Raw genomic sequence first — 97,006 nt, 5'->3', positions numbered from 1 at the left:
CCCCAAACCCCAAACCCCAAAACTAAAAACAAAAAATACTTTAAATCAAAAAAGCAAACGACCCGAAGGCCGTTTGCTTATAATCCCTATACCCTACCCCACTAAAAGGTGGGGCTTTTATCTTAAAATCAGTTCATTGGTGCAGCAACGTAGTGGAGGGGACGAAATCGATTCTGGAGAAGCGGAGCGTTCGCCTTTATCCCCGTGATTTCTCCCTTTAGAAAAGGGAATCGAAGAAATCTGGGGATAACAGCGATCGTAAGAACGATTCGTCACCGTAACGTCTACGATGCACACCCCCAATGCTCTGCTTTTAACTAAAATGCTACAAACTTCTCAAAAATTGAACAATCGTAAGCAACCCTTTGTCGAAGTTCTCCAGGTTGAAGTGTTCATTCGGTGCATGAAGGTTCTCATCAGGCAAGCCGAAGCCCATCATGACAGCCGGAACTTCAAGTACACGTGAGAGTTTTTCAACAATCGGAATGGAACCGCCATCTTTTGTGAAGAGGGCACGAACGCCATATACCTGCTCATAGGCATCTGCTGCTTTTTGCAGAATAGGGTTGGATGGATCTGTATTGAATGCAAAAGCTTTCTCAATCTGTTTCACCTGTAACGTTGCACCAGGTTGAACGTGAGCACGTAGGTGTGCCTCGATACGATCGAGCACCTGTTGCGGATCTTGATCGGCTACAAGACGGCACGTAATTTTGGCATGAGCCTCTTTTGGAATAACCGTTTTGGAACCCTCACCTTGGAATCCACCCCATACCCCATTTAACTCCAGGGTTGGACGTGCTCCAACGCGTTCCACGAATGAGTAACCTTCTTCACCATACAACTGCTCCAGACCAAGATCCTGACGAAGCTGTTCTTCGTTGAAGCCTTGCTTCACGAATTCTTCTCTCATCTCAGGGGACAGGGGCAGAACGCCATCGTAGAACCCATCTACACTAACGCGTCCTTGTTCGTCATGTAATGAAGCGAGCAGGGAAACGAGTGCATGCAGTGCATTTGGAACACCGCCACCAAACGAACCTGAATGCAGATCCGTGTTAGCAGTGAACAGATCCACATGAAGCGAGCAGAGACCACGCAGACCTGTAGAAATCGCGGGTTTACCTTTTTCAAGCAAGGATGTGTCGGAGATGAGTACCATGTCAGCACGCAGCTTGTCCGTATTGTCATTAAGATAGATTGGCAGGTTTGGACTGGAAATCTCTTCTTCACCTTCGATGCAGAACTTCACGTTAACGGGCAGTTCCTTGTTCTCTGCCAGCAAAGCTTCTACCGCTTTGATATGTAAGAAAATTTGTCCTTTATCATCCGTTGCTCCGCGAGCATACAACTTCCCGTCACGTACGGTAGGCTCGAATGGAGGTGTGTCCCACAGGTTAAGTGGATCAACAGGCTGTACATCATAGTGACCATAGATCAATGCGGTTGGTTTGCCAGGTGCATGCAAATGATCCGCATACACAATCGGGTGTCCCGCTGTTTGAATAACCTCAACATTCTCCATGCCTGCACGCGTAAGTGCATCTGCTGCCCACTGTGCTGCGCGATTAATGTCCTCTTTATGTTCCGAAATGGCTGAGATACTTGGAATGGACAACCATTCATTCAGTTCGGCCAAGTGCTTATCTCTGTTTTGTTGAAAATACGTTTGTTCTTTCATTATTAATAAGCCTCCTTCATGTTCTGCTTCATCCTATTGTAATCCATTTTTACGGGTTAATAAAACATTGGTTAAAAAACGTTACACTAAATCTCGTTTCATTCACTGGGAAATATTGAGTATAATATAAAAAAAAGATGTCATTCACAGATCATACAAACCACTCAGTAGGGAGATGGAGCAGTTCCCATGACAGACAGATTACTCACAAGCAGGCAGGTGACCGCTGATGGAGCCAACTAGTCGTGTACGGGACATGGGTCGTTTTTTTCGTTTGCCAGAAAGATGGACGAGGCGACAGAAGGGGCGTTTCTATCGAAACAGCCTGATGCTTATTTTGTTGATTGCGAGCATTCCCGGTCTGATTACAGGAATTGTGATGTATGGGTTGGTCGTGAATCAGATGGAGAAAGAATTCAATCAGATGCACCAGAACCAGATTGAGAACCGGGCGCGGAATGTAGATGATCAGCTCGCTTATTTGGAGATGACCTTATCGCACTGGGCTTTCGAACCCAGATTCGGCAATGCACTCCGGACGCTGGATTTTGTATATTTTTTCAAAGAAACACAAGAGATTGTAACGACATTGTACGTTCTTCAGGGCTCGCATCCGTTAATTCAATCTGCACAGCTATATTTGAGGGAACCGCAGCCGATCTTATTCAATCGGGAGTATAACGAACTGAAGGACGAGGCGCAGATTGAGGCGTATGATCGATACCTAAGTATGGGCAATCATGTGTATTGGACAGATTGGGTATCTGGTCAACAGGAAATTAAGCAATCCCTGAACTCCAATCCCAGCTTGTTACATACAGGTGCAAGCGATGCTCTCGTTCTTGTACATAAAATTCCGGGAGAAAGTGTCAACCCGTTCGGTGCCCTAATCATCACACTGGATAACCAAAAGATCGCAAGCTTATTGAAAACGCTTACTCCGTATGATGAAGGACTAACTTTTCTGATGGATGCCGAAGGCAATACACTGATTACTGGTAATACAGACTTAGGCGCTAAGGATCCAGCCTTTGAACAGCAGCTAAAAGAAGCAGTCGCCCTGCACAAGGATAGTCATTCTTTTCTATTCAAATATGAGGATCAGACCTACTCCGTATCATCCGGCTCGTTGAGCCGAATCGATGCGGATTGGACGTACGTGTCTGCAGCTCCATTGACCTCGGTTACTTCACCCGTCAAGCTGGTATCCAAAATTATTGTGATCGCGAGCATAGGCAGTCTAGTACTGGGGCTACTCCTGTCGTGGTTTGCTTCACGTCGAATCTATTCACCGGTTGCACGGATGGTTCATCTGTTGACGCCTGGAAGAAACGAAGCATCTGCCGGTGTGAAATTAGACGAATTCCAACTGTTAGAGCAGCACTGGAATGAACTGACTTCAGATCGTCTAACAGCTCACCGCCAGCTACAAGAACAACTTCCCCATCTGCGGGACAGCTTTGTATTACAACTGGTACAAGGTCATCTATACGCATACAACGAGCAGGATCTACGCCGACGTATGACAAACCTTGGATTTGAGGTCGAAGGTCAGCAGTTTTTGTTATTGCAGATGTATTTTACAGGACATGTAACATTACGAGAAAGGTTTGGTAGCCGGGATACAGGACTGATTACGTTTGCCGCAGCCAACATTATAGAAGAGGTTGCGAAGGGTCATTTTAGCCAAATAAGTGTGATGAATTTCCACGATCTATCCTCGGCGATGTTAATTATGGCTCCAGAAGAGCATTCCTTGAAGCCACAAGCATTGTTGTGGGGAGAGGAACTGATGGAAGTGATTCACCGAACATTGAAAATGCAGGTGACCGTAGTAGTCAGCCGCCCAGCCGCAACGTTGCAGGAATTACCGAGTTTATTCGTGGAGATGGAGCAAGCGGTCGTTTATCGAAGTGTGGGGGCGGGCAGCCAAATCCTTGATCTAGATGATGAGCAATGCTTCAATCAAACGGAAGGAGCAACTTATCCGCTTGGACTGGAACGCGACTTTATTCAAGCACTGAGATTAGGGAAGCGGGATGAGGCAGAACGGGGGATGGAGCAATTTTTGACCGAGGTGACCCGAACCGATAGCACGGAATTTCAGGTACAGCAGATGATGCTTCAGTTATTGGGCAGTATTCAGCATGTCATGCTGCAAACGGGCGTTATTCCCTACCAGTTGTTCGGCGGTTGTAACATGTATGAACGATTGTCGAGTATTCGTGAACCAGCACAGATGATGCAGTGGATGAAGGAGAAAGTGATTAGACCGTATATGCAAGAGATCGAGCTTAGATCTCAAGAACCGCTTAAGCAGGTGGTGGAGCGTACGATGCAGTACATTGATGACAACTACAGCAACGATATTTCATTGGAAGCATGCGCTGATCTGGAACAGATGACGCCTTATGCTCTCAGCAAGGCATTTAAACAGATTTCAGGAATGAATTTTATTGATTATTTGACCCAGGTACGTATGGAGACCGCGAAAAAGTTATTACGTGAGACATCGATGAAAATTAATGATGTTGCAAGCGCAGTAGGATACCAGCATAGTTATTTTAATCGAATCTTCAAAAAACAAGAGGGTTCCACACCGAGCCAGTATCGGGATCAGTGGTTTACATCTTAATCGATTTTCAGAAGCTTCGTTAGCCGGGATTCCTTAAAGGGATTCCGGTTTTTTCGTGTTTTATAAAGGTGGCTGGGGTGCAAATACAAATAAAGAGAAGATGGCAAAAATGTGCAATCCTCTTCTCCAAAATGTTGCAATTCAAGAGCGCTATTGGCGCTATATCGGGCTTTGTACAGGTATGAGAAGTGCTAAGCAAAAAATGAAGGTTGCCGGAAATGAGGGCGCTGTATAGTCTGAGTATCAGATAATTTGATAACGCTTACATGAATGGAGGGAGAGGACATGAACGGGAAGAATGGAAGTGCCGCTACAACAACGCAGGCGGACATTTCTAGTTACTCCGTAAAGCGGGAGTCCAACTGGAAGCGGCAGATCAAGCGAAATAAATGGTTATACGTACTTGTACTTCCCGGTTTTCTGTACTTTGTGATCTTTAAATACTTGCCCATGTGGGGAATCGTTATTGCTTTTCAGGATTATCAGCCTTTCCTAGGGATTCGCGATAGTGAATGGGTAGGATTTGAGAACTTTACGACCTTTTTCTCGAATCCAGACTTTTTCCGATTGCTACGGAATACGTTGCTGCTCGCCTTATACGATCTCATTTTCTTTTTCCCAGCACCGATCATTATTGCACTCCTATTAAATGAGATTCGAACAGCCTTTTTCAAAAGAACGATTCAGACGCTCGTATATGTACCACATTTTGTATCTATGGTGATTATCGCCAGTATCACTTACGTATTTCTGACACCTCAGGGTGGAGTGCTGTATGAGCTAATTGCGATGATCACAGGTAAACCCATAGATGTCCTATCCAGCCCGGATACGTTCCGACCACTGATCATTATTCAGATGATGTGGAAGGAGATGGGGTGGGGGACAATCATTTTCCTTGCAGCTCTTGCGGGAGTAGATACAGAGCAGTATGAAGCATCCATTGTGGATGGGGCAGGGCGTTTACGCCGAATGTGGCATATTACCCTGCCAGCGATTCGTACCACGATTGTTATATTACTCATTCTAAGACTCGGAAACTTTCTGGACACAGGATTCGAGCAGATTTACCTGATGACGAACTCACTGAACCGGGATGTAGCGGATGTGTTCGATACCTATGTATACACCGTGGGGATTACGCAAGGTGCGTTCAGCTACAGTACGGCCGTTGGACTCTTTAAGTCTGTTGTGGGGATTATATTGGTTCTTGGTAGTAATAAGCTTGCCAAAAAGTTTGGTCATCCCGGTATTTACTAATAGACCTTAGGAGGTAACCGTTCATGAACAGTCGTCTGTACAACAGCCCTGCTGGCAGAGTATTTGATGTGCTCAACTACATCATGCTCGGCGTTCTGGGGTTACTAACCGTTCTTCCTTTCTTGTATATTATAGGGAATTCATTTGCGACCGAAGCTGAAATTACCGAACGCAGTTTTTTCCTTATTCCTAAGGTGTTCTCCCTTAGCGCATATGAGTATATTTTTTCATCCTCCACGATGTTTCGAAGTATTGGTGTATCCATCTTCATTACCGTTGTAGGTACGTTCGTTAACTTATTCTTCACATTGACGATGGCGTACCCGCTGTCTCGCAGCGACTTCTGGGGACGGAACATGCTAATGAATATGGTCATTTTCTCCATGTTGTTTGGGGGAGGCATGATCCCAACGTATCTCGTCATTCGTGGTCTTGGATTGCTTGATTCCTACTGGTCTTTGATGCTTCCTGGCGCGATCAGCGCTTTTAACCTTATTGTTGTCAAAAACTTTTTTCAACAGATGCCGCCTGGGCTAGAGGAAGCGGCTCGCATCGACGGCTGTTCTGATCTTGGGGTGCTGTGGCGTATTGTTTTGCCATTGTCCAAACCGGTCATTGCTACCTTTGCGTTATTCTACGCCGTGGGACATTGGAACAACTTTTTCTCCGCATTGCTCTACATTTCCGACAGTACCAAATGGCCGCTGCAAGTCATGTTACGGCAAATTGTACTGCTGTCGCAGGCCAGTGTTGGAGATATGGCGAACATGGATCCCAACTTTGTTAAACCACCGGAACAGTCTGTGAAAATGGCAGTCATCGTTGTGGGTACGATCCCAATCTTGCTGGTGTACCCGTTCTTGCAAAAGCATTTTGCCAAAGGTGTCATGCTTGGTTCAATTAAAGGCTAAGGGGGAGAATGTATGGGACAACCAAAAACAGGATTGAAGAAAATGGCTCTTGTACTTTGTGCATCTATGTTATTAAGTACGGTGCTCGCTGCATGTAGCGGGGAACAACAATCAAATACGGGAGAAGCGGCGAGTGGTACAGATCAGTTGACGATCATGCTCCCTAATTTTGAAGCAGAGAATCCACCGGAGAATAGTCCGGTTGTACAGAAGCTAGAGGAGATGACCAAGGTAGATGTTAACCTTCAATGGGTGCCCAGCAGTTCGTATGAAGACAAATTCAATATCACCTTAGCTTCAGGCAAGTTGCCGGATATTATGGTGGTACTTGGTAAGTCGCCGAGTTTCATCAACGCAGCTCGAACAGGAGCATTCTGGGAGCTTGGCCCTTACCTGAAGGATTATCCAAACCTTAGCCAAATGAATGAGATCATTACGAACAACGCTTCGATTGATGGCAAAACGTACGGTATATACCGGGCTCGCGCTCTAGGTCGCAACGGGGTAACCATTCGTAAGGACTGGCTGGAGAATCTGGGGCTCCAAGAACCGAAAACAATTGATGAATTCTACAATGTATTGAAAGCGTTCACGAATGATGATCCAGACGGAAATGGCAAACAGGACACCTACGGGCTGGTGGCAAGTAAATTCACAGGTCCATGGGATAACATGCAGGTATGGTTTGGTGCACCGAATAAATGGGGCGAGGATAGCAGTGGGGCTTTAGTTCCAGCACACGATACACCAGAGTATATGGAGGCATTGCAATTCTTCCGTAAAATTTATAGTGAAGGTCTGGTGAACAAGGACTTTGCAGTTATGGATGCAACGAAACTTCCAGATCCATTTGTAAATGGGCAGGCTGGCGTCATGGTGGATGTGGCAGATAATGCACAACGTATGGATCAGAAGATCTTGGAGAAAGATCCAGCAGCTACAGGACGTGTGGATGTATTGCAAGCGATGGAGGGGCCAAAAGGTCTGCGTGATATGCCAACGTCTGGGTACTCTGGGATGATCGTTATTTCCAAGAGCGGTGTGAAAACGGAGGAAGATCTGAAGAAGGTACTGACATTCTTGGATCAATTGAATGAACCAGAGCTTCAAGCATTACTCGGCAACGGATTAGAAGGTCAGCAGTATGAGAAAAAAGGCGATTACATCATACCTACAACAGATAAACTGGCACTGCGGGATGTACAGGGATTGAATCAGATTCTCATGTTTATTCCTGAGGACAAAACGTTACGTATAGAACAAACTCCTGTTCGACAAAAGGTTGCTGAGGTTCAGAAGGCCAATGAAGAGATTGTCATCGCGAACCCAGGTGAACCACTGATCTCGGATGTATACGCGCAGAAGGGGCCACAGCTTGATAACATCATCAATGATGCTCGTATTAAGTTCATTGTAGGACAGATTGATGAGAAAGGCTTCCAAGATGCGGTTGCTTTGTGGAGAAAGAGCGGTGGTGACGAATATGTCAAAGAAGTAAATGAGCTATACGCTGCGCTCAAATAGTCTTTATAGTAAGCCCGGTTGCCGTTAGTGTCGTAGTGCAGGCGGCCGGGTTATTCAATATTCAACCATTTTAACAATTTTTTTGTGAATTATGGCTTCCCAGCATTCGATTTTGTTGTATAATCAAAGCGAAACAAACCCATTTGAACTAAAATGAACGATAATGGAAGATGAACAACCACTCTTATGTATTTGGGAGGAAGGCGACATGTGGAACGGGGATGCTTTTGAAAATCCCGAGGCGCAGTACCGGGTTCATCCCTTTTGGTTTTGGAATGGGGATATGGAAGAAAGCCAGATCAAGCATCAGATCGCAGAAATGCATAAGCAGGGCGTGGGTGGATTCTTTATATGTCCGCGTCAGGGACTGCAGATTCCTTATTTATCTGAAGCGTGGTTCGATAAGGTAAAAGTAGCTACCCAAGCTGCGGATGAACTTGGCATGCAGGTCTGGTTGTATGACGAATATCCATATCCGAGTGGTATGGCTGGGGGCGAGGTAACACTTGAATTCCCGGAAGCGAAGCAACGTCAGCTTATCCATCATCATCTGAATGTACAAGGTGACACATTGCTTGATCATGAGCTACCCTGGGGACGTGTGTTACATGCCATAGCTGTTCCTAAGGATGTACAAGGTAAACGCTCATGGCATGAATCCATTAATCTACGTGGATTCATTGGTAATGTGCAGACAGATCAGGTGTACCAGGAGACGGGTCTGACTTCGTATAACCGCAAGCGATTTTTTACATACCATACAGCTTTTCGCTTGTTGTGGAAGGCTCCGGCTGGAGAATGGGAAGTTATTGTATTTCAAGAAGAAGAGATCGATGATTTTAAATATTACGGGAACTTTGTTGACCCTTGCCATCAGGAAGCAATGAGTCGTTTCATCGAACTCACCCATGATCGCTACAAGTCAGTTTTTGGAAAACAATTTGAAAGCGTAATCAAAGGTGTGTTTTCGGATGAAATTGCACCTCTAGGGAAGATTCCTTGGTCACCACAATTGCCTAGTTACTTCGGTGAACGTTGTGGTTATAGCCTCATTGAGGCTCTACCTGCGCTGTTGTATGGGGATGTTCCGGATTTTGAGCGAATCCGCTATGACTATTATCAATCCCTGCACCTTTTGCTCCGTACTTCTTATCATAAGCAAGTTCACGACTGGTGCGAACAGGCTGGAATTCAATATGCGGCAGAGGTTCCTGGTGTGCGTATGACGACACAGCTATACAGCCACATGCCAGGTGGAGATTCCGCCCATGAGAAGATCGGACGTTCGTTATCCTGGATCCTTGAACGCTACGGAAAAAGAATGCGCGACAATCCCAAAATGGTCAGCTCACTAGCTAGACAACTGGGACGGGAGCGAAATCTGATTGAATGTTTCCACAGTGTAGGCTGGTCAATGACCCTACAGGATGCCAAATGGATGATTGACCGAATGGCGGCCATGGGCACGAATTTTTTCAACTTTCATGCTTTTTTCTACACGATTGGTGGGCTGGCGAAGCATGATGCTCCCCCTTCACAGTTTCTGCAAAACCCGTACTGGGAACACTTTCGGGAACTCGGTGACTACACCGGAAGATTAGGTTACCTGATGAGCACAGGGGCAGCCGATATCCGTATCGCAGTGCTCGATCCAACGACTACACTCTGGAGTTTAATGGGGAATCCGCTCCATGGCTTCGAATATAGCGGAGAAGACGAAGCAGAAAAGGCAAGACTGGAAAGGCTCACCAATGACTGGATGAGGATGACTACGTACTTATTACAGAGCAGACGGGATTATGATCATCTTGATCCTGAACTTCTGGCGGAAGCACGATTGGTGGATGGCAGGATTGAGATAGGCACAGCTCGGTATGAGGTATTGATTCTCCCACCCTTGCTGAATTTGGAAGCAGCGGCGTGGAAACAAGTGAAGCATTGGGTATCACAGGGTGGGATCGTTATTTCTGTTGGGTTGCCTCCGTATATACCCATTCAGCAAGGAAGCCCTACAGGGGATGAAGCAGCGAGATTTTTCGGAGCTGGCGAACATCCAGAGATACAGTATTGGGATAATGGGCAAGAAGAACAGGATGAAGGCAAGTCTCTATGGCGGCGCGGAGAAGGAAAGGCTTATTTTCTCCCTACGGCAGGTAGTGATTCGATAAATCGGACTGTACTTGAGTCGATGTCCTTGCTTCTGGATGAGGTTCTGTCTGAACCCGTACGTTGGGTGATGGAGAAGGAAAGTTCTTCACTGCTTATGCAGACCAGACAACTGTCTAAAGGCGAATATATGGTCTTTTTAACTAATCAGGAAGATCAATGCTTAGAAGGTGAATTGAAGGTCACAGTTGATGCATTATGGGCAGTTGCTGAACGCTCACCTAACAAAGGCTTGCGGGTAGAGCGACTAGATTTGGAGCAAGGTCAACGGTGTCCACTCCCCATTTATCATCGTGCAGACGAAGAGTATATTTCGCTACAAATCGCACCTTATGAGGCACATGCTATAAGACTAACATGGGATGATGAGTACGATTCAGCAGAAGAACAGTTCACAGAAAGTGCAGAGAAGAAGAAATCCGCTCTCAGTGTAAGTACTGTGGTTAGAAGCATTGATGAAGTTCATTCAATAACCATCCCTTCGGAGGGACCTTGGCGACTTGAAACGGTTCAGCCTAACGTGCTGCGTATGGGACATTTCCACCTCACGGCTAAAAATTACAACGGTGTAATTTTCGAGAATAGCCACTCTGAGGTCAAGCCGTTCATTGATCAGGCAGCAGAATGTTCAGTGCATAGCTCGCTTCCGCTCCAGTTTAATCAAGTATTCGGCACACCGAAGAAGCCATCTATTGCTTATCCCTTGGAGTGTCACTACGCAACTTCGTTTGAACTAAGAACAGCTCTAGCGGATTGTCTATTATTCATGGATCGAACGGCAATTTCGGGTGACTGGACGTTGACGATTAATGATCATGCCATCCGTCCTGATGCGTTCAAGTCGGTTCAGATTACGGATTTTGACAATATCGGTTATGACATTACACCATGGTTGCACAGCGGTCTTAACGAACTCAAGGTTACCGTTCAGATTACGAAGGATGAGGACGGAATCGTTGACCCTTTGTACTTACAAGGACGATTTGGAGTGGAGTTTCATCATGAGGGTATGGCTTCCTTAGTTAGGGAACCAGACACGGCCGTGCAGATTCAACCGGAGCCTCAAGCGTTATATCCACATTTTGCTGGAGAGATGATCTACAAGCGAAGTCTTTGGCTGGATCAACCGAGCACGAATATTCCGTTCTTCGAACTAAAATTCAGCGATTGGCGAGTCCAGGATGTTACCGAAGTTCTGGTCAATGGATATAGCCTCGGTGTGCGCTGCTGGTCTCCTTATCGCTGGAGAGGCCAATCTTCATGGCTTCGTGCCGGAGATAATGAGATTGAAGTACGTGTGACCAATACATTAGTAGGTTTGCTTGAAGGCACGTATTTTGATTCCTCCAGTCATCAGCTTCGTGAAGCAGGTTGGAGACAGGCTGATGGATAGATTGTCCGAGCACGCTTTCATGGTAGCGTTTTAAATTTGCGTCATGATGAATTGAATAAATGGAGTAATCACTACTTTGGAGCCAAAAGGAAGGGAGTAATCTAATGGCTACATCTCAATCCAGTCTAGAAAGGTTTGAACCGATCTGGGTCGCAGATCAGGGGGATGGAACCTATCGTAATCCCATTTTGCACGCGGACTATTCGGATCCGGATGTGATTCGTGTAGGCGATGACTTTTACATGACTGCTTCTAGCTTCTCACATACACCAGGATTACCGATTTTGCATTCAAAAGATTTGGTGAATTGGAAACTCGTGAATTATGCCATTGAACGGTTGGATCTTCCGGGGTATGACGTCCCTCTACATGGTAAAGGTGTGTGGGCACCAAGCATTCGCTACCATGACAACAAGTATTGGATCTTTTTCAGTACACCAGACGAAGGCATCTTCATGACAACAGCGACACATCCTGAGGGAACCTGGTCACCTCTTCATATGGTGCATGAGGTTAAGGGGTGGATTGACCCTTGCCCATTATGGGACGATGACGGGCAGGCTTACCTGGTGCATGCATTTGCCAACAGCCGCTGTGGGATCAAAAGCAAAATTCAGGTATGCCGTATGGCACCGGATGGAAGCCAGCTTTTGGATGAAGGAGTGATCGTATTTGACGGTACAGAGCATCATCCAACGTTAGAGGGACCTAAGTTTTATAAGCGAGATGGAGATTATTATATCTTTGCTCCCGCGGGTGGGGTGAAACCGGGATGGCAGACCGTATTACGGTCGAAGCAGGTGTTTGGCCCGTATAAAGATCGAATTGTCATGCACCAGGGTTCTTCCTCCATTAATGGCCCGCATCAAGGTGGATATGTAGAGCTGGATTCAGGGGAGTCTTGGTTTATCCATTTTCAAGATCGTGATGCTTATGGACGGATTGTTCATCTACAGCCCATGCAATGGGATGAACAGGGCTGGCCTATCATTGGCCTGGATCAAGAAGGCCACGGAACTGGTGAACCTGTGATCTTGCATAAGAAGCCTGACGTAGGAAGCACACACCCCGTAGTTGTGCCTGAAGTCTCGGATGATTTTACAGCGGATCGTCTAGGACTTCAGTGGCAATGGCAGGCCAACGCACAGCCTGAATGGGCTGATCTGAGTCCAGAACAAGGACTCATTTTGCACACGCTTCCATATCCTGAGGGTGTCCAATCGCTATTTGGTGTTCCACAAATATTGATGCAAAAGTTACCGGCGTCAGCCTTTGAAGCTACGACTCAATTGACCTTTCACCCGAAGAAGGCTGGCGATCAAGCAGGACTCGTTTTGTTTGGTGATGCTTATGCCTATCTTTGTCTCACACAGACTGAGGAAGGGAACATTCGTTTATCTCTGAATCGTGGAGAGAAGCAAAAGGATAGTGATCTGCATGCAGACGAATGGGAGGAAGAAGGGCTGAACTGGAAGGGAGAAGGCTCACCCGATTCCGGTTGGACTATTCATTTACGGTTTACCCTTATCGAACCTGCCCATGTACAGTTTAGCTGGAGTGAGGATGGCGTGAGTTATACACCGATAGGCACAACATTTGTTGCAACCACTGCACTATGGGTCGGGGCTAAGATGGGACTGTTCGCTATGAATATCAAGTCTGAACCTAGTGAAGGCCAAGGGAATTACCGCTATTTTGCCGTAAAGGAAATTCAGGAATAACCGTTATCGCTGCATTGTTCTGTTGATCAGAATAAGGCGCGAATACGGATTAAATATAGTCGCATTCATACCAATCCAACTTAATGAGGAGAGATACACAATGAGCAAAAAAACATATGTACTCGTAGGAACAGGTGGCAGAGCAGGGTTTTTCTATACCGCATTAGCAAAGGAATATAAAGATCGTTCAGAGCTTCTCGCCTTGTGTGATACGAACCAGACCCGGATGGATTATGCCAACCAAGTTCTGACACAGGATTGCGGATACCATGAGCTGCCTACCTATACGGCAGATCGTTTTGAAGAAATGATCGCAGAACACAAGCCGGACACGGTGATTGTGACCACAGTGGATCGCACACACCATCACTATATTATTAGAGCTATGGAACTTGGCTGTGATGTAATCACGGAGAAGCCGATGACGGTTGATGAGCAGAAATGTCAGGAGATTTTGGACGCGGTACAACGCACAGGACGCGATGTGCGTGTGACATTCAACTATCGTTATGCACCACATCATACCAAAGCGCGCGAGCTGATTATGGACGGAGTCATTGGCGATATCCATTCCGTGCATTTCGAGTGGTTGCTGAATACACGTCATGGTGCAGATTATTTCCGCAGATGGCATCGGGATAAGCGCAACAGTGGTGGCTTGCTTGTCCACAAATCAACACACCATTTCGACTTGGTCAATTTCTGGATCGGCTCACAGCCGGAAAGTGTATTTGCATACGGAGATCTGTTGTTCTACGGCAAAGAGAACGCTGAGCGCCGCGGAGAGCAGCATAGCTATGCGAGAGCGACAGGCAACCCGCAGGCAGAGAACGATCCGTTCGCACTACATTTGGATCAAAGTGAGCAACTGAAGGCGATGTATCTGGATGCAGAGCATGAGGATGGTTATCAGCGCGATCAGAATGTTTTTGGCGATGGAATTAGCATTGAAGATACACTCGGTGTACTCGTTCGCTATAAGAACAAAGCGGTTCTGACATATTCCCTTAATGCTTATATGCCTTGGGAAGGGTATCGCATCGCTTTTAACGGCAGCAAAGGACGTATCGAGATGAATATTGTAGAGCAATCGTATGTCAATGCTGGTGGTGACCGTGCCAATGAAGGAGCGCTCAAAGGTCGCAGTATCACCGTATTCCCAATGTTTGATGCACCTTACGAGGTAGAAGTAGAAGAGGGAGAAGGCGGTCATGGTGGTGGTGATCCGGTGTTGCTGAACGATATCTTTGGTGATCCGGTACCAGACAAATTCAACCGTGCTGCTGACCATGTGGACGGAGCGCGCTCTATTCTTACGGGTATCGCAGCCAACAAGGCAATCCGCACAGGGCAGCCTGTACGTATCGATGATTTGGTGAAATTTTAAGCGGGACAAGTGAAATGTCCTCTATGTAGGTTCAACTGAACTTTTTACACGAGAACGGAGAGGACAGAAATAACGTGAAGAAGCGAAGCGTTCGGCTGAAAGCTTTCTGAAAGAAAGCTGCATTGGAAGCATAAACTATCTCCGGATTTTCCCTTTGAAGAAGGGAATCAAAAAAATCTGGGGATAACAGTGATCGAAAGGTTATTCTGTCATTGAAGTGGCAAGTGTAAACCTTCTTTAGTTGAACCCTATATAGATCTTCTAGATCACAGTTGTAACGTTAATTCGGAGGGAGACAGGAGTAAAAAGATGGGACATCGTATCCAGTTTGACCGGTATCCAGGTGGAGTAATGAAAGCGTTGACGTTTAGTTACGATGATGGTGTAGTGCATGATCGCAGACTGGTGGATATTTTCAATCGTTATGGGTTGCGTGGAACATTTAATCTCAATTCCGGTGTACTTGGTAAAGCGGGAAGAATCGATGAAGGTGAGGTTGCAGAGCTGTATGCGGGTCATGAGGTGGCTGTACATACTGTTACTCACCCCACGTTGCCGTATGTGCCGGATGAACTGCTCACCGAAGAAATTATGGAAGATCGAAAAGCACTGGAGCGGCTTGTTGATTATCCGGTAAGAGGAATGGCCTATCCCAACGGTGGCTATGATCGTTCACTTAGCACCAAATTAGAGTGGCTAGGCCTAGATTATGCACGAACCGTTGAATCCCATGGGCAATTCACATTGCCTGAACGTCCACTTGAATGGCATCCGACATGCCACCATAATCATGATTTGGACTCACTTACTGAACGATTTATTCAGCATACAAAGACAGGTACACCACTACTTTTCTACGTTTGGGGTCACAGCTACGAATTCAATGATAACGATAATTGGGAGATCATTGAACGGTTCGGAGAGCAGATCGGTGGCAAAGACGATATTTGGTATGCGACCAATATAGAGATTATTGCCTACTGGAAAGCAGTGAAGCGACTGGAATGCTCAGCAGATCGTTCGATGATCCATAATCCTTCTTCAATTTCAGTATGGCTAACGGCAGATCAACAAGTGGTGGAAGTGAAAGGCGGAGAGACGTTACGGTTAAAAGAGCGGATCCAACTTGGGGAAAGGAGCTGACAATCATCCGTTATTTTCATGAGAACGAGGCGATTGCAGGCAAGGTTCATGATTCAATACCCGACGTATTGACGACAGTGGCTCAGCGTTATATGGGGGATCATCCTAAGCATTCCTTTTTATTCAGAGCTTACCACCGGGGTGGTTTCCGTAGGCTTGCTGACTACCGTTACGATCTGAACCTGGATCGGAAATGGAGCGATGCATGTGCAGGACAATATGTATATGTGTGGGGCAAGTTATGGAGTCAGCAGGACACCACATTAAATACAGGTCTGAACTGTTATAGTCCAGTAACAGTCTACGTGAATGGAGCAGAGATTTTCAAATCTGAATTGCTCCAAGAGCTGTACCCAGAACGTAAAACTCAGTTTCCGATCCATGTAAAATACGGGTGGAATGATGTGCTGTTGTGTTTTGTAAAAACCGAAGTCGGCTTCGGCGGCACTTATGGAACCGCATCATTCAAAAATTTCCCTCTTCATTTTCTGACACCTGGCATTGACCGTCAGGGTCAGGAAGGATGGCTGTATTCAGAACCTGTGGATGAACCGCTTACATCACTTCCACATGATGGTATGACCGAGGCAGAGACAGGACTGACATGGTTTCCACGAAGGGAATGGACGGAGCAAGAGTTACTTGCTGGAAACTTTGGCCGGATATTTGGTACAACAGAACCAGCAGTTGCATATGCATGGACAAAACTAGATGTTATGGTGCCTGGGACTGCCCCAGTAATCTTACAAGGTAAACACACAGGTGGACTCACCATATTTATTAACGATCAGGAAGTATATTCCGGAATGAAAAGTGGTGAATTCAAGGTTGAACTTCCACGTAAGTATGGGGCTGTTCATTTAGTCGCCAAAGGCGAATGCTTGGTGGGCGAAGACAGCTGGGGATTTGAAATAGGTGGTTCAATCTCTGATACTGCATCCTCTAGGGGGTGGAGGCTAACGTCTCCACATCCTGTTGCAGGATGCGCGGATGTTTGGTTGTATACGGGCAGCTTTATCCCCGAATCTGCCCCCACTGCGGATGAGATCGTTGTAACCGATAAGGTGTTTGATAATGGGGGTACCGGAGTTTACTGGCAAGTAGATCTGCCCGAGACCAGTGTTCGTCCTTATTTGGAGAATACACATTATGGCAAGTGGAATTACCCACTGGGAGTAACCCTGCTTGGCTTGCTTCAGACAGGTCAAGAGCTGAACCGCGACGATTATGTGCAGTATGTGCGGGAGCATATTGAACTGAGCACCTCTTTTGACCGTTATGGATTATGGGATCGAGACAATTATGGTGCAGCCGGTATCAACAATCAGCTGTCTGCCATTGACAGTCTGGATGATTGTGGATCATTCGGTTCTACGTTACTGGCGACCATGGCAAGTGGTGAGATTCGCGGCGGACTCGATACAGCACACCGGATTGCTCGTTATATTACGGATGAACAGGAACGGCTGGAGGATGGTGCATTCTATCGGGCTCGGGGCAGCGGAGAGATGCGTCATGAAACGATGTGGTGTGATGATCTCTATATGAGTACACCGTTTCTGATGCGTTATGGTCAGCTTACGGGAGAAACATCATATTGGGATGATGCCATTAATCAATTCTTGCTGTTTCGCAAATATTTATATATTCCACAGCAACAGATCATGTCTCATGTGTATGATTTTGTGCGTGGACGGGCAACAGGTATTCCGTGGGGGCGAGGCAACGGCTGGGTGCTCTTCTCTCTAACCGAGTTGCTGACGATTCTGCCGAATGATCATGAGAAGAGACTGGAGTTGCTTCAGTTTTATCGTGATTTGTGTCAAGGTTTCCTAACATTGCAAGGGGAGAATGGTCTCTGGCATCAGGTCTTGAATCGGCCAGATTCGTATGAAGAGACATCCTGTACTTCGATGTTCATCTACGCTTACGCTCGTGGTATCCGAGAGGGTTGGCTAGAGGAGTTTGAACCCTATTTGGAGGCTGTTCGTAAAGGCTGGGAAGGGATAACACGTATTTCTATTGATTATCAAGGAAATGTGTATGGCGTATGTCGTGGATCAGGTTACTCCTTCACCGCTCTATATTATCGAGATGATCTGGGTTGGAATCTTAACGATACACATGGTATTGGTATCGTGCTGCTTGCAGGAATTGAGGCTCACAAGATGAACCAGCAACTGAGCCAAGGAGGTTTGCCTACCTCACTTACGGCAGGTCAACGCTAATCGACCGCATGCTCCCTGTGGTATGAAGTAGATACTGTGTGAGCTGGAATAGCATGTACACTATTTATGTTATTAAATGAGTAAAGCGGCTAGCTCAAGGGCTGGCCGCTTTACTTTCATAAAAGACGTCAATGCAAACGATGATAACCATTAGAGCGAAAGCATTGTACTCAAAATAACTCGAGTTGTTCTGGCCCTGGCTCCTCTTCTACAATCGTCTTATCGGGAAATGGCTTTATTGGAATATCCAGTAGATCCATCATCATACGTGCATTTGCTGCGGCGTCTCCACCAGAGTTATTGTTGAAAATAATATATACATCCTTGCTCTGTTCCTGCAATTGCTCCAAATAACCTTTCCATTCCTGTAGCTCTTCCTCATTATAACGATACAGATAACGGGTCTCGCGCCAATTAGGTGCACCATTTTGGTGCCATCCCGATACGTTTCGACCGTGCATACGAACGAGTGTCATCTCTGGATCTGTAGCCTGAGGCACAATAGGGATTGAGCCTTGTCCTGCTTGCGGTTCATCGCATACACTGTGAATCCAGCCCTGCTCTTTCAGGAAGGATAACGTACGTTCACGCATGGCATCTTCATACCAACTGCGGTGACGGAACTCAATGGCACATGGAATGCCTTCCATCCTCAGTCTAACTTCGCGTAGTTCATTTACATTCTCTCGATTGCAGTCAAACCAAGGCGGGAATTGGAACAGTGCTGCCTGCATTTTGCCAGCCTCCATCATCGGCTCCAATGACTCTCGAAAAGCGTTATACATCTCTGATGTACTATTAAAATAGGGCTTGCCCCGCAGGTGCCCTGTCATTCCCTGATAGGCCTTGACTATAAAAGCGAAGGAATCTGGCGTTTCTGCTGCCCAGCGCGCCATCCGATCCCTAGGTTGAACGGCGTAGAAGGTGCTATCCACCTCAACGGTTGTGAAAAATTGCCCATATAAGGCAAGCTTGTCTTTGGCTTTTGTACGATGTGCATAGAGATCTTCCTGATCTCCCCATCCGGTGAGTCCAATTCGAATGATGATGATCACCTCCAGTGTAATGCAGGAATATCTGAATAATTACCCGGTTCGAACCCCTTCGACTATGTTTAACATTATATCGTGAGGTTTCAGACCGTTCAATGTGAATGAGGCATGGAAGCTTTGAGTTTAAACGACAAAGACGATACAATGACTAGAAGCTTATTATGAAAGTGGAAATGTACCAGCATATGACAGATAGAAAGGCTATTTACCATATGGAGGGCGAGAAGCAATGACGGAATGGTATGAGAAGAGTTTTGGCGAGGACTATCTACTGGTGTACAAACATCGCGACGTACAAGGTGCAGTTCATGAAGTACATAAAATGATCAACTGGTTACGGCTTGAGCCTAATTCGAGAGTGCTGGATCTGTGCTGCGGTATGGGGCGGCATTCATTGGCACTTGCTGACGCGGGTTTCCAAGTGACAGGTATTGATCTATCTGATATATTATTGCGCGAAGCGCGAGATATGGATACAGACAATCGTGTAGAGTGGGTTCATGCGGACATGCGAGATCTACCATTAAAAGGTGACTATGATGCTGTAGTTAACCTATTTACATCCTTCGGTTATTTCAAGGAAGATGTAGAGCAGCTCAAGGTACTACAGGTTATTCGCCGAATGCTGAAGCCAGGGGGCAGTTTTATCATTGATTTTATGAATACAGCCTACGTGACTCGTCATCTGGTAGCCCAATCAACCCGTGAAGACGAAGGACAGTACATTGAAGAGTTTCGCAAGATAGAGGATGGATTTGTGCAAAAGGAAATACGTATTACGGACACGACGATACCTGACCAGAAGGCGCGTGTGTATCATGAGCGGGTCAAGTTGTATAGCCGTGAACAATTAAGCCATTTGTTACACGAGGCAGGTCTGATCGTCGATCAGGTTCATGGAGGATATGATGAAGAGAAATATGATGAACAGGAATCGTCACGTATGATCTTTGTCGGTCATCGTCCTGAAGAGTAAGGAATGGAGAGTAAACATTATATGAAGAGATCAGAAGCGATAACCATGCCGGAATACATACAGCGGGTCAAGATAACCATGTCTTTTCCTTTACGTTGGGTGAACAGTTATGTATTACATGAAACGGATGGAACGGTTACGATTGTAGATCCAGGGCCGCGTAGCAGTGAGACCGAACTAGAGTGGCAGGAAGCGCTAGCAAGTTTAGGATTATCTTTTCAATCCATTAGCCAAATTGTCTTAACGCATCACCATCCGGATCATCTTGGTTTGTCGGGCTGGCTGCAGCAAAAGACGGGTGCTCCTGTGCGCATGTCTAGTCGATCCATGAAAGAGGCAGAGTACATGTGGGGGCAGGACGCCACCATTAATGTCATGCTACCTGAATATTATGCACAGCATGGGATGCCTGCAGATAAGGCGAGACAGATTCATGAGCACATGGAGAGCTTTGATTCGCAGATTACGCCTCTTCCCGAGATAAATTCTATAGAAGATGGTGAGTGGTTAGAGATGGGAGGCCAACAGTGGATGGCTGTGGAAACGGGAGGACATGCTCCAGGGCATTTATCCTTTTACGCTCCAGAGTCGAGAGAGATCCTGTGCGGGGATGCTGTTTTGCCACAGATTTCACCTAATGTAAGTCTTCAGCCCGGAAGTGATCAGCAGCCTCTGCTATCCTATATGGAGGGGTTACATCGTCTTGGAGCTCTGGATGTGGAGCGAGCATATCCTGGGCATCGTAATCCGTTTCTTCATTTCAATGAACGAACGGTTCACCTGCTCGCACATCATGAGGAACGCCTTCAGAAGATGGCTGAGCGAGTAGCGGAGGCACTTGTGAGTGCTTATGACCTTTGTTTATTCATGTTTAGCGATCGCTTGAGCACCCATCAGCTACGATTTGCAATGAGTGAAACGTTAGCCCATCTACAAGAGCTGGTTCGGAGAGGGCTCGTTGTTCAGCAAGAACAGAGAGACGGTATGTTTTTGTTTAATATCTAGAAGTAAGTGTGTGATGATGTGTTACACTTCGTTATCGTGCGTTTAACCATAAGGTTCTGAACCAGAGATGCTCTCTGACCAGAGCCTTCTTTGTGTTGAACTTTTTTTGGCGGAACCTGTATTGTAAATTCCTTGATCTAACTGTAAAGCTTTAGCCTTTCTTAACGGTTCATTCATCTACTTTTAAGCCAGCCTGCCTATGATAGGAACATGAACTTCACCACAGAAGGTAGGGAAGATCGATGAAGGCAAAACGTAACCAATGGAGAAAATGGCAAGCCTCGGCCGCAGCAACATTAGCGGTGGCTGCACTCTTTCAATATGTAAGATCTTCGGATGCTTTTGACGTCGCTTATGCATCTGCTAATGGAATAGAACCAAGTAACACCATCAGCAGTGAGGTGGCTACGCGCGATGAAGTAATGGATGAATGGAACAACAGTCGAACGGACAGCTCTGATCCGAGTCTTCAGTACAACCAAGATTACGAAAACAACCAGAGTCGTGGAGGTGGAGATGGATCAAGTGGTTTGGCACCATACTCCAATTACTCCAGAACTGCACCAAGCGGCAATTCAACGGATGAACAAAATCAGCCAAATGATTCTAGAACTTTTAGTGGCAGTTATCAGTCACGCACAGGTGCATCATGAGCCGGGTTGAGCAGCAACAGGTAATCCTTCCGCTGGTTTCTCGCTTCCGCGCGATGAATACGGTGATCGAGTTGCAGTTAGTTACGGGGCAGGAGGAAGCCGAGCATGCTGCAGATCTAGTTCAGAATTGGTTTGAAACACAGGAGAGACGTTTTAGCCGATTTGTACTGGATAGTGAGCTCAATCGGTTGAATCGCTCTACAGGCTGGTTACCTGTATCGGCTGCGATGGATGAAGTGCTGAGCCTTGCCTACGGTTACATTGGTCAGACGGAAGGCATCTTTCAGCCAGGTATTGCCCAGGCACTTTGTCAGCAAGGATACGATGTAAGCTTTGAGCAGTTGCAATCAGACCAGCTCAAAGGGCAGCAGGATTATAGCAATACAGCACAGCCTTTGTCTTCTACCTCATCAGATGAAAGATTTGATTACTGTCGTCCTGGGTGGATGCACAGAGAGGGGAGCCGAATGGTTCACTTAGACCCTGGTACTGAGCTGGATCTTGGCGGTATCGTCAAAGGGTGGGCTGTAGAACGTATAGCAGACTGGTTGCAACGTTCACTCCATATCCCTGCTGGGATGATTAATGCTGGTGGAGATATTCAGGTCTGGGGCACACCTGCTCATTCCAGCTGGACGCTCTATATCACCGACCCGTTATTGGAGAAGCGCAATCTGACAGGCAGCATTCAGTTAGATGGTGGAGCAGTTGTTACGTCGAGTCTAGCGCGGAGACAATGGATGCATCCTAGCGGTAACGGTCAAATGGCTCATCATCTAATCGACCCTCGAACAATGCAGTCCGCGAATACGGATATCATACAGTGTACTGTTCTGGGGCAGCACACCTCCCAATGCGAGATTATAGCGAAGACTGTTTGCATTCTGGGAAGTGAAGAAGCGATTCGTTGGTTGAATCGGCATTATGACCGACATGACGTGTTATGGGTAACGCGGGACGGAAGTATGTGGTTTAGAGGAAATACAGAAAAGTTAGCTGAGCGCTGGCCTGGATTTGATCCCGATCACCGTATTAGCCTAATTTAAGAGGTTGTTCAAAAAGTCACTTAAACTCGCAGTTTAGACGACAATTCTATCAGATGTGGGGGAGCCGCTTATGGCACAATGGATTGTAGATTATCTACCAACCTGGAGTTTAATTCGAATTAGTGGGATAGCCGCCTATCTATTGCTCTTTGCAGGTGTGTTTCTAGGCATTGCTCAAGGCATGCCGGCAGCAAAGGGAAAGCCAAAAGCAGTGATGTATAAATGGCATACGAGAACTACATGGCTCGCATTTGGATTGGGACTTGCTCATGCGCTAATCTTGTATATTGATCATTACAGTCCGTTTAGCTGGAGTGAATTGTTGATTCCATTTACAGCCTCAGTGCACCCGATTGGAAGTGGACTAGGAACGTTGTCCTTCTATGGACTGGTCATTGTTTTACTGTCTAGTGATCTTCGTAACAAGCTTGGCCGCAAATGGTGGTTTATCTTCCATATGTTGTCCTATCCAGTGTTCATCGGCTTACTCATCCATGGATTTGTGACAGGCTCGGATTCCAGTAATGTATGGATGCGATTGATGTACGTATTTACTGGTTTGAGTATTATCGGAATGACCGTGTTGCGTGGTTTGATGCGGGAGCGCAAAGGACCTGAGATTACAATCGGTCGCAAACCTATGCCGACTGAACCCACTATTGAACGGAATTGGAGTGAGGTATATCAATTTGCAAGAGTAGGCGTAGGCAGACAGGAGCATTTAAAATAGTTATGAACTATCTTTTGCACGCACTCTCTTATAAGTCTTTCTTCTTAAAAATAACAAACAAGCTAATCATCCTGTCTCTAGTCAGTCATAGAGTATGGATGGATTAGCTTGAGCGGGAAATATGTGCTTATGACTTAAATGGCATCATCGCTTACGGGCTTCTCACCAAGTGCTTCTTCACGCTCGGATTGTTTGCGATGGGCAATACGGCTACTTGCTGCCGATGCAATTGCACCTACAATGTCATCAAGGAATGTGTGCACAGGGCCGTGGCTCTTATCATTTAGACGTTCTAGCACCCCAGGTTTAAGCTTGTCCACATATCCATAATTGGTGAAACCGATGCTGCCGTATACATTCACGATGGAAAATGCGAGAATCTCATCGACTCCGTAGAGCCCCTCATCATTCTCAATCATCTCTTGCAAAGGCGCAAGGAGTTGACCTTGCTCAGCTAACAAGTCGAGTTGAATACCTGTCAGTACAGCGTTCTGAACTTCACGCTTCTTCAGTACCATCTCCACATTTTCAATACATTCTTCCATAGTAAGGTCTGGATAATACTTCTTCTGAAGAAACATGACGAGTTCCGCGATCTCAAGGATCTTCACGCCCCGTTTATGTAACCATTCCCGGGTTGCCTCCGCGACTTTGCGGCTATTGAGGCTATAGGGGATTTTTTCTTGCTCAGGATGTTCCATGGGCGATTCCTCCTCTGATGTTAGCAATGCCACTATTCTTGTCTCCTAATACGTTATTAACCGTTTCAGGTTTCTTTATTATTTTTATTAAGCAAAAGGAGAATTTTTTTTATTTAAGATCGGTTAGGCTCATGATGCTAAAGACGGTGTTCAGTTGCTGAGACGATGGGGAAAAATAGAAGTGAAGTAGCGGGTTTTTGGAACAACCTCTAAAAAGTAGTTATTTTTTGAACGAAGGCTCGTATACATGGTAGTACAAACTGTAAAAATGATGAGGGGGAACGAGATCATGAGTAAGATCCGTAATTTCCGCAAAGCATCAGCAGCTGCACTACTGAGCATACCAATGGTGTTGTCTGGCTGTAGTATGTTTAATGCACAGTCTTCCGAAGCAGTAGATCCACCGCCGCCTATCCAAGAAGCTGCAATGATTCAAGCTGCTGAGGGAAATGGTGTATTGGCTACACTCCCGCTCACTACTGTTTATTTGCAGGATCAGCAGGGATTACTCGCTCCAGTGTCACTGACGCTTCCATCCGGTACGGATATAGGTAGTCCCAAAACGGCACTCGATACATTAGTCACAGGTGGCCCATATGCAGGGATGCTTCCTGAAGGGTTCCAAGGTGTGCTTCCACAGGGAACTGTCGTGCAGAATGTCACCATTCATGCAGAGGATAAGCTGGCGGTGGTTGAGTTCTCTGGCAATTTTGCCAAGTATGATGCCAAGGATGAGCGGAAATTACTTGAGGCTGTGACATGGACATTGACAGGAACACCGGATGTGGAGAACGTGCAAATCTGGGTAGATGGCAAAAAGTTATCACAAATGCCGGTAAACAGCACGCCGCTGCCAGAGCCGTTGAATCGGGCTGTAGGTATTAATCTTGATTTGGGTGATAGCTTTACAACGAACAGCAGTCCGGTCACTGTCTATTTCTCAGCCGCATCACCAGCAGGAGTTCAGTATTATGTTCCGGTGACACGTCTCGTGACCCCAGGAGAAGACCGAGTACAAGCTGCACTTAACGAACTGATCAAAGGCCCGGCGAAAAGCGGCGAGCTGGAAGAGGTCATGACTGGTGGCACGGAGTTACAATCGGTCAAAACATCGGAGGATGGCACAGTAACTGTCGCACTTAAGGATGATATGTTTACTGAGGGCGATATCGTGCCAAGTGAGTTGTTACAATCCGTTGTTCTCACAACGACAGAAAATACGGTAAGCAAGGATACCAAAGTCCAGATCGAATGGAATGGGCAAAAAACCGTCATGAGTGATGATAACCAGGATTATAGTTCACCGGTATCTAAACCAGAACATATCAATGAAATTCCGATTTAAGTAATCTAGGGAAGAGCATACTTGCAGTCCTTTTAACCTTGAAGCGGCACACGTTGAAGTAACGTTTAACGGATATAGGTGCTTTTGCAAGAACTCTTTGGTAAAATAAAAGAGATTAGTGAAAGTGTGTTACAGCTCGACACTACAGGATGCTTAAGTCGTAGGAGGCAGAAATGATGAGATCTAACGGACGAAACAGCGAACAGCTGCGGCCGATGAATTTAACAATTAACACGAATAAATACGCTGAAGGTTCTGTACTGATTGAAGTCGGAGATACCAAGGTGATTTGTACAGCTACAGTGGAGGAACGTGTTCCTCCCTTTATGAAAGGCCAAGGAAAAGGCTGGGTAACAGCAGAGTATTCCATGTTGCCACGTGCAACACATACTCGGAATCAGCGTGAAGCGAACCGTGGTAAACTGACAGGGCGAACGATGGAAATTCAGCGTCTAATTGGTCGGGCACTGCGTTCGGTTGTTAATCTGCAGGCTCTTGGTGAGCGCACGATTACACTGGATTGTGATGTTATCCAAGCAGATGGAGGCACACGTACAACGTCCATTACGGGATCGTTTGTTGCTCTGGCACTCGCTGTAAACAAAATCGCACAACAGCACAAACTGCAAGTATTCCCAATTACAGACTTCATTGCAGCGGTAAGTGTGGGTGTTGTAGGTGAACAGCCTGTGCTGGATCTAAATTACGATGAAGACTCCAAAGCTAAGGTTGATATGAACCTAGTGATGACAGGCAGCGGGAAGTATGTAGAATTACAAGGAACAGGTGAAGAAGCTCCCTTTGACCGTCGTGAATTGAATACGATGCTGGAACTGGGTGAGCAAGGAATCCTGGAAATGATTGAGCGGCAAAAAGAAGTGCTTGGACCGATTGCACTCAAAATTGGTGCACGCGGCTTAGGGGAAGCATAAACATGAGCTTGGATAGTTCCATTATCATTGTTGCTACCCGTAATCAAGGTAAAGTAAGGGAGTTCGCTCATGCCTTTGCTCCCCTTGGCAAAGAGGTCAAAAGCATGTTTGATTATCCTGAACTACCGGATGTCGTTGAAGATGGCGTAACATTTGCGGAGAATGCTTGGAAGAAAGCTAAAACCGTAGGGGATGCGCTTGGGCTTCCGGTACTAGCTGACGATTCCGGGTTATGCGTTGATCTATTAGACGGAGATCCAGGGGTGTATTCAGCAAGATATGCAGGTGAAGGGGCAACGGATGCTCAGAACAATGCTAAATTGCTGGATGCGCTTGAAACGTTGAAATCTGGGGAAGATACAGAGCAACCATTGCTCAGCCCCGCACGTTTTGTCTGTGCGTTGGTACTATATGATCCCGCAACGGGAGATAAGTTTGAGGCGGAAGGCACTGCGGAAGGCTGGATTACCGCTGAAGCAGCAGGTGCTGGTGGCTTTGGATATGATCCGCTCTTCTATGTACCTGAGTACGAGATGACTATGGCTGAATTGACGCTTGAACAGAAACAAGCTATCAGTCACCGCGGCCATGCACTAAGAGCACTCGTTTCTAGACTAGCAACGTAAAGAGGTTTGCCTAAACGTTTGGCTTGCAATGAACAGATGCATTGTTAAGTCTACATTGGTTCTACAAGAACTGAAGCATGAACAGTAGGGTACGTCATTTTAAGCAATGACCACCCTGCCGTTGGTGCTTTTTTTGTGTTTTTAATGGGAACATGAGTTCTTATACCTAAGATTACCAATGGTAGCTTTGCACGTTTGAGAATCGAGTTGGGACTAGAGTTGGAAGAAGTTGCAAGCTTCATACGGGATGGGGTAACATTCAAGATAACGATCAATTATTGAACTCAAACGGAGGGATTGGCGTATGCAAGAAGTGAAGCTTACTGTTTCTTATGATGACTATGAGAATGGAATTCGAATTGAGAATTTAATTGAAGAACTTGCCGCCAAACCGGAAAGTCGCACACTCGAAAGTTTAGTTATCGGAGATTGGGGACAGGCATACGAGAGTTCACCCGATGGTTTCGTTTCTAAGCTTGTTGAACTGGCTCCAAATTTCCCATCGCTGAAGAAATTGTTTATCGGTGATATGGGTTTCGAAGAGTGTGAGGTATCTTGGATTATCCAAACGGATCTAACTCCACTATTAAGGACTTTTCCTCGATTAACATCGTTTTGGATTAAAGGGAGTAATGACTTAAGTCTGGAACCGTTGGAGCATGCAAACCTTGAAGAACTGGTGATTATTTGTGGGGGTTTACCGAAAAAAGTATTATCCTCCGTTACTCATGCCCATTTACCTGAGCTACGGAAGCTAGAGTTATATTTAGGTGTCGAAGATTATGGCTTCGATGGTTCATTGGAGGATGTAAGCCCGCTGTTTGAACAGGGAAGATTCCCGAAACTAGTGTATCTGGGGCTAAAAGATAGTGAGATTCAGGATGAAATCGCACAGGCGATTGCTGAGGCTCCTATTCTGGATCAACTTGAAGTTTTGGATCTCTCCCAGGGCACTTTATCTGATGTAGGAGCTGAGGCTCTTCTAGCTAGCGACAAGATTAAAAAATTAAAGCATCTCGATCTGAGCTATCACTATATGACCGACGAAATGCTCATTCAATGGAAACGTTCAGGTATCTCAGTGGATGTGAGTGATCAGCAGCAAAGCGATGAAGATGACTGGCGGTATCCGTCTTTGACGGAATAAAGGTGAGCGATCAAGAGCGCCCTTTACTGCTTATTGGGAATCCGGATAATCGGCGGACATTTGCCTTGCAACAAGCAAGATTGAGGCAAGGGTTGAAGCCTGCCATGGTATTGTCTTATATTGATCTGCTTCAGACGTGGCGGCAAGGAGCAACACTCGCCGAAGTAGTTTCAGAAGCAGTCTCACAAGGTGAAGGCCGAGAAGGTGCTGGAGATTATACGTTTTTCATACGAGTGGATGCACCGGGCGAGAACTGGAATGTGGAACGTGAACTCTTGTCTCTGGGTGCGAGTGTGTACTCGCCGCTTCAGCGGATTGATAACCGTATGATGGTTACGCAAGAACAGGCGTTGTTGCTGGAGCAGGAGTGGGGGCGAATTTACGCACCTGCTCAATGGTTTGACGGCTGGAGGGCGTGTTTGGAACGAATAGATAAGGAAGTTCAGCAATTCTTCCCATCTGCTCGCTTTTTGAACCATCCTACTGACATCATAACCATGTTTGATAAAAGGCAATGCCAGCAGCAATTATCTGCTCATGGAGTGACCGTGCCGTTTTCGCTTCAAACTGATGTTCCGATTCGGAATTATGATGAATTACGTGCAGCTATGCGGTCTGAGGGGATGCATCGTGTATTTGTTAAACTCGCTTGTGGCTCAGGCGCTTCAGGTGTTGTAGCGTATCAGTTCAACCCACGAACGGGTGCTGAAATTGCTATAACGACAGTGGGAATAGAACGGAATGGGACAGAGGTTATTTTTTATAATGAAGGTGGCATGCGCAGGTATACCCGTACGGAAGAGGTTAAAATCCTTTTGGACTGGTTATGTGCGGAAGGAGCACAGATTGAACGTTGGATGGCGAAATCGTCCATAGGTTCACGGGTATTTGATGTTCGTCAGCTCGTTGCAGGTGGACAGGTGGGCCATGCAATCGTTCGTCTAAGTAAGACACCGATCACGAACCTTCATTTACGAAATGATCGCCTGCTGCCTACGGAGGCGGGCTTGAAGGATGAACAGATGTTATTAATTCAGAATGCCGCCCAAGCAGCGTTGTCTGCATTTCCGAACTCTTGGTCTGCCGGAATTGATGTCATGCTTAGTGGAACTGAACCTCGTGCTTACGTTCTGGATGTTAACCCGTTTGGGGATCTTTTATATCGGGTACAGCATCGCGGACTAGGTACATATGAATGGCAAATGGAACTTTTACGAAAGGAGCCCGATTACTATGCCTGATATGAACACCATCGTGGGCTCTCATGATCTATTAATGATTACGCTGGATACGTTGAGGTATGATGTAGCCAAATTGGAAGAAGCGAATTGTCCCAACTTGTGCGGCACAGGTTCATGGGAGAAGCGGCATACACCAGGCAGCTTCACCTATGCGGCACACCACGCTTTTTTTGGTGGTTTTATGCCTACGCCTGCAAATACGGACAAGGCTTCTCATGTCCGGTTGTTTCATTCCCGTAATACGGGGTTGAAAACTCACCCCCATACGTGGCTGTTTGATACGCCCGATATGGTATCTGGATTTGCAGCTGAAGGATACCGCACAGTGTGCATTGGCGGTGTTATTTTTTTTACAAAGAAAAACCCGCTTGCTAAAGTGCTGCCAGGTTATTTCCAGCAGAGCTATTGGCGCATGAACTTTGGTGTGACCAACCCTCGTTCAACGGAGAATCAGGTGCAGCATGCATTGAAACTGCTCAAGCAAATTCCGCTGGAGGAGAAGCTGTTTCTATTCTTGAATGTCTCGGCTATTCATGGTCCAAACCGATATTTTGTAGAGGGAGCCAAAGAGGATTCTATCGAGACGCAGCGAGCTGCGCTACGCTATGTTGATCAAGCACTTGGGCCATTATTTGAAGCGATGAGAGAACGTGCAAGACCAACATTTTGCCTCGCTTTTTCTGATCATGGTACTGCATATGGTGAGGATGGCTATCAAGGACATCGCTTGGCGCATGATGTCGTCTGGAACGTGCCTTATCGTGAATTTGTGTTATAGATTTAGTGAATATTCAAAAAAGCACGGCTTTCAGTACCGAGAAGATGGGATGAAGGTAGAAATGGAGTAGCGGAGCGTAGGGAAACTACGTGAGCAACGGATATTTCGGCTGAATTCCATATTCGATGCTGAGGATGCCTCTTGGCATCCTTTGTAATCAAAGTCGTACTTAAAATTAACCGGATATAGGAGGAAACCGATGGAAAGTCAAGATTACACAATGACAACAGGCCATTCCGTACAGTCCGGGTCGTCTAATACAGCTACAAGTCTTAGAGAAGTTCTTACATTGCCGTATCGCTCGTATTTGTACTCTTATCCTCATAAGACAGCCTATCGTGAGCTAGATCCACCTATGCCACTCGCGCCGCTATGGGAACGTGAGAATACAGATACTTATTTTTTGTATATGCACATCCCGTTTTGTGCAGCACGCTGTGGTTTCTGCAATCTGTTTACATTACCAGATCGGCGGGATGATACCCATGAGCGTTATGTGGATGCCTTGGAGCGTCAAGCTAAACAATGGGCACCAATCACTTCGCGTAGACCTTATTCGCGTTTCGCTATCGGTGGCGGAACACCTACGCTATTGAATGAAGTACAGTTAAATCGACTGTTTGATATCGCTGAACAGGTGATGGGTCTTGACCCACAACAAGCTTCAATCTCAGTAGAGACATCTCCCGATACGGTAACGGACGCCAAGCTTGCGATTATGAAAGAACGAAGTGTAGATCGTGTTAGCATGGGTATCCAAAGCTTCATTGAAGCCGAGGCTTCAGCGATCTATCGTCCACAGAAACCGCAGGAAGTGGAGCGAGCTCTCGAGAAGCTCACAAAATATAATTTTCCGCTATTGAACTTGGATCTTATCTATGGTCTGCCTGGACAGACCGTTGAATCATGGCTATATTCGCTGGAACGTGTCCTTGCGTATGAACCGGGTGAGATTTTCATTTATCCACTCTACACGCGGGAGAATACGATTGTGAAACCAGATGATATAGAGCGCCAAGGGCCGGACATTCGGATGGAGCTATACAGAGCTGCACGGGAGACGTTGAAGAGTCGCGGATATGTACAGTATTCCATGCGCAGATTTGCGAAGGAGCAATCCTCTGCGGGAACGAAGGTACTCTTACCTTATAGCTGCCAGGAGGAAGGCATGGTTGGACTTGGCTGTGGGGCGCGTTCATACACAAGCGAAGTGCACTACGCTTCTAAGTATGGGGTTAGTTATAAAGCGACGCAGAGCATCATTGCAGATTATGTGGCTACGGAGCGATATGACGTGGCTGACTATGGAATTGTGCTGAGTCGTGAGGAACAGAAGCGGCGGTTCATTCTCAAAGCACTTCTGCACCGGGAGGGCTTGGCGTTACAGGATTATTATCAGCGATTTGGAACAAATGTGATGTCTGAGTACGGTTGGCTTGGTGAATTGCTGACCGAAGGAATGGCGGAGCTTAAGAACGAAATGGGCGTGGAGTTCTTACGATTGACAGTAGAAGGGCTAGGATACTCGGATGCCATTGGGGATTGGTTAATATCGGCCGAAGTCCGTGAACAAATGGAAGGGTTTGTATTCTCATGAGAGCCACCTTATATTATCGTGGCAAGCTGTCATCATGTAACTACGACTGTCCCTATTGTCCGTTTAGTAAAACGGTAGATTCTAAGGAGACTCTGGCACTGGATGAACAGCAACTACGTCAATTTGTGAACTGGGTGAGGGAACAGGAAGGTAAGGGAGACCAGTTTTCCATTTTCTTTAATCCGTATGGGGAAGCATTGGTTCGACGCTGGTACCGCGAAGCCATGGTAGAGTTGTCTCACATGCCTCATGTGGATAAGATTGCTGTGCAAACCAATCTATCCGTTAAACTGGATTGGGCGAGAGAACTTAACACGCACAAAGCGGCATTCTGGGCGACATATCATCCGCGTGAAACGAAAGAATCTTCTTTTGTGAAACAGTGTATGACTTTGCGAGAAATGGGCATAGGATTCAGTGTAGGTACAGTAGGATTACGTAGCGCATTCCCAGCTATTCAATCCATGAGGGAGTGTCTTCCGAGCGATGTGTATATGTGGGTCAATGCCTTTAAGGATCGCCCCAAGTATTACACACCGGAGGAAATTCAATTTTTGCGGCAGATTGATCCGCTTTTCGAAGGTAATCTGCAGGATTATGACAGCTTGGGCAAGCGTTGTGCGGCTGGTTCGAATGTGTTTTATGTGCAAGGGTCAGGACATGTGAAGAGATGTTACAAAGATCGCCGAATCATTGGACATTTGTATCGTGATGGTTTAGAAGCTTTGGCTGCAGATCGTCCTTGTAACATGAAGAAATGTGGTTGTTATATTGGCTACATTCATATGGAGGATTCACCGTTTAGAGACATTTTCGGCACTGGACTGCTTGAGCGAAATCCAGAGTTGATCCACCGTTAAAGATCACGATCTGAACTCATTTATAAGACTAAAGACTTTACTTCAGCAGGGAAAGCTGAGTAAAGTCTTTTTTTTATTTAGGTCTAAAGTTTCAAAAATCAGAAATAAGGATATAAATTATGTAGCATAATGTCGAAAATATCTAAAATAAGTCTGAAATATAGTATGTACTGATACTAAAGACCTATTTTTGTGTGTGCAAGTATGCTAACATAATTGAATTGTCCCATATTTATCCAATTCCGCACTGAAAGGAGGATAGAGTTTTTGTCAGGCTTAATACATATCGATACTAGCAAGGCATTCTAAGCATGCGGGGGAAAAGACATGAAGAGAATATCCATTAGCGCTAAACTGTTGTTGAGCTTTATGACAGTGCTTATTTTATTGGCTACTGTGGTTGTAATTTCGTATATACAATTTATCTCGGTTGAGCGAACGTTTACGGATTTGATTAACGAGCGAACTTCTAAACTGTTAACAGTCAAAAACATGGTCATTGATGTGAAGTCCCAGCAGGTGGAATTGCGGAATTTTATAACACAAGAGAATGATCAGAGTGAGAAAGCGTTTACGTCATACTATGAGGATTATCATAAATTAAGTGAAGAATTAAGAGCGAATAGCACAACTCAAACGATGATTGACTTGTTAGACCGTTCGGATCGCAGTGCTGAGGAATACTATGCATTTGGTCAAGATGTGATTGAATCCAAAAAGCAAGGTAGAACGAGTGAAATTACAAGCTTAATGTTAGAAAAGGGACCTGTACTTGTAGCTGGATTTGAAGAAGTTGTCTCCGCTATGGAAGAGCATCAGCAGACTTCACTCGATACAGGTATTGTCAATGCCAATGAACTTATTCAACAAGTTCTCCGGTTGATTGTCATTATTGGAATCATCTCCATCGTACTGGGAACCGTTGTTGCATTGGTGATGGGTCGAATTATTTCCAAGCCAGTTGCCAAAGTAGCTCATGCGGCAAGCCGAATTGCCGATGGAGATCTCACAGGCGAAGCCATTATCGTTCGCAACCGGGATGAGATTGGAGATATGGCTCAATCGTTCAATAAGATGATGGACAATTTACGTCTTCTAATTCATCAAGTAGGTAATAATGCGGATCGAGTGGCTGCATCATCCGAAGAGTTAACAGCAAGTACAGAGCAGACCGCCTCAGCGACGGAGCAGGTTGCTGTAACGATGGAGGAAATTGCAACGGGAATGGATACGCAGGTGAAAATGGTAGGAGATGGATTCCAGACGATTAGTGAATTGTCGACTGGTTTTCAACAGATGACTGTGAATACACAGAATATGTCGGATGAAGCAACCCATGCATCAGCCAAAACAGTGCATGGTAACGAGGCCGTCCAATCTGCTGTCGGACAAATGAATTCGATACATGAGACTGTAAGGACGCTTGCTACAGTCATAGAAGAGTTGGGTAAACATTCACAGGAGATTGGAACCATGGTGGAGAGTATATCCGAAATCTCAGCACAAACCAATCTACTGTCCCTTAATGCAGCTATTGAAGCCGCAAGAGCGGGTGAGCATGGTCGTGGATTTGAGGTGGTTGCTAGCGAGGTGCGGAAGCTATCTGATCAATCGGCAAAATCAGCTGAACAAATCAGTGTACTCGTGGCTGCGATCCGTACAGGGATGGATAATGCAGCGCAGTCTATGGAAAATGTGAATACAGAGGTTCAAGAAGGCATAGATCTTGTCCATAAAGCAGGCGGCACCTTTGAGGAAATTCGTGAAGCTGTCAGCAATGTCGCGGGTCAAACTCAGGAGGTATCGGCATCTATTGAGCAAATGGCTGCGGGTGTGGAACAGATTAATGTGTCAATGCAGACCATTAGGGAAGTGACGGAGAATGCGGCTGCGGGAACGGAAGAGGTGAGCGCGACCTCGGAGGAACAATTATCAGCGATGCAAGAGATTGCTTCGGCGGCAAATGACCTATCTTCTATGGCAGAGGAATTGCAGCAATCTATTAATCGATTCAAAGTGTGATGGATGGATGAGTTAAAAGTAAAATGGATGCCACTTCAATGTTAGTTTATTGGTTTCATCAGTTTGCAATTCGAAGTCTGTAAAATAGTAAAAGGGTGTCTGGGAACAACAAGTCTGTTGTTTCATCAGACACCTTTTTCTGTGTATGAGCATTCCGTGTGATTTTAACGAATCGCCACGTTATACGTCCGTAGCCAAGTGTTGATCTGAGTTAGATAAGCAAATAATTGTGGGCCGGACATTAATTGTCCGAACCATGGAAGGTTCGAAGATGCATCAGGTGAAGATGCTAGTTTGTGAATTTGTGCTTTGTCTATTAAAGGCAATATTGGAGAACTGGCATCGTCCAGAATCTCAAGCACTTGTTGCTTGACTGCAGCCAAATATTCAGGATTATGTGTTTTGGGATAAGGACTCTTTTTACGGTATAAAACATCGTCTGGTAGCACGCCTTCGAGTGCTTTGCGGAGGATTCCTTTTTCTCTACCACCGGTTATTTTCATTTCCCAGGGAATGTTAAACACGTATTGAATCAGGCGATGATCGCAATAAGGTACACGTACCTCTAGTCCAGCACCCATACTCATTCGATCCTTACGGTCAAGCAATGTAGGCATAAATCGTGTGATATTAAGATATGACATCACTCTCATCTGAGCAGCTTTACCTGTTTCACCAGCGAGTAAAGGCACTTCAGCTACAGCATCGGAATAACGGTCTGCAAGATAGTCAAGTGGTCGAATCCATTCACGTACGTCTGGAGATAGTAATCCTGCTCTCATATCTGGAGCAACCGACCAAGGGAACGTACCTGAATTAAGCATTTCATCCCGATGGAACCATGGATATCCGCCGAACACTTCATCGGCAGCTTCTCCTGAGATGGCTACTGTGGCTCCTTTTTTGATTTCTTTACAGAATAAATAGAGGGAGGAATCCACATCCGCCATACCTGGTAGATCGCGTACAAGCATGGCTTGAGTCAGCGCCTTTACGAGCTCGCCGTTCTCAATCTCAATCCAATGATGATCTGTTTTCAGTTCGTCTACCATACGCTGTATCCAAGGGCCGTCAGCACCAGGTTGGAAGGAATGAGCCTGAAAGTGCTTCGCGTTATCGACGTAATCGACCGAATATGTGCTCACTCGGCCTTGACCCGTTCGATTGTAATAGTCTACTGCGAGTGCTGACAGAGCACTGGAATCGAGCCCGCCGGATAAGAGAGAACATACCGGAACATCAGAGGCAAGTTGACGTTCTAACGTATCTTGTAACAATCGACGTACTTCGGCTGCTGTTGCGTCTAAATCATGCTCATGGGGTACGCTTTCCAGCTTCCAATAGGGATAGGTACGAATACCATTTCTGTTGAAAATAAGTGCATGAGCAGGTTTTAATTCGTGAAGGGAAGAGTATACACCATGTCCCGGTGTCCGTGCTGGGCCAACAATAAACACTTCTGCCAGTCCTTCCGGACCTACTGCAGCTTCCACATCTGGATGCAGCAAAAGGGATTTGGGCTCAGATCCGAATACGAGTGCATCCTTTTCATTACTGTAAAAAAGAGGTTTAACACCAAGGCGATCTCTTGCCATAAATACCTGCTCGCGTCCGCCGTCCCAGATGGCAAAAGCAAATATGCCATTAAACCGGTCAACACATGCCGGTCCCCATTCGATGTAAGAGGCTAGCAATACCTCTGTGTCACATTGCGTACGGAAGTGATGCCCACGCTGAAGTAGTTCGTTTTTTAATTCGGGAGCATTGTATAGTTCTCCGTTATACACGACGGTATAGGAGGTGTCTCCTTGTAACGCATGCATCGGCTGAGCTCCGTTCTCTGGGTCCATTACGCTGAGTCGCCGATGTCCAAAAGCACAAGGATTGGAAATCCATGTACCTGAAGCGTCAGGTCCTCGGTTCGACAAACTGTCCGTCATTCGGACCAGCAGCTCCGATTCCTGGGTCAAGTCCCGATTCCACTGTATGAAGCCGGTTATACCGCACATGGTTGTTCATCCTTTCTTAGTCGAGTCGTTGATCTGAGTGATGTTTGCAGAGCTATGCCCTGCAAATATGTTCGTTTTTGTCAGAGGTCGTAACAAATATATGCCGAAAGTAGGCATAAAATGTCTGTCCTCTTCGGAAACTAGCTATAGGGATAACAGCCTCAAGCATGCTGTGAAGGAGAGAATTATGATGGAAGGTACCACCTATTATGTGTCCGTGGTTGGGCGTTCCGTGTTGCCTGATCAGCACTCATCAAGCTATGAGTGGGTCATTCAGGCGACACCTCAGGAGGCTGAGCATCTAAGAGGGCTTCTTCAATTAATGCAGGAAAAAGAGGAGGAGGCCTTTCCGGGAATGGTATTCCCTTGGCCAGACACCCCTGAGGAATCTGTGAACCGTGCTTATGAAGAAGCCCTACAGCGGGTGTATCAGGCAATTTATCAGTTAGGAACGCCTGAAACCCGTTCTGTCATTGAACAAAGTACATGAATGAACAAAGGAGCGCGATATGAAATGTATGCAATTCAGGATGCTAAAATACGTAGATTAACCGAAGTAGATGGATTGGCTTGTGCTGAAGTGGAGGTTCAACCTGGAAATGCAGGAGACCCTTCTTTGCTTGTATATGTAGCTGCAACTGCTCCAACGAATACATTGGAGATCGTGCGTGTCGTCCGCAACCACTCTGATGCTGTTCTGGATTGGTACAATAATAATATGCACACTGCCTTTGAGGATGCTACAGAAACGGCGTTTGAGAATAGTGAAGGAGCTACTGCATCGGAAGATAGAGCTAAATTTCAAAGTGAATTGTTTGCTTTTGGCTTGCTCGGTCCTACATTACAAAGGTATTTAATTGGTCAAGCCTAATCTGGAATGAATTACAGCAAAAAACCCGCTGACTTTAAGCGGGTTTTTCTTTATAACTACGAGCCATATGGCAAAGTGGCTTAGGCATATTCGCGCAGCACTTGAATTCCTTTGAACACATTGTACACAAAGCTCAAGCCGTAAATAATAAAGAACAGAATGACAAATCCAAAAGCGGAAGCAACGTTCTGGGCAGTCACGAAAAAATAAATCAAAGGAATAGCAGCAATAAAGGGGAAGATGTGTGAAAATAAGGCTCGTTTGGCATGCCCTTCAATATAACGATCCCGTGCAACAATCCACACAATGATCGGGAACAGAAAAGGGGCAAAAAAAATGCTGAAATAGGATAATGCGGATAGTAACTGTCTCATAGCAGATCTCTCCTTTATTCGTTTCATTCATAAGTATGTATGCAAAGGATTACCCATCAGGTTAAGTCATAAATCGATCTAAAGCTTTTTTCATAAGATGTTGGGGTCTGATATCCATCGTGCCCGCTTTTTGCCATCGTATTCGCTGAACGAATTGCATATGTGTTAATTGTTGTAGAGACAGATGGGAAGTGAGGGTCGAACGAGGTGTTTGAAGCATTGATGATGAAAATTATTAATTTTTTTCATAAAAGTATTGAAAAATAATGAAATGAGAGTATAATAGAGATCACGCGGTATTTTTTAATACATATTTGTCTCAGTAGCTCAGCAGGATAGAGCAACGGCCTTCTAAGCCGTCGGTCGGGGGTTCGAATCCCTCCTGGGACGTAAGAAAAAAGACTTCCTTCGGGAAGTTTTTTTGCGTCCAGGGGAAGAGAACCCCGATGGTTCGTCGGAGGATAGACTTCGTTAGGGCACGACTACTTCGTGTATTATAGTTTAAACCTATCAATTATATAATGTTTATATATTTAACTAATAAGAAGTTTTGTGCCACAATGAGGTGTATCAACGATGAAAGCGAAGGTGGTACAGATGCAATCATTGAATCAATGGAAGGCAGATGAATACGACAATAAACTGGCTTTTGTTTCGGGGTACGGCAAAAATCTCATTTCGTGGTTACGGCCTAAGAAGGGTGAATATATATTAGATTTAGGCTGCGGAACAGGAGACCTGACACATGAGATATCTTTGTACGAGGTTGAAACCGTTGGTATAGATGCATCCTCAGACATGATTCAGCGTGCGCGCGACAAGTATCCCCATCTTGAATTTAGGGAAGGAGACGGTCATCATTTTGAGACAAACAGGCTTTTTGATGCCATCTTCTCTAACGCCGCTCTACATTGGATGCGTGATCCCCAACTTGTGGTCAGCAGTGTATGGAATGCATTGAAGCCGGGAGGGCGTTTCGTGGCTGAGTTTGGCGGGAAAGGGAATGTTGACATTATTATTCATGCATTGGAAGAGGTGTTAGAGCGCAGCACAGGTATGAATGCATCGGATAGAAATCCGTGGTACTTTCCAACGATCGGAGCGTATAGCTCACTTTTGGAGAAACAAGGATTTATGGTGCGACAGGCCTATCATTATGACCGACCAACTAAGCTGTCAGATGGAGAACAGGGAATCGAGGGCTGGTTATCTCAATTTGGCGGAGATTATTTTGATGGGCTGCATTCAGAACAGATACATGAGATCTGCATTGAGACAAGTAAGCTTGTTGTGCCAAAACTCTGGAAACAAGACGCAATTTATGCTGATTATAAACGTTTACGCGTGGAAGCAGTGAAACCTATTAGTTAAAAAATGAGGATATTTAAGTTGTTATGCGAATTAAAGTGTGAAGAAATGATAATTTTAGCAGTAGAACATTATATGTAGGATTTTTAACGATGACTAGGGATCAAATACCTCTTTTGTTAGAGGTTTTTGATCCTTTTTGTTTGTTGGTTCCACAGGCATGGAATAGATTCGACAAAAAATGCAATTTTAATATTTTTTAGGTACATAAGAACCATATAAGTAATTTCTATATCATTTTTGTTATTATTTAGAAGGAAAATGTGGTATTTTGGTAGAATAATTTACCAAGGGTCAATCCTCTTGCAGATTGGAAGGTGAAATTGTCGCAGGTATTGCAGTGCTTGCTAGCGCAGGAACCCATCATTTGGTGAGGTATTCACATTATAAAGGAGGGGCATAGCCTTGAGTAAACGATTGATATCCATGTTATTAAGTGTTCTTATGATGTTTTCTATTATTCTACCAGCGGCTGGAGCCGCTCCCGCAGATTCAGTTGTTCTGCTTGAGAATATGCCAAGCAAGGCCGAAGCGAAACAGTGGAGGGATATTCTTGCAGGGCGAGAGGCTAGGCTTGCAGCAGATCCATTTTTGGATGAAAGCTTGGAAGGTCTGGGCGGAGAGAATACACGAGTCATCGTTGAGCTTTCCGATAAACCCGTCGCTGTAGCGCAAGGTGAATCAACCCTCGAAGGAAAATCTTTTACCTCCTCTATGGAAACAAAGGCTGTGACTCAAGTCGAGCAGCAACAACAGTCATTTGTACATAGCCTCACTCAGAAAAAAATCAAACATGAAGTATTGGAAAATTACGCATATGCCCTGAATGGTGTAGCTATTGAAGTGAAAGGGAACCAATTGGGACAATTGCTTCGCATACCTGGTGTAGTCAGCGTTTATCCGGATCTGGAGATTACAGTTACCCCAGAAACGGATGAAGTGAATCCGTATATGAAAGACACTACTCCTTTTATTGGTGCGCCTGAAGTATGGGATTTGGGATACAAGGGGAATGGCATCAAAGTGGGCGTGATTGATACAGGGATCGATTACGAACATCCGAACTTGCAAGAAGCTTACAAGGGTGGATGGGATTTTGTAGACAACGATAGTGATCCGTATGAAGCGACCTATCAAGAATGGAAAGCATCTGGACAGCCTGAGTTCAATGCTAATGGCAGTGCTTATTACACTTCTCATGGTACGCACGTAGCGGGTACAATTGCAGCGCGTGAAGCAGGAGATTATGGCATTGTTGGCGTTGCTCCAGAAGCGGATGTATATGCTTATCGTGTTCTGGGGCCTTACGGCAGTGGACAAACCTCTTGGGTACTTGGAGGAATAGACCGTTCAGTTCAAGATGGGATGGATGTTATTAACCTCTCTTTGGGTAATTCAGCGAATGACCCAAGTTATGTTACATCTGTAGCTCTTAATAATGCAATGCTTTCTGGTGTTACAGCGGTAGTAGCAAGTGGTAACGATGGGCCGAATCGCTATACACTCGGATCTCCGGGCGCATCGGCTATGGCAATTACGGTTGGTAACTCTACAGGGCCTAGCCAGCTAATTACAGCTAATACTCATTTCGCAATCGGTGAAGTGGGCGAAGAAACGTTGCCAGAGCAACAACCTGAGTTAGAGCAATCTCCAGAACTAGGAACAGCGCCTGAAATAGAAGTGCCTGTTGTTCAAGAACAAGACACACAGACAACTACCCCTGAGGAAGAAGTGGTCGTGACTGCTCCTGAACAAGGTGGAGCAAGTGAGGAGTCCATAACTTCTGACGAAACGGTTTCTACTAATTCAGAGCCAGATGGAAGTGCAGCAGAAGCAACTTCTGATGTTGAGGCGTTAAATGAAGAAGATGTTGCCACAGAAAATAATGATCAACCAGCTTCGCCTTCTGTGACAGAAGAAGCTTCAAATGAAGCTGCGGCTTCAGTTGAAGAGGAATCGGTTATTGCTCCGACTGCAACGGAAACAGCTCCGCTAGCTGTTACAGAGTCAGTGTATCGACTGGATCTGATGGGCTGGAGTTTGTCAGCAGATCCTGAATCAGTTTTGACTGATGATTATAAGTTGGAATTCGCTGGGCTTGGTAAACCGGCTGAGTTTGAAGGTAAGGATTTTACAGGAAAAGTGGCACTGATCCAACGTGGTGAACTGGCATTTGTTGAGAAGATCGCTAATGCTAAAGCGGCTGGAGCCGTAGCTGTTATTGTATATAACAATATTCCAGGGCCAATTGGGGTAAGCCTGGGAGATAATTTTGAGCTTATTCCAACACTTAGTATGACGAAAGAAGATGGAGAGGTCATCAAGGCAGCACTCGATGCGGGACAACCCGTTCAAGTAAGCTTTAGTGATTTCGAACGTGATCAAACACCAGGCGATGAAATGAATTCATCCAGTTCCCGTGGCCCAGCGAAGGTAACGCTGGATATCAAACCGGATATTGTTGCTCCGGGGACAAGCATCCTATCTACAATTCCTGCTTACGGCAAAGACGAGCCTGATGCAGACTACACACAAGCTTATGATCGTAAAACAGGTACAAGTATGGCTACACCGCATGTAGCAGGTCTTATTGCACTGCTGATTGAGAAACATCCAGATTGGACGCCATTTGATATCAAAGTTGCACTTATGAACAATGGTAAGGTGCTTGATACAAATCAATTTGATGTGTTTGATCAAGGTGCAGGTCGTATCCAGGCTGTAAATACGATTGATCCTGTAGCGCTGGTTAAAGTGCTGGATGTAACACATTATACAGAAAGTGGATCGCTTGTCGAAAAAGAGAATATCACCGGAAGTATTAACTATGGTAACTTTTTGAGAACTGATGAAAAGACAGTTACCAAAACGATTAAAGTTGAAGCATTGAACGGTAGTGGTGGTGATTACACAGTCAATGTTAATCCAACTCGTACAGTTCCGGGCGTATCCGTTGCTGTAGACAAGACTTCATTCACACTGAATGGTGAGGAAGAGCTGGCGGTTACAATTACCGTTCCTCAAGGAGTTACTGCTGTAACAGAGGCGCAAGGGTATATTGAATTATCAAATGGAACGAATACTTTTACAGTGCCATATGTAGCTCATTTCAATGTTACGTTGAGTGGGGTTAAGTACATTGAAACAGTTACAGGTAATGTGAAAAATCCATTCCATTATCCATTGAAGGCTGATGGAACATTAGACACCCTTAATGTAGCCATGGAATTTTATAATCCAATGACGTTTGCATTGATTGAAATCTATGATGGTCTTGATCCAGAGGGTGGATATTATGAAGATGGATACATCGGATCTATCTTTGGAAACTATTTCAACTTCAATGCCAATGCTAGATATAATCTAGCATGGAGTGGTAACTATTCTGATTATGTTACCGATGAAGTGACTGAAATACCGGATGGTTTATACACGGTGGATATCACTACACTTGGTGCTGATGGTAAGACGTATAAAGAAGATACACCTCCATTTTTGGTGAAGAAAACAGCTCCTATTGTGACTGCACCAGAGACGTTGGAATTTAAACAAGATGAGTCTGTTGTCATTAACGGTAGTGTAGAAGACTTGTATTTCCGGGTTGCAGATGCACTTGCGAATGGCTGGAACATTGATTTTGATCCAGCGGCTTCCTTGGAAGCTACGTATGTGGTGAAAAAGGAAGATGGTTCGATTGTTAAAGAGGATGCATTTGAAATACAGGCTGATGGTGGCTTCAATCTTTCGTTGGAGGATAGTGCTGCAGGTGAATATACCGTTGAATTGACGGTTAAAGACCAACAAGGGCTTTCTGGTACAGCGACGACTACGCTGACAATTCAATCAACAGAGACTGAGCCGGAAACTCCTGCAACAGGAGCACCTGGAACACCTGTATTGTCTCACAATAACGGTGGTGGCAACGGTCTACTGGAAGGTACGTACACAGTTAGCATGAACTTGTGGTGGGGCGAGAACGCAACTAGTTACAAGTTATATGAAGATGGAGTTTTAATTGACACGCAAAAGTTGACGTACAATGCTCCTTTGGCACAGTTTGCTCAGACGAAAATTACGGGTAAATCCAATGGCACATATACGTATGTAGCTGAGCTCACAAATGATAAGGGAACAACTCGGAGTCAGACGCTGACTGTGCGGGTTGCAAATGCATCGCCAGGAAAAGCAGTCCTTTCCCAAGATAACTGGGATGGAGATGGCAACTATAAAGTAACGATGAACTTGTGGTGGGGAACCAATGCCACTGAATACCGCCTTTATGAAAATGATGAGTTGATCGATACACAAGAGCTCAAAGCGGCAACGCCTCAGGCTCAAAGCGCTGTAAGTGTATTGTCTGGTAAGGCGTCAGGCACATATACGTATCGAGCAGAGCTGATCAATGCAGCTGGAGTGACTAGCACGGATACAATTACGGTTACAGTGAAGTAAGGTAAAGTAAAGTTTATTGCTTGAGAATGTATTAATGAAGGAATTTGGATGTACTTTAACGGCCCCCATCCCATATTTATAGGGTGGAGGCCGTTTTAGTTATCATTCTACTGAACAGAGAAGACAAAGGATGCTTGTGGTTTAGTTAGTCATTGAGTCTAGCCTATGATTCGTTTCATGGGGAAACTAACCGATCATTCGATTTTTGCTAGCTTGAATGCCTACGATTAACAGACCAACGGCAAGGATCATTTGAACTAATAAAGGGAAAGTCCACCCTTTCGTCCAGTCATGAAGCATACCTAGCAGTAATGGACCAACTGCCGCTAGCATATATCCGAAGGATTGAGCCATACCAGATAGATTGGCCGCTTGTCTTGCATCCTTTGTACGAAGGACGAAGAACATGGTCACCAATCCAAACGAAGCACCTGCGCCTATTCCTGCCAATGTGACACCTATCGTCACTAGGGAAGAAACTCCGCTTAACAATAAGGTGTAACCAACAATTAACGATGAGCACGTTACGGTTGTCAGTATACGTTGATCTTGAGTTCTGCCGGCAAGGATTGGAACAATAAAGGTTACTGGTACGCTAACCATCTGCATAAGCGATAGCATCCAGCCTGCTGATGTAGCACTGAAACCCTGCTCGGTGAGAATCTCTGGAAGCCAAGTAATTGTTGTATAAAATATTAATGATTGTAGTCCCATAAACAAGGTGATAAACCAAGCTAGGGAAGAAGTTCGGAGACGCACAGGTGTGCCTTCGCTCGAAGAAGCAACGAAGAGCCTGCGTTGACGTCCCACGGCAACTTGAGGTAGCCACAGAAGGAGTGCTAGTAAGGATAACACTGCCCATATGCCTAACGAAGCACGCCAGCCCATAGAGGTTGCTCCGGCGATGGGTACACTGACACCTGAAGAGATTGCGCCAAATATATTCATGGAAACGGAGTACAACCCGGTCACGATCCCTACCCGGAGTGGAAAGTCGCGTTTGATTAAACTCGGTAACAATACATTGCTTAACGCGATGCCACACCCCAAAATACCAGTTCCAATATACAGAGGAACAACCGAGGGTAACAGTCGTAAAAGCACACCTATCGTTACGATGAGCACAGCCATCAACAGTGCCGATTCTATTCCTAATCGTTTAGCTAAGCGGGGTGCAAACGGAGATACTGCTGCAAAAGCTAGCAAGGGAAGCGAGGTTAGGAGGCCTGCCAACGTATGTCCGATCCCTGTATCTGCCCGGATCATTTCTACAACGGGACCTGTTGCTGTGATAGGGGAACGCATCGTTGCAGCTATAACGATAATGCCTGCTAACAATAAGCCGTATCTTTTGGATACAGTGGAATGATTAGTTTCGTCAGGTGTTGACGAGTGTTGTTGTGTTGAAGATGACATAATTAGATCTCCTATTTTTTCTAAAGAATGATAATTAATATGTATGGATTGTTACATATCCATTCGCCAAGCATAACACTTTGTGTCAAGTCAGAACAATCCAATCGGAAGGGAATCCCCTGAACGAAAAAAAACTTCCCAAAGGAAGTTTTTTTTAATACGTCCCAGGAGGGATACTCTCCTTGAAGTCGAGACTGCGAAGTGGTTCTTCCGAAGTGGATGCTCCGACGAACCATTGGGGTTCTCATCCCCTGAACGCAAAAAAACTTCCCAAAGGAAGTTTTTCTTAATACGTCCCAGGAGGGATTCGAACCCCCGACCGACGGCTTAGAAGGCCGTTGCTCTATCCTGCTGAGCTACTGAGACATGAATTTTTTCAAGCAAAAATGATTTTATCATAAATAATGATGAATATCAAACATTTTATTAACGTATTATTTTTGTATATGAAATTTGGCGTCTAATGTGTTTTTTTTATTATAATTCAGGTTATGTTAGAATATCAGGAGAACTCAGAAAATAGATCGCTTTTTGCTTAATATACGAGCCTTTTGCAACACATGCTAAGCGTTTTTTCGATGAGCACGGTGTAGTTCAAGGTGATTCAGTTCGTCTGGATTTTGATTCCGTGAATTCCATAAGAGGACAATCGAGTGATGCAAAATGTGGATACATCTATTTATCATCGTTTCCATATGAAAAATCAAAATATAGAGGAGGTGCTCTTATTAAGGAATCCACGACCCCGGAAACCGACAGCAATAATATCGTGCTGTTTCCCAAAACGTTGGACTATTATCAGATTCAATTGACGGTGATGCTAGAAAATGAACGGTATAGTGAAGCCATCTCATTGCTCCGTTTTTTGTTGCAATGTCAGGGACAGGAAGAACGGCATTATGATGAATGGCGGGCTTTGCTTGAATGGCTTCAGGCCGCTTTCCCTCATTATGGGGAAGAATCTCCAGTCATTGGAGAGGTGCGGGAAGAAGAGGAGATTAGCGAAGAGGATATGGCACGTCAGCATGCTAAGTCCAAGCTGGAGCAGGATGATGGTTATGCAGATAAGCTGCTTCGAACAGTTATGGAGGAACCTCTTTCTGAACAAACGATGTTAGCGCTGGAACAACTCGCCTATCTTGATCTCCCGGAGATTGATGAAGCACTAACGAGCTGGTTGAAAGATAAGTCGCTTCATCCATTGCTCCAATTCCGTGTCTTGCAGACTTTGCGGCGTCGCGGTGCTCATGGTGAAGTCATATTTACCAGAAATGAGGAACAGGTTGAAGTGGAGATTGACACAGTACCTCTGCGACCAGAAGAGTTTCCGCTTCAGATTGTTCGTATTTTGGAAAGGGTAGCGGATCAGACGGAGGTTCATGAACCTACGCTATTTTACTTTGCCCAGGAATTGTGGATACAATTTGTCATGGCGGTGTATGGTACGCGTGATTATGAATCCATGCTGGAGGAAAATGATTCCATGACGGACATTTGGGCTGCAGCATTACATATGACTGTTGCGGATAGTTTAAGCGGCACACATAATGAAGAAGATACGCGCTCTATGTATGCCGTGACGGGATCTATGCGGTTCCGTTTGGAGCAAGCATATCGTTCGATGAAACAGTTTGTTTCTGCCGGTTTGGACGGCTAAAAAGGGCGGGAAACGTTTTCCTCAAACGGCATCAAGGGATTCCCCTTGAAAAAGAATGTAATCTTGTTTATACTAAAATGGTTATTTTGTACGTGATTGCCTACGTGAACATGTGAATTTTGGAGGGGAAAGTATACAATGAAAGCAACTTGGGAAAAGATAGAGAAGAACCTTGGGGTTCTTGAAGTTGAAGTGGGTGCAGATCGTGTAACTGAAGCACTCGACAAAGCTTTTAATAAAGTAGTTAAACAAGCGAATGTACCTGGATTCCGTAAAGGTAAAGTGCCACGTCCAATCTTTGAAGCTCGTTTTGGTGTGGAAAGCTTGTATCAAGAAGCGATTGACATCTTGCTTCCTGAAGCATACACAGAAGCTATCGATCAAACGGATATCTTCCCAGTTGATCGTCCTGATGTAGATATCGAGCAATTCGCTAAAGGACAAGTATTTAAGTTCAAAGCGAAAGTAACAGTTAAACCAGAAGTTAAACTGGGCGACTACAAAGGTATTGAAGTTGCTGTAGCTAAAGGTGAAGTTACAGAGCAAGAAGTAACAGAAGAGCTTGAGCGTCTCCAACAACGTCATGCAGAACTTACTGTAGTTGACGAAGGTGCTGCTCAAAACGGCGATGTTGCAGTAATCGACTTCGACGGTTCTGTTGATGGTGTACCTTTCGAAGGTGGACAAGCAGAGGGTTATTCCTTGGAACTGGGTTCCAACACATTCATCCCAGGGTTTGAAGAGCAAGTTGTGGGTCTGTCCACAGGCGACTTCAAAGACGTTGAAGTAACGTTCCCAGAGAGCTACCATGCAGCTGAACTGGCTGGCAAACAAGCGGTATTTAAAGTGAAAGTACACGAAATCAAACGTAAACAGCTTCCAGAATTGGATGATGAGTTTGCTAAAGATGTGAGCGAATTCGATACACTTGAAGAATACAAAGCTGATCTTAAAACACAATTGGAATCCCGCAAAGCGGATGAGTTCAAAGGTGCACAAGAAAACGCAGTTGTAGAAAAAGTGGCTGAAAACGCTGAAGTGGACATCCCTTCTGCAATGGTTGATAGCGAAGTACAGAACATGATGCGCGATTTCGACAACCGTCTTCGCAACCAAGGTATGAACCTTGAAATGTTCTTGAGCTTCTCCGGTCAGACTCAAGCTGATCTGAGAGCACAAATGCAAGAAGATGCTTCTAAACGTGTTCGCAACAACCTGGTTCTCGAAGCTGTAGGTAAAGCGGAAAACATCGAAGTGTCTGACGAAGAAGTGAATCAAGAACTCGAGAAAATGGCTGAATCTTACAAACGTCCAGTTGAAGAGATTCGTGGTATTCTCGAAGGTAATGGTTCCCTCGACAGCCTTCGTGATGAAGTGAAACTGCGCAAAACGATTGATGTTCTCGTTGAGAACAGCACAGTGGTTGAGCCAGTTGAAGCTCCAGTTGAAGAAGCTGCTGCAGAATCTGCCGAAAAATAAGACAAGCTGTTATTGATGAACAGTTAACAGTTGAATAAATGATAAGGCACGTGAGTCATTGCGTGCCTTATTTTTAAATTATGACATCCATTTTATAGGGAAATGAATAATAAAATGGATAGTTATCATATTCATAATGCTTTTATGGCATACTTACCTATGTGCTTAATGCAAATAAAAAATGGTTAAACGGCATAGGATTGCTTCGATTTGCACATACATAGAAAACATGGTTAAATATGATCAGGTTATAAAGTAAACAAACCTATGCTGTACACGACCTGTGAGAAATGACATTGGCACAGGAACGTGATAGAATGAATTTGGGTTTGCTTTACAAATAACCTATGTCTAATTACATGTAGAAAAGAGGTTGGTCTCATGAGTCTGGTGCCAATGGTTGTAGAACAAACCAATCGAGGCGAGCGGTCTTACGATATATATTCCCGTTTGCTGAAGGATCGCATTATTTTTCTAACCAGTGCGATTGATGACGATGTAGCCAATCTTGTCATAGCTCAGCTTTTGTTTTTGGCAGCGGACGATCCTGAAAAGGACATCAGCTTGTACATTAACTCACCTGGTGGTTCTGTTACTGCAGGGATGGGTATATACGATACGATGCAATATATCAAGCCGGATGTGTCTACCATCTGCGTAGGAATGGCAGCAAGTATGGGTTCGTTATTGCTGACAGCCGGCGCACCTGGCAAGAGATATGCGCTGACGAACAGTGAAGTAATGATTCATCAGCCGCTCGGCGGCATTCAAGGACAGGCTGCGGATATTAAGATACACGCAGAATGGATTATTAAAACACGTCAGAAACTGAATCAAATATACGTCGATCGTACAGGTCAGTCCCTTGAGAAAATTGAGCGGGATACAGACCGTGACTTTTTCATGAGTGCTGAAGAGGCCAAGACGTACGGCATTATTGACCAGGTGCTCAGTAGACCGATCAATTCCTAAAGGGGTGGTTTCATGTTTAAATTTAACGATGAGAAAGGGCAACTGAAATGCTCTTTTTGCGGTAAATCTCAGGAACAGGTGCGTAAACTGGTCGCTGGACCAGGCGTCTACATTTGTGATGAATGTATCGAATTGTGCACTGAGATCGTTGAGGAAGAATTGGGTCATGATGAAGAAATCGACCTGAAAGATATTCCGAAACCGAAAGAAATTCGTGGAATTCTGGATCAATATGTTATTGGACAGGAACAAGCGAAGAAGTCGTTGTCTGTTGCGGTGTATAATCACTACAAACGGATCAACACTCAAAGCAAAATTGAAGATGTTGAGTTGTCGAAGAGTAACATTTTGCTGTTAGGACCTACGGGTTCCGGTAAAACATTACTTGCGCAAACGATGGCCAAAATCCTCAATGTTCCATTTGCGATTGCAGACGCAACTTCCTTGACGGAAGCAGGTTATGTGGGTGAAGATGTTGAGAATATCCTTCTCAAGCTGATCCAAGCTGCTGACTATGATGTTGAAAAAGCAGAGCGCGGCATTATTTATATCGATGAGATTGATAAAGTTGCTCGTAAATCCGAGAATCCTTCTATCACACGTGATGTTTCGGGTGAAGGTGTTCAGCAAGCATTGCTGAAAATTTTGGAAGGAACGGTTGCTTCAGTACCACCACAAGGTGGGCGTAAGCATCCACATCAAGAATTCATCCAGATTGATACAACGAATATTCTGTTCATCTGTGGTGGTGCATTTGATGGATTGGAACAAATGATCAAACGCCGTATTGGTAAAAAAGTCATTGGTTTCAATACAGTCGCTGAGCAAAAGGATCTGAAACCAGGCGAATATCTCGGCATGGTATTGCCGGAAGATTTGCTGAAATTCGGTCTGATTCCAGAGTTCGTAGGTCGTTTGCCAGTAATCTCCACATTGGAGCCGCTGGATGAAGATACGTTGGTACGGATTCTTTCCGAACCAAGAAATGCACTTACGAAGCAATATCAAAAATTGCTTGAGCTGGACAATGTTAACTTGGTGTTTGAACCAGGGGCATTGCTCGCCATTGCAAAAGAAGCAATTAAACGTAACACAGGCGCGCGTGGATTGCGTGCCATCATTGAGGGCATCATGCTTGAAATCATGTATGAAGTTCCTTCACGTGAAGATGTTACAAACTGTGTAATCACGGAAGAAGTCGTTGAGAAAAGAGTTGTGCCTGAACTCGGCCAATCTAAGGACGATAAGCAGGAAGAAAGCGCCTGATTTGGGTGACATATTCCATTAAGCTCTGAAATATAGACTTGTCAGTCCTCCACTTTGGCAGAAGACGAATTTGATGTCTCTGTCAGGGTGGAGATTTGACGTTGTGGGGAGAGAAATCACTCATGTATTTAAGACAAGATACACGTCCCGTAAAAGTGGGGAACTTAACGATTGGTGGCAATAATGATGTCATAATCCAGAGTATGTGTACAACGAAAACGGCAGACGTTGAGGCAACCGTGGCAGAGATTCTGCGACTTGAGGAAGCAGGCTGTCAGGTGGTTCGTGTAACAGTAAATAATGAAGAAGCTGCGGCGGCGATCAAAGAGATCAAGAAACGCATTAATATTCCGCTAGTTGCAGATATTCATTTTAACTATAAGCTCGCACTTCTGGCGATTGAGAACGGTATTGATAAAGTACGGATTAATCCGGGGAATATTGGTAAACGTGCGAAAGTCGAAGAGGTTGTAAAGGCTTGTAAAGCACGTGGAATTCCTATTCGGATTGGAGTAAATGCGGGATCATTAGAGAACCATTTGCTAGATAAGTATGGGTATCCTACGGCTGATGCTATGGTAGAAAGTGCATTGTATCACATTGGTATTTTGGAAGAGCTGGATTTCCATGATATTATCGTTTCTCTCAAAGCATCGGATGTGCCTATGGCAATTGAAGCGTACTCCAAAGCAGCTCAGATTATTAAATATCCGTTGCATCTGGGGATCACTGAGGCGGGTACATTGTTCTCGGGTACGATCAAAAGTTCCGCAGGTATGGGCGCTCTGTTATCCATGGGAATTGGTTCGACCATGAGAATTTCTCTAAGTGCAGACCCGGTAGAAGAAATTAAAGTAGCACGTGATTTGCTCAAAACTTTTGGGCTGATTTCGAATGCAGCGACATTGATTTCCTGCCCAACATGCGGTCGTTTGGATATCGATTTGTTCTCCATTGCCAACGAAGTCGAAGAGTACATCTCCAAGCTTAAGGTGCCAATCAAGGTCTCCGTGCTCGGTTGTGCGGTTAACGGCCCAGGTGAAGCGAAGGAAGCGGATATCGGCATCGCAGGTGCTAGAGGCGAAGGTCTATTGTTCCGACATGGTAAGATGATTCGTAAAGTGCCGGAAGAAACGATGGTCGAAGAATTGAAAAAAGAAATCGATAAAATTGTGGAATCCTATGAAGCTACAGGTGTCATTCCTGGTCGCTCGCACTAATTATTTATACCAAGGCTGTTTCCAGAATCGTTTCTCGGTCTGCGAACTCACCTTATTATATTACGGAGAAAGCCCGTCAGCCATGACGGGCTTTTTGTGTATTTCCCGACAGAAATTCTGAATTCCCCGTTTACGTCTCTGCGAAAAGGTCATACTACCAAGTATTAGCATGATCACATATGAATAGGAGACAGAATAGGAGGATGTTTAGACATGGGTGATTTTGGAATGGTCTTCATGTTGATTCAGTTATTTTTTGGTGTGGTGATAGGCCTATATTTCTGGAACCTGTTAAGGGGTCAGAAAACGAACCGTAGTGCGGTTGAGCGTGAGTCACGCAAAGAGCTGGAGAAATTGCGCAAGCTGCGCTCCATCTCGCTAACTAAGCCACTTGCGGAGAAGACTCGTCCAACCACAATTAACGATATTGTCGGGCAAAAAGATGGGCTGCGTGCACTAAAAGCGGCGTTATGCAGTGCTAATCCGCAGCATGTTATTATTTACGGCCCTCCCGGAGTTGGGAAAACAGCAGCCGCGAGGGTGGTTTTAGAAGAAGCTAAGAAAAATCCAACTTCTCCGTTTAAACCAGATGCAAAATTCACGGAGCTGGATGCGACAACAGCGCGTTTTGATGAACGAGGTATTGCTGACCCGTTGATTGGCTCGGTCCATGATCCGATCTATCAGGGGGCAGGTGCAATGGGAGTAGCCGGTATTCCTCAACCTAAGCCTGGAGCTGTAACGAAGGCACATGGAGGAATGCTTTTTATTGATGAGATTGGTGAATTGCATTCTATTCAAATGAATAAGCTGTTGAAAGTGCTGGAAGACCGCAAGGTCTTTTTGGAGAGTGCGTACTATAACTCGGAAGACACGCATACTCCTGCTTATATCCACGATATTTTTCAAAATGGCTTACCGGCCGATTTTCGTCTGGTTGGAGCGACAACCCGTTCACCCCATGAGCTACCGCCAGCTTTGCGTTCGCGTTGTATGGAAGTGTATTTCCGCTCGTTATTGCCAGAAGAGATTGGAGAAATTGCCAAGGACGCGGTACAGAAAATTGGCTTTAGCCCTTGTCCGGAAGCCGTGGAGGTAGTTAAGCGGTATGCAACGAATGGTCGTGAGGCGGTTAATATCATACAGTTAGCAGCGGGACTGGCATTAACTGAAAAGCGTGAAACGCTTCAAGCTTCTGATGTGGAGTGGGTGGCAGGAAGTAGTCAGATTCAACCACGTCCAGATCGTAAGGTGCCTTCGCGACCACAGGTTGGATTTGTGAATGGGCTGGCTGTGTATGGGCCGAATATGGGCACACTCCTCGAAATTGAAGTATCCGCTGTGCCTGTGCATAAGGATCAAGGTGTAATTAATATTACAGGCGTTGTGGATGAGGAAGAGATTGGAGGCGGTTCACGCACGCTCCGGCGAAAAAGTATGGCCAGAGGTTCTGTTGAGAACGTCATAACTGTCTTGAAAGCGATGGGTCTTCGTCCAACGGATTATGACTTGCATATCAACTTTCCGGGAGGCACGCCGATTGATGGTCCGTCTGCAGGGATCGCGATGGCAACAGCGATTACCTCAGCGATTCAGGGACGTCCTGTTGATCATGAGACGGCGATGACCGGTGAAGTTAGTATTCATGGACGCGTGAAGCCTATTGGCGGTGTACTGGCTAAAGTGGAGGCGGCTTTTCAGGCAGGAGCGAAGACCGTGATCATTCCCGCGGAGAACTGGCAATCCATTTTTGAAAATTTGGAGGGCTTACGTGTCGTTGCAGTAGATACGGTTGAAGATGTATTTCGTGAAGTTTTCGCGTGGGTTCCAGATATACAATCAGCGGAGCAGGCGCAGCTTGTTGAAGAATCTCCAGTTCCGGCAACCGAGATTTTTCCTCCAGCTTCAGCATCATTTTTGCGTGCGGATGTGCCTCGTCCAGGGCGAGTTACGGATTCGGGAAGCTGCTAAGCGCTTCCCTTCATTGGTTTTTTATGTGAACATTTGATAGAATAATGAATGACTACAACCTGAGAGCCATTGGAGGTGCGAAAGCGATGGGACCGAGCAAAGCGAAAGGTCGTCGTTTTCCTTTACTGCCTTTAAGAGGACTTCTCGTCTACCCGAGTATGGTACTGCATCTCGATGTGGGCCGGGAGAAATCGGTCAAGGCTTTAGAAAAAGCGATGGTAGAGGAACATTTGATTCTCCTATGTTCTCAAGCCGAAGTAAATATTGAGGAACCAACACAAGAAGATATTTTCAGAATCGGAACCGTGGCCAAGGTCAGACAGATGCTGAAGCTTCCTAACGGTACGATTCGTGTACTCGTAGAAGGCTTGGAACGGGCTGAAATCATTGAATATATGGACAACGAGGAATATTACGAGGTGCTGGCGCAGGAGCTGCCTGAGGAGGAGAATAACCATCCAGAGACGGATGCTCTAATGCGGACTGTTCTCAACCAGTTTGAAAACTATATTAATCTGTCCAAAAAAGTGACACCCGAGACACTGGCAGCCGTGTCTGATATTGAAGAGCCTGGTCGGTTGGCTGATGTCATTACGAGTCATTTGTCCCTGAAGATTAAGGATAAGCAGGAGATCTTAGAGACGGTGGACGTGCGTGAACGCTTGGAGAAACTTCTCGATATTCTTAATAATGAACGTGAAGTGCTGGAGCTTGAACGCAAAATCAGTCAACGTGTGAAAAAGCAGATGGAGAAAACCCAGAAGGAATATTATTTGCGTGAGCAAATGAAGGCGATTCAGAAAGAACTGGGTGAAAAAGAAGGTCGTGCTGGTGAAGTCGAAGAACTTCGCAATCAGATGGAAGCTCTTGATCTGCCTGAGAAAGTGAAGGAAAAGGTAGAAAAAGAAATTGATCGCTTAGAGAAAATGCCTGCAAGCTCTGCTGAGGGTGGAGTGATCCGTAACTATGTGGATTGGCTGCTGGCCATTCCATGGAGCCAGATGACTGAGGATGACCTCGATATTCAAAAGGCTGAGGATGTCCTGAATGCCGACCACTATGGTTTGGAAAAACCTAAAGAACGTGTGCTTGAATACTTGGCTGTGCAAAAGCTCGTGAAAAAGCTCAAAGGGCCGATTCTATGCCTTGTTGGTCCGCCAGGGGTAGGCAAAACATCACTTGCTCGCTCGATTGCCAGATCGCTGGGACGAGAATTCGTTCGAATCTCACTTGGTGGTGTACGGGATGAAGCTGAGATTCGTGGACATCGCCGAACCTATGTTGGAGCGATGCCAGGACGCATTATTCAAGGGATGAAGACAGCGGGCTCGCTTAATCCTGTGTTCCTGCTGGACGAGATTGACAAAATGGCTTCTGACTTCCGCGGAGATCCTTCCGCAGCGTTGCTAGAGGTGCTTGATCCAGAACAGAACAATACGTTTAGTGATCATTTTGTAGAACTGCCGTTTGACTTATCTAACGTCATGTTTATTACAACGGCTAATACCGTACACAGTATCCCTCGTCCGCTTCTAGATCGGATGGAAATGCTGAACATTCCTGGATACACTGAGCTGGAGAAGCTGCAGATTGCCAAAAACTATCTGTTGCCGAAACAGAAGCAAGATCATGGTCTGCAGGAGGATCAGTTGAATATAGGAGACGACAGCTTACTTCGTGTCATTCGTGAATATACTCGTGAATCCGGTGTACGGAATCTGGAGCAACAGATGGCATCCTTATGCCGGAAGGCAGCTAAGAATATCGTATCTGGAGTAGAAGGCGAGATTAATATTTCAGCGGATGAAGTGAAGGATTATCTTGGCCCAGGCAAGTTCCGGTATGGAATGGCTGAACTGGAAGATCAGATCGGTACAGTGACTGGACTCGCGTGGACTGAGGTAGGCGGGGATACCCTTGTTATTGAAGTAACCGTTGTGCCTGGATCAGGGAAACTAACGCTGACAGGTAAATTGGGAGATGTCATGAAGGAATCGGCTCAGGCAGCCTTCAGTTATACTCGCTCCAAAGCGGCTCAACTGGGGATTGCATCCGACTTCCATGAGAAAAATGACATTCACATCCATGTGCCGGAAGGTGCTATTCCGAAGGATGGTCCGTCTGCTGGGATCACAATGGCAACGGCATTGATCTCTGCACTTACGAATAAACATGTATCGAAAGACATTGCCATGACTGGAGAGATTACACTCCGTGGTCGTGTATTGCCAATTGGTGGTCTGAAGGAGAAATCCCTCGCAGCTCACCGTGCAGGTTACAAAAAAATATTATTGCCCAAAGATAATGAGAGGGACTTACGAGACATTCCAGACAGCATTAAGGAAGATGTGGAATTTGTCCCGGTTGCCCATATGGATCAGGTGTTAGAGCATGCACTTGTAGAACAGGCAGGAATTCACCTGTAGTCCATATCTAAGGGAGCGTATGAAGAATAAACCGTTTTGCGGAGGCTTCGGCGTCCGCACGAACGGTTTTTTTGGTATGATAGAACAACAAACCATGGCATAATACCTTCAGTACGTTCTACAGGAGATCAAGAGAGGAAAGATATATCATGAAAGTAAACCAATCCGAATTTATAATCAGTGCCGTTCGGCCTGAACAATACCCAGAAGACGGTTTGCCAGAGATTGCTCTGGCGGGACGTTCCAATGTGGGGAAGTCATCCCTTATCAACCGTTTAATCAGTCGTAAAAATTTGGCGCGGACAAGTTCTACGCCGGGTAAGACGCAGCAACTCAACTACTATAAAATTAATCAGGATCTCTACTTCGTCGATTTTCCGGGGTACGGGTACGCCAAGGTATCCAAAGAGCAACGTTTCGCCTGGGGAAAAATGATGGAGAAATACCTTCTGCAGCGCAAGGAATTGAAGCTTGTTATGCAGATGGTAGATATCCGTCATGAGCCGTCCAAGGATGACAAGCTGATGAACGAGTGGCTGCGCCATCACGGGCTTCCTCTCGTTGTCGTGGCAACCAAGCTGGATAAAATTCCAAAAACACGTCGACCAAAACATATCAAGATCATCAAAGAAGGACTGGGTCTTCGCTCGGGAGACCTGTTTGTAGCATTTTCATCAGAAGAAGGAATAGGCAAAGAGGAATTATGGGAGATCATCTCTCGTCATGCTGCTGTAGGTAAATATGCACCTGAGGCTCCTGAACTCGAAGAGAACAACGAAGCTTAATAGCTGACGGGCGATCCTACCCTTCTCGGCAACATGGATGAGGCGAACTGCATTTACAGTTACCTAATAGATCATTAGAGATTGACCAGGTGTTGATGGTAAAGACAACCGCATATCAATCTTAGCCTAGATAGTCATGGAATTATTCCATGGCTATTTGTTTTAGCAACAGATTATAATATGGAAATCTACGAAATAGAATCATAACGCATAACGGCGAAGATTGGTGAGACACTACAATATATGACAATGCATAAGATGATTTACATGTGAATTTCATAAACATTTCATAAAAACCCCCCGGCTCTGGACAGGATGTGTGATATAATTAACCATGTCCGTTATAGATGGATGTATATATGTAGAAAACACTTTGATTGGAAATTTATTAGGCAGGTGAACTTGCAATGCACATCGTTGTTGTTGGTTTGAATTATCGCACGGCGCCTGTAGAAATTAGGGAACGATTCACATTTGCAGAAAAGGATTTGTCCGAAGCGCTGCAGCAGCTCAAGCTGACCAAGAGTGTATTGGAAGGTGTAATCGTGGCCACATGCAACCGTACAGAATTGTATGTTGTGGTAGACCGTCTGCACATGTGTGGTTATTTCATTCGTACGTTTATGGAACAATGGTTTAATGTTCCGCGGGAAGAATTTACGCAACACTTATATATATATGAAGATGATACAGCGATCCGTCATTTGTTCCGGGTTATTTGCGGATTGGATTCGATGGTCATTGGAGAAACGCAGATTCTCGGACAGGTGAAACAGGCCTTTCTCACTGCACAGCAAGAGAAAGCGACTGGAACTTGGTTTAATATGCTGTTCAAGCAGGCGGTTACCTTAGGTAAACGAGCGCATTCAGAGACGTCGATTGGCGAGAGTGCGGTGTCTGTCAGTTATGCAGCAGTGGAGCTAGGCAAGCGGATTTTTGGAATGTTCACGGATAAGAAGGTTCTCATTCTGGGAGCTGGTAAGATGAGTGAACTGACCGTCAAACATCTGTACGCCAATGGTGCTTCTGAAGTAATTGTTGCTAACCGTACACTTGCACGGGCAGAGGAGCTCGCAGCGAAGTTTCGAGGAACGCCATGTACGATGGAAAGAGCACTAGAAAGACTGAATGAAGTGGATATTGTTATTAGTTCTACTGGGGCTGATCGATATGTATTGGATGCATCCGTTGTTCGCGATAGCATGAAGCGTCGGCAGTCACGCCCACTGTTCTTGATTGATATTGCAGTTCCTCGTGACATTGATCCGGCAATTGGTGAGATATCTAATGTATTCCTCTATGATATTGATGATTTAGAGGGAATCGTGGAGAGCAATCTTGAGATGCGTAAGGTCGAAGCGGCCAAGATTGAGAAAATGATTGAACTGGAGATGGAAGACTACTATCACTGGCTCAAAACATTAGGTGTTCGCCCTGTCATTCGTGCTTTGCAGGAGAAGGGTGCATCGATTCATGAAGAGACAATGGAAAGTCTGTTCAACAAGTTGCCAGAGCTTGATGAACATCAACGTAAAGTAATCCGTCGCCTGACCAAAAGTATCGTCAACCAAATGACGACTGATCCGATTAATCGAATCAAGGAAATGGCCGGTACGAAGCATGGTGATGAAGCTTTGAACATGTTCACTCAAATTTTTGCCTTGGAGGATGCAGTGGAGACGGCCGCAGAGAAAGTAAATCAAAGCGACGCCTCGGCTTTACGTAAACCAGCCGCTGTTCATCTTAACGACAACCGGCAAGATGCTATGCCGGCTTATGTCCCGGCAGGCGTATAAGGCGGGTGGGCAGCTTGACCCTTGCTGAACAAATTTACGAAGCTCTAATTTACTTGTATGCCCTGAGCCTTCTGTTCTATTTCTCGGACTGCATTCGACGCAATGCGGGGGCGAAGCGAACGGGCACAGGGTTTCTTGTAGTTGTACTTCTGCTGCAGATCGCACATGTTGTTATGCGAATGTGGGAAGAAGGACACTTTCCGATCTATACAACGTTTGACTTTTTATTTTTATTTTCGTTCAGCATTGTACTGATGTCATTAGTGATGACGCGTGTACAGCGTTCTGAGTTCGCCATTTTGCTATTGAATGTTGTAGGATTCTCGGTTACCGTGCTAAACCGGTTGTGGTTTACAGCCGGAGAGATTTCTTTGCACAATTGGCAGACCGTACATGGGTTGCTGATTATGCATATTACATTAGCGAATCTAGGCTTCGCCGCTTTGACGGTAGGAACGGTATTTGCTCTGTTATATCTGTTTTTGCATCGTAAACTGAAGAACAAGAAATGGAATGATACCGTACGGCGTATGCCTAGTCTTGAAGTGATCGGCAAATATATGGACGGAGCAACGTTAATTGGAACCCCACTGTTAGGTGTTTCGGTGATGTTGGCGGTATTATCAATTGTTGCGGAGACACGTTGGAGTTTACTTTTGGATCTTAAAGTGATTGCGACATTTCTCGCGATCGCGATATATGTAGGATACTTTGTTGCGAAGCAACGTAAACAATTTTCCATGATCATCATGGCGAGATGGACATTGATTGGTTATGCCTTAGTCATTATCAGTTTTTTATCCAATGCGTATTCAGCGTTTCATCGTTGGACGGGAGAGTGAATCCTATGGATCGGTATACCCCGATATATGTGAATACTTCAGGGAAAATGTGTTGTATCATTGGCGGCGGTCGTGTCGCTGCACGTAAAATTAAAGGTCTGCTCCATGCGGAGGCGCATATCAAAGTGATAAGTCCGGACATCACAGCCGAGCTGAAACAACTGCATCAAGATTCACGATTGGAGTGGATAGACCGGTCCTACCGCAAAGGTGATTTGCGGGGGGCCTTTCTCGTATATGCGGCGACGAACCAGGTTGAAGTTAACGCGGCTGTAGTCCAAGAGGCGATGAATGAGGGCATACTGGTGAATGATGCCATTTCCTCATACAACAGTTCGTTTATTACTCCCAGTGTCGTGAGACGTGGAAGATTGAGCATTGCCATCTCAACGGCCGGGGCAGGGCCAGCGGCTGCTGCTGAGATACGTGCCGTACTGGAGGAGCAATTTGGAGATGAATATGAGACTTATATTGAATTCTTGCATCAGATGAGAGGCCAAGTGAAGGTTCGTGTCTCTTCCTCACGTCAGCGCAGCATCTTACTTCGTCAATTAACGGAAATGAACGTACTTGAAGACATTCGAAGTGGACAATTTCGATGGTGGACAGAAGAACAAATCGGGGAATGGATATCCCGCAATCAGGAGGAAATATAGACATGCGTACAATTAAAGTTGGTAGTAGACAGAGCGCTCTTGCTTTAACCCAGACAGGTCATGTTATTAACGATTTACGCCAGATTTGTGATCGGGAAGGATTAGCTTTTGATTTTGAAGTACATAAGATCGTGACAAAGGGAGATCTGATCCTCGATGTGACGCTGTCCAAAGTGGGAGGCAAAGGGCTGTTTGTAAAAGAAATTGAGCAAGCCATGTTAGATCACAAGATTGATATGGCTGTACACAGCATGAAGGACATGCCGTCCGAATTACCCGAGGGATTGATCAACGGAGCGGTGCCTCGTCGTGCTGATCCGCGCGATGCCTTGATCTCGAATGGAGGTCTCACACTGGATCAATTGCCAGAGGGGGCTAGAGTCGGAACAAGTAGCTTGCGTCGTTCCAGCCAGTTGAAAGCGTATCGTCCCGACCTTCAACTGGAGTCCTTGCGCGGTAACATCGATTCTCGTCTACGCAAACTGGAGACGGAAGGTTTGGATGCTATTATATTGGCTGCTGCTGGGCTATATCGAATGGGCTGGGAGGATCGCATTACAGAATATCTGTCCGAGACGGCTTGTCTACCTGCTGTAGGTCAAGGTGCGCTTGGCATCGAATGCCGTGAAGATGATGCAGAGCTGTTACATTTATTACAATTGTACAATGATCCAGAAACGGCGGGGCCAGTTCTGGCGGAGCGCCGTTTCCTAAGCGTCTTGAATGGCGGTTGTCAGGTTCCGATTGGGGCGCATGCAGTCTGGGTGCCGCAGGAAGATACGGATTCCCCGAATGGACAAAACAAGTTACAATTGACAGGTATGGTCGGTACGCCTGACGGCGGACTGATACTTAAAGAAGCTCTGACCGGTAAAGATCCGGTTCGTCTAGGAGAAGAAGTCGCGTGGAGGCTAATTGAACGGGGAGCAGAGCAGATACTGGCAGAAGTTAGGGGATGAAGACATGGTGGGAAAGGTCTTTTTGGTAGGAGCAGGCCCGGGAGATGCTAAGCTGATTACCGTAAAAGGATGGGAGTCAATTGGTAAGGCAGACGCGGTGGTATATGATCGCTTGGCTAGTCCAAGGCTGTTGAAGCAAATGAAGCCAGGGGCTGTTAAGATCTATGTGGGCAAGCGACCTGACAGGCATACAATGAAACAGGAAGAGATCAATCAGTTGTTGGTGGATCTTGCTCTAGAAGGAAAAGTAGTTGTCAGACTCAAGGGCGGGGATCCAACCATATTTGGACGCGTTGGCGAAGAGGCGGATTTGTTACGCAAGAACGGTATTCCTTTTGAGATCGTACCAGGTGTGACAGCAGCGATAAGTGTGCCTGCTTATGCCGGAATTCCAGTGACCCACCGCGACTATGCTTCGTCAATTTCTATAATTACAGGACATGAGAGCCCGGACAAGCTGGATCGCAGTATCCATTGGGATAAAGTAACGAATGCAACGGGCACACTTGTATTTATGATGGGTGTCGCCAAAATTGGTTATATTAGCGAACAGTTGATTCGTCATGGTCGACCAGCTCAGACGCCAGTGGCATTAGTCCGCTGGGGAACAAGAGCAGAGCAGGATACAATTACGGGTACACTTGAAAATATAGAAGCTAAAGTACTGGCAGCCAATTTTCAGCCTCCTGCTGTCATTGTTGTTGGTGACGTGGTGAACCAACGGGAACAATTGAAGTGGGCAGAGGCGCTTCCGTTGTTTGGTAAACGGATTTTGGTGACTAGAGCTCGAAGTCAGGCCAGTGAATTAGTAGATCGGATTGAGGAGCTTGGTGGCGAACCTTACGAATTCCCAGTCATTGAGACGATTATGCCAACAAGTGAGTCTTCCAAACAAAGTGTCAAACAAGCTTTCGATGCGTTAAATACATTTGATTGGGTGTTTTTCACGAGTGTGAATGGCGTTGAGTTTTTCTTCCGTCATTTGGAGCAAGAAGGCAAAGATATTCGCTCCATCCATCGTGCCCGAATTGCAGCCGTAGGACCTTCTACTGCAGAAGCCCTGCGCAAACATGGCATTGCAGCCGAAATGGTCAAAGGTCCTTTCCAAGCGGAAGGTATGCTTGAAGCGTTTGAAAGCGAGTTGAAAGAGGGGCAGCGTGTGCTGCTTCCTCATGGTGACCTTGCGCGCTCCTGGTTGCCAGAGCAACTGAAGGAGCGGGGGCTTCACGTCACGGAAGCGATCATCTACGATACAATCCTTGCTGGCGAGGATGATGATGAGTTACTGAAATTGTTAGAAGAGGGCGGTATTCACGCCGTAACATTCACAAGCTCATCTACAGTTACGAACTTTATGAACATTCTGAAGCGCATGGGGATTCAAGATCCACTGCCTTTATTGAAAAATGTGGAGATTGCTTGCATCGGGCCGGTCACGGCGAAGACGGCAGAGGCTGCTGGGTTGAAAGTGACCTTGATGGCAGAAGAGGCAACAATTGAGAGTATGATCTCCGTATTGTGTGATTGGAAGCGGACACCGACGACGGTCGAATCTTCCTCACTCTGATTAATACTTCAGAATCGCAAGCGGGTATACATTGCGATTTCACGTAGCTTTTGCATAAATCTGGATGACTGAAGCGTGCTGAATTCGTTAAGAACCAGCGCGCTTCCCTTTTTGCTCGATTTAACTTTTGAAGGAGGTTTCAACGATGAGTTTTCCAATTGTACGACATCGTCGTTTGCGTCAATCTGTAGGGATCCGTAACATGGTCAGAGAGAACCAACTGAGTGTGGATGATTTTATTCAGCCGATCTATGTGACGTATGGAGAGAATGTAAAATCTGAAATAAAGTCAATGCCGGGTGTATTCCGCTTCTCGTTAGATCGTCTTCAAGAAGAAGTGACCGAAATTGCAGAGCTCGGTATTCCGGCTGTGCTGTTGTTTGGTATTCCAGAAACGAAGGATAGTGTTGGTTCGTCTGGTTTTGCCGAAGATGGTATTGTGCAGGAAGCTACGAGATTGATCAAATCCTGGTATCCAGAGCTGCTTGTTATCGCAGATACCTGTCTGTGTGAATTCACAGATCACGGACATTGCGGTATGGTGCACACCTTTGAGGTGGATGGTCATACTTGTGGTGATGTTCTAAATGATGAGTCATTGGAGCTATTGGTGAAGACAGCAGTATCCCAGGCTAAAGCAGGAGCAGACATTATTGCTCCCTCCAACATGATGGATGGATTTGTACAAGCCATTCGAGCTGGACTCGATGAGAATGGATTTAGTCATATCCCAATCATGTCTTACTCGGTAAAATACGCTTCGGCATTCTATGGCCCATTCCGCGAAGCAGCTGACTCTACACCGCAGTTTGGAGATCGGAAATCATATCAGATGGATCCGGCCAATGCGCGTGAGGCTCTACGTGAAGCTGAAACGGATGTGTTTGAGGGTGCGGATATGCTCATGGTGAAACCATCACTTTCTTATTTGGACGTCTTGCGTACGATTAGAGATCAGTTCGATCTGCCTCTTGTAGCTTATAACGTAAGTGGGGAGTACGCTATGGTGAAAGCAGCAGCTATCCAAGGATGGATTGATGAGAAAAAGGTTGCGATGGAGATCCTGCTTAGTATGAAGCGTGCAGGAGCAGATATGATTATTACCTACTACGGAAAAGATGCTTCTCGTTGGTTAGCAGAGAAGTAATGGCTTTCTTTTGAATACAGGATATTAAGGAGGGTGTTTATGACTGTACAACAACAAGGAAATCGTCGAAATGATGAGCGCTCACGTAGCGCATTTGAAGAAGCGAAGCAGTACATACCGGGAGGGGTGAATAGTCCGGTTCGAGCATTCAAATCGGTTGGACTTACGCCTATTTATGCAGAACGCGGCGAAGGTTCTAAGATTTACGATATTGATGGCAATGTTTTTATTGATTATGTAGGTTCCTGGGGTCCACTTATTATGGGACATGCACATCCTGACGTTGTAGAGGCTCTCCGAGAAACAGCGCTAAAAGGAACAAGTTTTGGTGCACCAACGTTGCTTGAGACAGAGATGGCTAAGCTCGTATGTGAACGCGTACCATCGATTGATATTGTGCGGATGGTAAATTCGGGTACGGAAGCAACGATGAGTGCCATTCGATTGGCTCGTGGTGCAACGGGACGTAGCAAAATTTTGAAATTTGAAGGCTCTTATCATGGACATGCAGACAGCTTGCTCATCAAAGCAGGCTCTGGTGTTGCAACACTGGGTCTTCCAGACAGTCCGGGTGTACCAGAAGGTGTGGCTACAAATACGATTACAGTACCATATAATGATCTGGAATCTGTGAGTCTTGCCTTTGAACGCTTCGGTGAAGAGCTGGCAGCTGTAATCGTGGAGCCAGTTGCAGGTAATATGGGCGTTGTTCCTCCGACTCCAGGTTTTCTTGAAGAACTGCGCAGCTTAACAACGAAGTATGGCAGCTTGCTTATTTTTGATGAAGTTATGACGGGATTCCGTGTGGGTCTGAATTGTGCACAGGGGCGTTATGGTGTGACACCAGATCTAACATGTCTTGGTAAAGTCATTGGTGGTGGACTGCCTGTAGGTGCATATGGCGGCCGACGTGATCTAATGGAGCAAATGGCACCATCAGGACCGATCTATCAAGCAGGTACACTTAGCGGTAATCCGCTCGCAATGGCGGCAGGATATACAACCCTCAAGCTGCTGTCACCGGAAGTCTATGATCGTTTGGAGCTGCTATCCGCTCGCTTGCAGGCTGGGTTCGAGAAGAATGCAGCAGAAGCAGGTGTGGCAGTAACGATTAACCGAGTTGGTTCGATGGTATGCCCATTCTTTAGTAGCGTACCAGTAACCAATTATGATATTGCTAAAGAAAGCAATCTGGATCAGTTCCGTCGTTACTTTGCTGCAATGGTTGATCAGGGTGTGAGTGTAGCTCCATCTCAGTATGAAGGAATGTTCGTCTCTGGTGTGCATACAGAGCAGGACATCGACGATACGATCGAAGCTAACCGTAAGGCTCTCTTATCTTTATGAGTATCAAAAGTTGGAAACGCCGCGGGGATTGGCTTGAACTGATGCCTGGTAAAGTGGTGACGGGTAGTTCGGACAAGCAGATGGCCGTAGAGCAATGGCTGCAATCTGAACTCCAGCTCCCAGAGAAAATGCTACGTCAGTTACAAGCGAATCAGGGCATACAACTTGCAGGGGACCGGCTTCGGCTGGCCCTTTTTGCATCTCGCCCAATTGATGTTGAACCACGCTGGGCGGAGATTGATGTGTTATATGAGGATGACTTCTGTCTGGTTGTGCACAAACCTGCCGGAATGAAGCTGCACCCGGATGGGAGCCGAGTAGACACTGCAATTACACTGGATCATGCGGTTGCTTCGTATTATGAGATGAGCGGCATTCAGGCAAGCGTACGTCATGTGCACCGATTAGATGTAGATACAACCGGCCCTGTGTTATATGCCAAAAATGCTTTTGCCCTTGCCAAACTGGATGGAGCGATGCGCAGTAAGGAGATTGGACGCCATTACGTGGCGATTGCTGGGGGACAAGTACCCGATACGTTACAGCTGATTAATGCGCCCATTGGCAAGGACAGACATCATAAGCAACGAAGACGTGTCTCTCCAAATGGACAGGAGGCGATCACTCACATTCAGCTTGTAGAAGTCTTTCCAAAAGCAACCTTAGTTCGACTTACGCTGGATACTGGGCGCACACATCAGATCCGGGTTCATATGGGATATGCGGGACATGCCCTAATTGGAGATGAATTGTATGGGGGTACACCGGATCGCATTGGACGTCAAGCTCTGCATGGAGAGCTATTAGTGTTCAAGCACCCTCTTACCGGAGCGGTAATTGAGGTCGCTGATCCTTGGCCCGATGATTTTAAACAACTGATCGATCGAGTAAGTAGATAGTGCGTGTTCAAAACATCCTTCGTAATCAAAAGCGGACTTTTTGAACAACCTCTAATAGGTAATAAATACAGAAGGTTTGAACAAAGGTGGCATGCTCATCTCATCCATGGCATATAGATTGGGTAACGAAGGATTTAGACCATGGATCAGTCCCATGAGAAGGATCATGGTGAACATATGCCGAAAGGAGGACGCCACCTTTGTTGAATCAACCTTATGGTTTACGGTTCGATATTTATGAGCGCGTTCATTTGTCTGAGGGAGTCCCTGCAATTGAAGAGTTGGAGGAAATTGAGTTATACCCGCGTATTCAAGTCATCGGTCAGGATGATCATGCTACATTGCGAGGCCATCTTCTACTCACAGGTACGTACCGCGGCGAGGAGACAGCTTCAGAAGAGCTTAAGCATTTTATTCCTGTTGAAATCACGGTACCCTTGAATCGAGTAAGATCCATTGAGGACATTTCTATTGAAATTGAAAATTTTGATGTCGACTTGTTATCGAATCGCAGTCTGAACATTACAGGAGTTCTATCTCTTCGAGGTATTGAAGGTTTTCCAGTCGAAGAACCCCAAGTATGGACAGCCGATGAGTTTACGGTCGTACACTCGCCAGATCAGCAGCAGGGTCAGCGTTCCACAGATTCAGAATTAGAGCAGGAAAATAACCTGAACACCTTTGCACAAGAATACTTGCTGCAGCGAAGTGAAGAGGAAGGACTTATCGAGTCAGCAAATGCTGCATTGGATGGTCAGTTCGAGGCTGATTCACAACAAGCAGCGGATGAGCCTATTCGCAGCGAAGATGCGGAGCAACCAGAGCTATTATCCCAGTCCTTCACGGAACCTACCTATGCAGAGCAACCGGAAGCCGAGGATCAAGCGTACAGACCTAACGCTGTGGACGAGGCGTATACCTCTTTCATTTTCCAAGGAGAGGAACCGGCTCATAATGAAGTCGCTGACACGCCATCACCGGTATCTTCCTTTTTGGCCGAAACTGCGGATCGCCTAGCCTCTTATCCTGAATCAGAGCCCTTAGTGCCGCTGGCTGAAGAACCATCGTCTGTTTGGTCCGAGCCTTCTGTGGAGACCCTACATACGAATGCTGGATCAGACCAGTCAACAGCCCAAGAAGAGACGCCTAATGTGTGGCATTTTGAATCTGCTCGATCGATTCCTCAACAGGAGGATCCCCCAGTTGCCGAAGCTCCGGAGAACTGGCAGGAAGCGTTTGCCCCTTCTGAATTAGAAACGGCAGGAGCAGATCGGCCCTTACAGGAGACTTCGGATGCAGAAGGAATTGCTCAACAAAGTGCGCTTATCCCTGAACCTGTAGCTGAGACGGAAGACAAGCCGGAGCTCAAAGTGGCTTTTGGTAGCAAAAAAGAATCCTCTCTAAGAGAGGAAAGTGGAGTGGGTATATCCTCCTTGTTATCCTCTGGCAGAGCCGTACGTGAGGCAGATGCAGATCGCGAAGATGAAGCGGCCACAGATGCAGTGCCAGTCGAGGCTTATTCGTCTGATGACGGACAGTGGAAGAATCTATTCCTTGGTACAATTGTGGAACAGACCCCATTCCGTAAAGTGAAATTATGCATTGTTCAGCGAGAAGAGACGCTGGATACGATTGCAGATCGGTACCAGTTAAGCACCCGGGAGCTTCAGCTCTATAATCGCTTATCCGAGCAGGTTGTTGAAGAAGGGCAGATCTTATATATACCGTAACCGAAATTCATGAGTAAACTTCACCCGTTATCTCTAGGGATGGCGGGTTTTTTGCGATTTTTTTTGAAAAAGCGAAATGTTATGCTCGTTTGTATTCTCAAGCGGGTTTCATTGACGACGTCTTAGTGGCTAAGTTTAGTGGCTAAGTATGCATGGGGTTGCCTTATTCCGCTGTTACCAGGTTGACTATCGCGCATGGTCAGGGTATGATGTGTTTAGGTTTTTTGAAGAATAACTTGGATCGGGAGTAGTAGACAGGATGACCTTTCAGAGAGTGGGATTGTATCGCTGAGAAATTCCGCAGGAACCAACTGTTCGAAGTCGCCCGGGAGTTGCCTATTTGAATTCACGGAATGATCTGATGGATGATTTCATTGTGAGGTAGGATAGGCCGGTAGCAGCCGTTATCTGCTTGAAGTGTCACGTGTACCCGTAAGGGAGATCTGTATTTTTTGGTCTGCGTGAAACAAAGGTGGTACCGCGAAAGCTAACCTTTCGTCCTTTGATGGATGAAAGGTTTTTTTGTTTTTTGGCGATGATGATTAAGTAACGGAGGAATGACACATGTCTGAACAAAAAAATTCAGCTACACCTGAAATGCCAACAACCTATGATCCAAAAGCTGCCGAGCAGAAATGGTACTCCTTTTGGACGGAACGTGGATATTTCAAGGCAGGACAACGTAAGGACGCTGAGCCTTTTACCATTGTAATCCCACCACCTAACGTAACAGGGATGCTGCACATTGGGCATGCACTTGACTTTACATTACAGGATATTCTGATCCGTACCAAACGGATGCAAGGGTATGATGCGCTATGGTTGCCGGGTTCAGACCACGCAGGTATTGCTACACAAACCAAAGTTGAGCAGAAGCTACGTGAAGAAGGTCTAACTCGTTATGACCTTGGACGCGAGAAGTTTTTGGATAAAGTATGGGACTGGAAAGATCAGTATGCAACAACAATTCGTCAGCAATGGGGTAAAATGGGGCTTTCTCTCGATTATTCACGTGAGCGTTTTACGTTGGATGAAGGGTTGTCTCAAGCTGTACGTAAAGTCTTTGTTCAATTGTACGAGAAAGGTCTCATTTACAGAGGCAAACGTATTATCAACTGGGATCCAGTAAACCGGACAGCCTTGTCCGATATTGAAGTTGAGTACAAAGAAGTACAGGGTCACTTGTATCATCTGCGTTATCCACTCAAAGACGGAAGTGGTTACGTTACCGTAGCAACAACACGTCCTGAAACGATGCTTGGCGATACAGCGGTTGCTGTCCATCCAAAAGATGAGCGTTATGCAGATATGATTGGCAAAATGCTCGTATTGCCTATTATCGGACGCGAAATTCCGATTGTTGCCGATGATTATGTGGATAAAGAGTTCGGGAGTGGTGCGGTTAAAATCACGCCTGCTCATGATCCGAATGACTTTGAAGTAGGTCAGCGTCATAATCTGCCTCAGATCACGGTAATGGATGAGACCGGTACGATGAATGAAGAGGCTGGCAAATATCAAGGACTTGATCGCAGCGACTGCCGTAAGCAGATTGTAGCGGATCTGAAGGAACTCGGTGTACTGATTAACATCGAGGATCATACACACCAAGTTGGACATAGCGAACGGACTGGAGCTGTAGTTGAGCCATATTTGTCCACGCAATGGTTCGTAGAGATGAAACCTCTTGCAGAAAGAGCCATTCAGAAGCAAAAAGGTGGAGATGGCGTAAACTTCGTCCCAGACCGCTTTGAGAAAACATATCTCAACTGGATCGAAAATGTTCGCGATTGGTGTATTTCTCGTCAGTTGTGGTGGGGACATCGTATCCCTGCTTGGTATGACGAAGAGACAGGTGAAATCATCGTATCTGCAGAAGATCCAACGACATTACCTGAAAATGCTGGACGTAAGCTTAGACAAGATGAGGACGTATTGGATACATGGTTCAGTTCTGCTCTATGGCCGTTCTCTACACTTGGATGGCCGGAAGAGACAGAAGATCTGCAACGTTATTACCCAACAAGTGTACTTGTAACGGGTTATGACATTATCTACTTCTGGGTATCACGTATGATCTTTACAGCATTGGAGTTCACGGATGAAGTTCCGTTTAAGGATGTCTTGATGCATGGTCTTGTTCGTGATGCAGATGGACGCAAAATGTCCAAATCACTGGGCAACGGTGTAGATCCGCTTGATGTTATCGAAAAATATGGCGCGGATGCGATGCGTTATATGATCTCAACAAGCAGCACGCCAGGTCAGGATTTACGTTTCCGCTGGGAGCGTGTAGAGCAGGCGCGTAACTTTGCGAACAAAATCTGGAACGCTTCTCGTTTCGCTCTGATGAATTTAGAAGGGTTCACGTTCGAAGATCGCGACATCTCTGGAGAGCTTGGAACAGCAGACTATTGGATTTTGCACCGTCTGAACGAAACTTCCCGAGATATTACGCGTCTAATCGAAGCATACGAATTTGGGGAAACAGGCCGTTTGCTGTATAACTTCATCTGGGATGATCTCTGTGACTGGTATATTGAGTTTGCCAAACTGTCATTCTACGGCGAGGATCCTGTGGCGAAGAAAAAAACACAATCCGTATTGGCTTATGTGCTCGATCAGACAATGCGCTTGATTCATCCGTTTATGCCGTATATCTCCGAGGAAATTTGGCAGCATCTACCCCATGAAGGCGAGACCATCACACTGGCTGCTTGGCCGGTATATGATCCAGCTTTGGAAAATCCGGAAGCCGTTGCAGAGATGAATCTGTTGATGGATACGATTCGTGCCGTTCGTAACATTCGCGCTGAAGTGAACGTGCCAATGAGTAAGAAGATTGAGTTGATGGTGAAAGCGAACAGCCCAGAGGCGTATAGCATCATTGAGCGCAATAGCCACTACATCCAACGATTCTGTAATACGTCCGAGTTCGACAGTGGGCTTGATCTCAATTCACCGGATAAAGCAATGACTGCTGTCATTACAGGTGCTGAGTTGTATTTGCCGCTGGCAGGACTTATTGATATTGAGCAGGAAGTGGCTCGCCTAGAAAAAGAGTTACAGAACCTTGAAGGCGAAGTACTCCGTGTAGAGAAAAAGCTGGCAAACGAAGGATTTGTTGCTAAGGCTCCGGCCAAGGTTATCGAAGAAGAGCGTGCCAAACAAGCGGATTACTCGGATAAACGGGATAAAGTTATTGCCCGGATCAAGGAACTGAAAGGTTAAGAATATCTGGGTCGGGTGGACATGAATGACGCCATCCGGCCGCTTTTTTCAATCAAACTCATGACCGAAGGTGAAGCAGATGACTGAACTTAATGAGACAGGTGTGAATACGCCTTTACGAACGTATAACGAGGCTGTGGACTGGATTAATGGTCTTATTCCTTTTGGAATCAGACCCGGACTGGAACGAATCATAGAATTGATGTCCCGGCTCGGTAATCCACATCAACGTCTTAAATTTATTCATGTCGCGGGAACGAACGGCAAAGGTTCGACTTGCGCTTTTTTGACGTCAGTTCTTCTTCAGGCGGGATATGATGTTGGCACATTTACATCGCCGTATATTACGAAGTTTACGAACCGTTTCCAGTATAACGGGGAAGATATTCCTGAAGAGACATTGTTGAAATTGTCTAATCGATTACATCCTTTGGTGCATGATATGGCAGCTACCGAGCTTGGTTCACCTACGATGTTTGAGGTGTCGACGGCACTGGCCCTCCTTTACTACGCGGAAGAGTGTTACCCCGATGTTGTAGTATGGGAAACTGGGCTGGGGGGAAGGATGGACGTAACGAATATTGTTACACCTGTCGTATCGATCATCACTAACATTGGTATGGATCATACAGATGTACTCGGCGATACCATTGAAATGATTGCAAGCGAGAAGGCGGGGATCATTAAACCGGGTGTACCGGTCGTTACTCTCGCAACTCAACCTGAAGCAGTGAAGGTGATTGAGGAGACGGCAGAGCGACTTCGATCAACCGTATACTTGGCTGGTAGACAGTTTACTTATCATAGGCTGGATAGCGACGAGAAGGGTCAATCTTTTCATTTTGCAGGACCTTTCCGTGAGTTGGACGTTCGTATTCGTATGCAAGGTGTACATCAATGTGACAATGCAGCGGGTGCGCTTATGGTACTTGAATTGCTACGCCAGTACATGGCATTTATGTTGGATGAAGAAGATATTCTACTTGGAATGGAGCATGCCTTCTGGGCAGGGCGGTTCGAGAAAGTCATCGACGAACCCCGAATTGTTCTGGACGGAGCACATAATCCTGAAGGCGCTGAATCCCTAGCCAAGAGCATTATCGACGTATATCCCCACAACAAGTTAAATTTGATGATGGGTATGCTGGCGAATAAGCATCACGAAGCGTATTTGCAGCATATACTGCCACTAGTGGATACGCTGATCCTGACCGAACCAGATTTCCGACGCAAAATGGATGCAGCCGATCTGCTGCAGATTGTCGAACAAGTACGTCCTGCCATTGCGAAGCCGGAGCTGGAAATCATCGTCGAGCCTGAATGGGCGAAGGCACTTGATCTATTGAAGTCACGGACGGAAGCGGAGGATCTGGGGGTAGTGTCTGGTACACTGTATTTAATTGCAGATGTGCGAGCAGCCCTTTTGCATCAAACCGATTCTGAAAAAGGTTGGTGAAAGTTTTGTTAAATACATCGGAACACGTTCATTTTATAGGAATTGGCGGATATGGTATGAGTGCCATCGCCAGAGTTATGCTTGAGATGGGATACACCGTTACCGGATCGGATGTCGCTTCACAGGAGTTGACCGAGAAGTTGGCAGCCAAAGGAGCGAAAATATATATCGGACATACGGCGGAGCACGTCAACGGCGCAGACTTGGTTGTGTACTCAACGGCAGCTCCGGCTGACAATGTGGAACGGGTTGCGGCAGAGCAGCTCAATATCCCGATTCTGCACAGAGCTCAGATGCTTGCGCGTCTGTTGAACGAGCGTAAGGGAGTAGCTGTTGCTGGGGCACACGGTAAAACAACAACCTCGTCCATGATTGCCCTTGTTATGGAAAAATGTGATACAGACCCAACGTATATTATCGGTGGGGAGATCATGAATGTGGGCACCAACGCGAAGGCTGGTCAAGGCGACTGGGTCGTTGCTGAAGCCGATGAGAGTGATGGTTCATTTTTGCAATATCATCCTTGGCTCGGTATTGTGACCAACATTGAAGCTGACCATTTGGAGAACTACAACAGCGACTTTGAGGAACTCAAAAAAGCGTATGTGCAGTTTCTGAGCCAGATTCGTCCAGAAGGCACGGCGATTGTATGTGCTGACGATGAGAATGTGCAAGCCATTCTTCCGGCATTGAAGTCACGTGTTACAACGTATGGTATTGATCAGGCTGCAGATTATACAGCAACAGATATCGTGCTTGGTGATCGCCGCATTTCATTCACAATGAATCATCAAGGTGCAGCAATGGGGACCGTCGAGCTGTCTGTGCCGGGTAAACATAACGTTTATAATGCGATGGCTACAGTTATTACTTGTCTGGAAGCAGGTATTCCATTCGAGCAAATTACAGCGGCGATTATTCAGTTTCATGGAGCCAAACGCAGATTCCAGGTGCTGGGTGAAGCACGTGATATGTTGATTATCGACGATTATGCTCATCATCCAACGGAAATTGAAGCGACCATTAGTGCAGCCAAAGCGACAGGGAAACGGATTATTGCCGTATTCCAACCGCAGCGTTACACACGGACGTTCTTCTTGCTGGATGCGTTCAGTCGTGCTTTTGCCGAAGCGGATGAAGTGCTGATTACAGACATTTATTCGCCTGCTGGTGAAAAAGAAATCGAAGGTGTTCATTCTGCGAAATTGGTAGAATTGATTGTTCAGAACAGCAATGCTTCTGCGCGATATCTTCCAACAAAGGAAGAGGTTGTGGCTGATCTGCAGCACCGTTTACAACCAGGAGATCTTGTACTTACAATGGGTGCAGGGGATATTTGGAAGGTTGGCGACACGTTGGCCAAATCTTTGAAATAGCTCATTTGTACTCAGAGAACCGGAAATATATTTGTCATGCAAGCCGTCTGTCTTCTTCGTGAAGCAGGCGGTTTTTTCATTTAAGAGGTTCTAAACTGCCTGTTCAATGCATATAGCTGTAATACATGCTTGTTCAAAAAGACCGGTTTTCATGGTCGTAAAGGTAAGATGATTTTTTTGAGCAACCTCTATTATGGGACAAAGGAGAGGGTTCGGGGTGAGTAATGCTAGAATGACGTTTCGTTTTGGGGATAAGGAGTCGGACAAGCCTGTAAACAAAGGACAGTCAGTGGTAGGGGAGCCTTTTATGTTAAAAGAGGAGATCCCACAGAACCAAGAGCCTTTGCATATAGCAAAAACACCAGCATGGGAACCAGAAGATATCCCTGTAGATTGGGGTGAGACGGTTCTAACTAGCATGGGCCCATCCGAGCCCGATTCTGATTTTCGTTCCAATCCCAAAAGAGGACAAGATAACAAGCCTAATGCCACAGAGTCTCCTTATGCCCATTCAGAACCATATGATTACCTGCATGAAGATGATGACCAAGCATCTTCAAGGAACAACCCAGAATATACAGACCATGACTGGTTAGCAACCCATGATCAGTATTCGTATAAGCGCAATCGTCCTCCAAGAGGTTGGAAAATGATTGGATCAGTGACGGGTGCTCTAGTCACCGGCGCGCTCTTTGGAATGGTGATCCTGTCCTTTTTTAATAAAGATGGCACGGACTCCATTGTAAACTTACCAGGGAATCAGACGGTGTCTACCGTGGAGGAACAAGAAATAACAGCAGCGGCAGGAGAAGCGAATCAGGCGGCAATGACCGGAGGCAATTATTATGCTCTGCAATATGGCGTCTTCAGTTCACCTGAACGTGCGGAACAAGCCAAGCTTGAGTTGGCTCAGGTAGGGATAGCTGCAGGTACTGATCCAGAGGATGGGAATCGGGTGTATGCAGGTATCTCTGCGGATCGTGAAGAAGCCAAATTGTTAAGCTCAAGGTTGAAGGCTGAGGGCGTTGAATTGTATGTCAAAGAAATCGCAGTGCCTGCCATTAATTTATCTGCATGGGGTGGATTAGAAAAGGATGTGGAGAATCTTTTTGCGAGTAGCTCCGTACTGGTAGATCAGTTATCCACGCTCTCGATTAATCAACTTGGACAAGTCACACCTCAGGCGGTTCCTACTGAAACGATGAGTGTATTGCAGAACCAGCATGAATCGTGGTTGAGCGGTATTAACAGCTTGGCTCAAGGGCTTAACCCTGAGGCGAGTACGATTGTTTCTAGCATGGAGAAGTCAATGAACAGTGCTATTACAGCAGTGGCTGAATACAATAAAAATCCGGCTGATGTGCACATGTGGACGGTTCAGGCTAACTTGATGGAATATGTTTTGGCGCAGAAACAGTGGATTGAGATGATGAAACAATAAAATTTCTTCTCATAACAATGACTTGGAATCCCTGTCCGGCAAGGAACTGGAAATAGTTCCCCTTGCCGGATTTGTGTTTGTATTGACGTACAAAACCCCGTATAATAATGTGGGTGTCAAAAAATGGCGAGGGAAGATAACCGATGAAAAAAAACTTCGGCATGTTAATATTGTTCCTATTGCTCGGCTGGTTAGCCGGAGCTTGGATCGCCAAGGCACTACAGCCCGTTAAGGCTGTAGCTTTTCTGACTAAAGCCACGACCATTCGTTGGTCGCCTCAGGCTGATCTAGATATTTTTAGTTATGACATTTCACTTCAATTTCAAATGAGCCTCCTAAGTCTGTTTGGGATTATATTTGCCGTATGGCTGTATCGCAGACTGTAGGAGAATGACGGATTATGACGAGAAAAATAGACAAACGACATCAATTTTTGTGATACGAGCAGATGTCGCTGTAGCATAAGGAGCCATTTATTGTGGAAAATGTACAACAGCGCCCTATAATTCTTGCCTCCACTTCGCCGCGGCGCAAAGAGCTGATCGCTTCACTTCATTTAGCTTTTGAAGTAATACCAAGCCATGCAGATGAAGACACACCCGTAGAATGGACACCTGAACAGACGGTTCAGGAACTCGCTATGCGCAAAGCGCTCGTAGTCTTTCGGGATCTTGACGGTCGTGGATCGGATGCGGTCATTGTAGGTAGTGATACCATTGTGGTTCTGGATGGCGAAATTTTAGGAAAGCCCGTAGATGAACAGGATGCTGAACGAATGTTGACCAAACTTCAGAGTCGCACACATCGTGTATTTACGGGGATAGCTTGTATTGATGCTGGTAATGGGCAATCTGTGGTTAATTACCGACAGACAGATGTGACCATGAAGGAATTGTCTGAAGCGACCATTCGTGGGTATGTTCAGACAGGAGAACCGATGGACAAAGCAGGTTCATATGCTATTCAAGGTATTGGTGCTTCACTAGTAGACCGCATTGAAGGCTGTTACTTTAATGTGGTAGGCTTGTCTTTACCTTTGCTAAGTGACATGTTAGATGGATTCGGAATCCATGTGCTACCAAGAGCATGAATCTTAAGGATTGACGATGTGAAAAGAGGGAACCTATGGAGTCGGCTCAGTATATGATGCGCGACATCCCCCAAGAAGAACGCCCGAGAGAACGCTTGATGGAATATGGGGCGGGCGCTTTAAGCCATGCAGAACTGCTGGCTATTTTACTTCGGACAGGTACGAAGAATGAATCTGCAGTGCATCTAGCACAGCGGATTATAACTGACGCCGGTGGGATCCGTTCGTTGATGGATCAAAGTCTCGAAGAGCTGACAGCCATGAAGGGTATCGGTAAAGCGAAGGCTGTGCAATTAAAAGCGAGTATTGAGCTGGGACATCGCATTGCCAAGAGCAAGCTGACACAATCGCCTTCCATCCGGACACCACGTGATGCGGCGGATATTCTGGTTGAACAAATGCGTTATTTGCAAAAGGAACATTTTGTGTGCCTTTTTTTGAATAGCAAAAATCATATTATTGCCCAGGAAACACTCTCCATGGGTAGCCTTAATGCTTCGATTGTCCATCCACGTGAAGTATTTCGAGCTGCCATCAAATGTAGTAGCGCCTCTATTGTCTGTGCGCACAACCATCCTAGCGGTGATCCCACGCCAAGCCCGGAGGATATCCAAATCACCAAGAGACTGATTGAAGCCGGTAGCATCGTAGGTATAGACGTGCTAGATCACCTTATTATCGGAGATGGAACATACGTAAGTTTGAAGGAGAAGGGCTTAGTATAATATAATGGTTGGCGTTGATGTTTTCCTATGAATGATGACGGCGTTGTCCGTAGAAGATAGGTTCACTTTACTGATGCAACTAAACGATGGATACAACAAAAAAATTCAATGCAAATATTAGCTCCGCGATTGCGGTATGAATGCAAATGAAACGCTCTAGCTCTCAAGCTGGGGCGGCTATATGAGGCAGAAAAGGAGATTACGTCATGTTTGGTGGTTTTACGAAAGATTTGGGGATTGATTTGGGGACAGCGAATACATTGGTTTATGTACGTGGAAAAGGAATTGTGGTGCGGGAACCTTCCGTAGTCGCTCTGCGCACAGATACTAAAAGCATTGAAGCCGTGGGTGAATCTGCTAAAAAAATGATTGGTCGTACACCGGGGAACATCCGTGCCATTCGTCCGATGAAAGACGGCGTTATCGCTGATTTTGATACAACGGCAACGATGATTAAATATTTCATTCGTCAGGCACAAAAACAACGTTCGATGTTTCAACGTCATCCTAACGTAATGGTATGTGTACCTTCCGGCATTACAGCCGTTGAACAACGTGCTGTAGAAGATGCGACCAAACAAGCTGGAGCTCGTGAAGCATACACCATTGAAGAGCCTTTTGCTGCTGCAATTGGTGCTGACCTTCCTGTATGGGAGCCGACGGGCAGTATGGTTGTAGATATTGGTGGCGGTACGACGGAAGTAGCGGTTATTTCTCTCGGCGGGATTGTAACAAGCCGTTCAGTACGTGTGGCAGGTGACGAGATGGATGAATCCGTTATTCAATACATTAAACGTCAATATAACCTGATGATTGGTGAGCGTACATCCGAACAATTGAAAATGGACATTGGATCAGCTATGCCGCTTGAGCAAGTGGAGACCATGGAAATTCGCGGTCGTGACCTAGTTACAGGTCTGCCAAAAACAATTACGATTACATCTGATGAAATTAGTGAAGCACTGGCAGATACGGTAAATGCGATCGTTGACGCAGTTAAAGTAACACTAGAGAAGTGTCCGCCTGAGCTTGCAGCGGATATTATGGATCGTGGAATCGTTCTGACAGGCGGAGGAGCTTTGCTGCGTAATTTGGACAAGTTGCTTGCAGGCGAGACAGGTATGCCGGTTATTGTGGCGGAGAACCCGCTTGATTGCGTGGCAATCGGGACAGGAAAAGCTCTTGAGAACATCCATTTATTCAAAAGCAGAAGTAGTTCAGCAGTTCGTTCTAAACGATAATTGTATTCGAATTGTTTCGTGAGGTAGATCGAAATCCTCAAGAGACAATAGCCAATGAAGAGGGTCGGTACAGCCGAAAGAGCTATTACCCGCTGCCCGGGGAGGCTTGTGAATATTCTCGACGGGACTATGATCGGACAGTCTCCCCACCGGGCATGGCTCGGAAGAGAATAATGGATGTTAGAGGGTGTTGGAACTGTTTAAGCTGCTGGGCAACAAAAGACTTTTTGTTTTGCTGGTGGGCCTTGTTACATTTATCGCGTTGATGGGCTTTACGCTCGGTCCGCGAACCGCTCTATCCTGGCCGGAGAAATTCCTGAAGGATTCAGTCGGATTTGTACAATACGTATTTTACAAGCCCGCTTCTTATGTAGCGGGCTTTTTCAAAGATGTATCGAACATGCGTGCGGTATATTCAGAGAATGAAGAACTCCGGATTGCATTGGGTCACTACACCCGAGATCGATTGAAGTATAATGATATGGAGCAAGTGAACAAGCAATTACAAGAAGCACTTAATTTTACAGATGAACAGAAGAACCGGTATAACTACGGGTCACGTATTGCACAAGTTATTAGTGCCAATTCTGATCCTAACAGTAGAACGATTAACATCGACATTGGAGAAAATGCAGGTATCCAGCCTGGAATGGCGGTAACTTCACAGCAGGGGCTTGTTGGTGTAGTCAGTCATGTTAGCTCATACACTTCAACCGTTAATTTGTTGACTTCGATGGATGCGAATGATCCCAATTCGAATGCCATTGCGGCTACAGCCGTTGGCAAGGAGAAAGTGTTTGGTATGATCGAGAGTTATGATCCGAAGACAGGTATGCTGAAAATGACGAAGATCGCTGAAGATTCGAATATCAAAGAAGGCGACGAAATTATTTCTTCAGGTATTATTAATAACTTTCCGAAATACATGCGAATTGGTAAGGTCGAAAGTGTTGAGAAAAGTGAATTCGGTTTAACAAGCACGGCTACTATTGAGCCTTATGCCAGTTTTCTAGATTGGAAAGAGCTTATCGTAATCATTCCACCTGAGGTGAAGGAATAGTGGTTACACGTAAGCAAGTCTTGATTCTGTTGTTGTTCGTGCTGTTCATTGCTGAGGGAACGATACTCCCCCTGCTGATTCCTGAGGCATGGCAGATGCGGATTTCCGCCAATCTGGTATATATTGTGATTCTCTTTTTTGCTGTCTATCATCATCGACATACAGCGTTAGTGCTCGGTATACTGTTTGGGCTTCTGCATGATGTGGTATTCTATGGTGAAATGATCGGACCTTATGGATTCTCCATGGGGCTGTCTGCTTATATGATCGGACTCATTTTTCAGGCTCCGCGTGCACCGCTGCCAATCATGGTTACGGTTGTCTTTTTAGGGAGTTTGCTCAATGACACGGTACTATTTTTCCTATACAAGCTTTTCCGTCTGAACCATGTGACATTTGATTGGGCGCTGTTTGAATATATGATTCCTAATTTATTTATTCATTTTGTGTTCACATTGATTATTTATGTTCCTTTGCGCAAGCAATTGGAGCAGATTACGAAGAGGCAGAAAAAGCCACAAGAAGCATCCTGAACCATTTGTGAGACCAGAAGCAGGAACTTGGGGGCTCCGGCACGAAATGTAATGAGATGGGAGGGACAGGCTTATGACGGTAAAATCGAATCACGTAACGATTAAAGGCATCCGAGACGGCTTGGTTTTCCTGTTGGACGATCAATGTGAATTCGAGGAATTGCTCTATGAGCTCCGCTATAAGCTGGAACACAGCCATCAAAATATTTTGACCGGGCCGATCGTTCATGTGGATATTAAGTTAGGCAGTCGTGAGGTCACGGAGAACCAGAAAGAATCGATTCTGGATATATTGAAGCAAAAAGGTAATTTACTCATTCGTTCCATTGATTCACCAGCCCTTAAACCGGAGGTTAAAGGGTCACCGCCGATTATGACGATGTGTGGTATGGTGCGTTCAGGTCAGGTGCTTCATCATGATGGAAATCTCTTGTTTCTTGGAGATATCAATCCGGGCGGCACGGTGACGTGTACCGGGGATATATATATAATGGGTTCACTCAGAGGTATGGCTCACGCAGGCATCAGTGGGGACGAAACAGCGATCATAGCGGCATCGGTCTTTGCACCGACTCAGCTACGTATTGCGGATATTATCAGTCGTCCTCCTGATGAATGGGAGAGTCGAGAGGCTGGCATGGAATTTGCTTATTTGCAGGACAATCAGATGCAGATCGACAAGATGAGCAATATCGTTCGGTTGCGCCGAGATTTTAATGTGTTTAAAGGAGTGTAGCTCATGGGAGAGGCAATCGTGATCACTTCGGGTAAGGGCGGCGTAGGTAAAACCACCACCTCAGCAAATATCGGGACTGCGCTGGCATTGCTCGGAAAAAAAGTTTGTCTAGTAGATACGGATATCGGTCTTCGAAATCTTGATGTCGTAATGGGACTCGAAAATCGGATCATTTATGATCTGTGTGATGTGGCAGATGGCCGCTGCCGTCTGAATCAAGCTTTAGTAAAAGATAAGCGTTTCGAAGAATTATATATGCTGCCTGCAGCACAAACGAGAGATAAGAACTCCGTATCACCAGAACAGGTGAAGGATATTATTTTGGAGCTAAAAAAAGATTTTGAGTACGTCATTATTGACTGTCCTGCAGGGATTGAGCAAGGATTCAAGAACGCAGTTGCAGGTGCAGACCAAGCAATCGTAGTAACTACACCTGAGAACGCTGCTGTGCGAGATGCAGATCGTGTGATTGGCTTGCTGGAGAGCTCACATATCCAATCTCCGAAGCTCGTTGTGAACCGCATTCGTAACAACATGGTGAAGTCGGGCGATATGCTCGATATTGACGGTATACTGCAGGTGCTTAACATTGATCTAATCGGCATTGTCCCTGATGATGAACTGGTTATCAAAGCGGCAAATTCCGGAGAGCCAACGGTTATGAATCCAGATTCGAATGCAGCGATTGCGTATCGCAATATTGCCCGTCGTATTTTGGGAGACACCGTTCCGTTGATGCAGTTAGAGCAGAAAAAAGGCGCGTTCACACGCTTCAAAAAATTCTTTGGTATGGGTTAATTACGTCCCCATGATGAGATAGCTATTACATAAAGCCGGGCAATCAGCCCGGTTTTTTTGCGTTTTCTCCATTATAGAAGTCTATAGAAACCTTTATAAAGACGTCATCAGAACCTAATAAACGAAAGCAAGGAGCGTGCTGCAGTAGTCTTTTGCAATAACCTAGAGCTTGTTCATATTATCAGTGGAACCTTCATAGGATATAGTAAGAGAATTCTGATTCTTATCTAAGCGAAGCGAATATCTTAAACAAGCCTCGGCGGGAGGATATGTTATGAATGCCAAACTCAGAATCAAGCAGAGAAGAGAAGAGCGCATCCGGCGTTTACTGAATGATGCAACGAGGGAGATTATTCAAGAGCGGGAAGTCAGTTCTAGCACAGATTCGAATGTATGGAGGAAACAGCCGACGGAGCCGGTTGCAGATCGTCAGAATGGGTTATTCAGTGCGAAGAATTGGGGAGCGGAGCAAGAGCGAGATCCGGAGACTTTATGGAAAAAAGAGAATGGATACTACGGATCAGATCATCCGGTTCGTTTTAATCTAGTGAAGTCGTTAGCACGCCGTACAGTCATTAGTGCTGTTATCTTTGGTGCGGTATGGGGATTGTTTCAGTTGAACAATGCATGGAGTGTCTCACCCAAAACAGTAATTACGGACGCACTTCATCGTGACATGGACTTTGCCTCCATGGCCGCTTGGTATAATCGGAACTTAGGTGGTCCACCCTCCTTTTTACCTGTGTTAGGACATACAACAGATGTTGTCAATGGATCAGGCATTCGTTCACTTATGGCAAAACCGATCTCGGGAACCATTGTTCAGCCTTTTGCCTTGAGCATGAAGGGTGTGGAAATCGTACCTGAAGCTGCTGGTGCAAGCCTTGTACAAGTAGCCAGCTCTGATGCTGGGCGTGTACTTCAGGTTCTGGGGGAAGCGGAAAGTGGCATAACGGTTGTGATTCAGCATACCGGCAATGTGACTGCTATATATGGGCGATTACATGAGAGTGAAGTTGAAGTGAATGACTGGGTGGAGGCAGGGTCTCCAGTGGGGAGCCTAAAATCAAGCAATGATGGACAACCCGCTACCTTATATTTTGCTGTTAAAGAGGGCGAGCAGTATGTAGATCCCGCAGAAGTGGTTGCCCTTGATTAGATTATGGGGTGTACGTGTTTCCATGCACCCATTCTTTGTCATCATCATGTTGGCTTCGCTTGTAACCGGTCATTTTATTGAGCTTATTACATTGTTTGCCATTGTGTTCATCCATGAGTGTGGACATGCAGCAGCGGCAGCTCTTCTGGGTTGCCGTGTTGTATCTATTCAGATGCTCCCTTTTGGCGGGGTGGCGGTAATTGAGGATGGTGGCAAACTTACGGCTTGGCGAGAGATTGCGATTGCGCTGGCAGGGCCCTTGCAGAACATATTCATGGTGGGCGTAGTATTGCTATTGCAATACATGCAGGTTGGAGATCCAATCTTTTTGTCCTACATTATCCAAGGGAATTTGCTTATTGCCTTATTCAACCTGCTGCCGATCTTGCCACTGGATGGTGGTAAAATTGTACAGGCACTTGTCAGTCTGATTGCTCCTTATTATACAACCCTCATGTGGACGTACAGAATAAGTATTCTCGTCAGTATAGGGGTTATTGTGTATGCTGTGGTGCGCTGGATTGCTGGCGATTACGGACTTCCATTAAATATTCTCTTAGTGGGGCTGTTTCTGTTCTACTCTAACGTTACAGATTATCGTAATATTCCTTATCGATTTATCCGCTTCTTAATGAATAGAGAAGGGGCTTTTGTCCATCATGCAGCTATGGGCAGTTTGGCGCAGCCGATAATCTCATTTCCGGCGAAACCTTTGGACACCATTTTGCGTCTATTAAAGAGAGAGAGATACCATATGGTATATGTAATGAATCAACAGGGGCGAATTTTAGCTGTGTTGCCTGAGCAACGGATTATCAGTTCCTATTTCAAACAAAATGCTGATAAGTCATAAGTTGCTGGTGAACCTGCCCTTCATTGGGGTAATACATGTACATATGGGTATTGCAATGATATAGAAATGGATGTGGATGATGTGAATTGTCTTCTAGAGGTGAAGCCATGAAACAAATGATTGTACATAACGAACATAACCTCATGCAAATGGCGCTTCTGGAAGAAGGCAAAGCTGTGGAGTTTACAGCAGAGCGTACACGAGAGCGAGGGCTGCTAGGCTCCTTTTTCAAAGGGCGTGTAGTCAACGTATTACCGGGTATGCAGGCTGCTTTTGTGGATATTGGTCAGAGAAAAAATGCTTTCCTATACGTTGATGACGTGTTGCATCCTCACTTGGAGAAACAGCCTAAAGTGAAGCCTTCGATCTCAGAATTGCTTCGTCCGGGTCAGGATGTGATTGTTCAGGTTCTGAAGGAACCCGTAGGAAGTAAAGGAGCGCGGGTGACGACTCATTATTCACTGCCGGGTCGATGGCTTGTCTATATGCCGATGGCAGATTATATAGCCGTGTCTAAGAAGATTGCCCGCGAAGGGGATCGTTCACGCCTCAAAGCACTTGGTGATCAGCTCAAGAGGGATGAAGAAGGGCTTATTATCCGCACCGTATCTGCAGAGGAACAGCGTGAGGCGATTGAATCTGACCTTGAAACATTGCGTGAGCAGTGGCGTTTGATTCGTGAAAAAGCGAATAGTTTGCCTTCTCCAAGCTTGCTTCATCGGGATCAAAGTATGGTACAGCGGATCATCAGGGATGTATACACGCCAGGCAGTGATGTGGTGATTACGGATAGCGAGGAGCAAGCCCGTGAAGTGACAGCTCTGCTTGAGGAGATCAGTCCAGGACACCAGCCACAAGTACAGGTACACCGGGGGCCAGAACCGATATTCGCCGCTTATGGGGTGCAAGAGCAATTGAACAAGGATTTTGCTCGTAAGGTGTGGTTACCCGGAGGTGGTTATATTGTTATAGAGCATACAGAAGCGCTTACGGTGGTTGATGTAAACACAGGCAAATACACTGGAGCAGGTGGAGATAGTCTTGAGGAGACTGTGACGGAAACGAACATGCAGGCGGCGATTGAGATTGCGCGTCTCATGCGGTTAAGAGATATCGGTGGCATGATTATCGTAGATTTCATTGATATGACGGAAGCCTCGAATCGTCAAGAAGTATCCGCAGCACTGGAGAGTGAGCTCAAGAAGGATCGCACCAAAGCGTTTGTAATGGGCTGGACCAAATTGGGACTGTTGGAACTAACGCGTAAAAAGGTGCGTGAAGAGAGCACTCTACCTTATGTAGAGCTATGTTCATCCTGTCATGGGACGGGGAAAAGATATATTTCACCTTTGCATTGATTTTTAATATATTGCGTGATATAATCAGCAGGTATGTGTTTAGCCTATTTGGTCTTGCACATGCTGTAACCGCACTGGCCGGGTACAAGAATGGTTCCGCAAGGAGCTGTCACCTGAGACCGGGCGAGTCTGAGACATGAGGAGGTGCAAGGCAAATGTACGCAATTATTGAAACAGGTGGTAAACAGTACAAAGTCCAAGAGGGCGATGTTCTGTTCATCGAGAAATTGACTGCGAACGATGGCGAAAGCGTAACGTTCGACCGTGTCCTGGCTGTATCTAACGATAAAGGTTTGACAGCAGGTACACCATTGGTTTCCGGAGCTACTGTAACGGCTAAAGTGGAGAAACATGGCAAAGGTCAAAAGGTTGTTGTATACAAATACAAACCGAAAAAGAACTACCATGTGAAGCAAGGTCACCGTCAACCGTACACTAAAGTAACTATCGAAAAAATCAAAGCGTAAGGTAGGTGCGATAAGTGATTATCGTTCAAATCTTTCGTAATGAGGATGAGAGCATCGAACGCTTCTCAATCCAAGGGCATGCTAATTTTGCCAAGCGGGGAGAAGATATCGTATGTGCCGGGGTATCTGCTGTTACAGTAGGTACAGTTAACTCGATTGAGGCATTGACTGGTATCGAGATGCATACCAAAATGAAGAATGGCTTTTTAAGTGGTTCTTTACCTTCGCTTCCAAAAGATGAAACTTTTTCTCAGGTACAATTGTTACTCGAATCCATGGTAGTTATGCTCACTAATATTGCAGAGTCATACGGTAAGTATATTAAGATAGAGCAATCCAAATAATTTAAGAAGGAGGAAAACCAATCATGTTGAAATTAAATCTTCAGTTGTTCGCATCGAAAAAAGGTGTAGGTTCCACGAAGAACGGACGTGACAGTAATGCACAACGCCTTGGCGTTAAGCGTGCTGACGGCCAAAAAGTAACTGGTGGTAGCATTCTCGTTCGCCAACGCGGAACGAAAATTCACCCAGGTACTAACGTGGGTATCGGTAAAGATGACACTTTGTTTGCGAAAGTTGACGGCGTTGTGAAATTCGAACGTTGGGGACGCGATCGTAAAAAAGTAAGCATCTATCCTGTAGACGTTGCTCCAGTAGCAGCTACAGTAGAAGCATAATATCGGCATTCCGCCTAAGGAGCCTTCGGCATTTTTGCCGGAGGCTTTTTGTATTTTAAGAGTAATCGCTAATGAACTGACAGAAAAGACATGTTATACTTGGATACGGTGGGGTTAAACTAGCCGAGTTAGTGTAGAACGGGGAGAAGCCATGAAATCTTGGAAAAGAGTGCCGTGGATTGCGGCATGTTCACTTCTGATTCCTTTGGTTTTCGTTATGCTGTATCCATCAGTCATTTCAGGTATTGTGTGTGCGTTGTGGTCCGTTGCAGTGCTGGTGGTTTCGCTCTATCTGATGAACAGACAAGCGGAGGCAGAACGCAGAACAATTGTACAATCTATGGAAAAAACAGCAATCGCATCATTAAATCATCATCGGCATGACTGGATGAACGATCTTCAGGTATTGTATGGATATCTTCGACTAGGCAAACTTGATAAATCAGTACAATGTGTGGAAAGAATAAAGGAACGGGTTACTGAGGAAAGCCGAATTTCAAAATTAGGTATTCCTTCACTCGTGTTTTACCTGCAATCTTTCCGAGCAAGTGGAGTTGCATTGGAATTGCATGTTGAAGTTGAGGAAGAGTTGCAGCTTAATGCTCTGGTTTCTCCCGAGGATGGCGAGTCACTAACGGGGGCGATTGCGGATGCAATTCGAGCCTATCAATTTGGCGGCGGCCGGTCGTCTTGGGGAGAGGTTCGCAAACTGACCTTGAGCTTCGGACAGGATCATGGAGATGTGGTTGTCCGATTGGACGGGGATCAAACACCCGATCCAGAAACGGTACGGCATCTTGAGGCCGTACTTAAAGGGAAAAAAGTCAGAACGGAGCAACTTCCGTCTGAGGATACGTTTATACAATTCCGAATGCCGTGTGGAATATAGGAAGAAGGGGTTAACCAATGTTTGTAGATAAAGCGAAGATTTATGTGAAAGCCGGAGACGGGGGGGACGGAATTATTTCGTTCCGTCGTGAGAAATATGTACCAAACGGCGGACCTGCCGGGGGTGATGGGGGCAGAGGAGCAGACATCATTTTCCGCGTAGATGAAGGTTTGCGGACGTTGATGGATTTCCGTTACCAGCGACACTTCAAGGCTCCACGTGGTGAAAAAGGCCGTAACAAAAGTCAACACGGTGCCAATGCGGAGAATATGATCGTTCGTATTCCGCCGGGAACAGTCATTGTTGATGAGGACAGCGGCGAAGTATTGGCCGATCTGACACGTCACGGTCAGCAGGTTGTTGTTGCCAAAGGTGGTCGAGGTGGCCGGGGTAACATTCGTTTTGCGACACCAAATAACCCTGCACCTGAACTTGCTGAGAACGGTGAAGAAGGCCAAGAACGATACATCGTGCTTGAACTTAAAGTAATGGCAGATGTAGGACTTGTGGGTTTCCCAAGTGTCGGCAAATCGACATTGCTATCTGTCGTTTCAGCAGCTAAACCAAAGATCGGTGCATATCACTTTACAACAATAACACCTAATCTGGGTGTGGTTGGTGTGGGCGAAGGTCGTAGTTTTGTCATGGCAGATTTGCCAGGACTCATTGAAGGTGCGCATGAAGGGATCGGACTTGGACATGAGTTCTTACGCCATGTTGAGCGTACCCGTATCATTGTGCATGTGGTTGACATGTCTGGTTCAGAAGGACGCGATCCTTTTGAAGACTGGCAAAAAATTAACGATGAATTGAAACAGTACAATCCTGCATTGGCTGAGAGACCACAGATTGTGGCAGCAAACAAAATGGATATGCCGGAATCTGCAGAGAATCTAGAAAAGTTCTTGCAACAGGTTCGTGAGATACATCCGGATATTGAAGTTATGCCAATTTCGTCGCTTACTCGCCAAGGGATTCAAGAGCTGTTGTACCGTGCGGCTGATCTGTTGGATCAGATCCCGGATGAACCGGTTGTTGAAGAAGTAGCGGATATTTCGGAACGTAAAGTGTTTAGTTTGGACAAAAAAGAGGATGAAGGTTTCCGCATTGTGCGTGAGAATGATACCTTCATTGTTGAAAGTGCCAAAATTGAACGCATGATGAAACGTATGCAGCTGAACTCACATGAGGCAATCCTCAAACTTGCGCGTACATTGCGTTATATGGGTGTGGATGATGAGTTGCGTAAACGTGGTGCAGAAGAGGGTACGATTGTACGGATCGGCGACTTTGAATTTGAATTCGTCGAGAGCAGCAGTTACTACTAAAGCGTCATTCACGTTGGATCGATGCATAATGTGAATTAAATAATTGCACAGAGCAGTGGGATATCAACCCGCAGTTCTGTGCTTTTTTGTTTTTATATAAATGAAATCAGACATTTACATGAGAACGGTGAAGGACAGAGAAAACAGTGTAGATAGGTTTTAGTTCAATGGATATAACATAAACGTGGGATAAGCTGTATACTGTGAAGAACATATTTTTAAAAAATAGACATGTAATGTATTGCCCTTTTGCGCTACATCCTATATAATGTCCACTATATGAATACATGAGTCTTTGAGGAGAGGACGTTCTGTGAACGAACGCTATTACTTGGTACGTGAAGACATTTTGCCTGAAGCTGTCGTGAAGACGATGCAAGTGAAAGAACTTCTTGCTGCGGGCGATGTCAAAACGGTGCATGAAGCCGTAGAGCAGGTTGGATTAAGCCGCAGTGCTTTTTATAAATATAAGGACGGCATTCATTTGATCAATCAATTGGAGCGAGAACGAATCGTTACCATTTCTATTGATCTGGAGCATCAGTCTGGAATATTGTCTCGTGTGTTAGGACATGTGGCTGGTTATGGTGCTAACGTTCTTACAATTAATCAGAGTATTCCTCTTCAAGGAAGAGCGAACGTTGTTATTTCAGTAGAAATATCGCATCTTCACGGAGAGATTGGAGACATGTTGGAGCAAATGCAGGAAATGCCTGGTGTTCGTCGCACCCGAATTGTAGGGCAAGGTTAACGAGACGTTATTTTCATAACGTTCAATATAGGTCGAACAAGTTGTTCAGATGTACAACAGTGCAGAGGTGACAGTAAGAAGAGATATAGGGGGTATGTCGTTAGTGAAACCAGTAAAAGTAGGATTGTTGGGTTTGGGAACTGTAGGTACAGGGGTCGTTCGTATCGTAGAGGGGAACCAGGAGGATCTGAGTAGTCAGGTCGGCTCTCCCATTGTTATTGAGAAGATTGCTGTAAAGAATACAGAGAAAGATCGCGTTATTGCCGTTGATCGTGCAAAGCTTACAGAAGACCCTTGGGAAGTTATTCGACATCCCGATATCGATGTAATCGTCGAAGTTATGGGTGGGATTGATCAGACGAAAGCATACATTCTGGAAGCGCTGGAACGCGGCAAACATATTGTAACAGCGAACAAAGATTTGATGGCTCTGCATGGGTCTGAGATATTGGCGAAGGCACAGGAGAAACAATGTGACGTATTTTATGAAGCCAGTGTAGCTGGTGGAATTCCCATCATTCGTACTCTAATTGAGGGATTCTCGTCGGATCGAATAACCCGAATTATGGGTATTGTTAACGGCACAACGAACTATATTTTGACCAAAATGAGTCAGGAAGGCGCCTCATATGAGGAGGTCTTGTCAGAGGCTCAGGCACTTGGTTACGCAGAGACTGACCCTACCTCAGATGTAGAGGGACTGGATGCCGCTCGTAAAATGGCGATATTGAGCACATTAGGTTTTCGTACCAATGTTGAGCTGCAGGATGTAACAGTCCGCGGTATATCATCCGTGACTCGTGAAGATATTACGTATGCTAGAAGACTTGGATATGAAATGAAGCTACTCGGTATTGCTGACCGTCAAGATGACGAGATCACGATTAGTGTTCAGCCTACGATGGTTAGACAAAATCATCCGATTGCATCCGTTAATGGGGTATTCAATGCCGTTTATGTTCATGGTGAAGCGGTAGGTGAGACGATGTTCTATGGTGCAGGAGCAGGAGAGCTTCCAACAGCAACGTCTGTAGTAGCTGACATCGTGGCTGTCATCAAAAACTTAAAACTTGGCGTAAATGGTCTTAAAGCGATCGTGCCTTATAAACCTAAACGGCTCCAAAGCGACGAACAGATTTTGTCGAAAAACTTCATCTTGTTGCATGTAGACGATAAGGCAGGGGTACTCGCACAAATCACGCAAATTTTTGCAGAATATGAGGTAAGTCTGGCGTCGGTTGTTCAACAACCTAATGAGACTAACCCTGATGCCGAGATTATTATTGTTACCCATAACGCAAGCAAGGCTAGCATGGACAAGGTGCTTAGGCACTTTGAATCACTTAACGTTATTCGCCGAATTAAGAGTGTATACCGAGTTGAAGGCTAACATTCAGCATTGAATCACAATACATGCAATGATCTATCAATAATGAATCTATGGAACCCAATTTGGAACTTTAAACGACAAAGGAGCTTACTTACAATGAGATATCAAGGACTACTGCAAACTTACAAAGAATACCTTCCGGTTAATGAAAATACACCTATGCTTACGCTGCAAGAAGGAAATACACCTCTGGTTCATGCAGAAAATCTGTCCAAAGAACTTGGCTTGAACTTATATTTCAAATATGAAGGCTTGAACCCCAGTGGTTCATTCAAAGACCGTGGTATGGTTATGGCTGTAGCAAAAGCAATGGAAGAAGGAAGCCGCACGATCATGTGTGCTTCAACAGGTAATACGTCTGCTGCTGCTGCTGCCTATGCGGCTCGCGGTGGTTTGAATTGTATCGTGTTGATTCCGAATAACAACATCGCTCTGGGTAAGCTTGCTCAAGCTATGATCTACGGAGCTAAAGTTATTGCGATCAATGGTAACTTTGACCGTGCCTTGGAGATTGTTCGTGAGATCACAGCCAAACATCCCATCACGCTTGTAAACTCTGTCAATCCGTTCCGTATTGAAGGACAAAAGACAGCTGCATTTGAAGTGGTAGATCAATTGGGTCAAGCTCCTGACGTATTGGCGATTCCGGTGGGTAATGCGGGGAATATCTCTGCATACTGGAAAGGATTCAAAGAGTATAAAGAGGCAGGTAAGTCGAATTCCTTGCCACGTATGGTTGGTTTTGAGGCTGAGGGTGCTATGGCTATCGTTAAAGGTGAACCGATCCTGGAACCTGAAACTGTGGCTACAGCGATTCGAATTGGTAATCCAGCAAGTTGGAAAACAGCGGTTGCTGCAGCTGAAGAGTCCGGTGGACAGATCAACTACGTAACCGATGAAGAAATTTTGACAGCATATCGCACCATTGCGGCTCGTGAAGGTATCTTTGCTGAACCTGCATCTGCTGCTTCGGTCGCAGGAGTATATAAATTGAAACAAGAAGGATACTTTAAAGGTGGAGAGACTGTTGTCTGTGTATTGACAGGTCACGGCTTGAAAGATCCAAATATCGCAATTAAAACAGTAGCAACGGAACCGCTTGTTGTGGAAGATACGGAAGAAGCGGTTATGGCGGCGATTGCACAACTGGAGCAACAATCCGTATGAGCCTGAAACAAAAAGTTACAGTCAAAGTACCTGCAAGTACAGCAAATTTAGGCCCAGGGTTTGATACCCTGGGTATGGCTTTATCTTTATATGCCTGGCTTGAAATGAAACCTGCTGAGCAGACGACCTTTCATCTACATGGAGAGCATCTAACTGGTTTACCTACGGATAAATCTAACCTGATATACGAGGTTGCACAGATGGTATTCAATGAAGCAGGAGTCTCCGTTCCCGAACTGGAGATTTCCATGCTGTCCAATATTCCACTTACACGTGGTTTAGGGAGTAGTGCATCCGCCATTGTTGGTGCTCTAGCCGCAGCTAATGCGTTAATTGGGTCACCTTTATCGGACGCGAAGCTCTTGGACATGGCTACTTCGCTGGAGAAACATCCAGACAATGTAGGTGCTTCCTTGTATGGCGGGATTATCGCAGCGGCCTGGGATGGAGATCATGTAGATCATATTCGTATTGAGCCAGCTCAGGATTTAGAAGCATTAGTGATTGTCCCAGACTTTCAACTATCCACAACCCAAGCGAGAGGTATCATTCCACAGCAATTCGGAATGTCTGATATTGTGCACAACATCAGCAGGTCTTCTCTTTTGGTTGCTGCACTTTCGAGTGGGCGTTTAGATATGATTCATAAAGCGATGTCCGATCGTTTGCATCAACCTTACAGAGCTTCGTTAGTTCCAGGGATGGCAGAGATTTTGGAGTATGCGGTAGATCATGGGGCGCTAGGTGCTGCATTAAGTGGTGCTGGTCCAACCGTCATAACCTTTGTAGATCGCCATAGTCAACGAAAAAATGAACTTGAGCAATATTTAATCGATACCATGGGGCATGAAGGCATCACGGCGACAGCGATGTGGCTTGATCCGGATCTCAATGGTGTTACGGTGTTGCCTGATCAAGAAGACACACCTTTTTTGCACAGAGTTAAAGGGGACGTTAATGCATGAAACGAATTGCAGTATTGCCAGAAGGTTCAGTCTCCCATGAAGCAGTCGATTTCCTGTTTAATGGTGAACCGTTAGAATTGCTTCACTCCAAACTCATTTCAGATGTTTTCCGTGCGACAGATAGCGGGAATTCTCAATATAGCGTCATTCCAATTGAAAATACGATTGAAGGCTCGGTTAGTCTACATATGGACTGGCTCGTTAATGAAGTGGATATTGCGATGCAAGCCGAATGGGTATACCCATCGATTCAGAATGTTATCGGACATGGCTCGGAGTTCAGGAACGATGAGGATGGATATGATTTTGGAAAAATCACCAAGCTCATGTCTCATCCGGTAGCCATCCCGCAGTGCCAGAACTTCATTCGTACACATTCCCCTGATGCGGATCTAGAGGGTGTGAACAGCACAGCAGAGGCGGTGGAGCTGGTTAAGAAGAACCCAGGTAAAGGCTGGGCTGCAATTGGTACAAGATTGGCTGCTCAGAAGCATGGCCTGGATATTATGGCTGAGCGAGTTACTGATCATGATAATAACTACACTCGGTTTGTTTTGATTGGCCATGAGCCTGTTCAGATTCCGCGTGAACCGGATCATGTAAAGACGAGTCTATTGGTTACATTACCTGAGGATGCACCGGGTGCTCTTCATCAGGTGTTGTCCGCGTTTGCTTGGCGTAAGCTGAATCTGACCCGACTCGAATCGCGTCCAACGAAGAAGCGGCTCGGTAGTTATTATTTTTATATTGATGTAAAAGAAGCTGTTGATTCTGTGCTGCTGACGGCAGCGATGGCAGAGATTGAGGCTTTGAATTGTCAGGTACGTGTGCTTGGCAGCTATCCTTGTTTTACTTATCCGACTTTGAAGACAACCTAATCATAGGACGGATTTATAGAGGTTGGGACTAAAAATGGGGTAAATCTCACACGTGAATGCTTGTCAATTGTTGTACAATAAGTGAATCAGATGATATTTTTCGTGAGTGAAGGATAGGACATTTAACGGAGGTGCAGTCATCCATGTCAGAACAGTGGATTTATTTGGACGGTCAATTTGTGACCAAGGAGAACGCAACTGTTTCGGTATACGATCATGGTTTTTTGTATGGAGATGGGATTTTCGAAGGTATCCGGATATATAACGGAAACATTTTTAGATGCAAGGCGCATTTGGATCGATTGTATGATTCAGCAAAATCCATTAATCTCAATATCCCTCTGTCTTATGAAGAAATGTTAGACGTGATGGCTGAAACAGTACGTCGTAATGATATGCGCAATGGTTATATTCGTTTAATTGTTTCGCGGGGTCCTGGTAACTTGGGATTAGATCCACTGCGTTGTCCAAAGGCCTCTGTGATTATTATTGTAGAGCAATTGGCCATTTATCCGGAGGAAGCCTATCTTACTGGTCTGAAAGCTGTGTCTGTCTCCCAACGTCGTAACATTCCAGATGCACTTAATCCCAAAATAAAATCGTTGAACTACCTTAATAACGTACTTGTCAAAATCCAGTCCAACTATGCAGGTGCTGGTGAAGCAATCATGTTGAACTCTCAAGGTTATGTTACTGAAGGTTCTAGCGATAACATTTTTATTATCAAAAATGGGGTTGTCTACACACCGCCTTGTTACCTTGGTGCCTTGGAAGGGATTACGCGTCAGGCAATTATTGATCTATGTGGTGAGCTGAACATTGAGTTGAAAGAGATTCCATTTACCCTCCATGATGTGTACATCGCGGACGAGGTCTTCTTCACAGGTACGGCCGCAGAAGTCATCGCTGCTTATGAAGTTGATGGAAGAACGATCGGTTCAGGGGTTGCAGGCCCGATAACATTAAAACTTCTTGAAGCGTTCCGACAAATTGTGGACAAAGACGGATACAAAGTTTGGGAAGCCTAAACAACGAATATAGCTGAATTTAGAACGTGAAATCCTTCTGATCTATCAGGGATCGTCATACTCAAAAGTATGCGGTTTTTGAAGAGAGAAGGATTTTTTTTGTTTAGGTGATGTCATTAGCCTAATTTCTGCATAGGATGTAGTAACGGTATGGGCGAATGCACTGCCCAAGTATCACGTCTAGGAGGTTAGTTCCCAGTGAAAATACACATGGTGAAAAAAGGCGACACATTGTATCTGCTGTCCCAAAAATATAATGTGGCGCTCGACAAAATTATTGCGGCTAATCCGCAAATCAGTGATCCTGATAAGTTGGATATTGGGATGAAAGTAAAAATTCCTGCTGCACCTGTGACACCCAAACCCGAGGGAGTATTACACAGTCATAAAGTTCAGCAAGGAGATTCGTTGTGGAAGTTGTCGCAGGCATGGGGAGTCCCGCTGAAGGATATGATCAATGCCAATCCACAACTGAAAAACCCAAATGCTCTTCTGGTGGGGGAGACAGTACACATTCCTTCCATGCAAGTTCAGGGCAACACAGGAACAGACATCGGAGCGAGTAATGTTGCAGCTCATGAAAAGCTCTCCCCTGAGGGAAAAGAACATACAGGTGTAAAAGAGGAGCCGGTAACACCGGAAGCTCCAGTGCCATCATCCCCACCACCTACACCGGTGGTACCTGAACCAATCAAAGAGCAGCCTGCTCCAACGTCTAAGCCGGCTAATCCCGTGCCACCTAATGTAATGCCTGAACTTGAAGTGTTACCTCAGTTACCTGAAATTCCAGATGTTAAGCCAACGAAGGAACCGGAGAAAAAAGAAAACCTTGCGCCAACGGCACAAGTGAAACCTCTTCCAGAAGCTCCAAAGTATACAATGCCGAATCTGTCACCTGAAATTATGCCTTTGCCAGCTATACCGAATACAAAAGCTCCAGTTGAAGTGTCACCTGCGACCAAATCTCCATGTGGTTGTGGAAGTAAACTTCACCATGCACCAGCAGAATACCCATATACCCAGGTTCCTGTGCCTGCACAAGAGGTGTATACTGCGGAACAAGCAACGTATATTGCTGGGCATAGTAACAATGCTGGGTTCCCAGGGATAACGGATATAAGTCCATATGAGGTGCAATACTTATCATCAAATAATGAACCGGATTTTAATCATAACAATACAATGCCAAATTCTGCTCCTGTGGTGGCTAATAATGCATATCCGCAAGCACCTTCTGCTCAAGTGAATAGCCCGTTCCCATCTTTCGCCGCGGAGCATTCCATGAATCAGCCGCCATTTATCTCTCCTTATTCTGTACTTCCATATCCGCCATGTGGATGCGGAGGACATACACATGCACCGAATTATGGTCACGTAGCTCCAGGGTACAATGATCCTGCTTGGGGAATGTATAGTCCATATGGCGGGCATCCCAATATGGCTCCATCTGTAGTTCCGTATCAACCTGTTGAGTACGCATATCAAAATCCGTATCCATCACAAAATATGGTGCCGCCATCCCCGCTAGGTGCTTTTGGTGAACTATATCCATCCCAAGAGCATACTGGGGGTAAGAAAGGTGGTCGTGAGGAAGCTAATCTTAGTCAGACCAACTTCGAAAGTGACGACAATTACAACAATAGTGGCAAAGCGAAACAATCGGCTGGGAAAAGTGGGGTAGCGAAACGAAGAACTGCCAAGCCAGCAGGCAAAAGAACTTCTAAAGTATCGGTATCTTCTAAAGAAGCTGAAGCTCGTAAAACGCAAACAAACAAACGCAGCTCAGCAAAAAGCCGCCGTAATCCCTGGATACAGCAATAAGGGTAGTAAGCAATTAATGAGATGAGTGTTTGATTTAGTTCAAATAAAGAGGGTCAACCGTTACGGGTTGGCTCTCTTGGACTATGTCGTTGATAATCACTTTGAGAAAGCAAGTATTATAGAAGCGTAGAGAAGGATAAAAAACATTACCATGCATCTGACTATATTAAAGTGCACACTTAAATAAATTGAAGAAAAATGTAAATCAATTGGAAAGTTCGCTGCAGCTATGATAGAATAATGACTACGTGATAACGATGCGGTTTTTAAAAGTTAATGAGGTGTTCAGGAGACTGAATCTACTAAATTAATTAATTTCAAAAAAACTGTTGCATTGGATTCACCGATATGATATATTATTTAAGTCGCCGCTGAAACACAGCGCTGATGAAGAAAAAAAGTTTGATCTTTGAAAACTGAACAACGAGTGAGTAATGATCTTGCTTGCAAGATCGACGCTGAGAAATCGTACATGTCTTCGGACTGAATGATTTCAAAGCACAAATGAGATTTTTAATCTCGTCAGATTCAAAATGAGCTAATCGCTCTTTTCAATACTTTATTGGAGAGTTTGATCCTGGCTCAGGACGAACGCTGGCGGCATGCCTAATACATGC

At 45.6% G+C, this 97,006-nt stretch carries 79 protein-coding genes, 2 tRNA genes and 1 other annotated feature; of the genes, 74 read left to right on the top strand and 7 right to left on the bottom strand.

Translation table 11 applies throughout. From position 1 onward, the window contains the following. Positions 1-208 (top strand): hypothetical protein (locus MH215_RS24595; protein ID WP_239293716.1); only part of this gene is annotated, 208 nt, incomplete at its 5' end. Between the two features lie 117 nt (positions 209-325). Here the strand turns inward: MH215_RS24595 and MH215_RS24590 are convergent. Next, positions 326-1,681, bottom strand: coding sequence for a dipeptidase (locus MH215_RS24590; RefSeq protein ID WP_239293715.1), 1,356 nt, complete (start codon positions 1,679-1,681; stop codon positions 326-328). A 229-nt stretch (positions 1,682-1,910) separates the two neighbouring features. Here MH215_RS24590 and MH215_RS24585 point away from each other — a divergent pair, with 229 nt between their 5' ends. From MH215_RS24585 to MH215_RS24540, 10 genes are all read left to right on the top strand, one after another. Further along, the gene (locus MH215_RS24585) at positions 1,911-4,316 is read left to right on the top strand and encodes an AraC family transcriptional regulator (protein ID WP_239293714.1); all 2,406 of its coding nucleotides are present in this window, start codon (positions 1,911-1,913) and stop codon (positions 4,314-4,316) included. A 55-nt stretch (positions 4,317-4,371) separates the two neighbouring features. Next, positions 4,372-4,551, top strand: a complete 180-nt coding sequence (locus MH215_RS24580) for a hypothetical protein (RefSeq protein WP_239293713.1) — start codon at positions 4,372-4,374, stop codon at positions 4,549-4,551. A 50-nt stretch (positions 4,552-4,601) separates the two neighbouring features. Continuing rightward, positions 4,602-5,576 carry an ABC transporter permease gene (locus MH215_RS24575; RefSeq protein WP_145049842.1) on the top strand — a complete coding sequence of 325 codons (975 nt, stop codon included), beginning with the start codon at positions 4,602-4,604 and terminating at the stop codon, positions 5,574-5,576. A 23-nt stretch (positions 5,577-5,599) separates the two neighbouring features. Next, the gene (locus tag MH215_RS24570) at positions 5,600-6,487 is read left to right on the top strand and encodes a carbohydrate ABC transporter permease (RefSeq protein WP_056702765.1); all 888 of its coding nucleotides are present in this window, start codon (positions 5,600-5,602) and stop codon (positions 6,485-6,487) included. A gap of 12 nt (positions 6,488-6,499) precedes the next feature. Then, positions 6,500-8,011: an extracellular solute-binding protein gene (locus tag MH215_RS24565; RefSeq protein WP_239293712.1), complete on the top strand. Its 1,512-nt coding sequence runs from the start codon at positions 6,500-6,502 to the stop codon at positions 8,009-8,011. Between the two features lie 208 nt (positions 8,012-8,219). Then, on the top strand, positions 8,220-11,570 hold the full coding sequence (locus tag MH215_RS24560) for a glycosyl hydrolase (protein WP_239293711.1): 3,351 nt from the start codon (positions 8,220-8,222) through the stop codon (positions 11,568-11,570). 104 nt (positions 11,571-11,674) lie between these two features. Next, positions 11,675-13,291 carry a glycoside hydrolase family 43 protein gene (locus tag MH215_RS24555; RefSeq protein ID WP_239293710.1) on the top strand — a complete coding sequence of 539 codons (1,617 nt, stop codon included), beginning with the start codon at positions 11,675-11,677 and terminating at the stop codon, positions 13,289-13,291. Positions 13,292-13,391: 100 nt separating this feature from the next. Then, positions 13,392-14,678 carry a Gfo/Idh/MocA family protein gene (locus tag MH215_RS24550; RefSeq protein WP_239293709.1) on the top strand — a complete coding sequence of 429 codons (1,287 nt, stop codon included), beginning with the start codon at positions 13,392-13,394 and terminating at the stop codon, positions 14,676-14,678. A gap of 309 nt (positions 14,679-14,987) precedes the next feature. Further along, the gene (locus MH215_RS24545; RefSeq protein ID WP_239293708.1) at positions 14,988-15,821 is read left to right on the top strand and encodes a polysaccharide deacetylase family protein; all 834 of its coding nucleotides are present in this window, start codon (positions 14,988-14,990) and stop codon (positions 15,819-15,821) included. Further along, complete coding sequence (locus tag MH215_RS24540; RefSeq protein ID WP_239293707.1) at positions 15,731-18,049, top strand: glycoside hydrolase family 88/105 protein; 2,319 nt, start codon at positions 15,731-15,733, stop codon at positions 18,047-18,049. Before MH215_RS24545 ends, MH215_RS24540 begins: the two co-directional genes overlap by 91 nt. Positions 18,050-18,219: 170 nt before the next feature. Here MH215_RS24540 and MH215_RS24535 read toward each other — a convergent pair whose 3' ends face one another. Continuing rightward, positions 18,220-19,095, bottom strand: coding sequence for a DUF72 domain-containing protein (locus MH215_RS24535; RefSeq protein WP_239293721.1), 876 nt, complete (start codon positions 19,093-19,095; stop codon positions 18,220-18,222). 235 nt (positions 19,096-19,330) lie between these two features. On the opposite strand from MH215_RS24535, the gene MH215_RS24530 reads away from it, so the two are divergent. From MH215_RS24530 to MH215_RS24510, 5 genes are all read left to right on the top strand, one after another. Further along, a complete protein-coding gene (locus tag MH215_RS24530; protein ID WP_239293706.1) occupies positions 19,331-20,077 on the top strand; it encodes a class I SAM-dependent methyltransferase in 747 nt (248 codons plus the stop codon). Positions 20,078-20,098: 21 nt separating this feature from the next. Continuing rightward, positions 20,099-21,082 carry an MBL fold metallo-hydrolase gene (locus MH215_RS24525; protein WP_239293705.1) on the top strand — a complete coding sequence of 328 codons (984 nt, stop codon included), beginning with the start codon at positions 20,099-20,101 and terminating at the stop codon, positions 21,080-21,082. A 242-nt stretch (positions 21,083-21,324) separates the two neighbouring features. Continuing rightward, positions 21,325-21,735, top strand: a complete 411-nt coding sequence (locus tag MH215_RS24520) for a hypothetical protein (RefSeq protein WP_239293704.1) — start codon at positions 21,325-21,327, stop codon at positions 21,733-21,735. Next, positions 21,732-22,781, top strand: a complete 1,050-nt coding sequence (locus MH215_RS24515) for an FAD:protein FMN transferase (protein ID WP_239293703.1) — start codon at positions 21,732-21,734, stop codon at positions 22,779-22,781. The genes MH215_RS24520 and MH215_RS24515 overlap by 4 nt, the downstream gene beginning before the upstream one ends. Before the next feature lie 70 nt (positions 22,782-22,851). Then, positions 22,852-23,511: a ferric reductase-like transmembrane domain-containing protein gene (locus MH215_RS24510; RefSeq protein ID WP_239293702.1), complete on the top strand. Its 660-nt coding sequence runs from the start codon at positions 22,852-22,854 to the stop codon at positions 23,509-23,511. 134 nt (positions 23,512-23,645) lie between these two features. Here MH215_RS24510 and MH215_RS24505 read toward each other — a convergent pair whose 3' ends face one another. Then, positions 23,646-24,212 carry a phosphatidylglycerophosphatase A family protein gene (locus tag MH215_RS24505; protein ID WP_239293701.1) on the bottom strand — a complete coding sequence of 189 codons (567 nt, stop codon included), beginning with the start codon at positions 24,210-24,212 and terminating at the stop codon, positions 23,646-23,648. A gap of 289 nt (positions 24,213-24,501) precedes the next feature. Between MH215_RS24505 and MH215_RS24500 the strand changes: the two genes are divergently transcribed. The 9 genes from MH215_RS24500 to MH215_RS24460 all read left to right on the top strand — a co-directional run bounded on the left by MH215_RS24500 (position 24,502) and on the right by MH215_RS24460 (position 34,760). Then, complete coding sequence (locus tag MH215_RS24500) at positions 24,502-25,557, top strand: GerMN domain-containing protein (RefSeq protein WP_239293700.1); 1,056 nt, start codon at positions 24,502-24,504, stop codon at positions 25,555-25,557. Between the two features lie 173 nt (positions 25,558-25,730). Further along, on the top strand, positions 25,731-26,489 hold the full coding sequence (rph, locus tag MH215_RS24495) for a ribonuclease PH (protein WP_056702812.1): 759 nt from the start codon (positions 25,731-25,733) through the stop codon (positions 26,487-26,489). Between the two features lie 2 nt (positions 26,490-26,491). Continuing rightward, positions 26,492-27,115, top strand: coding sequence for an XTP/dITP diphosphatase (locus MH215_RS24490; protein WP_239293699.1), 624 nt, complete (start codon positions 26,492-26,494; stop codon positions 27,113-27,115). Between the two features lie 304 nt (positions 27,116-27,419). Beyond that, positions 27,420-28,262, top strand: a complete 843-nt coding sequence (locus MH215_RS24485) for an STM4015 family protein (RefSeq protein ID WP_239293698.1) — start codon at positions 27,420-27,422, stop codon at positions 28,260-28,262. A 2-nt stretch (positions 28,263-28,264) separates the two neighbouring features. Then, the gene (locus MH215_RS24480) at positions 28,265-29,503 is read left to right on the top strand and encodes an STM4014 family protein (protein ID WP_239293697.1); all 1,239 of its coding nucleotides are present in this window, start codon (positions 28,265-28,267) and stop codon (positions 29,501-29,503) included. Next, a complete protein-coding gene (locus MH215_RS24475) occupies positions 29,496-30,281 on the top strand; it encodes an STM4013/SEN3800 family hydrolase (RefSeq protein ID WP_239293696.1) in 786 nt (261 codons plus the stop codon). Before MH215_RS24480 ends, MH215_RS24475 begins: the two co-directional genes overlap by 8 nt. A 220-nt stretch (positions 30,282-30,501) precedes the next feature. After that, positions 30,502-31,878, top strand: a complete 1,377-nt coding sequence (locus MH215_RS24470; RefSeq protein WP_239293720.1) for an STM4012 family radical SAM protein — start codon at positions 30,502-30,504, stop codon at positions 31,876-31,878. After that, on the top strand, positions 31,875-32,738 hold the full coding sequence (locus MH215_RS24465) for an STM4011 family radical SAM protein (RefSeq protein WP_239293695.1): 864 nt from the start codon (positions 31,875-31,877) through the stop codon (positions 32,736-32,738). The genes MH215_RS24470 and MH215_RS24465 overlap by 4 nt, the downstream gene beginning before the upstream one ends. A 327-nt stretch (positions 32,739-33,065) precedes the next feature. Then, complete coding sequence (locus MH215_RS24460) at positions 33,066-34,760, top strand: methyl-accepting chemotaxis protein (RefSeq protein ID WP_239293694.1); 1,695 nt, start codon at positions 33,066-33,068, stop codon at positions 34,758-34,760. 164 nt (positions 34,761-34,924) lie between these two features. On the opposite strand, the gene asnB is transcribed toward MH215_RS24460, so the two are convergent. Then, complete coding sequence (gene asnB, locus MH215_RS24455; RefSeq protein ID WP_239293693.1) at positions 34,925-36,769, bottom strand: asparagine synthase (glutamine-hydrolyzing); 1,845 nt, start codon at positions 36,767-36,769, stop codon at positions 34,925-34,927. Positions 36,770-36,956: 187 nt separating this feature from the next. Between asnB and MH215_RS24450 the strand changes: the two genes are divergently transcribed. Then, the gene (locus MH215_RS24450; RefSeq protein WP_239293692.1) at positions 36,957-37,259 is read left to right on the top strand and encodes a hypothetical protein; all 303 of its coding nucleotides are present in this window, start codon (positions 36,957-36,959) and stop codon (positions 37,257-37,259) included. A gap of 24 nt (positions 37,260-37,283) precedes the next feature. Continuing rightward, a complete protein-coding gene (locus MH215_RS24445) occupies positions 37,284-37,640 on the top strand; it encodes a hypothetical protein (RefSeq protein ID WP_145049878.1) in 357 nt (118 codons plus the stop codon). An 80-nt stretch (positions 37,641-37,720) separates the two neighbouring features. Here the strand turns inward: MH215_RS24445 and MH215_RS24440 are convergent, their stop codons facing one another. Next, on the bottom strand, positions 37,721-38,014 hold the full coding sequence (locus tag MH215_RS24440; RefSeq protein WP_145049880.1) for a magnetosome magnetite crystal formation protein family: 294 nt from the start codon (positions 38,012-38,014) through the stop codon (positions 37,721-37,723). A 316-nt stretch (positions 38,015-38,330) separates the two neighbouring features. Between MH215_RS24440 and MH215_RS24435 the strand changes: the two genes are divergently transcribed. The 3 genes from MH215_RS24435 to MH215_RS24420 all read left to right on the top strand — a co-directional run bounded on the left by MH215_RS24435 (position 38,331) and on the right by MH215_RS24420 (position 43,834). Then, positions 38,331-38,404 (top strand) — tRNA-Arg (locus MH215_RS24435). Between the two features lie 186 nt (positions 38,405-38,590). After that, positions 38,591-39,385 (top strand): class I SAM-dependent methyltransferase, encoded by a 795-nt coding sequence (locus MH215_RS24430; RefSeq protein ID WP_239293691.1) that lies wholly within the window; start codon positions 38,591-38,593, stop codon positions 39,383-39,385. Positions 39,386-39,787: 402 nt separating this feature from the next. Further along, entirely contained in the window at positions 39,788-43,834 is a 4,047-nt protein-coding gene (locus tag MH215_RS24420; RefSeq protein ID WP_275446321.1) for a S8 family serine peptidase, read from the top strand. A 186-nt stretch (positions 43,835-44,020) separates the two neighbouring features. On the opposite strand, the gene MH215_RS24415 is transcribed toward MH215_RS24420, so the two are convergent. Together MH215_RS24415 and MH215_RS24410 are read right to left on the bottom strand one after the other, a co-directional pair. Further along, a complete protein-coding gene (locus MH215_RS24415; protein WP_239293690.1) occupies positions 44,021-45,250 on the bottom strand; it encodes a CynX/NimT family MFS transporter in 1,230 nt (409 codons plus the stop codon). 292 nt (positions 45,251-45,542) lie between these two features. Continuing rightward, a tRNA-Arg gene (locus tag MH215_RS24410) sits at positions 45,543-45,616 on the bottom strand. Between the two features lie 451 nt (positions 45,617-46,067). Between MH215_RS24410 and MH215_RS24405 the strand changes: the two genes are divergently transcribed. From MH215_RS24405 to MH215_RS24190, 44 genes are all read left to right on the top strand, one after another. Next, a complete protein-coding gene (locus MH215_RS24405) occupies positions 46,068-46,907 on the top strand; it encodes a hypothetical protein (RefSeq protein WP_239293718.1) in 840 nt (279 codons plus the stop codon). A gap of 138 nt (positions 46,908-47,045) precedes the next feature. After that, positions 47,046-48,386 (top strand): trigger factor, encoded by a 1,341-nt coding sequence (gene tig, locus MH215_RS24400; protein WP_239293689.1) that lies wholly within the window; start codon positions 47,046-47,048, stop codon positions 48,384-48,386. Positions 48,387-48,767: 381 nt separating this feature from the next. Further along, complete coding sequence (clpP, locus tag MH215_RS24395; RefSeq protein ID WP_056698043.1) at positions 48,768-49,358, top strand: ATP-dependent Clp endopeptidase proteolytic subunit ClpP; 591 nt, start codon at positions 48,768-48,770, stop codon at positions 49,356-49,358. A gap of 12 nt (positions 49,359-49,370) precedes the next feature. Then, positions 49,371-50,624 (top strand): ATP-dependent protease ATP-binding subunit ClpX, encoded by a 1,254-nt coding sequence (clpX, locus tag MH215_RS24390; RefSeq protein WP_056698040.1) that lies wholly within the window; start codon positions 49,371-49,373, stop codon positions 50,622-50,624. A gap of 122 nt (positions 50,625-50,746) precedes the next feature. Further along, complete coding sequence (ispG, locus tag MH215_RS24385) at positions 50,747-51,844, top strand: flavodoxin-dependent (E)-4-hydroxy-3-methylbut-2-enyl-diphosphate synthase (protein WP_056698037.1); 1,098 nt, start codon at positions 50,747-50,749, stop codon at positions 51,842-51,844. 213 nt (positions 51,845-52,057) lie between these two features. Beyond that, the gene (lonB, locus tag MH215_RS24380; protein WP_186380992.1) at positions 52,058-53,815 is read left to right on the top strand and encodes an ATP-dependent protease LonB; all 1,758 of its coding nucleotides are present in this window, start codon (positions 52,058-52,060) and stop codon (positions 53,813-53,815) included. 86 nt (positions 53,816-53,901) lie between these two features. Then, positions 53,902-56,241 carry an endopeptidase La gene (gene lon / locus MH215_RS24375; protein ID WP_239293688.1) on the top strand — a complete coding sequence of 780 codons (2,340 nt, stop codon included), beginning with the start codon at positions 53,902-53,904 and terminating at the stop codon, positions 56,239-56,241. 149 nt (positions 56,242-56,390) lie between these two features. Next, positions 56,391-57,026 carry a ribosome biogenesis GTP-binding protein YihA/YsxC gene (gene yihA / locus MH215_RS24370; protein ID WP_056698027.1) on the top strand — a complete coding sequence of 212 codons (636 nt, stop codon included), beginning with the start codon at positions 56,391-56,393 and terminating at the stop codon, positions 57,024-57,026. A 407-nt stretch (positions 57,027-57,433) separates the two neighbouring features. Further along, complete coding sequence (hemA, locus tag MH215_RS24365) at positions 57,434-58,822, top strand: glutamyl-tRNA reductase (protein ID WP_056698023.1); 1,389 nt, start codon at positions 57,434-57,436, stop codon at positions 58,820-58,822. 14 nt (positions 58,823-58,836) lie between these two features. Continuing rightward, complete coding sequence (ccsA, locus tag MH215_RS24360; protein ID WP_239293687.1) at positions 58,837-59,664, top strand: cytochrome c biogenesis protein CcsA; 828 nt, start codon at positions 58,837-58,839, stop codon at positions 59,662-59,664. A gap of 5 nt (positions 59,665-59,669) precedes the next feature. Further along, positions 59,670-60,320, top strand: a complete 651-nt coding sequence (locus tag MH215_RS24355) for a precorrin-2 dehydrogenase/sirohydrochlorin ferrochelatase family protein (protein ID WP_239293686.1) — start codon at positions 59,670-59,672, stop codon at positions 60,318-60,320. A 2-nt stretch (positions 60,321-60,322) separates the two neighbouring features. Then, on the top strand, positions 60,323-61,279 hold the full coding sequence (hemC, locus tag MH215_RS24350; RefSeq protein WP_239293685.1) for a hydroxymethylbilane synthase: 957 nt from the start codon (positions 60,323-60,325) through the stop codon (positions 61,277-61,279). 4 nt (positions 61,280-61,283) lie between these two features. Next, on the top strand, positions 61,284-62,846 hold the full coding sequence (cobA, locus tag MH215_RS24345; protein ID WP_239293684.1) for a uroporphyrinogen-III C-methyltransferase: 1,563 nt from the start codon (positions 61,284-61,286) through the stop codon (positions 62,844-62,846). 145 nt (positions 62,847-62,991) lie between these two features. Continuing rightward, complete coding sequence (hemB, locus tag MH215_RS24340) at positions 62,992-63,993, top strand: porphobilinogen synthase (protein ID WP_056698005.1); 1,002 nt, start codon at positions 62,992-62,994, stop codon at positions 63,991-63,993. Between the two features lie 39 nt (positions 63,994-64,032). Next, complete coding sequence (gene hemL, locus MH215_RS24335) at positions 64,033-65,340, top strand: glutamate-1-semialdehyde 2,1-aminomutase (protein WP_239293683.1); 1,308 nt, start codon at positions 64,033-64,035, stop codon at positions 65,338-65,340. Continuing rightward, a complete protein-coding gene (locus tag MH215_RS24330) occupies positions 65,337-66,239 on the top strand; it encodes an RluA family pseudouridine synthase (RefSeq protein ID WP_239293682.1) in 903 nt (300 codons plus the stop codon). Before hemL ends, MH215_RS24330 begins: the two co-directional genes overlap by 4 nt. A gap of 200 nt (positions 66,240-66,439) precedes the next feature. Continuing rightward, positions 66,440-67,969, top strand: coding sequence for a LysM peptidoglycan-binding domain-containing protein (locus MH215_RS24325; RefSeq protein ID WP_239293681.1), 1,530 nt, complete (start codon positions 66,440-66,442; stop codon positions 67,967-67,969). A gap of 228 nt (positions 67,970-68,197) precedes the next feature. Next, positions 68,198-68,475: a binding site (T-box leader), on the top strand. Between the two features lie 58 nt (positions 68,476-68,533). Further along, a complete protein-coding gene (locus MH215_RS24320; protein WP_056697992.1) occupies positions 68,534-71,200 on the top strand; it encodes a valine--tRNA ligase in 2,667 nt (888 codons plus the stop codon). A 79-nt stretch (positions 71,201-71,279) separates the two neighbouring features. Next, positions 71,280-72,656 (top strand): bifunctional folylpolyglutamate synthase/dihydrofolate synthase, encoded by a 1,377-nt coding sequence (locus tag MH215_RS24315; RefSeq protein ID WP_239293680.1) that lies wholly within the window; start codon positions 71,280-71,282, stop codon positions 72,654-72,656. Between the two features lie 56 nt (positions 72,657-72,712). Beyond that, positions 72,713-74,032: a UDP-N-acetylmuramate--L-alanine ligase gene (gene murC, locus MH215_RS24310; protein ID WP_239293717.1), complete on the top strand. Its 1,320-nt coding sequence runs from the start codon at positions 72,713-72,715 to the stop codon at positions 74,030-74,032. A gap of 217 nt (positions 74,033-74,249) precedes the next feature. Continuing rightward, positions 74,250-75,473, top strand: coding sequence for an SPOR domain-containing protein (locus tag MH215_RS29290; RefSeq protein ID WP_239293679.1), 1,224 nt, complete (start codon positions 74,250-74,252; stop codon positions 75,471-75,473). Positions 75,474-75,616: 143 nt separating this feature from the next. After that, entirely contained in the window at positions 75,617-75,859 is a 243-nt protein-coding gene (locus tag MH215_RS24300; protein WP_056697981.1) for a DUF4321 domain-containing protein, read from the top strand. 92 nt (positions 75,860-75,951) lie between these two features. Next, positions 75,952-76,563: a Maf family protein gene (locus tag MH215_RS24295; protein WP_239293678.1), complete on the top strand. Its 612-nt coding sequence runs from the start codon at positions 75,952-75,954 to the stop codon at positions 76,561-76,563. Between the two features lie 35 nt (positions 76,564-76,598). Next, positions 76,599-77,288 carry a RadC family protein gene (radC, locus tag MH215_RS24290; RefSeq protein WP_128103300.1) on the top strand — a complete coding sequence of 230 codons (690 nt, stop codon included), beginning with the start codon at positions 76,599-76,601 and terminating at the stop codon, positions 77,286-77,288. Positions 77,289-77,494: 206 nt separating this feature from the next. Further along, positions 77,495-78,529 (top strand): rod shape-determining protein, encoded by a 1,035-nt coding sequence (locus MH215_RS24285; RefSeq protein WP_056697973.1) that lies wholly within the window; start codon positions 77,495-77,497, stop codon positions 78,527-78,529. A gap of 187 nt (positions 78,530-78,716) precedes the next feature. After that, positions 78,717-79,589 (top strand): rod shape-determining protein MreC, encoded by an 873-nt coding sequence (gene mreC / locus MH215_RS24280; protein WP_239293677.1) that lies wholly within the window; start codon positions 78,717-78,719, stop codon positions 79,587-79,589. Beyond that, positions 79,589-80,122 (top strand): rod shape-determining protein MreD, encoded by a 534-nt coding sequence (gene mreD / locus MH215_RS24275; RefSeq protein WP_239293676.1) that lies wholly within the window; start codon positions 79,589-79,591, stop codon positions 80,120-80,122. The genes mreC and mreD overlap by 1 nt, the downstream gene beginning before the upstream one ends. Positions 80,123-80,195: 73 nt before the next feature. Continuing rightward, complete coding sequence (gene minC / locus MH215_RS24270) at positions 80,196-80,858, top strand: septum site-determining protein MinC (RefSeq protein WP_239293675.1); 663 nt, start codon at positions 80,196-80,198, stop codon at positions 80,856-80,858. Between the two features lie 3 nt (positions 80,859-80,861). Further along, on the top strand, positions 80,862-81,656 hold the full coding sequence (gene minD / locus MH215_RS24265; protein WP_056697960.1) for a septum site-determining protein MinD: 795 nt from the start codon (positions 80,862-80,864) through the stop codon (positions 81,654-81,656). A gap of 274 nt (positions 81,657-81,930) precedes the next feature. Next, positions 81,931-82,815, top strand: a complete 885-nt coding sequence (locus MH215_RS24260) for a M23 family metallopeptidase (protein ID WP_239293674.1) — start codon at positions 81,931-81,933, stop codon at positions 82,813-82,815. After that, positions 82,808-83,668: a M50 family metallopeptidase gene (locus tag MH215_RS24255; RefSeq protein ID WP_239293673.1), complete on the top strand. Its 861-nt coding sequence runs from the start codon at positions 82,808-82,810 to the stop codon at positions 83,666-83,668. Before MH215_RS24260 ends, MH215_RS24255 begins: the two co-directional genes overlap by 8 nt. A 107-nt stretch (positions 83,669-83,775) precedes the next feature. Continuing rightward, a complete protein-coding gene (locus MH215_RS24250) occupies positions 83,776-85,026 on the top strand; it encodes an Rne/Rng family ribonuclease (protein WP_145049929.1) in 1,251 nt (416 codons plus the stop codon). A gap of 155 nt (positions 85,027-85,181) precedes the next feature. Beyond that, positions 85,182-85,493: a 50S ribosomal protein L21 gene (gene rplU / locus MH215_RS24245; RefSeq protein WP_056697947.1), complete on the top strand. Its 312-nt coding sequence runs from the start codon at positions 85,182-85,184 to the stop codon at positions 85,491-85,493. Positions 85,494-85,507: 14 nt separating this feature from the next. Further along, a complete protein-coding gene (locus MH215_RS24240) occupies positions 85,508-85,837 on the top strand; it encodes a ribosomal-processing cysteine protease Prp (RefSeq protein ID WP_239293672.1) in 330 nt (109 codons plus the stop codon). 23 nt (positions 85,838-85,860) lie between these two features. Beyond that, positions 85,861-86,172: a 50S ribosomal protein L27 gene (rpmA, locus tag MH215_RS24235; RefSeq protein WP_056697942.1), complete on the top strand. Its 312-nt coding sequence runs from the start codon at positions 85,861-85,863 to the stop codon at positions 86,170-86,172. A 151-nt stretch (positions 86,173-86,323) separates the two neighbouring features. Continuing rightward, positions 86,324-87,061 carry a Spo0B domain-containing protein gene (locus MH215_RS24230; protein WP_056697940.1) on the top strand — a complete coding sequence of 246 codons (738 nt, stop codon included), beginning with the start codon at positions 86,324-86,326 and terminating at the stop codon, positions 87,059-87,061. A gap of 17 nt (positions 87,062-87,078) precedes the next feature. Further along, the gene (gene obgE, locus MH215_RS24225; protein WP_239293671.1) at positions 87,079-88,389 is read left to right on the top strand and encodes a GTPase ObgE; all 1,311 of its coding nucleotides are present in this window, start codon (positions 87,079-87,081) and stop codon (positions 88,387-88,389) included. 313 nt (positions 88,390-88,702) lie between these two features. Next, positions 88,703-89,140 carry an ACT domain-containing protein gene (locus MH215_RS24220; RefSeq protein WP_056697934.1) on the top strand — a complete coding sequence of 146 codons (438 nt, stop codon included), beginning with the start codon at positions 88,703-88,705 and terminating at the stop codon, positions 89,138-89,140. A gap of 103 nt (positions 89,141-89,243) precedes the next feature. Then, positions 89,244-90,530, top strand: a complete 1,287-nt coding sequence (locus tag MH215_RS24215; protein ID WP_056697928.1) for a homoserine dehydrogenase — start codon at positions 89,244-89,246, stop codon at positions 90,528-90,530. A gap of 96 nt (positions 90,531-90,626) precedes the next feature. After that, positions 90,627-91,697 (top strand): threonine synthase, encoded by a 1,071-nt coding sequence (gene thrC, locus MH215_RS24210; protein WP_056697925.1) that lies wholly within the window; start codon positions 90,627-90,629, stop codon positions 91,695-91,697. Next, on the top strand, positions 91,694-92,662 hold the full coding sequence (gene thrB / locus MH215_RS24205) for a homoserine kinase (RefSeq protein WP_239293670.1): 969 nt from the start codon (positions 91,694-91,696) through the stop codon (positions 92,660-92,662). Before thrC ends, thrB begins: the two co-directional genes overlap by 4 nt. Then, entirely contained in the window at positions 92,659-93,540 is an 882-nt protein-coding gene (pheA, locus tag MH215_RS24200; protein ID WP_239293669.1) for a prephenate dehydratase, read from the top strand. Before thrB ends, pheA begins: the two co-directional genes overlap by 4 nt. 143 nt (positions 93,541-93,683) lie before the next feature. Further along, positions 93,684-94,568: a branched-chain-amino-acid transaminase gene (gene ilvE, locus MH215_RS24195; protein ID WP_056697918.1), complete on the top strand. Its 885-nt coding sequence runs from the start codon at positions 93,684-93,686 to the stop codon at positions 94,566-94,568. Between the two features lie 198 nt (positions 94,569-94,766). Further along, entirely contained in the window at positions 94,767-96,389 is a 1,623-nt protein-coding gene (locus MH215_RS24190; protein WP_239293668.1) for a LysM peptidoglycan-binding domain-containing protein, read from the top strand. The last annotated feature ends 617 nt before the right edge of the window (positions 96,390-97,006 follow it).

Origin of the sequence: Paenibacillus sp. ACRSA, assembly GCF_022346845.1 — a bacterium.
Lineage (GTDB): Bacteria > Bacillota > Bacilli > Paenibacillales > Paenibacillaceae > Paenibacillus.
This window is presented reverse-complemented; position numbering and strand designations above follow the sequence as displayed.

Bases quoted from the DNA above. Each gene is read 5' to 3' on its own strand.
- MH215_RS24590 (WP_239293715.1), bottom strand. From the start codon at position 1,681: ATGAAAGAACAAACGTATTTTCAACAAAACAGAGATAAGCACTTGGCC.
- MH215_RS24585 (WP_239293714.1), top strand. From the start codon at position 1,911: ATGGAGCCAACTAGTCGTGTACGGGACATGGGTCGTTTTTTTCGTTTG.
- MH215_RS24575 (WP_145049842.1), top strand. From the start codon at position 4,602: ATGAACGGGAAGAATGGAAGTGCCGCTACAACAACGCAGGCGGACATT.
- MH215_RS24570 (WP_056702765.1), top strand. From the start codon at position 5,600: ATGAACAGTCGTCTGTACAACAGCCCTGCTGGCAGAGTATTTGATGTG.
- MH215_RS24565 (WP_239293712.1), top strand. From the start codon at position 6,500: ATGGGACAACCAAAAACAGGATTGAAGAAAATGGCTCTTGTACTTTGT.
- MH215_RS24560 (WP_239293711.1), top strand. From the start codon at position 8,220: ATGTGGAACGGGGATGCTTTTGAAAATCCCGAGGCGCAGTACCGGGTT.
- MH215_RS24555 (WP_239293710.1), top strand. From the start codon at position 11,675: ATGGCTACATCTCAATCCAGTCTAGAAAGGTTTGAACCGATCTGGGTC.
- MH215_RS24550 (WP_239293709.1), top strand. From the start codon at position 13,392: ATGAGCAAAAAAACATATGTACTCGTAGGAACAGGTGGCAGAGCAGGG.
- MH215_RS24545 (WP_239293708.1), top strand. From the start codon at position 14,988: ATGGGACATCGTATCCAGTTTGACCGGTATCCAGGTGGAGTAATGAAA.
- MH215_RS24540 (WP_239293707.1), top strand. From the start codon at position 15,731: ATGGCTAACGGCAGATCAACAAGTGGTGGAAGTGAAAGGCGGAGAGAC.
- MH215_RS24530 (WP_239293706.1), top strand. From the start codon at position 19,331: ATGACGGAATGGTATGAGAAGAGTTTTGGCGAGGACTATCTACTGGTG.
- MH215_RS24525 (WP_239293705.1), top strand. From the start codon at position 20,099: ATGAAGAGATCAGAAGCGATAACCATGCCGGAATACATACAGCGGGTC.
- MH215_RS24520 (WP_239293704.1), top strand. From the start codon at position 21,325: ATGAAGGCAAAACGTAACCAATGGAGAAAATGGCAAGCCTCGGCCGCA.
- MH215_RS24515 (WP_239293703.1), top strand. From the start codon at position 21,732: ATGAGCCGGGTTGAGCAGCAACAGGTAATCCTTCCGCTGGTTTCTCGC.
- MH215_RS24510 (WP_239293702.1), top strand. From the start codon at position 22,852: ATGGCACAATGGATTGTAGATTATCTACCAACCTGGAGTTTAATTCGA.
- MH215_RS24505 (WP_239293701.1), bottom strand. From the start codon at position 24,212: ATGGAACATCCTGAGCAAGAAAAAATCCCCTATAGCCTCAATAGCCGC.
- MH215_RS24500 (WP_239293700.1), top strand. From the start codon at position 24,502: ATGAGTAAGATCCGTAATTTCCGCAAAGCATCAGCAGCTGCACTACTG.
- rph (WP_056702812.1), top strand. From the start codon at position 25,731: ATGATGAGATCTAACGGACGAAACAGCGAACAGCTGCGGCCGATGAAT.
- MH215_RS24490 (WP_239293699.1), top strand. From the start codon at position 26,492: ATGAGCTTGGATAGTTCCATTATCATTGTTGCTACCCGTAATCAAGGT.
- MH215_RS24485 (WP_239293698.1), top strand. From the start codon at position 27,420: ATGCAAGAAGTGAAGCTTACTGTTTCTTATGATGACTATGAGAATGGA.
- MH215_RS24475 (WP_239293696.1), top strand. From the start codon at position 29,496: ATGCCTGATATGAACACCATCGTGGGCTCTCATGATCTATTAATGATT.
- MH215_RS24470 (WP_239293720.1), top strand. From the start codon at position 30,502: ATGACAACAGGCCATTCCGTACAGTCCGGGTCGTCTAATACAGCTACA.
- MH215_RS24465 (WP_239293695.1), top strand. From the start codon at position 31,875: ATGAGAGCCACCTTATATTATCGTGGCAAGCTGTCATCATGTAACTAC.
- MH215_RS24460 (WP_239293694.1), top strand. From the start codon at position 33,066: ATGAAGAGAATATCCATTAGCGCTAAACTGTTGTTGAGCTTTATGACA.
- asnB (WP_239293693.1), bottom strand. From the start codon at position 36,769: ATGTGCGGTATAACCGGCTTCATACAGTGGAATCGGGACTTGACCCAG.
- MH215_RS24450 (WP_239293692.1), top strand. From the start codon at position 36,957: ATGATGGAAGGTACCACCTATTATGTGTCCGTGGTTGGGCGTTCCGTG.
- MH215_RS24445 (WP_145049878.1), top strand. From the start codon at position 37,284: ATGTATGCAATTCAGGATGCTAAAATACGTAGATTAACCGAAGTAGAT.
- MH215_RS24440 (WP_145049880.1), bottom strand. From the start codon at position 38,014: ATGAGACAGTTACTATCCGCATTATCCTATTTCAGCATTTTTTTTGCC.
- MH215_RS24430 (WP_239293691.1), top strand. From the start codon at position 38,591: ATGAAAGCGAAGGTGGTACAGATGCAATCATTGAATCAATGGAAGGCA.
- MH215_RS24415 (WP_239293690.1), bottom strand. From the start codon at position 45,250: ATGTCATCTTCAACACAACAACACTCGTCAACACCTGACGAAACTAAT.
- MH215_RS24405 (WP_239293718.1), top strand. From the start codon at position 46,068: ATGCTAGAAAATGAACGGTATAGTGAAGCCATCTCATTGCTCCGTTTT.
- tig (WP_239293689.1), top strand. From the start codon at position 47,046: ATGAAAGCAACTTGGGAAAAGATAGAGAAGAACCTTGGGGTTCTTGAA.
- clpP (WP_056698043.1), top strand. From the start codon at position 48,768: ATGAGTCTGGTGCCAATGGTTGTAGAACAAACCAATCGAGGCGAGCGG.
- clpX (WP_056698040.1), top strand. From the start codon at position 49,371: ATGTTTAAATTTAACGATGAGAAAGGGCAACTGAAATGCTCTTTTTGC.
- ispG (WP_056698037.1), top strand. From the start codon at position 50,747: ATGTATTTAAGACAAGATACACGTCCCGTAAAAGTGGGGAACTTAACG.
- lonB (WP_186380992.1), top strand. From the start codon at position 52,058: ATGGGTGATTTTGGAATGGTCTTCATGTTGATTCAGTTATTTTTTGGT.
- lon (WP_239293688.1), top strand. From the start codon at position 53,902: ATGGGACCGAGCAAAGCGAAAGGTCGTCGTTTTCCTTTACTGCCTTTA.
- yihA (WP_056698027.1), top strand. From the start codon at position 56,391: ATGAAAGTAAACCAATCCGAATTTATAATCAGTGCCGTTCGGCCTGAA.
- hemA (WP_056698023.1), top strand. From the start codon at position 57,434: ATGCACATCGTTGTTGTTGGTTTGAATTATCGCACGGCGCCTGTAGAA.
- MH215_RS24355 (WP_239293686.1), top strand. From the start codon at position 59,670: ATGGATCGGTATACCCCGATATATGTGAATACTTCAGGGAAAATGTGT.
- hemC (WP_239293685.1), top strand. From the start codon at position 60,323: ATGCGTACAATTAAAGTTGGTAGTAGACAGAGCGCTCTTGCTTTAACC.
- cobA (WP_239293684.1), top strand. From the start codon at position 61,284: ATGGTGGGAAAGGTCTTTTTGGTAGGAGCAGGCCCGGGAGATGCTAAG.
- hemB (WP_056698005.1), top strand. From the start codon at position 62,992: ATGAGTTTTCCAATTGTACGACATCGTCGTTTGCGTCAATCTGTAGGG.
- hemL (WP_239293683.1), top strand. From the start codon at position 64,033: ATGACTGTACAACAACAAGGAAATCGTCGAAATGATGAGCGCTCACGT.
- MH215_RS24330 (WP_239293682.1), top strand. From the start codon at position 65,337: ATGAGTATCAAAAGTTGGAAACGCCGCGGGGATTGGCTTGAACTGATG.
- MH215_RS24320 (WP_056697992.1), top strand. From the start codon at position 68,534: ATGTCTGAACAAAAAAATTCAGCTACACCTGAAATGCCAACAACCTAT.
- MH215_RS24315 (WP_239293680.1), top strand. From the start codon at position 71,280: ATGACTGAACTTAATGAGACAGGTGTGAATACGCCTTTACGAACGTAT.
- murC (WP_239293717.1), top strand. From the start codon at position 72,713: ATGAGTGCCATCGCCAGAGTTATGCTTGAGATGGGATACACCGTTACC.
- MH215_RS24300 (WP_056697981.1), top strand. From the start codon at position 75,617: ATGAAAAAAAACTTCGGCATGTTAATATTGTTCCTATTGCTCGGCTGG.
- radC (WP_128103300.1), top strand. From the start codon at position 76,599: ATGGAGTCGGCTCAGTATATGATGCGCGACATCCCCCAAGAAGAACGC.
- MH215_RS24285 (WP_056697973.1), top strand. From the start codon at position 77,495: ATGTTTGGTGGTTTTACGAAAGATTTGGGGATTGATTTGGGGACAGCG.
- minC (WP_239293675.1), top strand. From the start codon at position 80,196: ATGACGGTAAAATCGAATCACGTAACGATTAAAGGCATCCGAGACGGC.
- minD (WP_056697960.1), top strand. From the start codon at position 80,862: ATGGGAGAGGCAATCGTGATCACTTCGGGTAAGGGCGGCGTAGGTAAA.
- MH215_RS24260 (WP_239293674.1), top strand. From the start codon at position 81,931: ATGAATGCCAAACTCAGAATCAAGCAGAGAAGAGAAGAGCGCATCCGG.
- MH215_RS24250 (WP_145049929.1), top strand. From the start codon at position 83,776: ATGAAACAAATGATTGTACATAACGAACATAACCTCATGCAAATGGCG.
- rplU (WP_056697947.1), top strand. From the start codon at position 85,182: ATGTACGCAATTATTGAAACAGGTGGTAAACAGTACAAAGTCCAAGAG.
- rpmA (WP_056697942.1), top strand. From the start codon at position 85,861: ATGTTGAAATTAAATCTTCAGTTGTTCGCATCGAAAAAAGGTGTAGGT.
- MH215_RS24230 (WP_056697940.1), top strand. From the start codon at position 86,324: ATGAAATCTTGGAAAAGAGTGCCGTGGATTGCGGCATGTTCACTTCTG.
- obgE (WP_239293671.1), top strand. From the start codon at position 87,079: ATGTTTGTAGATAAAGCGAAGATTTATGTGAAAGCCGGAGACGGGGGG.
- thrC (WP_056697925.1), top strand. From the start codon at position 90,627: ATGAGATATCAAGGACTACTGCAAACTTACAAAGAATACCTTCCGGTT.
- thrB (WP_239293670.1), top strand. From the start codon at position 91,694: ATGAGCCTGAAACAAAAAGTTACAGTCAAAGTACCTGCAAGTACAGCA.
- pheA (WP_239293669.1), top strand. From the start codon at position 92,659: ATGAAACGAATTGCAGTATTGCCAGAAGGTTCAGTCTCCCATGAAGCA.
- ilvE (WP_056697918.1), top strand. From the start codon at position 93,684: ATGTCAGAACAGTGGATTTATTTGGACGGTCAATTTGTGACCAAGGAG.